This window comes from Sporocytophaga myxococcoides (assembly GCF_000775915.1).
Classification (GTDB): domain Bacteria; phylum Bacteroidota; class Bacteroidia; order Cytophagales; family Cytophagaceae; genus Sporocytophaga; species Sporocytophaga myxococcoides_A.
The window spans coordinates 115,344-230,686 of record NZ_BBLT01000003.1 but is presented as its reverse complement, the minus strand read 5'-3'; the positions used below and the strand labels follow the sequence as shown (position 1 = coordinate 230,686).

Annotated in this window: 94 protein-coding genes (2 of these 94 cut by a window edge); 38 read left to right on the top strand and 56 right to left on the bottom strand. The window is 37.0% G+C overall.

Annotation, left to right across the window (positions count from 1 at the left end; translation table 11 throughout):
- Together MYP_RS08825 and MYP_RS08820 are read right to left on the bottom strand one after the other, a co-directional pair.
- A protein-coding gene (locus MYP_RS08825; protein ID WP_045461775.1) for a dipeptidase crosses the window boundary here: on the bottom strand, positions 1 to 235 show its 5' end (the start). Its footprint begins 1,133 nt before the window's first position; the window shows 235 of its 1,368 coding nt (coding positions 1–235); its start codon is at positions 233 to 235; its stop codon lies beyond the left edge, outside the window.
- 280 nt (positions 236 to 515) lie between these two features.
- Positions 516 to 1,412, bottom strand: coding sequence for a 1-aminocyclopropane-1-carboxylate deaminase/D-cysteine desulfhydrase (locus MYP_RS08820; RefSeq protein WP_052430081.1), 897 nt, complete (start codon positions 1,410 to 1,412; stop codon positions 516 to 518).
- A gap of 72 nt (positions 1,413 to 1,484) precedes the next feature.
- Between MYP_RS08820 and MYP_RS08815 the strand changes: the two genes are divergently transcribed.
- On the top strand, positions 1,485 to 2,528 hold the full coding sequence (locus MYP_RS08815; protein ID WP_045461772.1) for an RluA family pseudouridine synthase: 1,044 nt from the start codon (positions 1,485 to 1,487) through the stop codon (positions 2,526 to 2,528).
- Positions 2,529 to 2,808: 280 nt separating this feature from the next.
- Positions 2,809 to 3,345 carry a hypothetical protein gene (locus MYP_RS08810; RefSeq protein ID WP_045461770.1) on the top strand — a complete coding sequence of 179 codons (537 nt, stop codon included), beginning with the start codon at positions 2,809 to 2,811 and terminating at the stop codon, positions 3,343 to 3,345.
- A gap of 219 nt (positions 3,346 to 3,564) precedes the next feature.
- Here the strand turns inward: MYP_RS08810 and MYP_RS08805 are convergent, their stop codons facing one another.
- Positions 3,565 to 4,608 carry a T9SS type A sorting domain-containing protein gene (locus tag MYP_RS08805; protein ID WP_081990453.1) on the bottom strand — a complete coding sequence of 348 codons (1,044 nt, stop codon included), beginning with the start codon at positions 4,606 to 4,608 and terminating at the stop codon, positions 3,565 to 3,567.
- Between the two features lie 48 nt (positions 4,609 to 4,656).
- Between MYP_RS08805 and MYP_RS08800 the strand changes: the two genes are divergently transcribed.
- Complete coding sequence (locus tag MYP_RS08800) at positions 4,657 to 5,505, top strand: DMT family transporter (RefSeq protein ID WP_045461763.1); 849 nt, start codon at positions 4,657 to 4,659, stop codon at positions 5,503 to 5,505.
- On the opposite strand, the gene mazG is transcribed toward MYP_RS08800, so the two are convergent.
- A complete protein-coding gene (mazG, locus tag MYP_RS08795) occupies positions 5,492 to 6,307 on the bottom strand; it encodes a nucleoside triphosphate pyrophosphohydrolase (protein WP_045461760.1) in 816 nt (271 codons plus the stop codon). The two genes, MYP_RS08800 and mazG, sit on opposite strands and share 14 nt — an antisense overlap.
- 183 nt (positions 6,308 to 6,490) lie before the next feature.
- Between mazG and glmM the strand changes: the two genes are divergently transcribed.
- From glmM to MYP_RS26055, 3 genes are all read left to right on the top strand, one after another.
- Entirely contained in the window at positions 6,491 to 7,894 is a 1,404-nt protein-coding gene (gene glmM / locus MYP_RS08790; RefSeq protein WP_045461758.1) for a phosphoglucosamine mutase, read from the top strand.
- Complete coding sequence (locus tag MYP_RS08785) at positions 7,875 to 9,005, top strand: cysteine desulfurase family protein (RefSeq protein WP_045461756.1); 1,131 nt, start codon at positions 7,875 to 7,877, stop codon at positions 9,003 to 9,005. Before glmM ends, MYP_RS08785 begins: the two co-directional genes overlap by 20 nt.
- A 119-nt stretch (positions 9,006 to 9,124) precedes the next feature.
- Positions 9,125 to 9,337 (top strand): hypothetical protein, encoded by a 213-nt coding sequence (locus MYP_RS26055; protein WP_156140435.1) that lies wholly within the window; start codon positions 9,125 to 9,127, stop codon positions 9,335 to 9,337.
- A 106-nt stretch (positions 9,338 to 9,443) separates the two neighbouring features.
- Here MYP_RS26055 and MYP_RS08780 read toward each other — a convergent pair whose 3' ends face one another.
- On the bottom strand, positions 9,444 to 9,977 hold the full coding sequence (locus tag MYP_RS08780) for a hypothetical protein (protein WP_045461754.1): 534 nt from the start codon (positions 9,975 to 9,977) through the stop codon (positions 9,444 to 9,446).
- A 129-nt stretch (positions 9,978 to 10,106) separates the two neighbouring features.
- Here MYP_RS08780 and MYP_RS08775 point away from each other — a divergent pair, with 129 nt between their 5' ends.
- The 4 genes from MYP_RS08775 (at position 10,107) to MYP_RS08760 (ending at position 13,826) form a co-directional block, all read left to right on the top strand.
- A complete protein-coding gene (locus MYP_RS08775) occupies positions 10,107 to 11,297 on the top strand; it encodes a lipoprotein N-acyltransferase Lnb domain-containing protein (RefSeq protein WP_045461751.1) in 1,191 nt (396 codons plus the stop codon).
- Positions 11,294 to 12,082 (top strand): inositol monophosphatase family protein, encoded by a 789-nt coding sequence (locus tag MYP_RS08770; protein WP_045461748.1) that lies wholly within the window; start codon positions 11,294 to 11,296, stop codon positions 12,080 to 12,082. The genes MYP_RS08775 and MYP_RS08770 overlap by 4 nt, the downstream gene beginning before the upstream one ends.
- Before the next feature lie 404 nt (positions 12,083 to 12,486).
- On the top strand, positions 12,487 to 13,275 hold the full coding sequence (locus MYP_RS08765; protein ID WP_045461745.1) for an inositol monophosphatase family protein: 789 nt from the start codon (positions 12,487 to 12,489) through the stop codon (positions 13,273 to 13,275).
- A 356-nt stretch (positions 13,276 to 13,631) separates the two neighbouring features.
- Positions 13,632 to 13,826: a hypothetical protein gene (locus MYP_RS08760; protein WP_156140433.1), complete on the top strand. Its 195-nt coding sequence runs from the start codon at positions 13,632 to 13,634 to the stop codon at positions 13,824 to 13,826.
- Between the two features lies 1 nt (position 13,827).
- Here the strand turns inward: MYP_RS08760 and MYP_RS08755 are convergent, their stop codons facing one another.
- Both MYP_RS08755 and MYP_RS08750 read right to left on the bottom strand, forming a co-directional pair.
- The gene (locus MYP_RS08755) at positions 13,828 to 15,771 is read right to left on the bottom strand and encodes a KUP/HAK/KT family potassium transporter (RefSeq protein WP_045461739.1); all 1,944 of its coding nucleotides are present in this window, start codon (positions 15,769 to 15,771) and stop codon (positions 13,828 to 13,830) included.
- Between the two features lie 102 nt (positions 15,772 to 15,873).
- On the bottom strand, positions 15,874 to 17,502 hold the full coding sequence (locus tag MYP_RS08750) for a glycerol-3-phosphate dehydrogenase/oxidase (RefSeq protein ID WP_045461735.1): 1,629 nt from the start codon (positions 17,500 to 17,502) through the stop codon (positions 15,874 to 15,876).
- Positions 17,503 to 17,648: 146 nt separating this feature from the next.
- Between MYP_RS08750 and MYP_RS08745 the strand changes: the two genes are divergently transcribed.
- Positions 17,649 to 18,098, top strand: coding sequence for a DUF2267 domain-containing protein (locus MYP_RS08745; protein WP_045461732.1), 450 nt, complete (start codon positions 17,649 to 17,651; stop codon positions 18,096 to 18,098).
- 121 nt (positions 18,099 to 18,219) lie between these two features.
- Here MYP_RS08745 and MYP_RS08740 read toward each other — a convergent pair whose 3' ends face one another.
- The 7 genes from MYP_RS08740 to MYP_RS08710 all read right to left on the bottom strand — a co-directional run bounded on the left by MYP_RS08740 (position 18,220) and on the right by MYP_RS08710 (position 26,789).
- Positions 18,220 to 18,888 carry a YiiX family permuted papain-like enzyme gene (locus MYP_RS08740; protein WP_045461729.1) on the bottom strand — a complete coding sequence of 223 codons (669 nt, stop codon included), beginning with the start codon at positions 18,886 to 18,888 and terminating at the stop codon, positions 18,220 to 18,222.
- A 79-nt stretch (positions 18,889 to 18,967) separates the two neighbouring features.
- Positions 18,968 to 20,689, bottom strand: a complete 1,722-nt coding sequence (ilvB, locus tag MYP_RS08735; protein WP_045461726.1) for a biosynthetic-type acetolactate synthase large subunit — start codon at positions 20,687 to 20,689, stop codon at positions 18,968 to 18,970.
- Positions 20,690 to 20,709: 20 nt separating this feature from the next.
- Positions 20,710 to 22,392, bottom strand: coding sequence for a dihydroxy-acid dehydratase (gene ilvD / locus MYP_RS08730; RefSeq protein WP_045461723.1), 1,683 nt, complete (start codon positions 22,390 to 22,392; stop codon positions 20,710 to 20,712).
- 34 nt (positions 22,393 to 22,426) lie between these two features.
- Positions 22,427 to 23,512 (bottom strand): 3-isopropylmalate dehydrogenase, encoded by a 1,086-nt coding sequence (gene leuB, locus MYP_RS08725; protein ID WP_045461720.1) that lies wholly within the window; start codon positions 23,510 to 23,512, stop codon positions 22,427 to 22,429.
- A gap of 42 nt (positions 23,513 to 23,554) precedes the next feature.
- Entirely contained in the window at positions 23,555 to 24,166 is a 612-nt protein-coding gene (leuD, locus tag MYP_RS08720; RefSeq protein WP_045461717.1) for a 3-isopropylmalate dehydratase small subunit, read from the bottom strand.
- A gap of 4 nt (positions 24,167 to 24,170) precedes the next feature.
- A complete protein-coding gene (leuC, locus tag MYP_RS08715) occupies positions 24,171 to 25,577 on the bottom strand; it encodes a 3-isopropylmalate dehydratase large subunit (protein WP_045461714.1) in 1,407 nt (468 codons plus the stop codon).
- 63 nt (positions 25,578 to 25,640) lie between these two features.
- Positions 25,641 to 26,789 (bottom strand): 2-isopropylmalate synthase, encoded by a 1,149-nt coding sequence (locus tag MYP_RS08710; protein WP_081990452.1) that lies wholly within the window; start codon positions 26,787 to 26,789, stop codon positions 25,641 to 25,643.
- Positions 26,790 to 27,335: 546 nt separating this feature from the next.
- Between MYP_RS08710 and MYP_RS08705 the strand changes: the two genes are divergently transcribed.
- Together MYP_RS08705 and MYP_RS08700 are read left to right on the top strand one after the other, a co-directional pair.
- A complete protein-coding gene (locus MYP_RS08705) occupies positions 27,336 to 28,436 on the top strand; it encodes a vWA domain-containing protein (RefSeq protein WP_045461711.1) in 1,101 nt (366 codons plus the stop codon).
- A gap of 14 nt (positions 28,437 to 28,450) precedes the next feature.
- Positions 28,451 to 29,962 (top strand): magnesium chelatase, encoded by a 1,512-nt coding sequence (locus tag MYP_RS08700; protein WP_045461708.1) that lies wholly within the window; start codon positions 28,451 to 28,453, stop codon positions 29,960 to 29,962.
- 119 nt (positions 29,963 to 30,081) lie between these two features.
- On the opposite strand, the gene MYP_RS08695 is transcribed toward MYP_RS08700, so the two are convergent.
- The 7 genes from MYP_RS08695 to gpmI all read right to left on the bottom strand — a co-directional run bounded on the left by MYP_RS08695 (position 30,082) and on the right by gpmI (position 38,133).
- Entirely contained in the window at positions 30,082 to 30,951 is an 870-nt protein-coding gene (locus MYP_RS08695) for an aldose 1-epimerase family protein (RefSeq protein ID WP_045461705.1), read from the bottom strand.
- 145 nt (positions 30,952 to 31,096) lie between these two features.
- Positions 31,097 to 31,870 (bottom strand): TerC family protein, encoded by a 774-nt coding sequence (locus MYP_RS08690; RefSeq protein ID WP_045461702.1) that lies wholly within the window; start codon positions 31,868 to 31,870, stop codon positions 31,097 to 31,099.
- A gap of 73 nt (positions 31,871 to 31,943) precedes the next feature.
- Positions 31,944 to 32,390 (bottom strand): DUF2383 domain-containing protein, encoded by a 447-nt coding sequence (locus MYP_RS08685; RefSeq protein ID WP_045461699.1) that lies wholly within the window; start codon positions 32,388 to 32,390, stop codon positions 31,944 to 31,946.
- Between the two features lie 170 nt (positions 32,391 to 32,560).
- A complete protein-coding gene (gene purE / locus MYP_RS08680; RefSeq protein WP_045461696.1) occupies positions 32,561 to 33,061 on the bottom strand; it encodes a 5-(carboxyamino)imidazole ribonucleotide mutase in 501 nt (166 codons plus the stop codon).
- A 131-nt stretch (positions 33,062 to 33,192) separates the two neighbouring features.
- A complete protein-coding gene (locus MYP_RS08675) occupies positions 33,193 to 34,329 on the bottom strand; it encodes a 5-(carboxyamino)imidazole ribonucleotide synthase (protein ID WP_081990451.1) in 1,137 nt (378 codons plus the stop codon).
- A gap of 155 nt (positions 34,330 to 34,484) precedes the next feature.
- Entirely contained in the window at positions 34,485 to 35,705 is a 1,221-nt protein-coding gene (locus tag MYP_RS08670; RefSeq protein WP_045461693.1) for an outer membrane beta-barrel protein, read from the bottom strand.
- Between the two features lie 904 nt (positions 35,706 to 36,609).
- Complete coding sequence (gene gpmI, locus MYP_RS08665) at positions 36,610 to 38,133, bottom strand: 2,3-bisphosphoglycerate-independent phosphoglycerate mutase (protein WP_045461690.1); 1,524 nt, start codon at positions 38,131 to 38,133, stop codon at positions 36,610 to 36,612.
- Positions 38,134 to 38,412: 279 nt separating this feature from the next.
- Between gpmI and MYP_RS08660 the strand changes: the two genes are divergently transcribed.
- The 3 genes from MYP_RS08660 (at position 38,413) to MYP_RS08650 (ending at position 40,197) form a co-directional block, all read left to right on the top strand.
- Complete coding sequence (locus MYP_RS08660; RefSeq protein WP_052430044.1) at positions 38,413 to 38,769, top strand: DUF4783 domain-containing protein; 357 nt, start codon at positions 38,413 to 38,415, stop codon at positions 38,767 to 38,769.
- A gap of 65 nt (positions 38,770 to 38,834) precedes the next feature.
- Positions 38,835 to 39,686: a carboxylating nicotinate-nucleotide diphosphorylase gene (nadC, locus tag MYP_RS08655; protein WP_045461684.1), complete on the top strand. Its 852-nt coding sequence runs from the start codon at positions 38,835 to 38,837 to the stop codon at positions 39,684 to 39,686.
- Between the two features lie 31 nt (positions 39,687 to 39,717).
- Positions 39,718 to 40,197, top strand: coding sequence for a YcxB family protein (locus MYP_RS08650; protein ID WP_045461681.1), 480 nt, complete (start codon positions 39,718 to 39,720; stop codon positions 40,195 to 40,197).
- A 182-nt stretch (positions 40,198 to 40,379) separates the two neighbouring features.
- Here the strand turns inward: MYP_RS08650 and MYP_RS08645 are convergent, their stop codons facing one another.
- From MYP_RS08645 to MYP_RS08580, 12 genes are all read right to left on the bottom strand, one after another.
- On the bottom strand, positions 40,380 to 43,700 hold the full coding sequence (locus MYP_RS08645) for a glycoside hydrolase family 9 protein (RefSeq protein ID WP_045461678.1): 3,321 nt from the start codon (positions 43,698 to 43,700) through the stop codon (positions 40,380 to 40,382).
- Between the two features lie 606 nt (positions 43,701 to 44,306).
- Positions 44,307 to 47,264: a glycosyl hydrolase family 8 gene (locus MYP_RS24880; RefSeq protein WP_052430043.1), complete on the bottom strand. Its 2,958-nt coding sequence runs from the start codon at positions 47,262 to 47,264 to the stop codon at positions 44,307 to 44,309.
- 1,046 nt (positions 47,265 to 48,310) lie between these two features.
- Positions 48,311 to 50,434: a ferrous iron transport protein B gene (feoB, locus tag MYP_RS08625; protein ID WP_045461669.1), complete on the bottom strand. Its 2,124-nt coding sequence runs from the start codon at positions 50,432 to 50,434 to the stop codon at positions 48,311 to 48,313.
- A gap of 89 nt (positions 50,435 to 50,523) precedes the next feature.
- Positions 50,524 to 50,754, bottom strand: a complete 231-nt coding sequence (locus tag MYP_RS08620; RefSeq protein ID WP_045461666.1) for a FeoA family protein — start codon at positions 50,752 to 50,754, stop codon at positions 50,524 to 50,526.
- 164 nt (positions 50,755 to 50,918) lie between these two features.
- The gene (locus MYP_RS08615) at positions 50,919 to 51,641 is read right to left on the bottom strand and encodes a HisA/HisF-related TIM barrel protein (protein ID WP_052430042.1); all 723 of its coding nucleotides are present in this window, start codon (positions 51,639 to 51,641) and stop codon (positions 50,919 to 50,921) included.
- A gap of 24 nt (positions 51,642 to 51,665) precedes the next feature.
- Positions 51,666 to 52,454: a tryptophan synthase subunit alpha gene (trpA, locus tag MYP_RS08610; protein ID WP_045461663.1), complete on the bottom strand. Its 789-nt coding sequence runs from the start codon at positions 52,452 to 52,454 to the stop codon at positions 51,666 to 51,668.
- A 4-nt stretch (positions 52,455 to 52,458) separates the two neighbouring features.
- On the bottom strand, positions 52,459 to 53,652 hold the full coding sequence (trpB, locus tag MYP_RS08605; protein ID WP_045461660.1) for a tryptophan synthase subunit beta: 1,194 nt from the start codon (positions 53,650 to 53,652) through the stop codon (positions 52,459 to 52,461).
- Positions 53,649 to 54,275 (bottom strand): phosphoribosylanthranilate isomerase, encoded by a 627-nt coding sequence (locus MYP_RS08600; RefSeq protein WP_081990450.1) that lies wholly within the window; start codon positions 54,273 to 54,275, stop codon positions 53,649 to 53,651. The genes trpB and MYP_RS08600 overlap by 4 nt, the downstream gene beginning before the upstream one ends.
- Positions 54,276 to 54,278: 3 nt before the next feature.
- Entirely contained in the window at positions 54,279 to 55,103 is an 825-nt protein-coding gene (gene trpC, locus MYP_RS08595; protein ID WP_045461658.1) for an indole-3-glycerol phosphate synthase TrpC, read from the bottom strand.
- Between the two features lie 4 nt (positions 55,104 to 55,107).
- Positions 55,108 to 56,100, bottom strand: a complete 993-nt coding sequence (gene trpD / locus MYP_RS08590) for an anthranilate phosphoribosyltransferase (RefSeq protein WP_045461655.1) — start codon at positions 56,098 to 56,100, stop codon at positions 55,108 to 55,110.
- Between the two features lie 12 nt (positions 56,101 to 56,112).
- A complete protein-coding gene (locus tag MYP_RS08585; RefSeq protein ID WP_045461652.1) occupies positions 56,113 to 56,682 on the bottom strand; it encodes an anthranilate synthase component II in 570 nt (189 codons plus the stop codon).
- Positions 56,683 to 56,687: 5 nt separating this feature from the next.
- Positions 56,688 to 58,094: an anthranilate synthase component I family protein gene (locus tag MYP_RS08580; RefSeq protein WP_045461649.1), complete on the bottom strand. Its 1,407-nt coding sequence runs from the start codon at positions 58,092 to 58,094 to the stop codon at positions 56,688 to 56,690.
- Positions 58,095 to 58,359: 265 nt separating this feature from the next.
- Between MYP_RS08580 and lysA the strand changes: the two genes are divergently transcribed.
- A complete protein-coding gene (gene lysA, locus MYP_RS08575; protein ID WP_045461646.1) occupies positions 58,360 to 59,592 on the top strand; it encodes a diaminopimelate decarboxylase in 1,233 nt (410 codons plus the stop codon).
- Positions 59,593 to 59,720: 128 nt separating this feature from the next.
- Here lysA and MYP_RS08570 read toward each other — a convergent pair whose 3' ends face one another.
- A complete protein-coding gene (locus MYP_RS08570; RefSeq protein ID WP_045461642.1) occupies positions 59,721 to 61,169 on the bottom strand; it encodes an ATP-binding protein in 1,449 nt (482 codons plus the stop codon).
- A 486-nt stretch (positions 61,170 to 61,655) separates the two neighbouring features.
- On the opposite strand from MYP_RS08570, the gene xseA reads away from it, so the two are divergent.
- On the top strand, positions 61,656 to 63,062 hold the full coding sequence (gene xseA / locus MYP_RS08565) for an exodeoxyribonuclease VII large subunit (RefSeq protein ID WP_045461639.1): 1,407 nt from the start codon (positions 61,656 to 61,658) through the stop codon (positions 63,060 to 63,062).
- Positions 63,055 to 63,258: an exodeoxyribonuclease VII small subunit gene (gene xseB, locus MYP_RS08560; RefSeq protein ID WP_045461636.1), complete on the top strand. Its 204-nt coding sequence runs from the start codon at positions 63,055 to 63,057 to the stop codon at positions 63,256 to 63,258. Before xseA ends, xseB begins: the two co-directional genes overlap by 8 nt.
- Positions 63,259 to 63,521: 263 nt before the next feature.
- Here xseB and MYP_RS08555 read toward each other — a convergent pair whose 3' ends face one another.
- Complete coding sequence (locus MYP_RS08555; RefSeq protein ID WP_045461633.1) at positions 63,522 to 65,114, bottom strand: FMN-binding glutamate synthase family protein; 1,593 nt, start codon at positions 65,112 to 65,114, stop codon at positions 63,522 to 63,524.
- Between the two features lie 156 nt (positions 65,115 to 65,270).
- Between MYP_RS08555 and MYP_RS08550 the strand changes: the two genes are divergently transcribed.
- Positions 65,271 to 65,462, top strand: coding sequence for a hypothetical protein (locus MYP_RS08550; protein ID WP_045461630.1), 192 nt, complete (start codon positions 65,271 to 65,273; stop codon positions 65,460 to 65,462).
- Positions 65,463 to 65,536: 74 nt separating this feature from the next.
- On the opposite strand, the gene MYP_RS08545 is transcribed toward MYP_RS08550, so the two are convergent.
- Positions 65,537 to 65,998 carry a leucine-rich repeat domain-containing protein gene (locus tag MYP_RS08545; protein WP_045461627.1) on the bottom strand — a complete coding sequence of 154 codons (462 nt, stop codon included), beginning with the start codon at positions 65,996 to 65,998 and terminating at the stop codon, positions 65,537 to 65,539.
- Between the two features lie 124 nt (positions 65,999 to 66,122).
- Between MYP_RS08545 and MYP_RS08540 the strand changes: the two genes are divergently transcribed.
- Positions 66,123 to 69,047, top strand: a complete 2,925-nt coding sequence (locus tag MYP_RS08540) for an FAD-binding and (Fe-S)-binding domain-containing protein (RefSeq protein ID WP_045461624.1) — start codon at positions 66,123 to 66,125, stop codon at positions 69,045 to 69,047.
- 98 nt (positions 69,048 to 69,145) lie between these two features.
- A complete protein-coding gene (locus MYP_RS08535; RefSeq protein ID WP_045461621.1) occupies positions 69,146 to 69,817 on the top strand; it encodes a hypothetical protein in 672 nt (223 codons plus the stop codon).
- 64 nt (positions 69,818 to 69,881) lie between these two features.
- Here the strand turns inward: MYP_RS08535 and MYP_RS24875 are convergent, their stop codons facing one another.
- On the bottom strand, positions 69,882 to 73,088 hold the full coding sequence (locus tag MYP_RS24875) for a PAS domain S-box protein (protein ID WP_052430040.1): 3,207 nt from the start codon (positions 73,086 to 73,088) through the stop codon (positions 69,882 to 69,884).
- A gap of 341 nt (positions 73,089 to 73,429) precedes the next feature.
- Here MYP_RS24875 and MYP_RS08525 point away from each other — a divergent pair, with 341 nt between their 5' ends.
- Positions 73,430 to 74,743, top strand: a complete 1,314-nt coding sequence (locus MYP_RS08525) for a gluconate:H+ symporter (protein WP_045461618.1) — start codon at positions 73,430 to 73,432, stop codon at positions 74,741 to 74,743.
- A gap of 215 nt (positions 74,744 to 74,958) precedes the next feature.
- Here MYP_RS08525 and MYP_RS08520 read toward each other — a convergent pair whose 3' ends face one another.
- Entirely contained in the window at positions 74,959 to 76,587 is a 1,629-nt protein-coding gene (locus MYP_RS08520; RefSeq protein ID WP_045461614.1) for an ABC-F family ATP-binding cassette domain-containing protein, read from the bottom strand.
- A gap of 246 nt (positions 76,588 to 76,833) precedes the next feature.
- On the opposite strand from MYP_RS08520, the gene MYP_RS08515 reads away from it, so the two are divergent.
- Positions 76,834 to 78,102: a neutral/alkaline non-lysosomal ceramidase N-terminal domain-containing protein gene (locus MYP_RS08515; protein ID WP_156140431.1), complete on the top strand. Its 1,269-nt coding sequence runs from the start codon at positions 76,834 to 76,836 to the stop codon at positions 78,100 to 78,102.
- Between the two features lie 87 nt (positions 78,103 to 78,189).
- Here MYP_RS08515 and MYP_RS08510 read toward each other — a convergent pair whose 3' ends face one another.
- On the bottom strand, positions 78,190 to 79,080 hold the full coding sequence (locus MYP_RS08510) for a malectin domain-containing carbohydrate-binding protein (RefSeq protein WP_045461608.1): 891 nt from the start codon (positions 79,078 to 79,080) through the stop codon (positions 78,190 to 78,192).
- A 610-nt stretch (positions 79,081 to 79,690) separates the two neighbouring features.
- Positions 79,691 to 80,923: a sugar MFS transporter gene (locus MYP_RS08505; RefSeq protein ID WP_045461605.1), complete on the bottom strand. Its 1,233-nt coding sequence runs from the start codon at positions 80,921 to 80,923 to the stop codon at positions 79,691 to 79,693.
- Between the two features lie 116 nt (positions 80,924 to 81,039).
- Here MYP_RS08505 and MYP_RS08500 point away from each other — a divergent pair, with 116 nt between their 5' ends.
- On the top strand, positions 81,040 to 81,339 hold the full coding sequence (locus MYP_RS08500; RefSeq protein ID WP_045461602.1) for a DUF4286 family protein: 300 nt from the start codon (positions 81,040 to 81,042) through the stop codon (positions 81,337 to 81,339).
- Positions 81,340 to 81,388: 49 nt separating this feature from the next.
- Here the strand turns inward: MYP_RS08500 and serS are convergent, their stop codons facing one another.
- Entirely contained in the window at positions 81,389 to 82,657 is a 1,269-nt protein-coding gene (serS, locus tag MYP_RS08495; RefSeq protein ID WP_045461599.1) for a serine--tRNA ligase, read from the bottom strand.
- 298 nt (positions 82,658 to 82,955) lie between these two features.
- Here serS and rho point away from each other — a divergent pair, with 298 nt between their 5' ends.
- Together rho and corA are read left to right on the top strand one after the other, a co-directional pair.
- The gene (gene rho / locus MYP_RS08490) at positions 82,956 to 84,533 is read left to right on the top strand and encodes a transcription termination factor Rho (protein WP_045461596.1); all 1,578 of its coding nucleotides are present in this window, start codon (positions 82,956 to 82,958) and stop codon (positions 84,531 to 84,533) included.
- A 60-nt stretch (positions 84,534 to 84,593) separates the two neighbouring features.
- Entirely contained in the window at positions 84,594 to 85,655 is a 1,062-nt protein-coding gene (gene corA, locus MYP_RS08485) for a magnesium/cobalt transporter CorA (RefSeq protein WP_045461594.1), read from the top strand.
- Positions 85,656 to 85,663: 8 nt separating this feature from the next.
- Here corA and MYP_RS08480 read toward each other — a convergent pair whose 3' ends face one another.
- The 3 genes from MYP_RS08480 to MYP_RS08470 form a co-directional block, all read right to left on the bottom strand.
- Positions 85,664 to 86,089 (bottom strand): FKBP-type peptidyl-prolyl cis-trans isomerase, encoded by a 426-nt coding sequence (locus MYP_RS08480; protein WP_045461591.1) that lies wholly within the window; start codon positions 86,087 to 86,089, stop codon positions 85,664 to 85,666.
- A gap of 98 nt (positions 86,090 to 86,187) precedes the next feature.
- A complete protein-coding gene (locus MYP_RS08475; protein ID WP_045461588.1) occupies positions 86,188 to 87,153 on the bottom strand; it encodes an FKBP-type peptidyl-prolyl cis-trans isomerase in 966 nt (321 codons plus the stop codon).
- Complete coding sequence (locus tag MYP_RS08470) at positions 87,147 to 88,181, bottom strand: DHH family phosphoesterase (protein WP_045461585.1); 1,035 nt, start codon at positions 88,179 to 88,181, stop codon at positions 87,147 to 87,149. The genes MYP_RS08475 and MYP_RS08470 overlap by 7 nt, the downstream gene beginning before the upstream one ends.
- A 177-nt stretch (positions 88,182 to 88,358) precedes the next feature.
- Between MYP_RS08470 and MYP_RS08465 the strand changes: the two genes are divergently transcribed.
- Positions 88,359 to 88,778, top strand: coding sequence for a nucleoside-diphosphate kinase (locus tag MYP_RS08465; protein ID WP_045461583.1), 420 nt, complete (start codon positions 88,359 to 88,361; stop codon positions 88,776 to 88,778).
- A gap of 110 nt (positions 88,779 to 88,888) precedes the next feature.
- Here the strand turns inward: MYP_RS08465 and MYP_RS08460 are convergent, their stop codons facing one another.
- Positions 88,889 to 89,650, bottom strand: coding sequence for a segregation and condensation protein A (locus MYP_RS08460; RefSeq protein ID WP_045461581.1), 762 nt, complete (start codon positions 89,648 to 89,650; stop codon positions 88,889 to 88,891).
- A 269-nt stretch (positions 89,651 to 89,919) separates the two neighbouring features.
- Here MYP_RS08460 and dxs point away from each other — a divergent pair, with 269 nt between their 5' ends.
- Positions 89,920 to 91,836, top strand: coding sequence for a 1-deoxy-D-xylulose-5-phosphate synthase (dxs, locus tag MYP_RS08455; RefSeq protein ID WP_045461579.1), 1,917 nt, complete (start codon positions 89,920 to 89,922; stop codon positions 91,834 to 91,836).
- 17 nt (positions 91,837 to 91,853) lie between these two features.
- Positions 91,854 to 92,633, top strand: coding sequence for an alpha/beta fold hydrolase (locus MYP_RS08450; RefSeq protein ID WP_045461577.1), 780 nt, complete (start codon positions 91,854 to 91,856; stop codon positions 92,631 to 92,633).
- 112 nt (positions 92,634 to 92,745) lie between these two features.
- Here the strand turns inward: MYP_RS08450 and MYP_RS25675 are convergent, their stop codons facing one another.
- The 3 genes from MYP_RS25675 to MYP_RS08435 form a co-directional block, all read right to left on the bottom strand.
- Complete coding sequence (locus MYP_RS25675; protein ID WP_081990449.1) at positions 92,746 to 94,923, bottom strand: eCIS core domain-containing protein; 2,178 nt, start codon at positions 94,921 to 94,923, stop codon at positions 92,746 to 92,748.
- 204 nt (positions 94,924 to 95,127) lie between these two features.
- Positions 95,128 to 96,993 (bottom strand): cellulase family glycosylhydrolase, encoded by a 1,866-nt coding sequence (locus tag MYP_RS24870; protein ID WP_052430039.1) that lies wholly within the window; start codon positions 96,991 to 96,993, stop codon positions 95,128 to 95,130.
- 114 nt (positions 96,994 to 97,107) lie between these two features.
- Positions 97,108 to 98,256, bottom strand: a complete 1,149-nt coding sequence (locus MYP_RS08435) for a helix-turn-helix domain-containing protein (RefSeq protein WP_081990448.1) — start codon at positions 98,254 to 98,256, stop codon at positions 97,108 to 97,110.
- A gap of 577 nt (positions 98,257 to 98,833) precedes the next feature.
- On the opposite strand from MYP_RS08435, the gene MYP_RS08430 reads away from it, so the two are divergent.
- On the top strand, positions 98,834 to 99,280 hold the full coding sequence (locus MYP_RS08430) for a hypothetical protein (RefSeq protein WP_156140429.1): 447 nt from the start codon (positions 98,834 to 98,836) through the stop codon (positions 99,278 to 99,280).
- Positions 99,281 to 99,598: 318 nt separating this feature from the next.
- On the opposite strand, the gene MYP_RS08425 is transcribed toward MYP_RS08430, so the two are convergent.
- Both MYP_RS08425 and MYP_RS08420 read right to left on the bottom strand, forming a co-directional pair.
- Positions 99,599 to 100,222 carry a JAB domain-containing protein gene (locus MYP_RS08425; RefSeq protein WP_045461572.1) on the bottom strand — a complete coding sequence of 208 codons (624 nt, stop codon included), beginning with the start codon at positions 100,220 to 100,222 and terminating at the stop codon, positions 99,599 to 99,601.
- An 87-nt stretch (positions 100,223 to 100,309) separates the two neighbouring features.
- On the bottom strand, positions 100,310 to 101,224 hold the full coding sequence (locus MYP_RS08420; RefSeq protein ID WP_156140427.1) for a hypothetical protein: 915 nt from the start codon (positions 101,222 to 101,224) through the stop codon (positions 100,310 to 100,312).
- 183 nt (positions 101,225 to 101,407) lie between these two features.
- On the opposite strand from MYP_RS08420, the gene MYP_RS08415 reads away from it, so the two are divergent.
- The 4 genes from MYP_RS08415 (at position 101,408) to MYP_RS08400 (ending at position 106,514) form a co-directional block, all read left to right on the top strand.
- Positions 101,408 to 103,588, top strand: a complete 2,181-nt coding sequence (locus tag MYP_RS08415) for a S9 family peptidase (RefSeq protein WP_045461566.1) — start codon at positions 101,408 to 101,410, stop codon at positions 103,586 to 103,588.
- 57 nt (positions 103,589 to 103,645) lie between these two features.
- Positions 103,646 to 103,864, top strand: coding sequence for a hypothetical protein (locus tag MYP_RS08410; RefSeq protein ID WP_045461563.1), 219 nt, complete (start codon positions 103,646 to 103,648; stop codon positions 103,862 to 103,864).
- A 129-nt stretch (positions 103,865 to 103,993) separates the two neighbouring features.
- Positions 103,994 to 104,722, top strand: coding sequence for a hypothetical protein (locus MYP_RS08405; protein ID WP_045461560.1), 729 nt, complete (start codon positions 103,994 to 103,996; stop codon positions 104,720 to 104,722).
- A 370-nt stretch (positions 104,723 to 105,092) separates the two neighbouring features.
- A complete protein-coding gene (locus tag MYP_RS08400; protein ID WP_045461556.1) occupies positions 105,093 to 106,514 on the top strand; it encodes a TlpA family protein disulfide reductase in 1,422 nt (473 codons plus the stop codon).
- Positions 106,515 to 106,647: 133 nt separating this feature from the next.
- Here MYP_RS08400 and MYP_RS08395 read toward each other — a convergent pair whose 3' ends face one another.
- Positions 106,648 to 107,292, bottom strand: a complete 645-nt coding sequence (locus tag MYP_RS08395) for a MarC family protein (RefSeq protein ID WP_045461553.1) — start codon at positions 107,290 to 107,292, stop codon at positions 106,648 to 106,650.
- Between the two features lie 148 nt (positions 107,293 to 107,440).
- Here MYP_RS08395 and MYP_RS08390 point away from each other — a divergent pair, with 148 nt between their 5' ends.
- Complete coding sequence (locus MYP_RS08390) at positions 107,441 to 108,421, top strand: HAD family hydrolase (protein ID WP_045461550.1); 981 nt, start codon at positions 107,441 to 107,443, stop codon at positions 108,419 to 108,421.
- A 56-nt stretch (positions 108,422 to 108,477) separates the two neighbouring features.
- On the opposite strand, the gene MYP_RS08385 is transcribed toward MYP_RS08390, so the two are convergent.
- From MYP_RS08385 to MYP_RS08370, 4 genes are all read right to left on the bottom strand, one after another.
- Positions 108,478 to 108,675 carry a hypothetical protein gene (locus tag MYP_RS08385; protein WP_045461548.1) on the bottom strand — a complete coding sequence of 66 codons (198 nt, stop codon included), beginning with the start codon at positions 108,673 to 108,675 and terminating at the stop codon, positions 108,478 to 108,480.
- Positions 108,676 to 108,814: 139 nt separating this feature from the next.
- Positions 108,815 to 109,039 (bottom strand): hypothetical protein, encoded by a 225-nt coding sequence (locus MYP_RS08380; protein WP_045461545.1) that lies wholly within the window; start codon positions 109,037 to 109,039, stop codon positions 108,815 to 108,817.
- Between the two features lie 23 nt (positions 109,040 to 109,062).
- Positions 109,063 to 109,494, bottom strand: a complete 432-nt coding sequence (locus MYP_RS08375) for a hypothetical protein (protein ID WP_045461542.1) — start codon at positions 109,492 to 109,494, stop codon at positions 109,063 to 109,065.
- Positions 109,495 to 109,680: 186 nt separating this feature from the next.
- Positions 109,681 to 110,025, bottom strand: coding sequence for a helix-turn-helix domain-containing protein (locus MYP_RS08370; protein WP_081990447.1), 345 nt, complete (start codon positions 110,023 to 110,025; stop codon positions 109,681 to 109,683).
- Between the two features lie 412 nt (positions 110,026 to 110,437).
- Between MYP_RS08370 and MYP_RS08360 the strand changes: the two genes are divergently transcribed.
- Entirely contained in the window at positions 110,438 to 111,280 is an 843-nt protein-coding gene (locus tag MYP_RS08360; protein WP_045461533.1) for a rhomboid family intramembrane serine protease, read from the top strand.
- A gap of 117 nt (positions 111,281 to 111,397) precedes the next feature.
- Complete coding sequence (locus tag MYP_RS08355) at positions 111,398 to 112,195, top strand: hypothetical protein (protein ID WP_045461530.1); 798 nt, start codon at positions 111,398 to 111,400, stop codon at positions 112,193 to 112,195.
- 80 nt (positions 112,196 to 112,275) lie between these two features.
- Here MYP_RS08355 and MYP_RS08350 read toward each other — a convergent pair whose 3' ends face one another.
- Positions 112,276 to 115,343: the 3' portion of an Ig-like domain-containing protein gene (locus MYP_RS08350; protein ID WP_197060042.1), read on the bottom strand. Its footprint extends 694 nt past the window's final position; the window shows 3,068 of its 3,762 coding nt (coding positions 695–3,762); its start codon lies off the right edge, out of view — the gene reads right to left on this strand; it ends in the stop codon at positions 112,276 to 112,278.

Genomic DNA, 115,343 nt, shown 5'->3' with positions numbered 1-115,343 from the left:
AAACGGTAGGAGCTTTAGGATCAATGAGTTTTTCACCATACACAATAGGATGACCCTTTGTCGGACAAATTTCTGCTTTTGCTGCCCCGGCCGCTATTAACTTGTCTTTAATGAAATCTGCAGCCTTGAGAACGTCCTGCTTATATTTGCTATCTGCACTTACAGAGGGAATTCGTAAAAGATCAAACAGTTCTGAAAGAAATCTGTCTTTATTTTTTTCAATGTATGTATTCATAAAATAACACAGGCTCAATGCCTTTGCTCAAAAAGAGTTTTACCCAAGGATTGTTTTATACTGCAATTATAAAAATTAAACCGGGATTAAGCATTAAAAAAGTGTTCTGTCTTAATCAATTCATCCAAAGTCACAAGCAAGTAATTGATTATAATGATTAAGAGGAATTTCTAATGACTTGAAATTAAATCTGAATTTAATTTACCAATTTTCAACTTCAGCTCTAAACTCAGATACATTTCCGGATACTATACTTTCTTTCAATATAGAATTACTCTTATTATGAAAAAGTAACCCCCTTTTCTTCAAATCCTTTAAGCCCCTGAAGTCCACCCGTATGGATGGCTATAATTTCAGAATTTTCAGGAAAAAAATCTTTCCTTAACATATCAAGGATTCCCCAGATCATTTTTCCAGTATAAATCGGTTCCAGGGGAATAGAAAATTGCTTTTTGAATTCATTTATAAAAGATACTAGTTCAGGAGTAAATTTGGCATAACCGCCAAAATGAAATTGATCGATAATCTCCCAGTTTGTAAAAACTTCCCCCCCTAGAAGGTCTTCAATATCATTTCTCAAAAAACTTCCTCCTTTAAGCGCTGAAAACCCGAGAATTTTTGACTGACCTTCTTTTCCTCTTATAATTCCTGCCAGTGTGCCTCCAGTTCCTACAGGACTGCATAAAAAATCTGGTGAAACATTTAGATTCTGAATCATTTCGTAACATCCCTTTACTGCTAATTCATTGCTTCCACCCTCAGGAATAATGAAAGTACCACCAAATTTTTCAGATAATTCTGCTAAAAATGATGCATCCGTTTTATTTCTGTATTGTTCTCTGGAAACCTGATAAATTCTCATTCCGCAATCGGTTGCGAATCTTAAGGTAGGACTTAATTCCCTGCACTCATCTCCTCTGATTACTCCGATTGTTTCAAAACCAAATTCTTTGCCCGCAGCCGCAAATGCATAAATATGATTGGAATGAGCTCCTCCGAAAGTAAGCAAAGATGATTTTCCCAGTTCTTTTGCCTTTTCAAGGTTGTATTTAAGCTTCCAGTATTTGTTACCAGATATTAAAGGATGATTTAAATCTTCCCTCCAGAGAGAAAATCTGACTTTTTTTTCCAGGCAAAGTGGATGATTTATTTCCTGAAGAAACGGTTTGAGAAACACAGGCACCTAAATTTTAAACTGGTTTATGCTAAATTGCGGCAATTTTAAGAATAAAAAAAGTGGCGAGGTTTTATGACTGAGGAAATAGAAAATGACAACGACGAACTTTCAGAAGATGCTGATCTGTATGAGCATTTTAGGATTGAAATAGATAAAAAACAGGCTCCGATCAGAATTGATAAATTTCTGATGGATCGTCTGCCCAATGTTACCAGAAATAAAATCCAGAACGGCATAGAGTCTGAAGCCATTAAAGTCAATGACAAGGCTACAAAATGCAGCTACAAAATAAAACCTCTGGATGTTGTTACGGTATCTCTTCCTCACCCTCCCAGAGAAGATGTTGTAATTCCTGAAAACATTCCGCTGAATATTGTTTTTGAAGATGATCAGTTATTAATAGTCAACAAGCCTCCGGGAATGGTGGTGCACCCGGCTTATAACAACTGGACCGGTACTCTTGTAAATGCATTGGCATATCACTTTCAAAATCTGCCTATCTCAAGAAATGGAGAGATCAGGCCAGGGTTAGTCCACAGAATTGATAAGGATACCAGCGGTCTCCTTGTGATTGCAAAGACTGAATTTGCCATGTCATACCTGGCTAAACAGTTCTTTGATCATACCATAGAGAGAACCTATATTGCTATGGTTTGGGGTGAGCCTAAAGAAAATATCGGTACCATCAAAAGCAACATGGGCCGCAGCCTAAAAGACCGTAAGGTTATGGCTGTTTATCCAGAGGGAAGTGAAACAGGCAAACATGCCATTACGCATTATAAGGTTTTGAAAAACATAAGGTATGTTTCCTTAATTCAATGTAATCTTGAAACCGGAAGGACTCATCAGATAAGGGTTCATATGAAACACCTAGGACACCCTATTTTTAATGATGTAACTTATGGAGGAGATAAAATCCTTAGAGGAACAAGCTTTTCAAAATATAAACAGTTTGTAGAAAACTGCTTTAACATCATTCCACGACAGGCTCTTCATGCAAAAACACTTGGATTTATTCACCCTACCACCAAAGAGTTTATGCAATTTGATTCTGAACTACCTCAGGATTTTCAAGATGCAATTGCTAAGTGGGAGAGTTATGTGGAGTATGAATAGAGTTATAAGTTGAAAGTAAAAAGCAGAAAGTATTTTACATCCAAGAGTATCCGTTAGAATTGTGGCAGATCTATATCATATCTTCAGTCCGGTGAGACACTGGCCTGGGATGGAATTATGTGGAGTACGAATAAAGTTAAAAGTTGAAAGTTAAAAGTATTTTACAAACAAGCGTATCTATTAGAATTGTGGCAAATCTTTATCATAGCTTCAGTCCGGTAAGACACTGGCCTGGGAGGGAGAAATTTTAAAAAAGTAAACTGGATATCAACTGTAAATCATGCAAGGATTAAAGAAAATTAAACCTGAGTTTCCAACAGAAAAATTGACGTTTGCAATAGGATTTATTATACTCCCAATTGCTTTGATATATAGTCCTTATTTAACAATAGATTGGAGTATAATTTCATTACTAATTTTTTCCATAGGAGTAAGTTTGTTTTTCTTTTGGACAATTGAAAGTACTTACATGACAATTTATGAGTATCCGGATTATTTTAAATTTATAGGGTATTTTTCAATAAGGAAAATAAAAATGAATGAAATTGAAGGGTACGAAATCCATCAAAGAGATGATAGGATGGATGGATTTCGGGAAGAAATTATTTTGATAATAAAAGGGAGGGAGAACTTAATTTTACATAAAAATGCATACAAGGATTATGAAGAGGTTAAATTATTATTCACCTCTAGATTTCGTTTTATTAGTTATTCCCAATTAAATCCTTTAATAGTAAAACTATCACTTGTAATAGGTGTATTATCTGGTATATTAGCTGCATTTGTAGGGATTATGAAACTAAAAGGGATGATTTAGAAATTTCATACCCTTGTCCACGCTTACATCATTGATTCAAAGGAGCAGCAGCGTTTGAAATACCGTCAAATCTATGAAAAAACAATTGGTACCTTACTCCGCATTGGAAAGCGGAAAGTATATACAACTAAGCGTGTCCAGAGTAAGAATAAAGTTATAAGTTGAAAGTAAAAAGTTGAAAGTAAAACTTTAAACTTTCAACTTTTTACTTTTCACTTCTTACTCCACCACAAGCTTCGAAACCTGTCTTCTCTCACCAGCAAGTATTTCAACATAGTACATTCCTTTCTGCAGACCTGAAACATCACCAAAAATCTGCTGATCTCCGGCTGCTTGTCTTCCTTCATAAAGTGTTTTAATAAATTTACCTTCTATAGAATTTACATTCACTTTTAAATGAGCTGCTTCTTTCAGACCATAGGTCAGACAAATCTGACTATTTGAAGGATTTGGGAAAAGATTAATTTCCTTTGACAATTCAAGAGGTGTAATACCTGTAGCGGGTTCGACTGCATTTTGAATAAATAAAGTGTCCGGCAGATCACCCAAAGGAGTAGTTGTATTTGAAAAGATTATAGTCAATAATGGAAACTTTGCAGTTTGTGTGTACCAGGAAAATGAGGTAATGGTCGTTTTTATAGTCACTGGAGGGAAAGAAACTACATCCGTTATAGTTGCCACATTTTTTATCCTTAGAGTCTTTTCATAGGTTACTCCGTTATTCAGGACCAGAGATGCCTCTTCATCAGCAGTGGAAGTAACAGCAGCAGTTCTTGTCGTAGTTGCGGAAAAACCAGGAATCGAAATCGATGCAGTTCCGCTAAAATTGTCCGTAAAAGTACTGTTTAAAGAGAACGGATAGGAAAGATATTTATAACCATCCGTATTTACAGCATTTCCAATATCTGTGTTTTTATATCCCCAGTTGATCAATTCATTTGCAGTAGCCTGATAATACTGATATTCAGTCTTTGCACTCTTTACTGATTGAAGGGCTAAGTTTGCATTTGGGTAGGTTGTGGCATCTCCGGCAGGAACTGCAACTACTTCATTCTGATAAGTACTTTTAAGCGTCCTTCCGGAAAAATCCCTTGATGTCGCCGGGTCTTCTAAATCTTCCTTAGTAAGACCTGCCGTTTCATATTCTCGGCTGGTAAACTTGTCTCCTATTTCATAATTATTTGCCGAAGTCAGAGTTATGGTTTGTGCATTTGTCATTTGCACTGATAATAAAACTAAACAAGCTGATAAAATTTTTTTCATATAGTTTAAGGTTATAATTTAACTTTGTTAAAGTAAAAAAAGTCATCTATGGGAAAACGAAACATGCTTATTTCTACCGTTTTATTTTCATTTATGCATGTTTCTGTAAAATTCTTAAGCGGATTCAGTGTATTCCAAATTGCGTTTTTCAGGGCTCTGATAAGTCTGGGAATTTGTTTGTACCTTCTTCATAAATCCGGTTTAAGTCTGAAAGGTAACAGGCAAAGCATGCTTTGGTTCAGAGGTTTGCTCGGAACTGCTTCCATTTTCAGCTTTTATTATACACTTCAAAACATCCCCTTGGCAACTGCCTTTACTATAAGTCAGTTGGCTCCATTATTTATTGGGGTAATGGCAGCCATGGTTTTAAAAGAGAAAATAAGCAATCTTCAATGGTTCTTTTTGATACTGGCATTTTCAGGTATATTATTAATCAAAGGTTTTGACCTGAGATTAACATCATTAGACATTGGAATTGCGGTATTTTCCGCAATTATGACTGCAGGTGCACATTTTACAATTAAAGTCATAAACCAGGATGATCCTCCGGTAAAAGTAATGACATATCTTCCTCTGGTTTCGCTGCCTCTGGTAACTCCTTTTGCTATTCACTTTTGGAAAAATCCAACGATTCTCGAAATTTTCCTATTGAGTGCAATTGGCTTATTAGCGCATTTTGCCCAATTGTTTCTAACAAAAGCATATCAACAGGAAAAGGCCGCCAATCTTATTCCGTTTTACTTTCTTGGAGTAGCCATGTCTATCCTTTGGGGTTATCTTGCCTTTGAAGAGACTTTCAACTTACAGTCTGTAATAGGCATGGCTTTTTTAATAATTGCCGGAAGCCCTGATATTTACAAAAGCTTATTGATGGGGAAAAAACCTAAAGTCTCTTAGCAGCTTCCCAATACTTATCCATTTCAGCAAGAGACATTTTCCCTAATTCCTTTCCGTCTTTTTTGCTTTCGGCTTCCAGATAATTGAATCTTTTTATGAACTTTTTATTGGTTTTTTCCAAAGCATCCTCAGCGTTTATATCTAAAAACCGGGCATAATTAATCAGAGAAAATAATAAGTCTCCAAACTCATTTTCAGCTCTTTCCTTCTCAATTTTTTCTTCATTAACATTAAACTCCGCTTTGAATTCGTTCATTTCTTCTTCAACCTTTTCCCAAACCTGTTCCTTCTTTTCCCAGTCAAAACCTGCACCCCTGGCTTTTTCCTGTATCCTCATTGCCTTTACCAATGCTGGCAGTGATTTTGGAACCCCAGACAGAACTGTTTTTTCCCCATTCGATTCTTTAATTTTGATCTGCTCCCAGTTTTTCTTCACTTCCTCCTCATTTTCAGCATTAACATCTCCATAAATATGAGGATGTCTTCTTATCAGCTTTTCACATAAAGAATTGATTACATCAGCTATGTCAAAGTTGTTTTCTTCAGAACCTATTCTGGCATAAAAGACAATATGTAAAAGAATGTCTCCGAGTTCTTTTTTTATTTCATCATTATTTTTTTCAACAATTGCGTCAGAAAGCTCAAATGTTTCTTCAATGGTAAGGTATCTGAGAGACTCTGTCGTTTGCTTCTTATCCCAGGGGCACTTTTCTCTCAGTTCGTCCATGATAGTAAGGAGTTTGTCAAAAGCAGAAAGCATTTCTTTTCGCCTTTCACTTTTATTTAAATCATTGTAAATCATTTTTTGCTCTTTCAAGTTCTATACAATTATAAGGTTTGCAGTTAAAAATTTCACCCTGAAAAACCAGAAATTTTGACATAAAATTTATTTTTGGCACGTTATTTAAATAAACAAAAAATACCGGAAAACCTTTTACTTTTACGGCAGGAATACCTTTTAAACAGAATATTAAATCAATAAAAAGTGACGCTAATCAAATCAATTTCAGGCATTAGGGGTACGATAGGAGGCAAAAGCGGAGAAGGTCTTACTCCAATTGATATTGTAAAATTCACCACAGGATATGCGCAATGGATCAAGTCCAGGGGTGAAGGGAAAACAATTGTAATAGGAAGAGACGCAAGACCTTCAGGGCAAATGGTTTCCGGAATTGTTACTTCTACTCTTATTTCTATGGGGCTTGATGTGATAGACCTTGGCTTGTCTACTACTCCAACCGTAGAAATGGCCGTTACAATGGAAAAAGCTGCAGGGGGAATAATAATTACTGCAAGCCACAATCCTATTCAATGGAACGCCCTGAAAATGCTGAACGAAAGAGGAGAATTTGTTTCTGAAGCAGATGGTAAACAGATCCTTGAATTTGCTGAGAATGAATCGACAGAATTTACCGAAATCAAAAAAATCGGAAAATATACTACTGATGACAGCTACATTAAAAAGCACATTCAGGCAATCCTTAAACTTCCTTTAGTCAATAAAAAACTGATCGAACAAAGAAATTTTTCCATCGCAATTGATTGTGTCAATTCAACCGGAGGTATTGCCCTTCCAATGTTACTGGAAGCTTTAGGAGTAAAAAAGGTAACTCAATATTATTGTGAGCCTAACGGACAATTTCCTCACAATCCTGAGCCTCTACCTGAAAACCTGACTCACATTTCCAATGAAATCTCTAAAGGAAAATTTGATCTTGGAATTGTTGTAGATCCTGATGTGGACAGGCTTTGCTTTGTGTGTGAAGATGGAAGCATGTTTGGTGAAGAATATACATTGGTTGCAGTTGCTGACTATGTGCTTAAAAACAAGTCTGGCAACACGGTTTCAAATCTTTCATCAACAAGAGCATTAAGAGATGTTACTGAAAAAGCAAAAGGAAACTACTTTGCATCTGCTGTAGGAGAAGTAAATGTTGTGAATGCAATGAAGGAAAATAATGCAGTAATAGGTGGTGAAGGAAACGGAGGAATTATATACCCTGAACTTCATTACGGCAGAGATGCTTTGGTTGGTATAGCATTGTTCCTTACGCATCTTGCCAAATTCGGCAAGTCAATTTCAATGTTAAGGATGCAGTATCCTCCTTATCATATATCGAAAAACAAAATCGAGCTTACACCTGATATTGATGTAGATTGTGTGATTGAAGAGATAAGAAAGAAATACAGCAAGCAACCTATTAATAATATAGACGGGGTGAAGATCGAGTTTGATAAAGAGTGGGTTCATTTAAGAAAATCAAACACAGAACCAATTATACGAATTTATTCTGAGTCCGAGACACAGGCAACTGCTGATCACCTTGCCAATAAAATTATTACGGACATAAAGGAGCTACTTTCAAGACATGCATGTCTACTTAGATAACGCCGCTACAACAATTCTTGACCCGACAGTACTGGATGCCATGATGCCCTTTTTTAAAGAGCATTTTGGCAATCCGTCTTCGATACATACACATGGCAGAGAGGCAAAATCTGCTATAGAAAAAGCCAGAAAAACAGTTGCCTCTCTTCTCAACACATCTCCATCTGAAATATTTTTTACATCTGGAGGAACAGAAGCTGACAATACTGCTATCACAAGCAGCATTAAAGCTTTTAATATCAAGCATGCAATCACTTCACCAATTGAGCATCATGCAGTGCTTCATACGTTGGAGCATCTGGAAACGGAAGGGAAAATACAATTGCACTATGTGAAACTCAATGAAAAGGGTGAAATAAACTATGAAGATCTTGAGCATCTTCTTCACAACCACAGTTTTTGCTTTGTTTCTTTGATGCATGGAAACAATGAGATCGGAAACCTTAGTGACATTGAAAGAATAGGTGAACTTTGCCGTAAATATGGGGCAATTTACCATTCAGACACTGTGCAGACTGCAGGTCATTTTCCGCACGATCTTCAAAAGCTGAAAGTAGATTTTATAGTTGGATCTGCACATAAATTTCATGGCCCCAAAGGCGTTGGTTTTCTTTATATAAATGGTGACCGTAAAATAAATCCATTAATTTATGGTGGGGCTCAGGAACGTAACATGCGGGGAGGAACAGAAAATATTTATGGAATAGTTGGTCTCGCAAAAGCATTGGAGCTGGCTTATCAAAATATGACTTATCACAAAGATCATATAAGCATATTAAAAGCTCATATGATAAACTCTTTGAAAGCTGAAATACCAGGGGTCGATTTCAATGGCGCCTGTGCAGACCCTGAGAACAGCTTATACACTGTCTTAAGTGTAAGCCTTCCTCCTTCTGATATGAATGAAATGCTACTTTTTAATCTGGACATAAACAAAATTTCTGCTTCAGCAGGAAGTGCTTGTGCAAGCGGCACCGATGCAGGATCTCATGTGCTAAACGCTATTAAAGCTGACCCGGAAAGAGGACATATCAGATTCTCTTTCAGCAAATACAACACTATTGAGGAAATAGAATATACCGTTAAAAAGCTTTCAAATTTTTATAAATAAGTAGTTAAAAATGAAGGTGTATGGTAAGAAAAAAGCATAATTTTCCTTTAATTTATCCACATTTTTAATCCCTTGTTTTGCCTGCTACGTATATATAACCAGCACCAACGTTAAAAGTCATGGACAGGCGCACAAGAATAAATCTCAAGCTTTTCATAAGAAGATTTAAGAAAAACTATGAGTACTATACCAATCTTTATAGTGGTAAAAATTGTCAAATGTATCTGGATCAATTCGAAAGGGACAACCTGAAACTAGCACAGGTTTTATTCGGAAGGGAAGGTGTCCGGATGATGAAAGAGTACATTAAATCGCTTCATTTATCAACTTAATTCTAAACTAAACTAAATGAAAAAACACGGATGGTTGCCGTGTTTTTTTATTTTAATAGCAGACCAACTTTGAGCGAATTAGTGAAATTAGATTTTTCGGAGACTTTTAGAAAAAATTCATTCCTAAAGCTTCTCCCTCCAATTTCCGTCCTTTTTCTACTTTAACCACTACTCCACCATATTCTCCGATTCCTCCATCCGTCTGATAAACTCCAGGAATTAATCTGACATATTCATACCCAAATAACTCAGGAACTCCCGTCATTAGGTCCACAACAAATTCATTTGAAAAATGAGGAATGTGCTCGGTAAACTCAATCAGCATTTCATTATCATCTTTACTGAGAACGAACTTAGCCCTGTATTCTTCCTTAATGGTGTCACTTACTGTTTCACCAATCAAAGTATCTGTTTTTACCGTAACGACATCACAAATCCCAAATCCTTCCCGACAACCCTTTGCTCCTTTTCTGAACCTGCTTTTTACCTCTTCCACCATCATGACAGGCTCTATAGAAAGGTTTTTGCTCATAGGGGCCGGATCTTCCGGAACCTGAATCATTTGTTTATCCTGCTCCTTTTTTTCACATGAAAAGGTAATCCCGAGAACCACAATTGTCCAAAAACCTAATCTTTTCATAGTTTAAAAATCTACAACGCCTAAAAAACTAACCTTAATTAATATTTAATTGTTAAGAAGAGTGGCTTGATTACGAACTTATCCCCTATTTTTACCTTTCTAATTTTATGATTTCAAAACGCTGAACGAATGATGAAAAAATTCTGGCTGCTGCTATTATCCGCATTTATCCCATTCATATCTTTTTCAATACCCCAACTTTCCCCCTATGCCAAGGTAAGTCTGATCACGGTTTCTCCAGGACAAGAGTTATATTCAAGCTTTGGTCACAGCGCGATCTGGATTAAAGATGATTCCAATCACATAGATAAAATTTATAACTACGGCACTTTCGACTTCGATACTCCCGGATTTTATTCGAAGTTTGTCAGAGGAAAGCTTTTGTATATGCTTTCCGTTTCCAGATCTGACTATCTGATTTATGGAGCAGAACAGGAGCAAAGATCTGTGATAGAACAGCAGCTTAACATGACTTCATCACAAAAGCAAAAGCTTTATAATTTTCTGGAAATAAACTATTTGCCTGAAAACCGATACTATAAATACGACTTCTTTTATGACAATTGTTCTTCAAGGTTAAGAGATGCCTTTAAAGCTGCGTTGGGAGATTCACTTCAATTTAAAAATATAGCTTTTAAAAATCAAAGCTTCAGGCAATTGATAGATCCATACCTTGTAAATAAGCAGTTTCAGGACCTGGGGATGGATCTCGGTCTTGGAGCACCGGCAGACAGGATTGCTACTCCTTCACAATATATGTTTCTCCCGGATCACCTCATGAATGCCATAGGCAATGCTACTGTGCTTTCTGATTCAGGGAAAACCGCATTTGTAGCCAGGAACAACGTTCTTTTTAAAGCAAATCAACCCAAGGAAGAGAGCATGTTAGTGACACCTGCAATGGTATTCGCTATCCTTCTATTGATCGGGGGCTTCTCTACTTTTGTTACCTGGAAAAAAAGACCTCAAAAATTTACAATGGATGGAATCCTGTTTCTGATACTTGGCCTATTCGGTCTCTTGCTGTTGTTTCTTTGGTTTGGCACAGATCATAAAGTAACTGTCCACAACTGGAATATAATATGGGCATTTCCAACGCACATCATAGTTGCCATACTTCTATTCAAAAAGAAAAGAAGCTTCAGCACCGGTTATTATTTCCTTTTTAATGGAATAGTAGTTCTGATATTTACTGCGTGTATTTCCATCCTTCCTCAGGAAATAAATATGGCCATTGTTCCATTGCTCCTGCTTATTATCATTAGGTCCTTCACCCTTTATTATAAAATCACAAAAAGAAGAAATTACTACCCTATATGAATCTGGAACATCTTTGCCTTGAAGTAATCGCATTAACCAAAGAAGTACGCAACTTCATTAAGCATGAACTTGAAAATTTTGACCTTTCAAAAATTGAACATAAAGGAAAAAATGACTTGGTATCATATGTTGACAAGCAGTCGGAAACCATGCTTGTAAAGGGTTTAAAAGATATACTTCCTGAAGCCGGCTTTATCACTGAAGAAGCAACTATCAACAGGGAAGAAAAAACCTACACCTGGATCATAGATCCTCTGGATGGAACAACCAACTTCCTGCATAAGGTGCCATCCTTTTCAATCAGTGTAGGATTGATGACAGAAGGAAGAATAATCGTGGGAGTGGTTCATGAAGTGAACCTAAATGAATGTTTCTATGCTTGGGAAGAAGGGGGAGCGTACTTAAACGGAACCCAGATTTTTGTCAATACAAATACCAAACTTGAAGAATCTCTTATCGGAACAGGATTTCCCTATAGTTTGCTTGACAAAACCGATGTTTATTTCGAAATTATAAAAGAATTCGTAAAAAAGACTCATGGCGTCAGAAGGTTAGGCTCTGCAGCTGTTGACTTAGCTTATGTGGCTTGCGGTAGATTTGATGGTTATTTTGAATTCAATCTCAAAATCTGGGATATAGCTGCCGGCATTCTGCTCGTTAAAGAAGCTGGAGGAACAGTGACTGATTTTAAGGAAGGAAATGATTATCTGTCTGGTAAAGAAGTTTTAGCCTGCGGAAAAGCATTTGAAGAAATCAGCGCCGTGATCAAACAAAGATGGAGTTAATCACACTACTAATAAATATTAATATGCAAACCTTTTTGATTGGAGTTTTATTTATTTTGTCTTTAGCATATTTAATCAGGCTAGGATATAGAAGCTTTAGTCAAAAAGGACATTGTAACAAAGGCTGTTCCTGCAGTTCAGTTGATTTGAAAAAAATTGAGAAAGAACTATCTCAAAAACAATTGTAAAAATCCATTTTTTTAAATATTCGACTGACGAATATTAAAGCATCTACTGATTTTGAAGCCAGATTTTTGTGAAATAGCATCAAAGCTCTTTGATTGCTTCTGCGAAATTTAAGCAGATTTTTCCCCTGAAAACAATTCAGAATAAATAGCATTTTACTATTAGAAAGTCAATCTTAATGATTTGCCTTCTTTAAAATTTACCAAAGAAAAACTGCTATGAATCTGGAGCATATCTGCCTAAAAGTAGTCGATTTGACCAAAGATGTAATGAACTTTCTAAAGAAGGAACAGGAGGAATTTGACCGCTCAAATATTGAGTTGAAAGGCAAAAATGACCTTGTATCTTATGTCGACAAACAATCAGAAATGCTACTTGTCCGAGGATTGAAAGAAATTCTTCCTGAGGCTGGCTTTATCACTGAAGAAGCGACGATTTCCCAAGAAGAAAAAAAATATACATGGATTATAGATCCTTTGGATGGGACCACGAATTATCTTCATAAGATGCCTCTTTTTTCCATCAGTGTAGGTTTGATGTCAGAAGGCAGAATAATTTTAGGGGTGGTTCATGAAGTAAACCTGGACGAATGTTTCTATGCCTGGGAAGGAGGTGGAGCTTTCTTGAATGGAAATAGGATATTTGTGAATGATAATACTGCACTTAAAGCCTCTCTTATCGCCACAGGATTCCGATATAAGCAGCTTGATAAAACAGAAGCTTATTTCAATATTATTAATGAATTTGTTAAAACCACCAATGGTGTAAGAAGGTTAGGCTCGACAGCTGTAGATCTTGCCTATGTGGCATGCGGAAGACTTGACGGGTGTCTGGAGTATAACCTCAACAGCTGGGATATAGCTGCCGGTGTTTTGCTTGTTAAAGAAGCTGGTGGTGCTGTGACTGATTTTACCGGAGGGAATGATTTTCTTTCAGGAAAAGAAGTTTTAGCCTGCGGAAAAGCATTTGAAGAAATCAGCACTGCCGTGAAAGATCGCTGGAATTAGTTTTAGCTGAATATCGAAGACTTTGCATTATTTACCATTTCACACTTAAAACATGTGACCAAAAGGTTTTCATAAATGCTTTCCTTTGCTTCACACCATTTGGCTAAAGGAACTTTTAAATATGACCTGAAATAATTTTTATCTTTTTCTAAAGCTTAGAAATTGAATTTTTTTTAGTTCTGCCCCACAATCAACAGACATTTTATTCGTTTTCGTACATGACCCTATTGGAAAACCACAACAACACAACAACATATTTTACTGATTTTGTGAAACTTGCAATTTGACTCTTAAAACATTTTAAAGTAAATTAAGCTTTTCATATGAGGAAGTTCAACTTACAAAATATAAATATTATGGAAAATCCAGAAAATAAAACCAACCGTAAGGAGGGTTTCAGGAAACCGCTTACAATTTTCGAAGCAATAAAAAATATTCCTTCGGAAGAAACTTCTGGAAATATCGAAGTGTCTTCCAAAGAAAAAAAAGAAAAGAAAACTAAAGAAAGAACCTTTAAGGATTTTCTATTCCCTACCTGGATGCTATTTTAATTTATTCTATTCTCCTCAGGTCGAAATGCTCCATTGGTGAAATTACTAAAGGCACCTTTTCTACTGACACAGAACTGGTGTCCAGGCCAAATGCGCTTGTTTCAGACAAGCTGATTTCTTTCAGTATAAAATAGCTGTTCATAATCAGCCTTTCATCCGCTGACAAATCATTATCATGACTCAGGTGTTTCTCAAGCACAACAAACCTGAAATCTCCTATAACATTTCTTTTGGAAAGTGAAGTATACCGGCTGGTAAAATCCACTTCTTTGTTTGCGACCAGATCCTCAACAACTTTTCTGAAGAAGAGGTTAATCCTGTGTTCTACTCTAAAACCCAGTCTGAAATCTACACGAATTACATCATTCGGCTCCAGGAACTTCACTTTATATTCCATGGTATAGGGTTCGTCAAGAACGTCAATATGGAGAAACCAATAAATATCTGCTCTTTTGGGCTGTTTCTGAAAAATTGAATAGATTACCTTTGATTCTATTTCTTTAATGCTATTGGCACTGGTTAAGTATACAAGGTGAGTAGCATATTTAGGAATAGAAAGGTCATTACTGAGTTCTTTAAGAAGAGGGATATAATCATCCAGCTTAATAAATTCAGTAAGTCTGTTTTTGATTTTACGTGCGGCATACCATGTATACATTACATATATCAGAAGGCCACTGATCAAGAGTGTAACATAACCACCATGCATGAATTTAGTAAGGTTACCAACAAGGAATGTGAGTTCAATTGCCATGTAAACTACAAAAACCAATGCCACCCAGAAGAAAGTCACCTTTCTTACAAAATATAGGTAAAAACAAAGTAGCATGGTGGTTACGATCATGGTAATATTGATAGCAAGACCATAAGCAGCTTCCATTTGAGAAGACTCTTTAAAATACATCACAATACCAATACACCCTGCAAGCATCAACCAGTTGATACTTGGTACATAAATCTGGCCTTTCATGATGGTAGGAAAACTAAGCTTTACCTTTGGCCACAAATTCAATCTGATGGCTTCAGAAATAAGTGTAAAGGATCCGCTGATTAATGCCTGAGAGGCAATAATAGCTGCCATTGTTGCTACACCAATTCCAATCGGAAGAAACCATTGAGGCATTACTGCATAAAAAGGATTCCTTCCATTCAAGAAACCTCCTGAGCTATGTAATATCCATGCTCCCTGCCCCATATAATTCAACAACAGACATGATTTTACAAAAATCCATGAAATTCTGATATTGGGTCTTCCACAGTGCCCAAGGTCTGAGTATAATGCTTCCGCCCCGGTAGTACAAAGAAATACAGCACCTAGAAGCCACAAGCCTCCTGGATAATTCATCAAAAGATTGTATGCATAGTATGGATTGATACATCGCAATACATGAGGATACTGCATTACTTCTTTTATTCCCATTGTTGCAAGCATGCAAAACCATATGAACATGATAGGGCCAAAAGCGTTACCCATGAACTTAGTCCCAAGCCCCTGAATGACAAAAAGAAAAACCAGTATACAGATAACAATCGGTATTGTATTTATCTCCGGATTAAAGATCCTTAAACCTTCAATGGCAGAGGAAACAGAAATTGGAGGCGTAATAATACCATCAGCAAGCAACATGCTTCCACCAATCATTGCGGGGAATACCAAATAAGGACTTCTTCTGCGGATCAGAGCAAATAAAGAGAAGATTCCGCCTTCACCATTGTTATCTGCTCTAAGTGTAAGTATAACATATTTGACCGTAGTCTGAAGTGTCAAAGTCCAGAATACACAGGATAAACCTCCCAGCACCAGATCTTCATTTACTTCGCTGCCACCTATTACCGCTTTCATTACGTATAGGGGTGACGTTCCGATATCACCATAAATAATCCCAAGCGTAATTAATAAACCGGCAAAACTGACTGTGTCAACTGCGTACTTTGAGCTTTTCATAAGAAACTAATAATGCCGCAAAATTAACATTTTGCAGCGTTTGCGGAAATTAAAACAGGAGGAATACTTTTCTTCACTAAAATTCAAAATTTATTTGGCACCTTAAAAATTAAGCAACAGATTGTCAATCAATTTAAAACTTTTCTCCTTCACAATGTCCGACCATTGAAAGTAATTGGCAATGTGATTTATAACAGCTTCTTTATGATCTCTAACCTCTAGAATATCAAAATAAAGAGCTCCAGTCCTCCTGACAAAAAAATCTTCAGCCCCTGCAATCATTTCTTCTTCGAGACAATATTGAAGTTGGATACTCCAGTACAATGGAAGTCCACTTAAAGGTACTCCATTCGCAAAATTTAAAACCTTTCCTGTATTCGATCCGAATCTGTAAAAGATCTTTTCCGTCTCTTTAGCAGAAAGACCAATTTTATCCCCTTCTTTAATAAAAAAGGCCAGGACATTCTCAATATTCTCAGAAAACTTCCCGCCGGCAAGCTGTATTTCAGCTGTCTGACAACTACCAATGTCTTTACTTCTTTCGGCTTTAATTCTTTTTCGGATGATATCTACTACCTTTTCTGCCATCTTTCTATAACCTGTTAGTTTTCCTCCGGCGATGGTTATTAGTCCGCTTTCATATTCAAATACTTCATCTTTTCTGCTAATTGCTGAGGGCGACTTTCCTTCCTCCCTCACCAACGGTCTGAGTCCGGCCCAGCCAGATTCTATATCAGAAAGCTCTAAATTTACATTGGTAAAAATCTGATTTGTCGCATTTACCAGATATTGACGATCTTCAAAAGTGATTTCCGGATTAATCATATCTCCTGTATAAAAAGTATCTGTAGTGCCAATGTAGGTCTTACCCTCCCTCGGAATAGCGAAAACCATTCTTCCATCAGGTACATCAAAATATACAGACTGGCTTATTGGAAGTTTCTTATGATCAACTACAATATGAACTCCTTTTGTATGGATGATTTTTGACTTTTTAGAAGATTGATCCAAAGCATCTGTTTCATCAACCCATGGACCTGTTGCATTAATTACATAATCTGCATTAATAGAAAATGTTTCTTCTGTAATCAGATCTTTAGCCTTAACACCAACAATCATTCTTTCAGCGTTAAATAACATCGTTTCTGCCTTCAGATAATTGATAGCAAGTCCACCCCGGAGCATCCCTTCCTTTATTATTTCAAAAGTAAGACGAGAATCGTCAGTCCTGTATTCATAATACAAAGCACCACCAATAGTCATAGTTCTGTCAAGCAATGGCTCTATTTTCAGAACATCATCAGCAGAAAGCATAATCCGGCGTTCACCCTTTTTTACACCTGCAAGAAAATCGTATAACCAAAGTCCGAACCTAGCTCCTAGCTTGCCAATGCTTCCCTTTTCAGTCAGAGGCAATAACATTCTTTCAGCAACAGTCAGGTGAGGAGCGTTTTTATGTACAATTGCTCTCTCTTTACCAACTTCTGCGACAAGGGCAAACTCTAACTGCTTGAGATATCGCAATCCTCCATGAATAAGCTTTGTAGAACGACTGGAAGTACCTTGTGCAAAATCCTGCATTTCAATCAAGGCCGCCTTCAGTCCTCGAGTTTGGGCATCTAATAGAATACCTGCCCCTGTAATCCCACCTCCAATAATCAATACATCGAACTTTTCATTTTTCAAACGACTGTTGAACAAACCTCTGTTTTTATTGCTGAAACCTATCATAAAGCATATACTCCTTTGCCGGCTTAATATAATTCGTTAAAAACTAATTTTTCAACGGGATTTGAACCATTAAGTTATTCTTCAGACAATCGATATCAAGGGAACGAATATATTCCTACGCTGTTTTCAAATAAAGGGGAGGTAATATGTCTATTCATTTTGATAAATTCGCTTCTGACGGAAACGCTTTTATAAAAGAACTCTGTATGCGGTTCAACTATCCGGACAGAAGAAAACAGGCTTGTATAATAGTCAGAGCTGTTTTACATACGTTAAGAGACAGTATCACAATTCCGGAATCACTTAATGTACTTTCTCAATTGCCAATGTTTTTAAAAGCTGTTTATGTAGAAAATTGGAAATACAGGGAAAAACCGAGAAGACATAAAAACATTGAAGATTTTACAAGAGCTGTTGAGGAAGAACAAAGAGCTTATGGAGAAAGTCGGTTTGATTGGGATATTTCTACGGAAGAAATAGTTAGAACAGTTCTAGACAGCCTTGGCAAATATATTTCTGAGGGAGAATTCGAAGATATTGCGGCAGAACTGCCACAGCCACTGAAGGATCTGGTACAGATTAAAATCAAAACATAAATTTCTTAAAGCAAAATAGCTTGAAAAGACTGACTGAAAAAAATCAGCTCCCTCTCTCTCATTGAATCTATAAGCTTTCAGTCAGTCTTCATTAAAAGAACTGTAAAATTTTATTTATTGTTTATTTCAGGTTATTTTTCTCAACGACATACAATAATTTAGACTCTGCAAGATCTGAAGGTGCAACCACCAGCTCATCTAGTGGAGGATTTTTTCCATACCTCATTTCCAATACTGCTCTTACTTCTGGCGAACTAAGATCAAAATCCTTCATCTTCTTCAACGGACAGAGTTGCAATTTAAAAGCCCTTTGGTATATCTTCCAGACAAGTTCAGAACAATATAACTGGTCGTCAGACCAGTTAAAAAAAATGTCACAGTGCTTTCCAAGCATCTCTTTTGCAAACTTCTTTGCTGTAGAAACATTTGTAGCAATCAGGTATTTATCACGATCTTTCAACCTCATGACAGTATAAAAACCGTTATTACCTCTTTTAATCCATTCATCAAGCGGAGTCATACAAACAGGCTCAACAGCTTCCAATACGAATTCCTTCCCTTTTTCCAGAGTAATAATTCCAACATGACTGAATTTTGAACGTGTAGCAAGCTTCGCTGCCCTGCATTGATCAGAATCCAGGTTTTGAAAAATGATGTCTCCTTCTAAAAATTGTCCCTTTTGTATCTTTTTATCAAAACTATTATAAACCTCTTCTCTTGCTGTTGAAACATAACTAAAAATAGAGAGAGCAATAAGTACAGCCAAAAACAATAATGTTTTATTTCTCATACTGTTGATAGACAATTTCAAGCTTACCCCTAAACAAAAAAACCGGAAATAATCCGGTTTTTACTTTATTGAAAATATATTATTTTGTTATCTTTTCTTTCACTGGGTGAACCGGATAATAAATTGTATCGGATAAGCTTGTACCTGGAGCAACCATTGGGAGCACATTCTCTTCTTTCTTAACCTTTGCATGGATTAAGAACGGCTTATCCTGATTATGTGCTTTGTTTACTGCCGCTTTTAGCTGGTCAACAGATTCAACACTTACAGCGTCCATGCCAAATGCTTTTGCCAGTAATACAAAGTCAGGATTCTGAAGTTCAACACCAGAATAGTTCTTTGCATAGAACTGTTCCTGCCATTGACGAACCATTCCGAGATATGAATTATCGAGCAGCAATATTTTTATTGGCCACTTCTCCTGTACACAAGTCATTAATTCCTGAATATTCATCTGGAATGAACCATCACCGGTGATACACCAAACATCTTTGTCAGGAGCTGCAGCCTGAGCACCCATTGCTGCTGGCAACCCAAAACCCATCGAACCTAAACCACCTGAAGTAAGGAAGTGGTTTGGCTGCATTCTTACAATATACTGAGCAGCCCACATTTGGTGCTGACCAACATCCGTTGTTACAATTGCATCAGGAGCCAACATATCTTCCAGCACCTTTATAGCTGTTACTTCATTGAAATCAGTGTAATCAGGCAGTAGAATAGGGAACTCTTCCCTTGATTCATTAAGATTCATCAGCCATTCGGCACGTGCTTTGCAATTTTCAGAATCTCTTGTATCTGGCAGCTGCGGTAAAACCAGTTTCAGATCTCCATGAAGGAAAACATCAGTTTTTACATTTTTGCCATGCTCGCTTTTATCGATATCGCAGTGAATAATTTTTGCTTTAGGAGCAAAAGTTGCAAGAGTACCTGTAATTCGGTCATCAAAACGAATTCCTAAAGCAATGATCAAATCTGATTCCTGAACCGCAAGATTAGCATATTTCATTCCGTGCATCCCAAGCCATTGGAAAAACAAGGGATCATTATACTCCATCGCTCCGGTACCAAGGATTGTAGAGATCACAGGAATATTTTCTCGATGAACAAACTCTCTTAGTTCATTCCAGGATTTTGCCAACAACACACCATGACCAGCAATTACAAGAGGTTTCTTTGCATTTTTGATTAATGTAGTTGCCTTATGAATATCTTCATTCGTCACCAAACATTTTTTAGGAGGCTGAGGCTTTTCAAAATGTTGCTCCCAGTCTTCATCAAGATCTATGTAATTTCCCTGTACACTTCTTGGAATGTCTATAAGTACAGGACCAGGGCGCCCCTCGATACTTACTCTGTAAGCTTCCTGAAAAATAGAAGCCGCATCCTCAAGTTTGGTAATAAGATACGTCTTTTTAGTAATAGGAATGCAAATTCCAGTTATATCAGTTTCCTGAAATGCATCCGTTCCAACAAGATGAAGAGCAACTTGTCCGGTAATCGCAATCATTGGAACTGAATCGGCGTATGCGTCAGCAATACCAGTAACAAGGTTTGTTGCTCCTGGACCGGAAGTTGCAAGGCAAAATCCAGGCTTGCCTGCCACTCTCGCATAACCGTTAGCAGCAAAAGATGCTCCCTGTTCGTGACGAACAAGCACGCTATTTAATCTGCTGAACGCTAAAGCATCATATATTGGCAGTATCGCTCCGCCAGGGTATGCAAACAAATCTTCTGCCCCTAAAAGCTCGATAAGTTTAACAATGTATTCGGCACCTCTTAATTTAATTCTGGTCTTCATAAATTGCGGGTTGACTGTCTCTATTTAATTTCATCTGTCACACATCCCTCTGAAGCGGAAGAAACCGTTTTGAGGTATTTGTATAACAGACCTTTATTTGCTTTATATGCTGGTTTAACCCAGGCACTTTTTCTTTTCTGAAGTTCCTCGTCGGAAACTAAAACATCTATCGTGTTGTTGACAGAATCAATTATAATTTTATCTCCATCTTTGACAAGTCCGATTGGACCGCCTTCCTGAGCTTCAGGAGTGATGTGACCAACCACAAAACCATGAGTTCCACCAGAGAATCTACCATCTGTAATTAATGCTACTGAATTTCCTAGGCCTTGTCCGATGATAAGGGAAGTTCCTTTAAGCATTTCAGGCATTCCAGGAGCTCCTTTAGGGCCTACATAGCGGATTACGACAACATTACCGGCCTTTACTTCACCCTTCTCGATACCCAGGTTCATATCTTCTTCAGAATCATAAACCTTGGCAGTTCCTTCGAAACGCTCCCCTTCTTTACCAGTAATTTTAGCCACTGATCCTTCCGGAGCAATGTTTCCGTAAAGAACCTGTAAGTGACCTGTAGGTTTAATAGGATTGCTCAATGGGTAAATAATATTCTGATCTTTAGGAAGGTCAGGATAGCTCTCCAGATTTTCTTTTACAGTCTTTCCTGTAATGGTCAGACAATCACCATGAAGAAGCCCTTCTTTCAACATCATTTTCATGACAGAAGGAAGACCTCCTATGTTGTCCATATCTTCCATCATATACTTACCGCTTGGCTTAAAGTCAGCAAGCATTGGAGTTTTATCAGACAGATCCTGAAAATCTTTCAGCTTAAACTTTACATCTGCTGCTTTTGCGATAGCCAGGAAGTGAAGGATCAGATTGGTTGAGCCTCCTAATACCATTGCTACTCTCACTGCATTGGTAATAGATTCATATGTAATGATATCCTTAGGCTTAATATCTTTTATCAGAAGATTTTTAATCGCCTCACCTGCATTAAAACACTCCTGTTTTTTCTTATCACTTAATGCAGGTGCAGAAGAACTGTATGGCAAAGACATACCCAAAGCTTCAATTGCAGAAGCCATTGTATTTGCAGTGTACATACCACCACATGCACCTGCTCCGGGACAAGCATTCTGAATAACACCTTTAAAATCCTCTTCAGAGATTGTCCCTGCGAATTTTTTCCCTAATGCTTCAAATGCAGAAACAATGTTTAATTTTTCACCTTTCCAGTTTCCGGCTTTGATTGTACCACCGTAAACCATCAGCGATGGTCTGTTCAAACGAGCCATTGCGATCAACGCTCCAGGCATGTTTTTATCACAACCCATGATCGTAACCAATGAATCATAGTAATGCGCTCCTGCAATCGCTTCGATACTGTCAGCTATAACATCCCTTGAAATAAGGGAATATCTCATTCCGGGAGTGCCCATTGACATACCGTCACTCACTCCTATTGTATTAAACTGAAGTGGTTTTAAACCGGCTTTGGTAACTCCTTCTTTAACCCACCCAGCAAGAGTATTCAAGTGCATATTGCAAGTGTTACCTTCGTAACCTGTACTTGCAATTCCCACCTGAGCTTTACTCATATCTTCTTCCGTAAAACCGGCACCATACATCATTGCCTGAGAAGCAGGCTGTGTAACATCCTGAGTTAATCTTGAGCTCGTTTTATTTATGTTTTCCATTGAAATTCCTGTAATAAATTTTGTTATCCTTTGTTTAAACAGCCAACAACTCTTTCTTTTTGGTTTTGATCAATTCAGCAACTTTGTCACCGATCTGAGTAGTTGTAAACTTAGAATCTTTCTGGATATCAGAAGTAACGATACCTTGATTCAAACACTCTTCAACTGCTTTTCTGATCAAAGAAGCTTCTTCGCTTAAACCAAAAGAAGTTTCCAACAACATTGCAGCAGAAAGTATTGCACCATTTGGATTAGCAATATTTTTGCCTGCAGCTTCAGGATAAGATCCGTGAATCGGCTCATAAAGGGCAGTTTTGCTACCTACAGAAGCAGATGGCAACATCCCTAAAGAACCCGTGATAACAGAAGCTTCATCAGTGAGGATATCACCGAACATGTTCTCTGTTAGCACTACATCAAAGAATTTAGGATTCTGGATGATCTTCATTGCCGCATTGTCTACGAACATGAAATCAAGTGTTACATCAGGATAGTTTTTAGCAAACTCTTTCACAACTTCTCTCCAAAGTCTTGAAGTTGCAAGCACGTTAGCTTTATCTACGAGGGTAACTCTTTTATTTCTCTTCTGAGCAGCTTCAAAAGCAAGCTTGCTTATTCTTGTTATTTCTTCCTTTGAATAAGAACAGTTGTCGAACGCAATGTTTCTGTCTTCGCTTCTTCCTTTTTGTCCGAAATAGATACCACCTGTAAGCTCTCTGAAAACAACGAAATCCACTCCATCAACAAGATCAGCTCTGAGAGGAGAAGAGTTTGCTAAAATTTTATAAGTATTGATCGGTCTTATGTTTGCGAACAAACCAAGGCTTTTTCTCATTGCAAGAAGACCTTGCTCTGGCCTAACCGGAGCGTTAGGATCATTATCATATTTAGGGTGACCGATAGCACCGAAAAGAATTGCATCAGAAGCCTGGCAGGTTTTGAATGTTTCTTCAGGGAATGGATTTCCTGTTACATCAATTGCAATAGCACCAATTAAAGCTTCAGTATAAGTAAATTCGTGGCCATACACTTCTTCGATGGCTTTAAGAGCTTTAAGAGCCTGATCCGTTACTTCCGGACCAATACCATCTCCTTTAAGGACTGCAATGTTCTTTTTCATTTAAAAATTATTAACCGTTAATAGGAATTATTGGAGTATAAATTATTTAGAGATCAGACTTAAATATTTACTTCCTTTTTCGTAAGCCTCGATTTTGTCTTTAATACTTAAAAGGTAATCTATATCATCATATCCATTGATCAGACAAGTCTTCTTGTAGTCATTGATTTCAAAAGACTCTGAAACATTGTGACCAACGATTTCTATCTTTTGCTTCTCAAGATCTACATTAAGTTTTAAGTTTTTATCAGCTTGTACTTTTTCAAAAACTGTATTTAAAAACTGCTGAGAAACCTGAACAGGCAGAAGGCCATTGTTCAAAGCATTGTTTTTAAAGATATCTGCAAAAAAGCTCGATACTACCACTTTAAACCCAGCATCTGTAATTGCCCAGGCTGCATGCTCTCGGCTTGAACCGCAACCAAAGTTTTTACCTGCTACAAGGATTTTTGAGCCTGCAAAATCCTGATTGTTTAACACAAAATCTTTTTTCGGATTGTTCTGCTCATCATATCTCCAGTCCCTGAAAAGGTTGTCTCCAAAACCTTCTCTCGTAGTAGCTTTAAGAAACCTTGCAGGAATGATCTGGTCTGTATCGATATCCTCTATGGCAAGAGGAGTTATATTTGAAGTGATTGTTACAAATTTTTCCATGGAATTAATTTAGATTAAAGTCACGAACATCAACAATTTTACCGCTTACCGCTACTGCTGCCGCAGTTAATGGACTTGCAAGCAATGTACGTGCGCCTGGTCCCTGACGACCTTCAAAGTTTCTGTTTGAAGTCGACACACAGTATTCTCCTTTCGGCACTTTATCTTCATTCATTCCAAGACATGCAGAACACCCTGGCTCTCTAAGCTCAAAACCTGCTTCTGCCAATACTTTATCTATACCTTCTGCTATAGCCTGTTTTTCAACCTGCTTAGAGCCTGGTATTACATAGGCATTGATATTTGCAGCCTTTTTCTTTCCTTTTACGAACTCAGCTACCAATCTTAAATCTTCGATTCTAGAATTGGTACAGCTTCCGATGAAAACATAATTTACTTGTTTTCCAATAAGACTTGCTCCTGGTTGGAAATCCATATATTCAAGGGATTTCTTAAAAGAAAGTCTGCTTGCTGCGTCAATTTCAGTTTCAGCAGGAATATGTCCACTTACCTTGATTCCCATACCCGGATTTGTCCCGTAGGTAATCATTGGCTCAATATCCTCAGCCTTATATGTTAAAACCTGATCGAACTTTGCATCTTCATCAGAATATAAAGTCTTCCAGTAAGCAACAGCTTCGTCAAATTTTGCACCTTTAGGGGCAAACTCACGACCTTTGATATATTCGAAAGTAGTCTCATCGGGAGCAATCATTCCTCCCCTTGCACCCATTTCGATACTCATATTACAGATAGTCATTCTGGCCTCCATAGAAAGAGATCTGATGGCAGATCCTGCAAATTCCACAAAGTATCCGGTACCTCCAGCAGCGCTGATTTTAGAAATGATATAAAGGATAATATCTTTTGAAACAACGCCTTTTCCTAATTTACCATTGATCTCAATTTTCATGGTTTTAGGTTTGCTTTGCATCAGGCATTGAGTTGCCATTACCTGTTCCACTTCGCTGGTTCCGATACCGAAAGCAATTGAGCCAAAAGCTCCATGCGTTGAAGTATGGCTATCACCGCACACCATGGTCATACCTGGAAGGGTTACACCCAATTCAGGACCAATCACGTGAACGATACCCTGGTATGGGTGTCCCAAGCCGTAAAGCGTTACACCGAATTTATTGCAGTTTTCGGTCAGCTTTTCCACCTGCTGTCTGGATAAAGCTTCTTTTATTGGCAAGTGCTGATCTTTCGTAGGAACATTATGATCGGCAGTAGCAAGCGTATTCTGTAATCTGAAAAGAGAGATACCTCTTTTCTCAAGACCTGCGAAAGCCTGAGGACTTGTCACTTCGTGAACAAGATGTTTGTCAATATACAATACACTGGGTCCGCCTTTTATTTCAGTAACCACGTGTGCATCCCAGACTTTGTCAAATAAAGTTTTAGCAGCCAAGGCAATAGGGTTTTAAAATTTTATACTCTAAACTTTTTATTGATTTCTTTAACTAAAAGATTGTTAGCAGTAAGGAGCCATTAATTCTTTCAAATCAGCATCTTCTATCTGCTTTCTCTGATCAGCCATATCAAGGAATTTCTTGTAGACAAGATCCAGTTGTTCCTTTGAAAGCTGGTAACCAATAGTTGTAAGACGATGACTTAATGCTGCTCTCCCGCTTCTTGCTGTTAGCACAATAGAAGATGCATCGGCTCCGACATCAGAAGGGTCGATGATCTCGTAGTTCTCTCTATGTTTAAGGAAACCATCCTGGTGGATACCTGATGAGTGTGCGAAAGCATTTTTACCAACTATAGCTTTATTAGCCTGAACCGGCATTCTCATTAAAGAAGAGACAAGGTCGCTGGTTGGAACTAATTTTTTAGTATTGATACCGGTTTCAAGTCCAAGAGAAGGATGGCTTTTGATAATCATTGCCACCTCTTCAAGAGAAGTATTTCCTGCTCTTTCACCAATACCGTTGATAGTACATTCTACCTGTCTTGCACCATTTGCGAGAGCCGCAATAGCATTTGCAGTAGCAAGACCAAGATCATTGTGACAATGCGCAGAAATAATTGCTTTATCTACATTTTTAACATTGTCCATAAGAAACTTGATACGCTCTCCGAATTGCCATGGCAAAGTATATCCAGTAGTATCAGGAATATTAACAACTGTCGCACCTGCGGCAATTACAGCTTCAACCATTTGAGCAAGGAAAACAACATCAGCACGTCCGGCATCTTCGCAGAAAAACTCAACATCATCTACAAATTTGCGAGCATACTTTACAGCGGCAACTCCTTGTTCGATAACTTTTTCTCTAGTTGTTCTCAGTTTATACTGAATATGCATATCTGAGCTTCCGATACCTGTATGAATACGTTTTCTTTTGGCATATTTCAGGGCTTCAGCTGCACTATCGATATCCATTTCCTTTGCTCTGGTGAGCGCACAGACAATCGGTTCTTTCACCGCCTTACTGATTTCAACTACGGAGTTAAAATCTCCAGGGCTTGAAATCGGAAACCCTGCCTCAATAACATCAACACCAAGCTCTTCCAATGCTTTAGCAACCCTGATTTTCTCTTCAGTATTCAACTGGCAGCCTGGCACCTGCTCTCCATCTCGAAGTGTTGTGTCAAAAATAAAAACTCTTTTAGCCATAACTTTTTGTTTTCTCTACAGACGTGTAATTTTAATGAAAAGGCCATCCTCTTTTGTTGAGAATGGCCTTTTATATTTGTTTAAATGCCTCACCCAACTGAATATTTGACTTTCAGAAGGAGGGTTTTAAATAATATATCAAATGACTTAAACATTTTCTACTACCTGATAACACTTAACAGCTTGCCACAATTCCACATTTTTATGCGATAATAATTACAAATTTACTAAATATCATCAGCTATATATTAATTTTTAATGTAAAAAATGTATATATATACGGTTTCAAGTTAAAAATTTTATATAATCATCAATACCCAAAACGCTGTTATTAAATAAGTTGCACAAACATATCATTAAAAAAAATACAGTTTCAAAAGATGCACAAAACATTAAAATCCCATTGCAATCAGGCAATAACAGATCCTTTAGATTATCTGCAAAAAAACTTTGAATTGGGGCAAAATCATTCTAAATTAATGTGGTCTCGCACATAAAACTTTTACTTTTCCACCCATGTTAAAAGGTTAACTAGAATAACTCCAAATGAAGGGATTACGATTTTCAAAATTTACACCTCCGCCTAAGGGAGATTCAGGGTTTGACAACCTTTCAAAGGTTTTTTTCCAATTGCTGAATTATACCTCAGGGGATGTTTCCGAAGCACTTAACTGGATGAATGACCTTGACCGTCAACACGGAATGACTGATGACAGTTATGGAATGGGGGATTTTATCCGCGACTTGAACGACAAGGGCTTTATTAAAGAAGATAATTCCGAAAAAGGAACCTTTAAACTTACAGGCAAATCAGAACAGGTAATTAGAAGGAACGCTCTGGAAGAAATTTTCGGAAAATTAAAAAAGAATCAAAAAGGGAATCATAATACTTCAAAAACAGGATTGGGAGATGAGCCTAGCGCGGACATCAGACCATACCAGTTCGGAGACACACTGGATTCGATAAATATTACCGATTCACTTCACACTGCACAGATAAATCATGGTATTGACGAATTCAAACTTACCCATGAAGATCTTCAGGTTCAGGAAAAGGAACATAAATCTCAAACCAGTACGGTTCTGATGATAGATATTTCCCACTCCATGATATTATATGGAGAAGACAGAATTACTCCCGCGAAAAAAGTAGCAATGGCTCTGGCAGAACTAGTAAAAGTAAAATATCCTAAGGATACGCTTGATATAATAGTATTCGGTAATGATGCCTGGCCTGTTGAAATCAAAGACCTACCTTATCTTGAAGTAGGTCCCTATCATACAAACACTTATGCGGGATTGGAACTTGCAATGGACATTCTCAGAAGGAGAAAAACTAATAACAAGCAAATCTTTATGATCACAGATGGAAAACCAACCTGTTTGAAGGTAGGAACAAAATACTATAAAAACAGTTTCGGTCTGGACAGAAAGGTTGTAAATAAAACCCTTGAAATGGCGGGTCAATGCAGGAGATTAAATATTCCGATAACTACCTTTATGATTGCAAAAGATCCATATCTTCAGCAATTTGTTCAGGAGTTTACCAAAACAAATAATGGGCGTGCCTTTTACAGTTCTCTTACCGGACTTGGGGAATATATCTTCGAAGATTTTATTAGAAACAGAAAAAAAACAGTGAGATAATCACCTCTTAAACCATGAATCCTAACAGTCATATAAAAACACTCGGACAGCTAAAAGCTTCCGGGTATGCATCAAGAAGTGTAAAGGAAGAAATGCGGGAAAACCTGGTTCGGGCGCTCAGGGAAAAGAAAAACCTGTTCGGGGAAATCAAAGGATATGAGGAAACAGTAATTCCTCAGTTACAAACAGCAATTCTTTCAAGACACAACATCATACTTCTTGGATTAAGAGGACAGGCAAAAACTAAAATTGCCCGCCTGATGACGAACCTCCTTGATGAATATATGCCCATTGTAGCTTTCAGTGAAGCTAATGATGATCCATTGAACCCTTTGACTCGATATGCCAAAGATGTAATCGATGAAAAAGGTGATGAGACTCCGATTTCCTGGGTACATCGATCGGAAAGGTATACAGAAAAGCTTGCCACTCCGGATGTTTCCGTTTCGGACCTGATTGGGGATCTTGATCCGATTAAAGCGGCCTCTCTAAAACTCACCTACGCGGATGAAAGAGTTATTCACTTTGGCCTTATTCCAAGATCACACAGGAGCATCTTTGTAATCAACGAGCTCCCTGACTTGCAGGCAAGGATACAGGTAGCCTTATTTAATATACTTCAGGAAGGCGATATTCAAATAAGAGGTTTTAAACTGCGCTTACCTCTGGACATACAATTTGTATTCACTGCAAACCCTGAAGATTATACCAACAGGGGTTCTATCGTAACACCATTAAAAGACAGGATAGATAGCCAGATTCTGACACACTATCCTAAATCTCCGGAAGTTTCTAAACTAATTACTTCACAGGAAGCAAAATTAACCCCGTTTCAGAAAGAATGTATAAAAATGCCTGAACTTCTCAAAGACCTTCTTGAAAACGTTTCTTTCGAAGCCAGAGCAAGCGAATATATAGACCAGAAAAGCGGTGTTTCGGCAAGGCTTACCATTTCCGCTCTTGAAAATTTATACAGCACAGCGGAAAGACGCTTGCTGATCAACGGAGAAAACAGCACTTCAGGAAGGATAAGCGATCTTTTCGGCACCATTCCTTCAATTACCGGAAAAGTTGAATTGGTTTATGAGGGTGAATTAGAAGGTATTTCTAATGTTGCCTATTTTCTTGTTGGAAAAACAGTAAGAAAAGCATTTGAAAAAATTTATCCTTCACCTGAAAAGATTAAAAAATCCAAGAAAGATAATCCATACAAAAAAATCACTGATTGGTTTAGCGATGGAAATTATATAGACCTTGTCCAAAACATGTCTAATGCGGAATATGAGAAATCTCTTGAAAGCATTCCAGGTCTTAAAGAGACAGTTTTACATTATCAACCAGGATTAAGTAAAGAAGACCTGAATTTACAAATGGAGCTGTTATTGCATGGACTTGCCGAAACAAGCCAGATAAGTAAACAAAAGCTGGATGAAGGAATACAGTTTAAAGACCTCATGAGTACCATGTTTAATCTTGGTCCTGAGCCGGATGCAGATGAAACTGATTTTGGATTTGGCAGGAATTAGCACAATTATTAAGCTAAAAGCTTAGCATCTTTGCTATGGTATAATAATAGGCCCCTGACTTTGACTTTCATCAATATCAGGGGCCAAACTATATGCTTTACGCTTTTTGCTTTCAGCTTCTACTGCACATCTATTGAATATTCACATTTGAAAGTTTTCCCTTTTACAAGAGATCTCATTGCTTCTTTGTCCTTAAACTGACCTTCAAAACCGATTTGATCTGCTACTCCAAACCAAGGCTCCAGGCAAATAAACGGACCAGGTTTAGTCCATATGCCCAGATAAGGGAAGCCTGCAAAGTCCATGGTGATTTTATGAGAAGATTTTTTACTCTTGAGACTTACTACACTTGACTTCAGATCTTTGAAAATGATTGCATCTTTTCCCGTAAACAAATCTACCGAAAGAGGCAGAATGTTTTCATTGTTCAAGACAGGTTCCGACTTACCGTTAAGTAAACCATCTGTTAATAAATACCTGTTAACAGTTTCTTTTTTCTCAAATTCGAGATAATAATCAGAAAACTCTTCACCCTGTTCTATTGGGCAACGAAGGGCAGGATGTGCACCAATAGAAAAGTAGATGGTTTTATCATCTGTATTCTTAACTTCATAAGAAACGAGTAGTTTGCTTTTCTGAAGCTTGTACTCAATTGTCAATTCAAATTTATAAGGATAAAGCTTCAGAGTTTCTTCGGAGCTTGTAAGTTTATAAGTAAGGGATTGATCCTGCTGATCTACCAGGTCAAAATGCATATCTCTGGCAAAACCGTGCTGTGGCAATTCGTAAACCTGATCATCTGAATGATATTTATTTCCTGAGAGTTTTCCAACTATAGGAAACAATACCGGCGCTCTTCTCCCCCAGAAGGCCGGATCTCCCTGCCAAAGGAATTCTTTGTTTGCCATAGTCTTTTTAAGACTTATCAGTTCAGCGCCCGAGCTTTTCACGCTCACCTTAAGACACTCATTAATGAGGATTGCTACCATTTTTTTTATTGTCGGATCCGAGAGGATCAGTTAGGGTTATTAATTCTTTTCAAAAACACACAAAATGCAAGTTCCTGCAAAATACCTTCTGAGACATTTTGCAGGAACTACAAACTTAAAATTATTTTAATAAAAATCAGCGTTCTTAATTCAGCTTATCTTCTTCTTCCAGCTCCGGATTATTTCTCAGCTTGACAGGTTCTGATTTTCTCTTTGCACGCATATTAAGCATTTCAACACCCAAGGAAAACCCTATTGCAAAGTAGATATAACCTTTGGGAACGTGATAATGGAATGCCTCGGCCACAAGGAGGATCCCGATCAATAACAGGAATGAAAGAGCAAGCATCTTTATAGTAGGATGATCATTTATGAAATCGCTAATACCCTTAGCAAACAACAACATCACTACAATTGAAACAATAATTGCTGCAACCATAATCGGCATATCTCGATGTGGATCATTTACAAGACCAATCGCAGTTAAAATGGAGTCAAATGAAAATACTATGTCCAGAAGCACTATTTGAATAATTGCTGATAAGAGAGACAACTTTTTAGTTTTAGCTGATTGTTCTACTTCACCTTCAAGTTTTTCATGAATTTCCATTGTGCTTTTATAGACAAGGAAAAGCCCTCCTGCAAATAATATAATATCACGCAAACTAATCTCCACCTCATTGATTTCCATAACGGGTTTAGTAAACCCTACAATAATGGAAATAATCATCAGCAGGAAGACTCTTATAATGAGTGCAAGGCTAAGACCAATTAGTCTTCCTTTTTTTTGAGCTTCGACGGGTAGCCTGTCAGAGAGGATTGAAATAAAGATGATGTTATCAATTCCCAATACAACTTCCATTAATGAAAGCGTAAGAAAACTGATAATGCCTTCGGCAGTCAGAAATGGTTCAAACATTTTTTGAAAGAATTTTAATATAATCCTTAACGCAAATAACCGTTAAAAAGTGATTATTGCAAATAAATCATAGCTAAAGCTCCTTTACCAGACTATTCAAATCTGAGCAAGCTTTAAAAAATGCACTTTTATGTTTAATTATAATAACTCTCAGCTTCTCAGGTATTTCCTCATTAAAAGCTGCTTCATAAACTTCAATTGCTGAACGTTCCCGATCAATACAATTTTCGAATAAACCCTTCTTATCAACCAGTGTATTTCCTGATGCTACATCCATCCATCCTTTATATCTCACATTTAGGATAGTGATTTCTTTCTCCTCTTCTTCTTCATCCCTGCTTTCTGAAAATGGAAGCAACTCAAGAAAAAATCTGCCGCTTTCTGTGGCAAATTTATTTAATATATCTGCAAAATAAGGGTCTTTAATGTTGTCAGCAGCTTTTTTGTAATCTGCCTCTCTTGCATTGCAAGTTTCAATCAACTGATTGACTACTAATGCTGTAATATAATCCGTTTGCATGACTTTACTCCTTCCCCTTTCTCAAGAAAACAAATAAAGAAGGGTTAAAGTTTAATCGGAATTCTACCTGGAAAATTTGTCCATTTAATTCAAATTCAGGACTTTATCCTTAAAGTAATTGATTAAGGATAGACAGAAATTTTTTTTAAATTTAAATGCAAATGGTACGTTTAAAGGAGATTCTTATAGCCTGATTGCTCAAGCTTTTGTACTGATTCTTCCACTTTTTCTCTCAGAAAAGTTTTATACTTCTTCAGATTCTCAGCAATCTTCGGATCATGAGAGCCAATAATCTGGGCAGCCAGAATCCCAGCATTTACAGCCCCATCAAGAGCTACCGTTGCAACAGGAACACCTGCAGGCATTTGCAGAATAGACAAAACAGAATCCCAGCCATCGATAGAATTGGAAGATTTTACAGGTACACCTATGACCGGAAGTGTTGTAATTGATGCAACCATTCCAGGAAGATGCGCAGCACCACCTGCCCCGGCAATAATCACTTTTATACCTCTATTTATTGCATTTTCAGCATACGATACCATTCTGTGGGGGGTTCTGTGTGCTGAAACAATTGTTACTTCATAAGGAACTTTTAATTCATCAAGAATTTCTGCTGCCTTGGACATTATTTTTAAGTCCGACTGGCTTCCCATTATAATTCCAACCATGTTTTTTTAGTTTTTACCTCATCCTAAATCTCTTTCCCAAACTAGATGGACTTTAGTGCAGAGGAAATGAACAATTATACTTTTAACTTTCTGCTTTTAACTTTTACTTATAACTTAATACTTATTACTCATTAAGCTATTACTCTAAACCTCTCTTTAACCAAATCGGCCTTTTGTTTTAGTCCACTAATTTCATCATCTAAAATTGTGATATGGCCCATTTTTCTGAAAGGTTTTGTGATTTTTTTTCCATACAAATGTATGTGAACTCCTTCTATTCCAAGAACATCATTTAACCCCTCATACTTTGCAAGTCCGGAATAGCCGTCAGCACCAAGTAAATTTACCATGGCAGCAGGTTTTAATTGCTTTGTAGATCCAAGGGGAAGTCCAAGGATAGCTCTTAATAATTGCTCATACTGAGAAGTAAAATTGGCTTCAATGGTTTGATGCCCTGAGTTGTGCGGTCTAGGGGCTGCTTCGTTTACCAGGATTTTTCCCTCTTTTGTAAGAAACATTTCAACCGCAAGCAAACCTACCATTCCCAGAGATTCAATTACTTTTTCTGCAATTTCCACAGCTTCTTTTTTCTGAGCTTCAGTGATCTGAGCGGGAGCCATGAGATACTCCACCAGATTGTGAACAGGATGAAAAATCATCTCGGTTACAGGAAAGTGTTCTTTTTCACCTTTGATATTTCGGGCAACAATTACAGAAATTTCCTTCTCAAAATCTACTTGTTTTTCTATCAGAGAAGGCCCATCCATGGCTTTAGAAAGATCGGATACCGAATTTAACTGTTGAACACCTCTCCCATCGTAGCCTGATTTACCCAACTTTTGAAATGCAGGAAACAAGTGAGGAAATTTCGAAAGCTCATCTATGTCATTGATAAGCTCAAAATCAGCCGTAGGAATCGAATTGTTTCTGTAAAACTGTTTTTGAAGCCTCTTATCCTGAATAGTTTTAATGCATGAAGGTTGAGGAAATATTTTTTTACCTTCATTTGCAAGAGCCTGAAGAGCATCCGCATTAACATTTTCAATCTCGATAGTTATGAGGTCTTTATCTTTCCCAAATTTATAAACAGTTTCATAATCAGTTGGATCGCCGAGGATAAATTCATGAGCTATTTTTGCACAGGGGGCCTCCTTATCAGGATCCAGAGTGCATACATAAAGGTTAAGATCTACAGCTGACTGAATAAGCATTCTTCCCAGCTGACCACCGCCAAGAATTCCTAATTTAAAATCCTGATAAAACTCCACTTTGAAATCTGTTTTTTCTCAAAATTACTAAAAATAAAAACCCCGGCCATATAGACTCGGGGCTTTTAACTAACCAGATGAAAAAAATAAACCTGAAAAATTTAACTTAACACATGATCATTTAAGTTTTTTACATCTATTTGCTTTGGAACCCATTAGAATTTAAAAATTGCAGCTAAGCCAAATGTTGTTTGACTATTTACAGCGTCTCCATTTTTATCTTCATAAATTTTAGTTGGGGAAGTATCCATCCTAAATTCTGGTTTCAAGACCAAAGCACCTTCTGCAAGGGTAACCGGAGCAGTGATTGTCAAAGAGTTGTTAGTACTTTTCAGATATCTCATTCCATATTTATCTTTAAAATGTTCATATCTTACTCCAAGACTTAGGAAATCTGTGATATCATAATGTGCATAACCAGCTAAACCTCCCCATGTGAGGGTAGATTTGTCTTCACCATAAGGAGAAGAAAGCGCTTTAAATGCCTCTTCTGTGTTATTGTCAGTTGCTTTATAAAAACCATAAGCTCCATTTAAACCAACATACAATTTTTCAGTAAGCTGGTATCCCGCAGTAAGATCGAATAAGTGTCTGTTGTAGTTAACAGCCCAAGGAGTAGCACCACCCACTGTATCAAGAGAGGTATCATCATTGTAACCACCGATCCAGTTTACATAAACATTCATTCCTTCAATCGGGCTCACAAATACCTGAGCAACACCTGACTTCTGTTTGTTATTTTCAAAAAGGTTATCCCAGTTGTTTACTAAACCAATCATTACGCCAACTTTATCACTGAAAGCATAATTGGCTTTTGCTCCAACATGGTAAAAAGGACCATTATTGAAAAGGTTTGATAAAGAGTAGTTATAATTTACAGGAGCATCAATAACTTCATAACCTATGTGTGTTCCGAACTGACCAACTGTAAATGAAAGCTTATCTGTTGCTTTGTAAGTTCCATATGCCTGTTTGATAGAAGCGGATGAACCATAGATATTTGAAAAGGAAGGATTTGTATAAAGGTTTGCGCTACCAGTAGTATATCCTTGAGCATTTACATTACCAAAGTTACCTAACTCAGCATTCGGTCCGAAAGTAAGATCAGCTACGATTTCAATTTTTTTGGATGTATACATGAATTTAGTCTGAACCAAGCCTATAGCAACCTGATTGGTCGTTCTGTCAAATGCCCTCCCCGCACCAGTGGCTCCAAGCAAACTTCCTGATTTAGGCCTGTTAAATGCCCAGTTGTAATAGGTATCGATATAGCCTGTAATAGTTAATTTTCCCGGCTCTGCCGAAGTAGAATCTTGTGCCTTGGCTGTCAATACTAGTAAAAAAGTCAGCGATAGCAGTAAGTTAAATTTACGCATAGTACTTGTTTGTTTAGTTAGTAAATAATTTATAAAGGTTAATTAATAAAGGTTAAAATAATTGGTCTTTCACATAGAAATAATCATAATATAGCCTATGTAAACTTAGATATTTTTTATTTCCATGTCAATAGGCCTAATAGAAAAATCCAAAAGAAATATTAAATAATATGCAAATAACAGGCTAAATGAACACATTAAATTAAAATTATACAATTCAGGAATAAAAAGTTGAAAGAACTTAATTTTTCAAAAAATAAGAATAATACAATTTTCAACCAACTTCTAAAAATATAATAAAATCAAGAAAAGGCCTTAAAACCTAAAAAAATCAGCTTTTTTCTGCACACAACCTGCATTTTTTAACCTATAAGATAACTAAAATATTATATTTCTAAATTTATAGTTATTTTTTTAGCCTACTTTTTAAAAATTATAACAAATAATCAAAAACTAAGTCTATTTTCAATGCTAAAATAGGAAATGACAAGATGAATTTTCAAACCTCACCATATTAAATGACTTGAAAAGCGATTTTTAGGATGGCAAAAGAATGTTAGACTCAAAAATTAATATCATAATGAAAAAAAATAGATAACATTTGAGCAAATGGCTATAATTTAGGGGCAAAACTTTAAATACTGGACCATCACAGCTATAGAATCAAAAAATTGGGAGAAGTTTAAGGAGAGTTGGCCAATTCAACAGGCTTTAAAACCAATTTTGCTTTAGTTATTCAGATATAAAAAAAACGAGCTACGAAAAATATATGTATGAAAAATGGCCCCACATCAGGTAAAAAGCTACCAAAAGCAATGATATTAAAGGCCAGAATTATCTCTAAAAAGGAAAAGGCTGAACTTTAATAAAGTTCAGCCTTTTTATACAGAAAAACTTATCTAAGTTACCCTAAAAGAGAAACCCCTGTCATTTCTTTCGGTTTTTCTACCCCAATCAACTCCAATACCGTAGGAGCAACATCCCCCAGTTTACCATCTTTTAGCTTTCCTTTAAACGAGCTATCAACCACAACAAAAGGAACAAGGTTAGTAGTATGTGCAGTATTAGGACTGCCGTCCTCATTGATCATAACATCCGCATTACCATGATCTGCAAGGATAAGACATGTATAGCCATCTGTCAATGCTTGTTTTACAATTGCTTCAACACACTCATTTACTGTTTCAACTGCTTTTACCGCTGCACTGAAAACCCCGGTATGTCCGACCATATCAGGATTGGCAAAGTTAAGGCACACAAAGTCAACTTCCTTCTTTTTAATTTCAGCAATAATCTTGTCTTTAATTTCAAAAGCGCTCATTTCAGGCTGCAAATCGTAAGTTGCTACTTTAGGAGACTGACACAAAATTCTGCTCTCACCTTCAAATTCTTTTTCTCTTCCACCGGAAAAGAAAAAAGTCACGTGAGGATACTTTTCTGTTTCCGCAATCCTGATCTGCTTTTTCCCAGCCGCAGCCAAAACCTCTCCAAGCGTTTGATTTAGATTGTCTTTATCAAAAATAACTTTTACTCCTTTAAAACTATCATCATAATTTGTAAGTGTTACATAATACAAATCAAGTTTTTTCATATTTTGCTCCGGAAAATCCTTCTGAGTCAATGCTATTGTAATTTCTCTTCCTCTGTCTGTTCTGAAGTTAAAGCAAAGCACTACATCGCCTTCTTCAATAAGAGCAAGTGGCTGATCTTTATCATTCACCACAACGAGTGGCTTAATAAATTCATCCGTCACTCCTTCAGCGTATGAATCAAGGATTGACTTTTGAACGTCTTTGGTTTTAGTACCGGCACCATGAACAAGGAGATCATAAGCAAGCTTAACACGTTCCCATCTATTATCTCTGTCCATAGAGTAATATCTTCCTATAACAGAAGCAATCTTTCCTGCTGAACCATCAAGATGCTTTTGCAGGTCACTGATGTAACCTATCCCACCTTTTGGATCGGTATCTCTACCATCCGTAAATGCATGTATAAACACATTTTCAAGACCTTTTTTCTTTGCAATACTGCAGAGACCTTTCAGGTGGTTAATATGAGAGTGAACTCCTCCATCAGAAACCAAGCCCATAAAATGGACTTTCTTGTTGTTCATTTTCGCATAATCAAGTGCGTCAACCAAAGCCTGTTCGTGCTCCAGTGTGAACTCTTCCACCGCCTTATTAATTTTCACAAGATCCTGGTAAACAACCCTTCCCGCACCGAGATTCATGTGACCAACTTCACTGTTACCCATTTGACCTTCTGGCAGCCCAACTGCAAGTCCCGAAGCCTCCAATTTGCTATTGGGATATTTTGCATATAAAGAATCAACAAATTCAGTGTTTGCTTTGGCAATTGCAGAAACCTCAGGATTTGATCCAAGGCCCCATCCATCCATAATGATTAGGATTACCTTCTTATTCATTTCAGTACTTATTTTTAAAAACGATCACTAGTTACTTAAAATTTAAAAAAGTTAAAAGTCAACCAGGATTAACAACAAAAAAAATGTTACTGTTAATGATTAATTTATAAGATATAATCAGTGATGGATTTAAATGATTTACAAGATTTTTTAATGACCTATACTTATTTAAATTAATTTCTTTTAATTTATTGGCATAATTTTAGCATACATGAAAAATATTAAAATTCGAGTTAATTTATGAGAAATCACTCTTTTTTAATTCTTACTCTACTTCTAATGATATTTAGTAAGAATGTAGTAGGCCAGTCCGATGTGCTTGAGGGCACTAAAAATGCCTTAAAAGCGGGAAGCTCAAAAGATATTTCGAAATATTTTAATGATATGGTGGAAATTGGCCTGAATAAGGAAGATAAAAAAACCTATAGCAAAACGCAGGCAGAATTCGTACTAAGAGATTTTTTCAAACAATACCCTCCTACAGATTTTCAATATGTACACCAGGGTTCTTCTAAAGAAGGAATGAAGTACACAATCGGAAAATATATGTATAATGGAGGCACATTCAGGGTAATAACAGTTGTTAAACAGTTTCGCGGAAGTTACCTGATTGATTCAATAGTATTTGAAGAGTAAATAATAAATAACGCAAATTTCTCGAAGGCTCTGAAGATATTCGGAGCTTTTTTTATTTTTGTCCCGTGAATTTTCTTTCAGAACAAGCAATATTTGAGTTTATAGACTCAGCTCTTGCGGAGGACGTCGGAACAGGCGATCATTCCACATTGGCTTCTGTTCCTCCAGATGCCATTAATAAAGCTCAGCTTTTAGTAAAAGATGAGGGGGTATTAGCCGGCATAGCACTTGCAGAAATGATATTTTCAAGAGTGGATCCGGACCTCAAAATGGAAGTTCTTATTCCTGATGGAATCAGAGTAAAGCCAAAAGATGTTGCTTTTAAAGTACATGGCAGAGCCAGGTCAATCCTAACAGGAGAGAGACTAGTGCTCAATTGTATGCAAAGAATGAGCGGAATTGCAACGCTTACAACAACTTTTAATGAGCTAATCAGGGATACTGGCTGTAAACTTCTGGATACTAGAAAAACCACTCCTAATTTCCGTTTGCCTGAAAAATGGGCTGTTTCTATTGGAGGTGGGGTTAATCACAGATTCGGTTTATATGATATGATTATCCTTAAAGACAATCATATTGATTTTGCAGGGGGAATAAAACAAGCAATAGAATCAACCAGAAATTACCTTGAGAAACATTCTTTATCATTAAAAATAGAAGTGGAAACACGATCTCTTAAAGAAGTGGAAGAAGTACTCAATACAGGAGGTATTGACAGGATTATGCTTGACAATATGAGTCCTGAGCTTATGAAAGAAGCCGTGGAATTAATCGCCAGAAAATATGAAACTGAGGCATCGGGAGGCATAAATGAATCTACCATAAGATCCTATGCCCTAACAGGAGTTGACTATATTTCCTGTGGAGCTTTGACCCACTCCTTCAAAAGTCTGGATCTTAGTCTAAAAGCATTTTAAAAAAACTTATATACAGAAGAATCAGGGAATTATGATTATCAAAACTAAAAAGTACCAGTTACCTAAAAACACTTACGTAAAGATTGCCCTTACAAACCTTGTCAAAAAACAATGGTGGTATATATTCGGACCAATATTGTTCGGATGTATCGCCTTTTTCCTTCCGGATTACAAATGGTGGTTTATTGTTACTGCAATCATCGCTGTTGTTGGATACATCCTTTTCTGGGCGATACAGTTTACCGGAGTTACCCAATTACCACAAAATCAAATAATGTTTGATAAACTTACCTATGAAATTGATAGCAGACAGGTACTCATCAAATTAAACCCTAAACAAGGAAGTCCGATTCAATGGAATATGGTAGTAGCTGCAGAAAAATCTAAGGACGCATATTTGCTTATCATCAACAAGGCTCAGATTATTCACTTGCCTTTTAAGATCTTCAATTCAGATAATGATATTCGTTTTATGGATAGCATTTTGAAAAGGAAAGAATATATTAAATAAGTTGTAAGTTATAAGTTGAAAGCTAAAAGAGGGAAGAGCATCTGCAAAGATTGTCTTCCCTCTTGCATTTATGTATAGCTGATAACGCAAAAGCAATGAAAAAGAGAAAGGCAACCTTCATCAAGATAGCCTTTCAATGTATTTAACTTTAAACTTTTAACTTTTAACTTAGTACTTATAACTCAATTCTTAACCATCTTCACATGGTATGTCTTTCCATGCACAACTACTTTTAGAAGATACATTCCAGAGCTTAATGAAGCTCCGATATCAACTTTTTCCCCTACTCCAAGATTTTCTGCTGTTTCCACTATCATACCCGAGAGGTCAACCACATATGCAGAATAGCTGCTGTTATATGGAGAAACTATTGACAATTGAGATGATTTCAGAAAAGGATTTGGGACAAGACTTATTCTTGTCTGATCCTCATTAGAAACAGTAACAATTTTACTTAACTCATGTGACCCATCAAAATCAACCTGCTTCAGTCGATAATAGAACAAACCATTAACAGGATATCGGTCTTCAAATGTGTAATATAAGACAGATGAGCTGATACCCGCTGCCTGAACCTTTCCGATTCCGGTAAATTCTTTACCATTAGTGGATCTCTGTATTTCGAAATAACTGCTGTTTTCCTCTGATGCAGTAATCCAGCTTAAGGAAGTAACATTATTTTCTCGAGTTCCCTTAAACTCCAATAATCTTACAGGAGTAATCTCACAACCAGCGCCAATAGTTGCAATAACCGGCAGCCTACTACAGTTATTTCCAGTTGAAATTTTCCAGTCATAGAAATACATGTAATCATTTGCATCGGCTTGTCCTCCGAGAGTTCCTGTAATTGATACAATTCCTGAAGGATTAGAAACATAAGGATATGATGCTCCTGTGGAATGCCAGAAAGGCTCACCATTCAGATTGAGAAAAGATATCCTCATTCCAAGATTCGCTCCCCAGGCAGATTTGATGTCAAATCCTGTGAAATTAAAGGTAATCAGACTATTTGCCATTGCTGTAGTGACATTTACAGGCTCTGATGTAAATGTCTTGACAGGACTAAGTGGTACTCCTGAACTATTCACTATTTCCACAGTAATAGTTGCAGCAGTATTGTTAGAATAAATATTTCCAAACGGCACTTTGAATGAAGTAAGAGTAAAATCCTTAGTGACATTAAATAGTAAAACATTACCGGCAGGAGCAGCTCCCCAGCTGCTGCCACCGCTATATACTGTAGTTGGCCCAACACTTCCTGCAGTACTGCTCATATCCTGAACATAGTATGTTCCGGCAGCCGGTGCATCAAAGGTAGTAACTCCGGTAGCCAAAGGAGTAGTAGAAGTTGCTGTCGCATACCAGTTATATGGCCCTCCAGTGGCGCCAGCTATTGAAAGTTTAATTGGAGCAGCAGAAGCACAACCATCAACGGGGATAGGCATACTTGAAGTAATAGTTATACTTGCTTCTGTGGTTGTACAACCTGCTATACTTGCAGCAATTTTATAAACTCCTGCTTTTCTCACATTAAGCAACGCTTGGGCTTCTTCTCCTGTCAGGTTATTACCATCGAGGCTCCATTGCCAGATGGTAGAGCCTGGAAAACCTGCAGCATTTGTAACTGTAAGATTTACAAAGGCCGGATTGCATAAATCGATAGCACCAGTCGGTGATAAAACAGGGACAGGCAATGTACTGCTGATGACAATAGTATCTGACTTACTGCAGGCAACAGCATTCGCTGCATCTAAGGAATCTCTTATCACTACATACGTTCCTGCGCCGTTAGCTGCCGTAACTGCATATTTATTATCGGCAGCATTACCACTACTGTTTACAAGAACAGATGCGGTCGGACTGATCTTCTTCCATGTAAATCTTATTGAACTACCTGCAGATGTATTTGAGTTTAACTGAATAGGAAAAGTAGTGCCACAAGTGCTTATGTCTGCTCCAAGAGATGGGATTTCACATGTTGGTGGATTTCCACAAAATTTATTTGTATCCACAGGAGCAACTCTTGAATTAATAAATCCAAGAGCACCAACTAATCCTGCATTATAATCTATACCAACTTCTGAATTAACATAATCTTCCCGATTGTCATTATAGGTACCATCGCGTTTACCGCCAACCAAAGCTCCCAACTGTTGATTTTTTGCTGGAATTGTAAGACTGTTATCCGTTCCGGCTGGGTTGTCATCTCTAAGAAATGCATTCCGATGGTGGGGTTTTAGAGGGGAAACATAGCCAGTTCCTCCAGGAACGAACCCTACGATATAAGATCTTTTGGAAGTATTTGCTCCCATTATATAATCTATATCCTTGTGCAGCTTTTCCAGAACAGGAGCTGTATAATTGTTATTTAGCTTGCAGTATAAGGCAATTAGAAAAGATGAATTAGCATTGTAGCGTAATGCCCCCCAACCTCCTCCGTGAGCATTATAAACCCCTTGCCCATTTCTGCTTCCATCCGCCAGAAAGTGACCGGTTATTCGGTTATTAAATGTAGTTAATGAAGCTGCATCTCCTAACACAGCCAAATTATACAAGGCAATCTCCCCTGTATTTGCATAATCAAAAGTATAACCCATGTTCGGAGTTATTGGTCCCTGGCTAATGGCTTCCGTCCTATAAGCAACATTACCTGTAGCCCAATACAACTCTGCACACAAAGTAGCAAAATCATCCTTCCAATTTGTTTTTGCTCCATACTGGCCACCCCCTGCAGAGCCAACAGTACCAGGATTTGCCTTGGCATAATTATATGCATAGACGGCATGTTGAAGACAAGTGGCTGCAAAAGCCGCATCAAATTTTTTATACATTCTTGACATTAATGCTAGTGTGGCACCACAGAAAGACGGCATTGAAGCATCCTGAGGATTTTTATATACTGGTCTTGGCTGTCCACCATTATTTGCGTCGTTGGTCTGCATTTTAACTGCGGTCTCCCACCTGCAATGATCTCCTGGACAACCACCTTTTCCTACCTGGTAATAAAATGTAGATGAATTTGGAATACATTTAATAAGAAACTCTGCCTCATGTTTCATTTCATCCAAGACATCAGGAATACAATTTGGATCATGGGCATTATCTTCAAAATTCCACTTATTTGCAGCTTTATATCCTTGATAATCGAATGAATACCTATCATCATATCCAGTCTTAAATTCTGCATAACCTTTGAGGAGAATATAAGCAGAATAAAACTGCGTCTGCCCAAACTTTACATGATCCCCGCAATCATGCCAACCGCCGGAAAGGTCATGTGCCCCGTCTGCATCAGCAATAAAGGCCTTACCTCTTAAACCTGCAGGCACACCAGCCGGTAAATGATTATAAATAGTCCAGTTATTATCACCAGATCTTTGAGCTCCATAAAATCTTGTGGTCATCCACAATGCTTTTTGATAATCTGCATTTGTGAGAGTCTGAGAAAACAGTGATTGACTAAAACTGATGAGGATAAATAAAATACAATAAATCTTTTTCATTAGAAGGCTTCTCTACAATCTATCAATTTACAAATAAAAAATTGCATTAAAAGCCGAAGAGATTCTCTATCTAATAACAATGATGTAATAAATCACCACTGTTTTTTAAATTTCGTGCTTAAATATTTAATCAAAATGAAGTAAGAACCATTCGTAGTGATATAGTTGACTGAATTACAAAGGAATACTAAAACTTATCTCTAACTTAGATGAATTATAAACTAAACATAAAAAAGGCAAATTTAATGGCCTAAAAACAAATGTGCTTTTCCCTACTACCACCAGTTTGTCCATAAAATGAAATGGCACAAACCTAACTGAACTATCTGATTATATACAAATGGTAATAGTGAATTGAATTTTAAACATTTAAATAAAAATCCTACTTTTTGGTTAAAGAAAGAAGAAGACAAAAAACCGATAAAAATTCGCATAATGATCTGCAAGAATAAGATAAGAAAGTTGAACAAAAAAAATCAAGGAAAAAGACTATTGCTGTAAGTCAGACTTTATTCAACTTTAAATTATAATAAATAGAAAACCAATAAAAAGAGGGAGACCTGATTTTTATCTCCTATCTCCCTCTTTTAAAATGAATGTTTTAATTTATTGCTTCACCAGCTTACATCTAAAGTTTCCTTTATCTGTAATCAATTCAATAATATAGAATCCAGCAGGATAATCAGCCCCGAAAGCTACCTGGGAGCTGGAAAGTACCTCTTTCTGATCAACAAGAAGATTAGAATTCAAATCATAAACCTTAACGATTGCTTCTCCTTGAAGCGTTGACAAATCCATTAAGAATTCATGATTAGAAGGATTTGGATAAATTTTAATAGACCCGGCCTGACCATCGTTGATTCCTGCCGGACGAACATCAATTAATTTAGCAGGAGAAACTGAAGTCCCTCCTGTGTTTGAAGCCACAACAGAGATGCTGGCATCGTCATTGCCAAATTTTATAACAACTGAATTTGTTCCTTGTCCCGAGAGAATTTGAGCACCACCAGATACACTCCAATTATAAGTAACCCCCTGAATCTGAGTAACAGTATAAGTCACAGTTTCTCCTTGCCCGACATTATCGGGACCTGAAATCTGCGGCTGAACAGGAGGTGTTGATGTACAAGATGCATTGATTGTAGCAACAACTGGAAGTCTTGCGCATCCATTGCCTACACTTACATTCCAGTTATAATAATAAAGGTACCATCCATTCCCAACAATCCAGTCAGGATCTGTTCCCTTTATAGAAACAACACCAGAAAGCGTATAGGGATAAGTTGCTCCTCCTCCATTCATATGCAATTTAGCACCGCCTGAAACTGTTCCGTCCATATAATAATCAGTACCTTGAGGTATTGAAAATCCAAGATCTAAGACCTGCGAACCGCCGGAACCTGAGATTGTAAATGATTTGGAAGCTACTACTGTTGTTTTGTCGCTTTTCAGAACCCTTACAGTGAGCGTACCTGCTGCATTTGGATAAACAGTAACAGAATTTAAAGTAAAGGCACTAAGCGCATCAAATTTTAACTTATAGGCATAATCATTTCCGTCCCAGACAGTACCTATTGTATTATTGACTGGTCCGACATTTCCTTTAGTTCCGCCCCCGGAAGCATCCTGCACATAATAAGTGGTAGTCGAAGAAATTGATGGAGTAGTATAGGTATTGCCTGTAGAAAGAGCGCTGCCTCCAGAAGAACTACTATACCAGCTATATGGTGCTGTACCTCCACTCACACTTAACGTAACTGTCCCTGCTGAAGATCTACATCCATTTACAGGAGTAGGCAGACTGGAGGTTAATTTTATTTCATCAGAGGTAGAATTACATCCAGAGATGCTGGCAGTAAGCTTATATGTTCCAACCTCATTAACATTGGACAATGTGCTGCTGGTAGCGCCATTAATGTTTACACCATTTTTCTGCCACTGCCAGGTAGTTCCGGAAGGGAAAGAAGAAAGATTAGAAGGTGTAAGGTTGTAGCTTGCAGGATTACAAAGAACTTTATCCGCACCTAAGGCAGGAGTCTGAAGAGTTGCAGAAATAACTATTTCATCTGTTTGCGTGCAGACTACCTTACCTGTATTATCTACCGAGTCACGAACGACCACATAAGTACCTGCACCATTCGCTGCTGTCACACTATAGTTTGCATCCGCCGCATTACTACTGCTCGTTACCAATGTAACAGCAGACGGACTTGTTTTTTTCCATGTAAATCTGATATTTCCACCACCGTTTGTTTTTGACTGAAGGGTTACCGGAAAAGAACTACCGCACATGCTGATATCCGCACCAAGGTTCGGCTTTTTACAGCTTGAAGGAGGAGGAACATTTCCGCATGGATACCACATATTACCTGTAGCAAGTAAAGCATAAATCGTTCTTAAAGAATTCTGAAAATATGGAGCATCATCCAATCTTGACCCTACATTTCCTGAAGAGACAGAATTCGCAGTCCACCAGTTGAAGAAAGAATTTGCATCATCCTGGCTTGAAGCCATTGCTGCTAAAGCAAATGCTCCGGTAAAAGCTGAATTTCTGTAATCCACATTCTGAGTACCGTCTCTTTTATAGCCAGCCTTGATACCGCTGATACCCGGACCACTTTTAACCCAGCCGGTTAGTTTAGTAAGCCAGCTTTTGGCGTTAGGAGTTCCCCACCATAAATAGTCTATTGCAATTCTCCAGGGTGCTCTTGCAGCATCAAACTGATAATCGGATCTTGAACCACCACCGTCTTCTGCTCTTAGCTCGCAATCCCCTGATCCACCAAGCCCACCATTAGCATCACTCCACGCAGGAATTAAGCCTGTAGTAGGATGAGCAGAAGCCAACAATACAGTATAACTGTCATCTGCAGCTTTTAGCCAGAACGATGACTGTTCCGGCACGAACTGAGCAAATGCTCTATAATATCCGGGGGAAAAATAGGATGGGTTTGTACAGTTACAACCTCCAAACCAGTCTCCTGCTTTTTGAACAGTTAAACCATTGCAAGTTGTGAATTCATAATTCTTTATTTTGGTTATTAAACTCTTTGCATCATTTGAATACGGACCAGACGGCCACTGACAACTGGCTATGACCAATGCCATTGCCGCATCTAGATCTCCATCGGTTGCCCCGTTATTTGAGCCTCCTCCACCAAAACATTCAGCCCCACCACAATTAGCACGACACCAATGCATTAATCCATGATCATTATTTACATTATTTTTATAAAATTGCCATAAACCATCAAAAAGTGTTTTGTCCCCTCTATACACAGCGAGTAGCATCCCATAACCAATGCCTTCAGAATAAGTTTTTCCGTCACCATCTTTTACTCTTGAAACTCCACTTCCGCATGTTTCCACCCATCTGGATTTCCAGTCATTATACCAGGAATCAGCAATAGCAGAAGCTTCTGTTTTACTTTTGACATTTTGCTGAAATCCATAAGGATAACTCCTGTTTTGAGGATAAACATAGGTGGGGGTCTGAGCCATCATTACCTGTATCTGAAAAACAGAAACAAGACAAAGCAGCAATAGGGTAAATTTTTTCTTCATAATAAGTATTTAAACGATTTTCCAAACTGATTTATAAATTATTAGGTACAAAATAGGATTTAACTATTATTGTTTAGCTAAATAAGTAAATTTATGTAATATAAATACAAAAAAATATAGTTTTTTTCCTAACTAATAAGGCTCCAGAGGAAATAAATACAAATAACAAATTGTGGAAATTAAAACGAAAACTACCTAAAATACAATAAGATAATAAAATGGTGTAATTCGAAATGCTTAGCAAAAGGAAGTCAGCATATTGGAAAAATGATCTTTTCCTCAAAAAATTATAAAGGAGCAGGTAATCAAACTTTGAAAGGACTACAACTAACAAAAAACTTAAAAGCTAAACGAAACACTTCAAGTTATTTTTAATGATCCCAGGAATTTTCCAAACCGCCAAATATCCAAAAAAGCAAAAATAACCCTTGAATCAATACATCTAACAATACAACCAAACTCGCAACAGCCAAAAAAATAACAGGTATTAGTTCACTGAAACTACCTCTTTGGGGAATGATAATAAACAAGAAACATAATATCAAAAAGTTTATAAATGAAAGTGAAATTCTGAATGCAGCAAGAGGACCAGTTATTTCAGTGAAAAGAGGATACAATGTTAGAACTGCTACATAAAAAAGAAAGGCAAAACTAACTATAATTCGTATACTAGCCATTTCTGTTGTTCATTTAAGTAAACAATAAAAATTTTTAATACAAAAACTACCAATATTTACCCAAGCCATCTCCTAAGCAAAAAATAATCCTAAAAGTTGATAAAACACCAAAGGTATCAGAAGAAAAAGGAAAGCGACAATTAATATTAAATAAATTATCACTGCCACAAATCCTTTCCCAAAGGAATATACCGGAAAACCTTATCTTCTCAATATTGAAAAATATAAAAACGGTATAGGACATGAATGCCAGATTAAATAAAGTTCCTTAACAGAGTGTCCACTACTACCCGTTATTCAATTATATTTCTGATTTGTATACCGTTAAGGATCTTGTAACTTTCAAAAGATAACAATAAAACACCTCTTTTAACTAAATATATGATATGTAATAAAACTCAAGCCGTAAGCAAGACCAGTCATATAGACTAATTGTATCAATGGCCAGGTCCAGCCTTTAGTTTCTCTATATACAACAGCCAGCGTACTCATACACTGCATGGCAAACAGATAAAATATCAGCAAAGAAAAAGCAAGGGCAGGTGTATACATCGGGCCCCCTGTTTTTGGATTGATTTCCTCTTTCATTCTTTGTTTGATTGTTGCTTCGTCGTCTCCACTGTCTCCCACACTATAAATTGTGGACATAGTTCCGATGAATACTTCTCTCGCTGCAAAAGAAGTGATAAGGGCTACTCCAATTTTCCAGTCAAACCCTAAAGGTCTAATAACAGGTTCTATAAAATGTCCGAACTTACCTGCATACGAAAGTTCCAATTTTTTACCCGAAACTGCATTATCAAAATCAGGAGTTGATTCTGCCAGCTCAGGCTGTTCCTGCCTTACTTCGTCAAGAGCCTTTGTTTCTATATCACCAGGACCATAACTTGCAAGCACCCAAAGTACAACGGAAATTGCTACAATTACTTTCCCGGCTTCCAGAACAAAGGTTTTAACTTTCTCATAAATCGTTAAACCTACATTTTTCCATCTTGGAATTCTATAAGAAGGAAGTTCCATAATGAAAAAGCTTCTCTGCTTGTTCTGCAGAATTTTATTCATTACAAATCCTGAAATGATTGCCGAAAGAAAACCCAGCAGGTATAAAGCCATTAAGACAATTCCCTGAAGATTAAAGAAGCCAAGAATATCTTTCTCAGGAACAACTAATGCAATAAGAATGGTAAAAACCGGAATCCTCGCTGAACAACTCATCAAAGGTGTGACAAAGATTGTAATAAGCCTTTCTTTCCAATTTTCAATGCTTCTCGTTGACATAATAGCGGGAACAGCACAGGCAACACCTGAAATAAGAGGTACTACGCTACGACCGCTCATTCCGAATGGACGCATGAGCTTATCCATCAGAAACATTACCCTGGACATATACCCAGACTCTTCCAGGACAGCGATAAAAGCAAATAGAATGGCAATCTGAGGAATGAAAATAAGAACCCCGCCTAGACCGGCAATGAGACCATCTGTAAGAAGATCAGTAAAAGGTCCGCCAGGAAGATTTTGCTTTAATGCTCCATTTATCCAGGCAATTCCCCCATCAATCAAATCCATCGGAAAGGATGCCCATGCAAAAATGGACTGAAACAGAACAAGTAAAATGAAAAAGAATAGCAGATACCCGAATACTTTATGGGTAAGTATTCTGTCGATTTTTGTTGAGGTTAACTCCTTGTCATCAACGGACTTCTCTTCAACAGTTTCCTTGAGAATCCGGGTAATGACATCATATCTTGCAATTGTTTCTTTGGATTGAAATACTTTTGAGTCAAAACTCCACTTTTTAACAAGTCTTGCAAGCTCCTCTTTTTCCTTTTGAGGAAGCCCTCGCATGTTGTCATACTGATGTGCAAGCAAAATAGCCTGATAGTCATTTTCCAGAGAAAAGTTCTCTTTTACTTCGGATATAATTCCTGAAGCCAGTGGCCCCGGTTTATAATAACTTTCAGGCGGAGTATGCACAGGACAGGCAATAGCGGCTTTTAGCTCACGGATACCTGCTCCTGTTCTCGCATTAATAGCTACTATTGGTACATTAAGCTCTTTTTCAAGTTTAAGAGGATCAATCTTAATCCCATGCTGCTCTGCAAGGTCAAGCATATTGAGAACAAGAATGACCGGAAAACCAAGATCTCTGATCTGGGTAAATAACAGCATATTCCTCTTAAAAGTAGAGGCATCTATCACAACCAGAAGGAGATCGGGAGAAGACGGATCTTTTTTGCTGTGCAGCAGATCCAGGACTATTTGCTCATCCAGCGATTTTGGGTAAAGACTGTATGTCCCTGGAAGGTCAATTATCTCAGCATACAGATTGTCACTGATTTTACTGGTACCAGTTTTCTTATCTACAGTGACTCCGGGAAAATTTCCGATTTTTTGATTTAAACCGGTAAGGTGGTTAAACAGTGAAGATTTACCGGCATTAGGATTACCCAGAAGGGCAACTTTTAACCTCGTTGTTTTTTCAATAGACATATCCCAACAGAGACCAGGAATTTAAAGCAGGATAACCGGAATATCTGCCACTCAAATTCTGAGGTTAATTTTACTTGAACATTAACTAACTATCGCAGCATTACTGTAGCTGCTTCTTCTAATCGTAAAGAAAGATTATATCCGGAAACTTTAATACAAATAGGATCGCCTAATGGAGCTTTATTGCTTAACTCCACCATAGAACCAGGCAGACATCCCATTTCAAGCAGTTTCAGAGACATTTCTTCATCCTTGAAACAACAGACGATTCCCTTTTCTCCGATTTTAAGATCTGCAATGCTTTTTTTGGGGTCACCCATGCTTATTTAGACTGATTTCAAACAAATTTACTACCTAAATGTGAAGCAAACAAACTAGAAATTGCTTTTACAAAAATAAAAATTCAAATATAAGATTTACTAAAAGTAAGAAAAGTCAGTGGGCTATTATCAAAAAAAATAATTTAAGGATCTAAAACTAAATTTTAGCTGAAGTATTTCTCAAGATCCTTTAGTTTAATCAATCCTTCATAATACGCTTTGGCGAATATCACTCCATAAACACCCAGATCCTGAAGTTTATCAATATCTTCTACCGACCTCACTCCACCACTGGCCATTAGTCTGATATCAGGAAATTTATTCAGAATTTTTTTATAAAGGTCAAACGGAGGACCTGCAAGCGAGTCATCGCAGTTAATATCCGTACATTTTACATATAAAATTCCCTGATTATGAAAATAATCCACTAAGTCAATGACATCAACTTCCGTACTTTTGGACCAACCCCTTGTAGCTATTTTTCCATTATTGACATCAGCTCCCAGGATAATTTTATTTCTTCCGTAGGAAATAATCCAGGAAGAAAACAAATCCTTGTTGTTGACAGCTATAGTAGAAGCATGAATTGCATTGGCACCATGTTCAAATGCAAGTCGTATGTCATCATCATCATTAATTCCGCCACCAAAATCTATTGCCAGATCCGTATAGCCCGCTATAGTTTCAATCACCTCCTGATTCATGATCCGTCCTTTTCTGGCGCCTTCAATATCAATCAGATGAATTTTTTTAATGCCATGATCCTGAAATTTCAAGGCCATATCAAGTGGTCGCTCATCATAGATCTTGATATTATCAAGGTTTCCGTTCTGAACCCTTGCTACTCTGAGCTTTACAACTGATATAGCCGGAATTATCTCGATCATGGCATTCTATAACTTTAATAACGCTTATCTGATACCTTTTATGAAAACGTCAATATCCTTCTCCAGGTTTTTGCTTCCTGTAATCGCTTTTACAAATGCGCTTCCAATAATCGCTCCATTAGCATAATCCGTTGCGAAGCAAAACGATTCTTTATCCCTTACATTGAATCCGATCATTAATGGATTTTTTAATCCTGATGCTTTTAACTTGGAAAAATAAGCCTCTTGTTGCCTGATATCTTTTGTGTTTCCAGTTGTACTGTCCGTAGAAACAGCATAGATAAATCCAGTAGCATGCTCATCAATAAGTTTCAAACGCTCCGGAGATGTGTGAGGAGTTACAAGGAAAATGTTGGAAAGATTATTCTTCTGGAAGATTTCTTCGTAGTCTTCAATATATTCTCTAACTGGTAAATCAGGAATAATTACACCATCGACTCCAACGGCTGCCGCATCTTCACAGAACTTTTCAACACCATATCTCAAAACAGGATTGATATAGCCCATCAGCAAAACCGGAATATGAATTTCCTTACGCATTTCTTTTATCTGCTGAAAAAGTCCTTTTATGGTCATTCCATTTTCGAGTGCAATTTCACTGCTTCTCTGGATTACAGGTCCATCAGCCAGAGGATCGGAAAACGGCATTCCGATTTCCACCATGTCCACTCCGGAATTCTGCAATGCTCTGAGTACAGGAAGTGTGTCATTCAAAGCAGGATATCCTGCTGTAAAATATATGTTTAGCAAAGGCTTTTTACTATCGCTGAAAGCCGTAGTCAATCTGTTCTTTAACTGAATTTTAGTATCCATAACCTTAGTCTTTTAAAAATTCTTCTTTTCTGGTTATATATGTCATCAGATCTTTGTCTCCTCTTCCTGAAAGGTTCACTACAACGGTATCTGAAGGTTTAAGATTTAATTTTGCCAAAGATGCTATCGCATGCGAAGATTCAAGAGCGGGGATGATTCCTTCAAGCTTGCTCAATAAAACAGCGCTTTTAAATGCTTCTTTGTCTGTAATTGCTAAAAATTCTGCTCTTCCAGTTTCGAACAGATGGCTGTGAATTGGGCCGATTCCCGGATAATCAAGGCCTGCAGAAATAGAGTGTGCTTCAACAATCTGACCATCCTCCGTCTGCATCAATAAAGTCTTGCTTCCATGCAACACGCCTGGCTTTCCAAGAAAAGTCGTAGCAGCCGAATAGCCAGAATCAATGCCCATTCCAGCAGCCTCTACAGCTACAAGTTTTACTTTCGCTTCGTTCAGATAATGATAAAATGCTCCTGCAGCATTGCTTCCACCGCCGACACAGGCTATTACATAGTCAGGATTTTCCGAACCTGTCTTTTCTTTAAGCTGTGCACGAATTTCTTTACTTATGATGGCCTGGAATCTTGCAACCATATCAGGATAAGGGTGTGGACCAACTACTGAGCCTATTATATAATGTGTATCGGCAGGGTTATTGATCCAGTCTCTGATAGCTTCATTCGTTGCATCCTTTAAAGTTTTGCTGCCAGAGGTAGCTGGCACAACCTTAGCACCAAGCATTTTCATACGTTCAACATTGGGCTTCTGACGTTCCATGTCAATTTCCCCCATGTACACTATGCAGTCAAAACCAAGCAAGGCACACACAGTAGCTGTTGCAACACCATGCTGGCCTGCGCCAGTTTCAGCAATAATCCTTCTTTTACCTAGTCTTTTGGCAAGAAGAATCTGGCCAAGGGTATTGTTAATTTTATGCGCACCTGTATGACAAAGATCTTCTCTCTTAAGATAAATATTTGCTTTAAAGTGCTCTGAAAGTCTTTTAGCAAAATACAAAGGAGTAGGTCTTCCTACATAGTCCTTTAAAAGGTTGTTATACTCTTCGATAAAGGATTCCTCATGCATAATATTGAGATACTTTTCCTTTAGTTCTTCCACATTAGGGAAAAGCATTTCCGGAATGTATGCACCTCCGAAGCTTCCATAAAACCCGTTTTTGTCTACTGTAAAGTTCATAATGCTTTTAGCTTTTGAGCAAATGATGATATACTATCTATATTTTTTAATGCAGGTGATATTTCAAACCTGCTGTTTACATCTATGGCGTGAATATTTAATTTTTTATTCAGATCTGAAATTTCTTCCAGATGTTCTTCACCTATGCCTCCGCTTAAAAAAAGCGGAACTTCATTATCATAATCTTTTAAAACGGACCAGTCAAATCTCTGACCGCTGCCACCATAGGCATCTGTCTTTGTATCAAGAAGAAAAAAATCTGCTGCCTTTTTAAACTTACTAAACTCTTCCGCTGGCAACTGATTGCTCACCGAAAACACCTTGATAACTTTGAGACCAAGACTTTTCAGCTCATCAGCCTGAGCAGGAGATTCATCTCCATGAAGCTGGATCATATGCAAATCCAAAGCTTTTGCATGCCTGATAATTTCACTATTCGCTTCATTTACAAAAACCCCTACTTTGGGAATATTAAGCGGTTTAATAAAAGAAATAGCGTCATTATCTCCGACAAACCTTTTGGATTTTTTATAAAAGATAAACCCAATATAATGCGGCCCAACCTGAATTAACTGCTTAAGGTTTTCTTCCTCCCTCATCCCACATACCTTGAGCCTGATCATATCTTAAATAGGTTTTTTTGTTTGAAATTGCTTCAGCTGCAATTCTTTTAATTCGTTTGTGAAAGCTCCAAATGCCTCTCCTGGATTTGTGTTTTTCATAAAATTTTCACCGATCAGAAATCCTTCAAAGCCATATTCTTTTAATTGAAGAATAGTCTTGGCATCATGAATTCCACTTTCAGAAACCTTAATAAATCTATCCGGAATTTCCTCTGAAAGTTTATAAGATGTTTCAAGGCTCACTTCAAACGTTTTTAAATTTCTATTGTTCACACCAATAGCATCTATTTCATCCCAGTGATTGGCTTCCAGCTCTTCAAGGTCATGTACTTCCATCAACACTTCCATGCCAAGGCTTTTGGTAAATGCCGCCAGCGCTTTAAGTCTCTTAGGTTCCAATACGGCAGCAATCAGGAGAATTACGTTAGCTCCCATAGATTTTGCTTCCAGAATCTGATACTCATCAATGATAAACTCTTTCCTCAGAATCGGACATTTGATTACATCTCTTGCATGGAGCAGATCTTCATCCGATCCACCGAAGAAATCAATGTCTGTCAAAACAGAAACAGCGCTTGCTCCAAAACAATCATAAGCAGAAACAACTTCTTCTACTGTAACTTTATCATTGATTACGCCTCTAGACGGAGACTTTCTTTTAAACTCTGCAATGATTCCTGTTCTTGATGGATCTGTAAGAAACTTTCTGAAAGAAATATTAGGCAATTCAAAGTAAGCCGACTTTTCAAGCACACTTGCAGGAGTAAGCCTTTTTCTCTGCTCCACTTCCTTTATTTTGCGCTCGATGATTTTATCAAGTATGTTCATATTCTTAATTCAGAGATAGTAATGTTTTAAAGGCGCTCAAAGCTTTACCGGATTCAAGTGACTCTTTGGCAAGACCGATAGCATCTTCCAGGCTAAGCTCAGGCCTCGTGCACCAGATCGCCATTGCTGCATTTACAATGACAGCAGAGGTTTGTTCCTGTGTTGCCTCATTACACAATACATTCGTAAATATTTTAGCTGAAGACTCTAGAGACTTACCTGATGTCAAAGCTTCTGCCTTAACCCTACTGAAACCAATATCTTCCGGCCGAAGAATAGTCTCTCTTTTATTACTAATGATCTTAAAAGCACCAGTAAGAGAAATTTCATCATAACCATCCAGTGAATGTAGTATGGTAAAGTTTTTACCTGTTTTCTGGTAAAGATAACCATAAAGCCTTGCCAATTCAAGACTGAAAACACCTACAAGCTGGTTTTGAGGAAATGCAGGATTAGACATTGGTCCGAGCATATTGAAAAAAGTTTTCACTCCCAGATCTTTTCTGATAGGACCAACATTTTTCATTGAAGGGTGGAAAAGTGGTGCATGCAGAATACATATTCCCGTCTTTTCAATCTGATTTCTCAGAGTGCTTATTTCATTGGTAAACTTATACCCAAAGTGCTCCATGATATTGGAAGATCCAACCCCTGAGGAAACACCGTAATTTCCATGCTTAGCAACTTTGACACCAGCCCCGGCAACAACAAAAGAAGCCAATGTAGAAACGTTAAACGTATCTTTGCCATCCCCGCCAGTACCACAGAGATCTATTGGATTATATTCCGACAAATCAGTTGCGAGACAAAGTTCGAGCATGGCGTCCCTGAAACCTTCCAGCTCTTCAACAGTAATACTGCGCATCATATAGACAGTCATGAAACATGCCATCTGACTATGATTCACGCGACCTAAGGTAATATCTGTCAGAGCTTGTTTCGCAGTATCTTTGCTCAGACTTTTTTGCTCCAGTAGCTGAAGAATTATTTCTTTCATTATCAAATCGGATTAACCGTTTAACCAGTTTTTCATAATCACTTTACCATTTTCTGTGAGAACAGATTCAGGATGAAACTGCACACCTCTTACTTTGTACTTCTTATGTCTGAGGGCCATTATATTGCCCTTCTCATCTGCAGCAGTTACTTCTATCTGATCAAGATTACTATTCGGATCCACTGCCCATGAATGATATCTTCCGCACATAAACTCTTGAGGAAGGCCATCGAAAATATAGTCAGAAAGGCAGATTCTTGTTTTAACTGAAAGTCCATGATATACTTGATCAAGATTAATAAGGCTTGCACCATAGACTTCTCCTATTCCCTGATGACCCAGGCATACACCGAAAATATCTTTTTCGGCACCATACTTCCTGACTATTTCCTGCAAAATCCCCGCTTCTGAAGGAACTCCTGGTCCAGGGGAAAGCAAAATTTTATCAAAATTCTTAACCTCATCAATGGAAATTTTATCGTTACGATGAATTTCCATATTTGAACCAAAGCCTAACTCCTTTATAATATGAACTATGTTATATACAAAAGAATCGTAATTGTCTAAAACTAAAAGGCGCATAGTACTTATATTTCTTTAGCTAGTTTAATTGCAGTGCGAAGAGCAAGCAATTTGTTATGTACTTCATTTAATTCACTTTGCAATTCTGATTTTGCAACTACTCCTGCTCCTGCCTGATAATACAGATGATTGTTTTTACTCAGGAAAGAACGGATCATGATAGCATGGTTAAAATCTCCATTAAAGGAAAGCAGACCGATACACCCACCGTAATATCCTCTGTTTCCATTCTCAAATCTGTTGATCAGGGTCATCGCCATATGCTTGGGTGCACCAGAAAGTGTCCCTGCCGGGAACGTATCGGCCACAAGGCTTAACGAAGATTTATCACCCTCTAATACACCGGTTACTTTAGAAACAAGGTGAATAACGTGAGAATAATATTGTATTTCTTTAAAAGTTTCGACTTCAACCTCTTTTCCACTGCGGCTCAAATCATTACGTGCCAGATCGACAAGCATCACATGTTCCGAGTTTTCTTTAGGATCGTCAAAAAGCTTCCTTGCTAATTCAGCATCATGGTCATCGTTTCCGGTTCTTTTAAAAGTCCCGGCAATCGGATAAATACTTGCTTTTCCGTTTTTAATAACGATTTGTGCTTCAGGACTGGAGCCGAAAATTTTGAAACTTCCGTAATCGAAATAAAAGAGGTATGGAGAAGGATTTACAGATCTTAAGGCTCTGTAAACATTGAATTCATCACCGGTATAACTTTGGGAAAATCTTCTGGAAAGTACGATCTGAAAAACATCACCTCGGTAACAATGGTCAATTCCTTTCTTTATAACATCAAGGAATTCTGCATCTGTGAAATTTGATATTTCGTCATCACAGGGAAAGAATTTGTATGAAGCAAAATTCTTATTTATAAGAAGAGACTCTACCTGATCAAGTCCTGTACATTGGTCGTTGTAACAGTGCTCAAAAATAAACAGCTCATTTTTGAAGTGATTGACAACAATCACGTACTGATACACATGGTAAAGAATTTCCGGGATTTTTCTGTCTTCAGATTCGAATGTCTTTATATCCAGGTCTTCGAAATATCTTACAGAATCATAGGCCATATACCCGAATAACCCATTGTTGCTGAAATTAAACGGACTTTTCTCCGCTTCAAAAGAGCTTTTAAAACTTTCTAGTGCAGTCAAAACCTGAACTCTGTCCGTAATTTTTACTGACTTTGAAGTTTTGTCAGGGTACTCAGTAATGATGTTTCCATCTGAAACCTCAAATTTTGCCAGAGGGCTGCAGCAGATATATGAAAAGCTGTTTTCATTGCTATGGTAATCCGAGCTTTCCAGCAGAATGCTATTTGCAAATTTATCTCTGACTTTAAGGTAAATACTCACTGGAGTGATCGTATCCGCCAGTAGTTTTTTGTATGTTGTTGTAAGTCTGTATTGTGCCATTTGATTTTACCCCTTTTTTAAAACTAAAAAAGCTTGCCGTTGTTGAACAGCAAGCTTCTTTTTATATTTATATATACATAGACCCTCTGTTCACATTTTCCTAGAAATGCTCCACCACCAGCCATTATGTACGTTTAACTTCATGATTTTATCGACGAACGCTCAAAGTAATTGATAATTTTCCGAAAGTCCAAAATTTAACCAAAAAATATTGCATTAACTAATCCCAATGGTTTTGTTATCTTTGTACTTCATAAAAATTACTATGTTGCTCAAAGAGGTCAATTATCAGATTCAGGGCGTAGAATTAGCCGAAATTGCAAAAGAATTCGGTTCCCCTGTTTATGTTTACGATGCGGAAAAAATCCTTTCGCAGTTTCAAAGGTTAAAAAATGCATTTTCAGGTGTAAATCTAAAGATTAAGTACGCTGCAAAAGCTTTGACCAATCAGGCCATCCTTAAGCTTTTAAATAAAGCAGGATCAGGGATAGATGTAGTTAGTCTGCAGGAACTGGAGCTAGGTCTTTTAGCAGGCTTCGAGGCAAAAGACATCATGTTTACTCCTAACTGTGTGGCTTATGAAGAAATTCAGGCTGGGGTAAAAAAAGGCGTAACCATCAATCTTGATAACCTTCCTTTCCTTGAAAAATTCGGTAAAGAATATGGTTCTTCGGTACCATGCTGCATAAGAATCAACCCGCATATAGATGCAGGAGGAAACGTTAAAATTATGACAGGACATAAGGAATCTAAGTTCGGTATCTCCATAGAGCAGTTTCCTGAAATTCTGAACATCGTTTCTAAATACAATATTGATATCATCGGACTGCATATCCACAGCGGTTCTGACTTTAAAAGTGCAGATGCTTTTGTAAAAGCAGCTGATATTCTTTTTGATCTTTCCAATAACTTTAAAAACCTGCGTTTTCTTGATTTCGGAAGCGGTTTTAAAGTGGCTTATAAAGAAGGAGATTATACAACTGACATTGCTGAACTGGGAGAAAAAATGTCTTCTTCGTTTCAGCAATTCTGTAAGAAATATGGCAGAGATTTAGAGCTATGGTTCGAGCCAGGTAAATTTCTTGTGAGCGAATCAGGTTATTTGCTGGTTCAGACAAATGTGGTAAAAGAAACTCCTGACCTTACTTTTGTCGGTGTCAACTCCGGCTTGAATCACCTTATTCGTCCAATGATGTATGGTGCTTACCATAGCATAGTCAATATCTCTAATCCTTCAGGTGTTGAAAAACCATATAACGTTGTAGGGTACATCTGCGAAACAGACACATTTGGATCAGGACTAGTGATGAATGAAGTTCGTGAAGGAGATATCCTTGCAATCAAAAATGCAGGAGCTTATGGTTTCAGCATGAGTTCAAACTATAATTCGAGATTCAGACCTGCTGAAGTGCTTGTGTATAAAGGCAAGGCACATCTCATCAGAAAAAGGGAAACGATGGAAGATCTGCTGAGAAATCAGGTGAATCTAGAGCTATAAAAAATCAAAGGCTGTCTGGAAAGGCAGCCTTTTTAGTCAAGAATGACCCATTAGCTGCGTCATCCTTAATGATTGATAACTTCAGGAATATAATATCTATTCTAATCATCCCGAATATTGTTAAAATGTTAATTAATATTTTTCATTTTCAAAGTTATGTCACCAATGTTATAGCTGTATATTGATGCAGGCAAAAATGAAAACGAAAGTTTATCAACAGTTTTTACTCCAATTTGGTCAATAGAGGTAACCAATGCCTTTTCAAGCGAATTAGCTTTACAAAATTGAACTAAACTTTTTAGTTCTTGGGGTTTTTCATAGTAGCGATTGCTCCATTTTATTTCTACCCCCCATAAAGGTTTATATTTTTTATCATCAACCAAAACTAAATCTACCTCTCCTTCATTTCTACCATCTTTCCATCTCGCATAGGTTAAATCTAGCTTCTCACGGTGCATCCATTGTGATAGTACAGCTGTTTCTACTAAATTTCCCATTTCACTGTCCATTACAGAAATGGGAGAGAATAAAGCTGTACGTAAAGATGGATTAGTTAAATAGACTTTAAAACTTGTTACTCTTTTTAGGCGCTTGGCATTTACATCAACCTTGTTTAATACTTTTATGAGAAATGCTGCTTCTAAATATTCTAAATATTTTTTCAGTGTATCTTTTTGTATCCCACTTTCTCTGCTCATTGTTTCGTAGGAAAATTCGTTACCCGTGTTATAGGCAATGTATGTAAAAAAACGGTTTAACTCCTGAACATCTTTTATTCCATATAAACTAGGTAAATCACGTAATAGAACTTTGTCTACGATGTCATTTTTTACATATCTTCCCATATCACTTTGTATCTTCTCAGATAAAACGACCTCAGGATAACCTCCAAAATTTAAATAATCCACAAACTCTTTGTTCAGTGCTTTTATATCATGTGTAAGACAATATGCTCTTTCTGTTTCTCCATATAAGATTGTTCCATCATAAATTAAATGGTTCATACTTCTGAGATGAATATATTCTTGAAAGGTTAAAGGAGGTAACATAAAATCGGTAAACCTGCCTGCTCCACTTTCCGTACTATGCCATTTTAAGGCAGCCGCAGCTGAACCCGATACAATGAATTTTGTTTCAGGAAATGAATCTACCAACACTTTGAGATGCCGTTCCCAATCTTTAAGGTATTGTATCTCATCAAAAAACACATAACAACCGTTTAAGTTTTTTTGATTGAGCGACTGTTTACAAAGACTTAAAATGTCTTCTAAGCTAAGATGAACATAAATTGGATTGTCTATACCAACAAAGAAAATCTTCTGTGGATCTACCTTTTCAGTTATTAACTGCTGTATACTATGGAACAGCATAACCGTTTTTCCTACACGTCTAGGTCCCATAAGTACTAAAGCTCTTCGTATATTTTGTTCTGTTACATATGGATAGAACAATTTAAAATACAGACGTCTGGACATAGAGCTATAAGTCTCCGGTATTTCCTTATTTATCCACCATGGATTTTCATATCGTAACCGTTCGACTATTTTCTCTGTCGGAATAAGACTTGAACTGTTCATAAAAACTTTTATTTTAACAAAAATAGTAAAAATAAATAGGTTTTAATCTTCTTATTTTGCCATTTTGTTAATTTAACTTCTATTTGCGTTTAAATCTAAGTTATTTCATTCAATCAAAACCTCCCAACTAAGGCAATACGCAGTTTAAAATGATGCACAACATTTCCTATATACTCCACATAGATTAAACTTCTCTCTTACCATTACCAAAAAACTTCAAATCTTAGTAAGAATATTTTTTCGATAAATGGACTAAAATCATTAAGTCTTAAAATTGCTGCAGATCAAACTTAGGTACTCCAACAATAATAATGATAATTCGCGTCTCCATATCCATAGGTAGACAGCTAAACCAGCTATTTCCGCCTTATAGACTCCACAGCTCAACCCCGCAACTTATTTTTTACACTCCATTTGAATCTTATATTTTAATTCAATAATTTGCCTTAAGCCGTTAACCTTTTGCATTCAACCTTTCAACAGCAAATGCCTAAGCAGATCCATGACAAGAATGTATTTTCATTGCTCGAAGTAACCAAGAGCATACAAAAGACCCTTTCTGAAAGGTATAAAAATGCTTTCTGGGTAATGGCAGAAATGAATAAGCTGAATCATTACAAGCACTCGGGCCACTGCTATCCCGAGCTGGTTGAAAAGCAGGATGGAAAAGTTATAGCCCAGTTAAAATCCATTCTATGGAAAACGGATTACTTAAACGCAAATGATAAGTTCCTTAAAATTCTTAAAGAGCCATTAAAAGACGGTATCAAAATTTTATTCCTTGCAAAAATCTGTTTTGATCCTGGGTATGGATTAGCGCTTAACATCCTTGAGATTGATCCACATTATACGCTCGGAGATCTTGAAAGAGAAAAGAAAGAAACCATACAAAAGCTTCAGACCGAAGGGATATACGATCAAAACAAAACATTAAACCTTCCTCTGTTACCACAAAGACTTGCTATTATATCCGTAGAAACAAGCAAGGGCTTTGCTGATTTCATGAAAGTGATTGAGGAAAATTCATGGAATTATAAATTCTTCACCTTTCTGTTTCCCGCATTGCTACAGGGCGAGAAGGCTATTGAAGACATCATCAGACAGCTAAGAAGAATAAAAATAGTTGCAAGCCATTTTGATGCAGTTGCAATCATCCGTGGTGGAGGTGGAGATGTGGGACTGTCTTGTTACAATAACTATTTGCTGGCTAAAGAAATTGCCTTATTCCCGATCCCAGTTTTAACAGGTATTGGACATGCGACTAATGAAACGGTGGCTGAAATGATTTCCTTTTCAAACCAGATCACTCCAACCAAACTGGCAGAATTTCTTTTACAGAAATTCCATAACTTCTCCATCCCGGTTCAAAAGGCTGAAGATAAAATCAAGGATAAAAGTCTTAGGATGATTATGGATGAAAAGACCAGATTCCATAGTGCTTCCAGATTATTCAGGTCAGTTGCGAATAATAGTATTAATCAATTCAAAAATGATATAGTTAATGAAAGTAAAGCATTATCACATCATTCATATTATATACTAAAAAAGGAAAACATTTGCCTGAAAACGCTTACGGCAGATCTGAGAAAAGACACCAAAGTACATTTTCGTCAATCTTCTCTTCTTTTGACACAGAATAAAAGAGAAATAGCTAAACGTCTACCAGGAATTATTGAATCAAAAACGAAAGAATTAAAAAACATAGAAAAAAACATCAATAACATGAGCCCTGAAAGCGTGCTGAAAAGAGGCTACAGCATAACGCTATTGAATGGTAAGGCATTAAAAAGCATTGACAAGCTAAAGAAGGGAGATGTAATTCAAACAAGAGTTTTAGGCGGTGTTATTGATAGTACTATCAAATCAATCGATCAATCAGACAAAGATGAGTGAAAAAATAAGTTATACAGAAGCGTTTGAAGAACTGCAACTCATTGTTTCAGAAATAGAACAGGGAGAAATTTCTGTAGATGACCTTTCAGATAAGGTAAAAAGAGCAGCACTGCTCATAAAAATCTGTAAGACAAAACTGAGTACAACTGAAGAGGATGTGAGTAAAATCCTGAAGGAACTGGAGAGCGAAGAGTAGATCGGAACAGTTTATTACCAGTTCAGATTTGAATTATTATTGCTTCCATGTAGAGACGCCATGCTGGCGTCTCAAAAACTATAGTAAAGAGCCTAATTAAGATTTTAACTCCTTATTATTTCATTAAATGTCAAAAGCCTCCCTTATGGACAGAGAGACGCCAGCATGGCGTCTCTACATTTAAACCCAGGGTAACATTATGCTTAAAAACAAAAAAGGCCATCTCTTAACGAGATGACCTCCTCCTAATATTTTAATTCAAATTATTTAACTTCCGCCAACTCCTGTTTTTCCTGCTTCCTTGCCGGACCACCAAGATACGGGCAATCCTTTATTTCCTGCATACCATTAAAGTTTACCTTTACCTTGTCATATTTATAAGAGTCTCTAAGCTTTATTGTCATATTGTTATCACCCATACTGAGGTCTACATCTCTCATAGTCATCTGACAAGGATGTTCATAACCACAGGCATGAGTGATTTCAAGCAATTCTTTTCTTAGTGTTTTAATATAATTATAGCATCTCTCTGACTTCAAGGTCACGTCCACTCCTGCTGCAAGCCATTTATTCTGAGTCGCAACACCGGCGGGACATCTGTTTGTATGACATACCTGAGCCTGAATACAACCAATAGACATCATTGCTTCCCTTGCAACGTTAATTATATCTGCGCCCATAGCAAATGCTGTAAGAGCTTTTGCTGGGAAACCAAGTTTCCCAGAAGCAATAAAAACTATTCTGTCTGACAAGCCTCGCTCTGCAAACACTTTATAAATTTTACTGAAAGCATAAGAAAATGGCAATGAAACGTGGTCTGCAAATGCAGGAGGTGCAGCACCTGTTCCACCTTCCCCTCCATCTATTGTGATAAAATCAGGGCCTGTGCCTCTTTCTGCCATCAAATCAGCAAGTTCTTCCCACATTTCAAGTTTTCCTACAGCTGATTTTATTCCAACAGGCAAACCTGTTCTGTCTGCGACCATTTCTATAAAATCCATCATCTCAGGCACATTGCTAAATGCGGAGTGACAAGCTGGGGAGATTACATCTTTGCCCATTGCGACCTGACGGATTTCAGCTACTTCCGGAGTAATTTTAGCAGCAGGTAGCACTCCACCTTTTCCTGGTTTAGCACCTTGAGAAAGTTTAAATTCAATTGCTTTTACAAATGGATTCTTTTTAACCAGAGCTTCCATCTTCTCCATTGAAAAATTTCCTAACTCATCCCTAACCCCGAAATACCCGGTACCTACCTGGAAGACAACATCAGCCCCAAAAGAATGATAAGGAGCCAAACCACCTTCCCCTGTATTATGATAACAACCGGCTTTCAAAGCCCCCTTGTTCATGGATTCAACAGCTTTTGAAGAAAGCGAACCATAACTCATTGCAGAAATATTCACAATAGAATAAGGTCTGAATGGCTTCTTTCTTTTATTTGCAAGTCCAATAACTTTTGCACATGGAACAAATGCTGGATCTTCGATATTCGGATGACCAGCTTTCAGATTAAATGGAAACATTGCAGGGTTAATAAATATGTGCCCTGCAGCATTCTGATCCTGGTCAGTACCAAATCCCTGATAGTTATTTTCTCTCTTTGAACTTGCATAAATCCATGAACGCTGACTCCGGTTAAAAGGAAGCTCCTCCCTATTGTTCGCAACGATATATTGTCTCATTTCAGGACCGATTTTCTCAAGCAGATAGCGCAAGTGCCCAACAACAGGAAAGTTGTGTTTAATCGTATGTGCACGGTTGAAAAAAATGTCTTTAATGGCTACAGAAACTATCAGAACCAGCGGAACAATCCACCAGAAATGATTCATGAAGAAATGAAGGATAGGGTCCATAATACTGTCTTTCTGTTTAAACTAAGGTTATGTACGAGGCAATTTAGCTTTAGATTTCCTTAAGAACGAAGAACAATCCCTATACAGGTGAGTTTTAGCTAAAAATAATGTAAAACTAGGAGAAGATTAATTTTTTGCTACCTCTTATTTTCATTGATGTCATGCAACAATTCACCTGAAGAACAGAACGCTAAGATGCTTGAAGACAAAATTCAAAATGCAGCTGATATAGAAAAAGCAAGACCTGACTCTTTAGATCTGGCTTCAAAAAATCTCAGAAAAGAAGCAGATTCTGTTAGAGATGTGGCAAAAGAGCTGAAAGGCTCTTCCAGAAAAATTGGAAAATAAATGCCGGCCCTATTGGTAAAACAAAGTTATCCGGCATTTTTTAATTTTGAGGAAATCATCTTTGGATTCAGTGATTAATCATTTGAAAGAATCATCTTCACATTTGGCAAAAACTTCTTAGCCTCCTCAAATTGAGCAGGTTTCCAATAGGCATGATCAGAAATATTCACGGCCTCAAGTTTAGGCAGCTGAGCAAGAACCGGTGGAAGTTTTGCCATGTAATTCGTACCTGTCAAATCGATATATCTTAACTTCTTCAGATTGGCCATTTCAGCTGGCAATGTAGTTATCCTGTTAAAAGAGAGATCCAAACACTCCAGATTTGTAAGCTTACCAATTTCCGGAGGAATGGCAGTAAGCTTTAACATGCTGATATCCAACTTTACAACTTTCTCGGGTTCAGCAAGTGCTTCCTGCAGGGAAGTATATTTTTTCGCATCCGGGCAATAATCCGGGAAAAGAGGTTTAGAAGTGACACTCAGAAGAGTAAGGCCTAAAATGATAAAAAACACGGTCGGAACGATTATTTTTTTCATAGTTGTAGAACTTTGAACTTAAAATTAGCGATTTTTATAATAAAAAAGCAGAATTGCCATATTCTGCCCATTTGTTATCCCGCAAATCGTTAAATTTGCAGTTTCCTAAGAATATAAGAAGTTAATGCTGGCGAAATTAGAAGAACTGAAGAATTCACTAGAAGGCGAGTTTTTTACAGACCTTACCATGCGTACTCTTTACGCAACCGACGCATCTGTTTACCGCGAATTGCCATTGGCTGTGGCAAGACCAAAATCGGAGTCGGATATTAAAAAACTAATAACATTCGCCAATCAACATAAAACGTCGATCATTCCCCGTACAGCAGGGACCTCTTTAGCAGGTCAGGTAGTTGGAAAAGGGATTGTGGTAGATGTTTCTTTCCACTGGACAAAAGTACTTGAAATCAATAAAGCAGAGAAGTGGGTAAGAGTTCAGCCAGGTGTAAATCTTGATGAACTGAACAAAATCCTTGAACCACATGGTCTCTTTTTTGCTCCGGAAACCTCTACTTCAAACAGATGTATGATCGGGGGAATGGTCGGAAACAATTCTTGCGGCTCTCACTCGGTGATATATGGAACAACAAGAGATCATACTTTAGAATTGAAAACAATTTTAAGTGACGGATCTGATGCAGTGTTTAAGTCTGTGACACTTGATGAGTTTGAAGCAAAGGCCAAAGGTTCCTCCCTTGAAAGTAAGGTTTACAAGCATATAAAAACCATTCTTTCTGACCCTGCGAATGCAGAAGAAATCAGAAAAGAATTTCCCAAACCTTCTATCAGAAGAAGAAACACAGGTTACGCGATAGATGAATTGCTGGAATCACAGCCGTTCACTTCTGGGAAACCAGCATTCAACATGTGTAAGCTACTTGCAGGATCTGAAGGTACACTTGCATTTACTACAGAAATCAAATTAAATCTTGTTGATGTACCGCCTAAACACAAAGCTGTGGTGGCGGTTCACATGAACACAATCGACGAAAGTACAAGAGCGAACCTGATCGCGCTTAAGTACAATCCTGGTGCTGTTGAATTGATTGATGATATTATTCTTCAGTGTACCAAACATAATATTGAGCAAACCAAAAATCGCTTCTTTGTACAAGGAGATCCGGGAGCGCTCCTGGTAGTAGAATTTGCTAGAGATAGCAAAGAAGAAATTGAAAAGCTTGCCACTGATATGGAAGCTGAAATGAGAGCCAATGGTTACGGCTATTATTTCCCTATTTTGCACGGGGCTGATGTAAATAAAGTCTGGAGCCTGAGAAAAGCAGGACTTGGCTTACTGGCAAACGTTCCAGGTGATCCTAAAGCTGTGGCTTGTATTGAAGACACGGCAGTGGCAGTGGAGGACCAGCCTGAGTTTATCAAAGAGTTCCAGCAAATCCTTGACAAGCATAATAAATCCTGCGTTTTCTATGCTCATATCGGAGATGGTGAAATTCACCTTCGCCCGATACTTGATCTTAAAAAAGAAGAAGACAGACAAATGTTCTTCACTATTACAGATGAAGTAGCTGATCTTGTAAAAAAATTCAAAGGATCCCTCAGCGGGGAACATGGAGATGGAAGAGTAAGAGGTGAGTTTGTTAAAAAGATGATAGGTGAAAAGAACTACAATATGATTGTAGAACTTAAGCACGTTTGGGATCCTAACAATATCTTTAATCCAGGGAAAATTGTTCATACACCAAAAATGAACGAATCGCTGAGATACGAATCCAATCAGACTACAAACCAGTTTGATACTGTTTTCGACTTCTCAGAAAGTCAGGGAATTTTGAGACTTGCAGAGCAATGTAATGGTTCTGGTGATTGCCGTAAGTCTCACGTTATAGGCGGCACTATGTGTCCAAGCTTTATGGCTACCAGAAGTGAAAAAGAAACAACCAGGGCAAGAGCCAATATCCTGAGAGAGTTTCTTACCAGATCTCCCAAAAAGAATAAATTTGCCCATGACGAGATATACGAAGTAATGGACCTTTGCTTGTCCTGCAAAGGCTGCAAATCAGAGTGTCCGTCTAACGTAGATGTGGCTAAAATGAAAGCAGAATTTCTCCAGCAGTATTATGATGAAAAAGGAGTTCCTTTCAGAGCTATGATGATTGCCAACTTTGCCAAAGCAAACAGCATTGTAAGCAATTTCTCCGGTTTGTCTAACTTTGTCATGAAAAACAGCCTTACAGGTGGCTTAATGAAAAAGGTACTGGGAATGTCTTCCAAACGCCCATTGCCTCTGTTATCACCCGTTACTCTGAGGAAATGGGCTGGCAAAAACAAAGAAGCTCTTCAGGCAAAGGGAAACAAAAAGGGGAAAGTATTCTTATTTTGCGACGAGTACACAAACTATAACGAATCAGAAATAGGAATCAAAGCAATTGGCCTGCTTACCAAACTGGGCTATGAAGTTGAAATACCTGAACATCTGGAAAGTGCAAGAACCTACATGTCTAAAGGACTTATCCGTGAAGCACAGAAAATAGCAAGAAAAAACATAGACATGCTGAAAGACAAAGTAAGCAAGGAACATCCAATGCTTGGGATCGAGCCTTCTGCGATACTTTCATTCAGAGACGAATATCCTGCGTTAGCTTCACCTGAACAGAAACAGGCTGCCGAAATCCTTGCTAAAAATAGTCTTCTTATAGATGAGTTTCTTGCAAGAGAGGCTGAAGCAGGAAGAATTGATGCCAGCGCTTTCAAAAAGGAGGCTAAGCAAATCAAACTTCATGGTCATTGTCATCAAAAAGCACTATCATCTGTGTCATATACTCAGAAAATCCTAACCCTTCCTTCAAACTATAAAGTAGAAGTTATTCCATCTGGATGTTGTGGAATGGCAGGATCCTTCGGATATGAAGAAGAACATTACGAAGTATCTATGAAGGTAGGAGAGCTTGTCCTCTTCCCTGCTGTAAGGAAAGCTTCTGATGAAACAATTATTGCTGCTCCGGGAACAAGCTGCAGACATCAGATCAAGGATGGAACAGGGAAATCTGCGAAACATCCGGTAGAAATTTTATTTGAAGCTTTGGTATAATAAGCCAAACTTTAAGTGCACTAACTGGTTAAGGCTAAGCTTATTATCACAGACAGAAGAAGAACTTAACATCTATCAACAGAACCATAAAAACACATATGAAAAAAGTAGTTTTTGCAATAATTTCTCTACTCATCTGCAAAACAGCCTTTGCACAAATGAGTCTTACTGCCGCAGAGAAACAGGCAATGGACTGGCTTCAAACTAAGACCAAGGCTTTTAAAGCATCGAAAAACGACAGCCTGTTTGTTGTCAATAACAGCGAAAAGCCTTATTACACTGTTCGCTTCAGTCCTGGTGATCAGAAAGAAGACATTGACAAAGAAATATTCTCTGCAAAAGTTGGCGACATTGTTGGGCCTTTCAGAGGTGACACTTTCTGTTATTCTTTTAAAGTGAAAAAATTCAGTGACCCCCTTACAAGGGTCAGAGCCGATCTCATTCAGTTTATACCTAAGTCATTTAAAGATGAAGCAGAAATAAAAAAGTATATTGATAAATATACAGCGCTTATCAAGAAAGATGACAAAGAGGTTTATAAAATTGCTTTGAAAGATGAAGAAAAGCTTGCACTTAAAAGAAAAGACCTGGGATGGATCTGGGAGACAGAAACGGACAAAGAATATTACGAGCAAGTTTATGCAGCAGAAAAAGGTGAACCAGTAGTTATAAGAAATGCAAAAGGTATTTTTATTCTTAATATCTCAGTTGAAAAGCACAAAGCGCCTTATAAGGTAGAGCTTATTCCTTTGGTGAAAAAAATTGACTAAGGGAATAAACCCATAAACGGAAAAGATCAGGCAGGCTTGTCTGGTCTTTTTTTACCCCAAAAGTTTAAACTATTGGAAAATATAATCTGAAGCTCGTACCTATCCCCTCTTTACTATCAACCTCTATCTTACCAGAAGCATTTTCCATAATTCTTTTAACTATATACATACCAACCCCTGTTCCTTCAACATGGGTATGAAGCCTTTTAAACATTCCGAAAACTTTGTCTTTCTTTCTCATATCAAAACCCATCCCGTTATCAGAGATGGTGATCTTAACATAATTATTTGAAGTGTATTCAGACCTTATTGAGATAATGGGCAGTCTTTCCGGAGAACGGAATTTAATGGCATTGCTGAGAAGGTTATAAAAAAGACTTCGAAAATTTTTCTGAGAAAACTTTATTGAAGATACAGTGAGGTCAGTAGAAATCTTTACTTGTGATGATTTTATCTGTTCTGAATACTCAACTGTAAAATCCTTTATGATATCTTCGATCTCAATCCTCTCTTCATAATTTTCTGTTCCTTTCTGAATTTTACTGATCTCAGAAAGCTCTTCAATGGTCTTTTTAAGCTTTTCAACACTAAGTGCTACAAAATTCAGCATTTCATTAATATCACCCTTACACTGCTGATTTGCTTCTTCCAGAAGACTTTTAAGCAAGCCCTCCATATTTACAATCGGGCTTTTAAGATCGTGAGAGGCTGTATAGATAAAATTATCCAGTTCAGAGTTAATTTTAACAAGCTCCACATTTCTCTCCTCCAGAGATTTTTCATAATTGTATCTGTCAGTAAGGTCTGAGCCCATAATGATTATACCTTTCAACTCTCCTTTATTATCTAAATCCGGTATATAGCTTAATTTATAATAAACTTTTTCATTATTCTTATTATTGAAGTTATTTTCAAATGTAACTTCCTCACCAGCAAAGGCGCGCTTTAGCATTGCTGAAATATTATTATAGTTCTCCTCTCCAAGTACTTCAGTTATATGTTTACCGTTGATTATCCCTTCTATATTGAAAACCTTGTAGTAATGATTATTAGCAAAAACATATTTAAGATCAGTATCCAAATAGGAAATCAGTGCAGGGACTGAGTTTGTGATTATCCTTAATTGCCTCTCCCTATGCTTCAGCCTTTCCTGATTTTTCCTGAGCTCTCTTGTTCGTGTCTCCACAATTTCCTCAAGACTAGCATTGAGCCTTTTTATTTCCTCTTCGATTTTTTTTCTATCAGTAATTTCGGTTGCTGCAGCTATTATTTTAGTCACCTTTCCTTCAGAGTCTTTTTCGAAAACAGAATCCTTAGAGAGCCCCCAATGCCAATTTCCCTGTTTATCTCTTGCCCTGTATTCTATTGATTTGGAAGTGTCATAATCAACTGAGGAAAACTCTTCAAGATGTTTTAGTATTTTAGGCTGATCATCCGGGTGTATCAGTGTTTTAAATGCATCCTCGCCCATTGAAAGAATCTCTTCCGGAGTATAGCCTAATATTTCTTCAACATACCTGTTGATATAGATTGGTGTCTTTGTTTTCATTTCATGAATGATGACTACATTAGGATTGGCCTCCATTATTTTGGTTATAAAACTCTTACTTTCTTCCAGTTGGTGCTCAGTCTTCTTAAGGTTCGTTATATCAGTAGCAATTCCGATCACCTGGACTACTTGTTCTTTAACATTTCTTTTAAATACGCTATGCCTTAAATGATACCACCTCCAGTTTCCATCAGCATGTTTTAGTCTGCCTTCCACAGACTTTACCTCACCATTCTTCATTGTTTTCAACTCTTCCCAATGCTTAAAATTTTGTTCGAAGTCATCAGGATGTAATAAAACAGCCATGAAATTATTACCGAGACCTTTAATATAATCAGAAGGATAACCCAGGTCTTCTCCGGGGGAACTGGTAGAATATATATTACTTCTCGTTTCCAAATCATATACATAAATGGAGTTAGGAGAAGTATCAAGTATACTCTGAATAAAATGCTGACTCTCCTGAAGCTTCAGCTCTGCTTCCTTTCTTTCAGTAATATCAAGACTTGAAGCTATTACCTGAATAACTTCCCCAGATGTATTTTTTTTAAATGCAGACAATACCGTATGCACCCATCTCCATGAACCGTCTGCATGACGAAGACGAAATTCCCCTTTCAAAATTTCGTCACCCATATACTTTAGTCCGGATTTTATGTGGGTTAATATTGGCAAATCATCAGGATGAATAATTTTCCAGAAAACATTCATCGGATCTTCAAATTTTTCAACATAGCCAAAATCCTCAAGCAGAGACCTGTTTGAAAAAATTAATTTATCTGAAACAACATCTTCAACAAAGATGTAATTAGGTATTGTTTCAGTAATTTTATTTATAAAATGGATATTATCCCTTAAATACTCTTCAGCTTCTTTTTTCTCAGTAATATCTCTCGCTATTCCTATGATTTCTTTAACACGGCCTTGTTCATCTCTGCTAAATACAGAAATTTGATTGTTCAGCCATTTCACTGTTCCGTCCGAAGCAACTACTCTTAGTTCAAAAGTAGTGGTGACATTCTGAGCCAAATCATTCAACTTTGCATGATTTTTATTAAAAACTTCCTGATCACCTGGATATATAACTTTTGTTAAAAAACTTACTCCCATTTCCTGTACCTCTTTAGCTGTATAGCCGAGGGTTTTAATAACATTGTCATTAACGAAAATATTCTTTTCTTCCTGGACATCATAGACAAAAACATCAAAAGGACTTGAGTTCATCACTTTGTCAATAAAGTTAAGACTCCGCTTCAATTGCTGTTCCGTCTCTTTCTTCTCAGTAACATCCGTTATTGTACCTGTTACCTGCTTTACACCTCCAAATTCATTTCTATCAAAGACGGATTCCTTCAATATAAACCACCTCCAGCTTCCATCAGAATGCCTGAGTTTGGTATTGGTCACTTTAACTTCACCATCTTTCAAATCAAGAATCTCATTAAAATGATCGGATTTTAGATGTACAAAATCAGGGTCCATGATTTTATAAAAAAACTCATCACCAAATGCTTTAATTTCCGAAGGTTTATAGCCCAATGATTGCCTGGAAAATTCGTTCACATAGACAAACCGCCTTTCTTCAATATCAAATATGTATATGGTATTGGCAACGGTATCTAGCAACTTTTGGATAAATGCGCCTTTGTTGTCATTACGCAGTTGGTCTTCCGCCAATCTTCTTTTTCTGGACTTCCTGTTTTTCCTGCTTAAATATCCCATATGTGAAAACAATGAAGACGAAAACACAAAGAATTATCATTTCCTAAGAGAAAAAAATATTTTAAATTCAAAAAATCCAAATCGAACTCTGTATCTGTATTCAACAGAAAACTCAAATAATTTCCTATTCCTAAAATGACATGGTTCAACTCTGAAAAATTAAATTAATAATCCTTTAAATTCAACCGGTTAAAAGGCTTTATGTTTTTCATTAATATAGAGTTTTAAAATGGTAAATATGTGATTCTATAGTTAATACTCTTTAAAAAGAGCCACAATTTATTAAGCTCACAATGAACATCTTGAGCAAAAAGGATAAATTGCATTTAAAATAACCGAAGATGCCAGTAATTCTCATCATAAGCAGCATTGTGCTTCTGCTTATTTTAATGCTTTTCCTGAAATTTAATGCTTTTATTTCACTCACGCTCGTGTCATTATTTCTTGGCATCTCTTTCGGCATGTCTGCAGAGAACCTAATTTTTTCCATACAAAAAGGTTTTGGAGACACCCTTGGGAGTCTCACATTCATCGTGGTATTCGGAGCAATGCTGGGTAAAATTGTGGGGGAAAGCGGAGCCGCTTTGCAGATCAGTAATAGTCTTAATCGATTGTTTGGTCCGAAAAATATAATATGGGCAGTAGTACTTACCGGATTTATAATAGGAATTCCATTATTTTATACGGCAGGTTTTGTTTTACTTATTCCTTTGGTATTCACTATTGCTGCTGTTGGAAATTTCTCCCCGGTTTACGTAGGAATACCTATGGCTGCTGCACTATCCGTAACTCACGGATTTCTGCCTCCGCATCCCGGTCCAGTAGCACTTGCTTCTATATTTAAAGCAGACCTGGGGCTTACATTAATCTATGGAAGTATTATTGCTATACCAGCAATTGTTCTTGCAGGACCACTTTACGGTCAGTTTGTAAAAAACATAAAATGTGCGGGAGGTCCGGTTAAATCATCTGTCCACCCACTGGAGCTACCCTCTTTCAAAACCAGCTTATTCACTGCGATATTCCCTGTGCTTTTGATTTCTATTGGAGCATGTCTGCTTCCATTTTTAACTAAAGATACCATTGTTTATAATCTGATAAGCTTTTGGGGAAATCCTTTCATCGCAATGCTTTTGGCGGTTATCGCAGCTACCTATTACCTTGGTATTTCGAAAGGGAAATCAGTAAAAGAAGTTATGGACTTATACAATACTTCAATAACTGAAGTGTCCTTGATCTTATTGATTATAGGGGCTGGAGGAGCGTTTAAACAGGTTTTAATAGACAGCAAATCTGCGGAATACCTTGCAGAAATTTTCCGGGGCAGCACCTTATCCCCTTTAGTTCTCGCTTGGACTATGGCGGCAATTATAAGACTGGCCCTTGGCTCAGCCACAGTAGCAGCTCTTACTTCCGCAGGTATCATTTTACCGTTAATTCAAAGTGCACATGTAAGCCCTGAACTTACCGTACTTTCCATTGGTGCAGGAAGCCTTATGTTCTCGCACGTAAATGATGCAGGCTTCTGGATATTCAAAGAATATTTTAACCTTTCAATTATGGAGACAATAAGAAGTTGGTCTGTTATGGAGACTATTGTTTCAGTTACTGGCCTTGCTGGTGTACTCTTACTAGAGCTGGTTCTGGCAAGTTAAAGTTTAAACAAAAGGGAATTACCACGATCACAAAAGTGTCCAGGAGAAGGAAGATTCTCCAGCATGATCAATAAACAAAACATTTCCTACCCCTTTGGTGCTGCTAATGTTAAGTTAACGGTTCAAGAAATTCAACAAAGATTTAAACCTTTTAGAAATAAAAAGGAGGTCAATAAAAATCAACCTCCTTTTGTTATTTATTATTAAACCTTTCTTTATTTCATAACGGAATAAAGTTCCTCCCGCTGAGCTTTTACTTTCTCACTCTTCACAAATTCTTCATAAGTCATCAGTTTGTCGATCAAACCGTAAGGAGTAATTTCAATAACTCTGTTGGCAACTGTCTGCATAAACTCATAGTCATGGGTTGCAAATAAAATAATACCCTTAAAATCTTTCAGACTATTGTTCAAAGAAGTGATAGACTCAAGATCCAGGTGGTTGGTAGGCTCATCAAGTACCAGAACATTAGAAGACTCCAGCATCATTTTCGAAAGCATACATCTTACCTTTTCTCCTCCAGAAAGCACCTTTGACTGTTTTAAAGACTCTTCACCTGTAAAGAGCATCTTACCAAGGAATCCGCGAATAAAACTCTCATCTTTTTCTTTGGAAAATTGTCTCAGCCAGTCAACAAGATTTAAATCAGAAGAATTGAAGTAACTGCTATTATCTTTAGGGAAATAAGATTGTGTTGTAGTAACCCCCCATTTAAATTCGCCCTTATCAGCTTGCTGTTCACCCATCAGAACATCAAAGAACATGGATATGGCAAGCGTGTCTTTACTTACAAATGCAACTTTGTCATTTTTATTCAGACTGAAAGTTATATTACTGAACATTGGTTTTCCGTCTTCACCCACTTTGCATAGGTTATCAACAGACAACACCTGATCTCCGACTTCTCTTTCAGGTTTCCAGATAACTGCCGGATATTTTCTGCTTGAAGGTTTAATATCCTCAAGAGTAAGTTTATCAAGAAGTTTCTGTCTTGAAGTTGCCTGTTTAGACTTTGAAGCATTAGCGCTGAACCTTGCAATGAATTCCTGTAACTCAGCTCTTTTTTCTTCAACCTTTTTATTCTGGTCAGCCCTTTGCTTGGAAGCTAATTGACTTGAATGATACCAGAAAGAATAGTTTCCTGCATATAACTGAATTTTAGCATAGTCAATATCAGCTACGTGAGTACATACCTGATCCAGGAAGTGCCTGTCGTGACTCACAACTATTACCGTATTCTTAAAATCGGCAAGGAAATTTTCCAGCCACATTACAGATTCAATATCAAGATGGTTGGTTGGCTCATCAAGAAGAAGGATATCAGGGTTACCGAAAAGCGCCTGTGCCAGCAATACCCTTACTTTATCTTTACCTTCGAGATCTTTCATAAGACTGTAGTGGAGGTGCTCTTTTACACCAAGGCCGCTAAGCATCTCAGCTGCCTCAGATTCTGCATTCCATCCATTAAGATCAGCGAACTCTGCTTCAAGCTCAGAAGCTCTTACGCCATCGGCTTCAGAAAAATCATACTTTGCATAAATTGCATCCTTTTCCTGAATGATATCGAACAGTTTTTTATGTCCCATTAATACAGTTTGTAAAACAGGCACTTCATCAAATTCAAAGTGGTTCTGCTTCAAAACGGCGAGACGTTCTCCGGGAGTAATTGCAACTGATCCGGAAGTAGGATCAATTTCTCCTGACAATATTTTCAAAAAGGTGGATTTTCCTGCTCCATTCGCTCCGATTAAACCATAGCAGTTTCCCGGAGTAAACTTAATGTTAACGTCTTCAAATAAGGTTCTTTTTCCGTATCTGAGGGTAACGTTTGATGTACTGATCATATTTTTTCTGATTCCGATATGTAGAATGGCGAATTTACGAATAATTGCCGAGACTATCTCCTTAATATTTCTTAACCGTATTTCATTAGAAAATATCCCAAAGACTTATAAAAATTTTTATATTTCAGCATAAATGATTTTCAGAGCCTTTTAAATAGTTTCTCCTTGAAAAAATCTTCTTTCCTAAAAAAAACTTCTAAAATAATTCTGATTGTTGCTATCTGCCTCCTCGTTCTGGCTATAGCCATGGTAGATACAGTAGACAATACTCCGTTAAAAGAAACGACCTACTACCATCAAATGATGGAACAGGTTGATACACTACAATATAAAGAAGATTCCCTTAACATAGTTGCAGGATGGGCCAAAGCCAATATTACTCCTTTGGAACCTTTACAAATAGCCGGTTATGGCCTGAGAAGAGATTTTGATGGTGTACATGATTCTTTATTTGTAAGAACCTTTGTCTTTAAATCGAAAGAAAAGAAATGTGCATTAATAACGATGGATCTGTTAATAGTGCCCCCTTCAGTTGCCGCAAAGGCTTTGCCTTTACTTGAAAAGGAAGGCTTTGGGCGAGATGAGGTATATTTTTCTGCCACCCATTCCCATAATGCAGCAGGAGGTTGGGCTGAAGGAGCAGGTGGCCGATTTCTCGCGGGTACCTTCGAGGAAGAATATGTTCAATTCATAGCAGATAAAATTATTATAGCTGTTAAGAATGCTGAAAAAACCAATGCTCCAATTGAAGTTGGCTTCGGCAAAATTGATGCTTCAAAACAAGTAGCAAACAGACTGATAGATGGTGGAAAAACCGATCCTTACTTAAGGATCTTGAAACTTAAAAAGAACAATGGGGAAAATGCAATGATACTATCCTACTCCGCCCACCCTACATGTCTTGCAAAAAAAATTAATTATATCAGCTGCGACTACCCAGGGTTTCTCGTAGACTCCCTAGAAAGACGAAAAGAAACAGACTTCGCTGCATTTTTTGCTGGAGCAGTCGGGAGCATGAAGCCAGGAGAAACAGGAACATCAGACTTTGAAAAGGCCATAACTATAGCAGACAGCCTTGAGGAAAAAGTTTCAGCAATTAATGACAGCATATTTCTGGAAAAACCCAAAGAACTTCTTTCTGACTTTATACCTCTGTATGCAAGAAGCGCCCATTTAAGATTAAGTGAGGACTTCCGGCTAAGGCCATGGGTATTTAACTGGCTATTGGGAGAACAATCGCCAGGGATCTCAGTGTTTAAGATTGCAAATAATGTCATGATTGGAACACCATGCGACTTCTCGGGAGAATTAATGACACCTCTGGACAGCCTTGCTAAGACTAAAAATTTAAATCTCCAAATAACAAGCTTCAATGGAGCTTATCTAGGCTACATCACTCCTGATCAATATTACAATCTGGTGAAAAACGAAACCCGTGAGATGAATTGGTTTGGTCCCTTTAATGGTAATTATTTCAGCGAATTGATTGCAAAAATATTAAAGAAACTTGAATAGGATCTTATAAAAATCTATAGCAGATTTAAAAAAGCATAGAGGTTAAAGTTTGCACATTAACCTCTAGAAACATTTTCATTTACTTAATTATTGCTTGATCAGACGAAGAGTTTCACTTGCCTTATCATTCGTAACTTTCAGCATATAAACCCCTGATGGCTGAGAAGAAAGATCTACTCTCAAATCATATCCCGATAATTCAGTTCTGGGGCTTTCTATTTGCTTTCCATAACTATCGAACAACTGAATATCTCTAAGGTTAAAATTATCCATTTTTAATGTCACTACATCCTTACATGGATTAGGAAATGCAGCTATTGTATTTTGTGTTTTCTTTCCAAATACACTTTGAACAGTAGGTGTTACCTCAATTATTTCAATGCCGTTTACTTTGGGCTGACCAATATTCTTAGCAAAGACAATATTAAGTGTATCATCATCTCCTACTTCTGTGACATAGGTTTTTGTGGTGCCAGTAAATTTGGGCACTTCACTTAAAATATCATAATTAGAAAGCTTTTTCTCTCCCTCTATCCATACATCAAAAACTCTTGATCCAGGTTGATTAAACCAAATTTCAGCGAAATACAACCGTACTTCGACAAGTGTGGTAGCTTTCACAGGAAATTTCCATTCCAGCTGAGTAGCATCTCTGAACTCAGAAAGGCTTCTTTCACTTTTAAATACTTTTACAGGTACTGACAGAGGCACTGATGCATCGAAAAGAATAGTGTCATAGACAGTATATGTTTTATTCCCTGCAATTGCTGTGTCAACATAACCAGAAGGAATATCTGGGTGATCATTGCCCCAGGCAACCTTTGACGTATCTATGCTTGGCACAGATGTGCCTCCGGCATTCATTCTATATAACGTGGTACTGTAAACAGTTCCAGCAGGTTGAGCGGAGCCAGTTATTGCGAAAAGCAAAAAGAGAGCCAGTCCTCCCAAGGATTGAAGTGTAAATATTTTTTTCATAGAATATTAATTTGGCTAAGTCATTTTTCTCTTCAATCAACCTTTATGTATCAGCCAGTGTTTAGCGTTTTAATTTAATCGAATACTATTCTCAGATTTTATCTATCCGGATTGTTCTGATTTATAAAAATTTCACTCACATTTTATCTTCAAAAAAAAATATTTTGCACTAAAAAAATTAATCCCTTTTTAATCCTGCCGGATAAAATATACCTAGCTGATATTAATGAAATATGTTTATCATAAGATGCAAATTAAATGAGGTAAACCAGGCATATAAAAGCGTGTTTTTTAAATCATAAAAAAATATTAACAGCACCATACACTTTCTTAACAATATTGAATTTGGCAGGTTATCAATTTTAGGAACTTAACTAAAAAAAGAAAATTATGACAACTAAAGAAAAAGGTGCTCCAAAACCTCAGCAAACTAAACCTGAGGCACCAAAAAAACCAGAACCAAAAAAGAAATAAGGAAATTTCTTTTTACAAAAGCATGAACCAATAGATTCGTGCTTTTATTTTTAAAAAAACAAGAAGAGGAAGGTCTTAGCCTTCCTCTTCTTCTGTTGTTATTTTCCAAACAGCACCGGAATATATAAAATCGGGATCAATAGAAGTTGGTCCTCTTTGGATATCTCGATCCTCTAAGACCAAAGTATGCAACGAATATATAACAAATGACAGGAAGAATAAATCCGGCTTTCCCTTCTATCATTGCATGAGAAACAAATGGTATTACTGCACCTCCGACAATCGCCATAATAAGCATTGCAGAACCTTCCTCCGAAAATTTTCCAAGCCCGTCAATTCCCATTGTAAAGATGCATGGAAAAAGAACAGAGTTAAATAAACCAACGGCAACTATGGCATAAATAGATATCTGTGCATCTATTAACATAAACCCAATTACAAGCAATGAAGCGATAATAGAGAATATTCCGATACTCTTTCTTGGACTAAGTTTGACAAGTAAAGCCGAACCAACAAACCTTCCGATCATTGCACCACCCCAGTATAAAACTGCCAGATCGCTTGCTACAGAAGCAAGATAAGTACCTATCGTAACTTCTGCTCCTACATATGCAAAAATAGCAAGGGCACCCAGGCCTGCATGGCTAAATTGCCATACCTGAGTTCTTGGAGGGTTTGACTCCAAAACAAGAGGTTCAATCTCTTTTGTATTAATTCTTGGCAGTCTTGAGAAAAACAGAAAAACACCAAGCAACACCAGGACTACACCAAGAAGTACAAATGGGAGCTGAACAAATTGAACTACCGAGTTTCTGATTTCTTCAGGAGACATATTAAAATAACTTCTTTCATTAAGACCTGAAAGTTCCATTAAAAAACCTGAAGCAAACAAAGTAGCAACGAATGCACCCAAAGAGTTGAAAGCTTGCACTAAAGTTAATTTACTTGCTCCCCTTCCCCTTGAACCAAGCAAGGCCACATATGGATTTGCAGCAACTTGAAGAATAGTAATACCTGTGGCCTGTATGAACAGAGCCGTCATAAAGAAGGAGTACGATCTCATTCCTGTTGCAGGATATGCCAGGAAACACCCGACAGCAGCAAGGCCCAATCCTGTCATCATCCCTTTTCTGTAGCCTATTTTATCGATTAATTTACCGGAAGGGACTGCCATCACAAAATATGTGGCAAAAAACAGAAAATTCATGGATATTGCCTCAAGGTAGCTCAATTGAAATACTGTTCGTAAATCGTTTGCAAGCATTATATTTGTTACTGTTATTAGTCCCCACATAAAAAATAATGTGGAAAGCACCGCGAAAACAATACTATAATTTGGCGATTCTTTTTCTGGGTTTAAAAAAGACATATTTAGAGTGATTTACAAGTTTGAATTTTTCCTGGTTCTATATAAATAAAAATTACGAATAAAACTTAAACTTGTTACCTTAATATTCTTTTATCAATAAAAATTATTAAAAAAAAATGATTATCTACAATCTTACACTTGTATCCCTTCCGGAAATTCAAACTAAAGTGCTGAGTGAAATAAAATCGAATTACATCCCCGCCTTGCAAAAAAACAAGCATGGCTTAAATCACAAGGTTATGAAAGTCCTTTCAGGCGAGGGGAATGAAAGCACTTTTGCATTGCAGGTTTCATTTGAAAGTCAAGACAATTACATTTCATTCATAGATACTTACGAATATATACTCATTGAAGAAATACAAAAAAAATTCCCCAATCAGGTTATGCCTTTTGCTACCCTTCTTGAGGAATTGTAATATCGTTAAATTATATAAGATTTAAAGAATTTAACCTTTAAGTAAAAGGTTAAATTCTGTCAAAACCTGTATAGGGAACCAGAACATCCGGAATTTTAATACCATCCTTGTCCTGATTATTCTCAAGCAAAGCAGCAACAATTCTTGGAAGGGCAAGTGCGCTTCCGTTTAATGTATGTAACAGCCTTGTTTTTCCTTCAGATTTAAAGCGTAACTTAAGTCTGTTGGATTGGAAAGTTTCAAAGTTACTTACAGAGCTTACTTCAAGCCATCTTTTCTGAGCAGCAGAGTATACTTCAAAATCATAGGTCAGGGCAGCATTAAAACTCATATCGCCACCACAAAGACGAAGAATTCGGAATTGAAGTCCAAGTTTGTATAACAAGTCTCTTACATGATCAACCATTTTATCCAAAGTTTCATAAGAGGTGTCTGGATGGACAATCTGAACAATCTCCACTTTATCAAACTGATGTAGTCTGTTCAAGCCTCTGACATCAGCGCCCCAGGACCCTGCCTCTCTTCTGAAACAAGGAGTATAGCCTACATTTTTTACAGGGAGATCTTCCTCTTTCACAATTACATCTCTGTAAATATTAGTGATAGGAACTTCAGCAGTAGGAATAAGGTAAAAATTATCAGCAGATGCAAAATACATTTGCCCCTCTTTATCAGGAAGCTGACCGGTAGCAAATCCGGAATCGGCATTTACTAATATGGGCGGCTGAACCTCTGCATACCCAGCTTTCAGGGCTTCATCCAGAAAGAAGTTAATCAAAGCTCTCTGAAGTCTGGCACCTTTACCTTTGTAAACAGGAAAACCCGCACCAGTCAGTTTAACTCCAAGATCAAAATCAATAATGTCAAACTTCTTAATAAGCTCCCAATGCGGAAGTGCGCCATCGTGAAGTATAGGTGTGGAGCCATGTTCAAAAACATTCTGATTCTCCTCTGCTGTACGTCCTTCAGGCACTGAGTAATGAGGAAGGTTTGGTATTTTAACCAATGTTTCATTTAATTCACTTTCAAGGGCAGCGAGCTTGTCCTCCAGGTCTTTGCTTTTGAGTTTAAGATCAGCAGTAACAGCCTTAGCTTCTTCGGCGGCATCCTTTTGGCCAGCCTTCATCAGCTGCCCAATTTCTTTTGCTTTTGTGTTGCTTTGAGCAAGTATATCGTCAAGAAGTCTTTGCGTATCTCTTCTATATTGATCTATTTCAATTACCTTATCAACGAATGATTCAGCATCTTTAAAGTATTTTTTCTTCAGGCCGGCAATTACTTCCGTTTTATTTTCGCGTATAAAAGCAATCTGTAACATGTTATATAATTTGAAAAGAGCACAAATAAACCTAAAAAGACCACACTAGTCCAAACTTTTTAATTATTTTCCGCGTTAAAAATTTTAAATAAATAAAAATTACTTGACAATTATCTCCTGATAATTTAATATTGCAGAACCAAAACAGCATTTGAGCTTTTTCTAAACAAGTTCATTTCTTTTTAGTTTAACTTAACATCTTAATAAATAACCAGTTTTCATCCTTAAATGGGTTTCCCTTTTAAAAACATAATCAGGGTTGGTTAGTTGATCGTGTTTAATCTATCAGAGCATTTCTATGTACAATATTGAAGAATTAGAGGACAGATTATTATCTGAATTGAAGGACATTGCCGAAAAGTTAGGTATTCAGAATTTTAAAAAGCTGCAGAAAAAAGAACTCATATATAAAATCCTCGACCAACAGGCGGTAATGCCAGAGCCGCAACTCACCGAAAACAAACAAATGATGACTATTGACAATACGGAAGATGGCTCAAGAGATGAAAAGGAGCCTAGAAAAAGGATCAGAAAGAGAGAAAATGTAAAGGAAACAGAGCCAGCTAATGAAGATTTTCCTTCTTTTTCAAGTTCAAATGAATTTGTTTTCGAGCCTTTCCAAAGAGAATCTGAACCTCTATTTGAAACTGCAGCCCCAGCAGTTTCCACTTTTGAAGAAATAAGAGAAGAAAAGCCTGTTGAAAGAGTAAAATCAACAAGACAAACCTCACAAAACAATGGCGGTGTGAGTATGCGTGAGTTTGACGGAATTATTCTTAATTCAGGTGTACTAGAAATAATGCAGGACGGATATGGTTTCTTAAGATCAGCAGACTATAATTACCTTGCAAGCCCTGACGATATATATGTATCTCCTTCTCAGATTAAACTATTCGGACTGAAGACAGGTGATACCGTTAAAGGCCAGATCAGACCTCCGAAAGAAGGGGAAAAATATTTTGCATTACTTAGAGTTGAAAGCGTAAACGGAAAGACTACTGAAGAAATCAGAGATCGTATTCCATTTGAATTCCTTACGCCGCTTTTCCCACAGGAAAGATTAAACCTAAGCACCACTCACAATCAGTTATCTACAAGAATCCTTGATCTTTTTGCGCCAATAGGAAAAGGTCAGAGGGGTATGATTGTAGCTCAGCCTAAAACAGGTAAAACAGTTCTCCTTAAAGAAATTGCAAACGCTATTGCCACAAACCATCCGGAAGTATATCTGATGATCCTACTGATCGACGAGCGTCCTGAGGAGGTTACAGATATGGCAAGAAACGTAAAAGCTGAAGTGATATCTTCTACATTTGACGAACAGGCTGAAAGACACGTAAAGATTGCTTCAATAGTACTTGAAAAAGCTAAAAGAATGGTTGAATGCGGCCATGATGTAGTTATTCTGTTAGACTCTATCACAAGACTTGCAAGAGCTTACAATACAGTTGTTCCTTCTTCAGGTAAAATACTTTCAGGTGGTGTGGATGCAAACGCGCTACATAAGCCTAAAAGATTTTTCGGTGCTGCAAGAAATGTAGAAAATGGCGGATCGCTTACTATCATTGCTACTGCGCTTATAGAAACCGGAAGCAAAATGGACGAAGTTATCTTTGAAGAATTCAAAGGTACTGGTAACATGGAGTTGCAGCTTGACAGAAAGCTTTCCAACAAAAGGATCTATCCTGCTATTGATGTTCCTGCATCAGGAACAAGACGCGAAGACCTTCTTATGGATAAAGATGAGCTTTCCAGAGTATGGATTCTGAGAAAATACATGTCAGATATGACATCGGTAGAAGCTATGGACTTCTTGATCGACAAGATGAAAAACACCAAGGACAACAATGAGTTCCTTGTTTCAATGAATGGATAACAATTGATAATCGATATAAAGAAGCGGCTTTCTAGCCGCTTTTTTTATGTCAAATAACTAATGAAAACGGTAAGACCTCATAAATCAAGGACAGTCGGATTATCCCCGGGCACTCTTAAAGAAAATAAGAATCCTGAAAATAACTCAGTCGTAACTGTCATGAGTTATAATGCGACTTCTCTGGAAGAAAGAACGATTTCTTCTCTGGATGAACTTCATAAATATAAAAGTGCTGATGCCGTTTCATGGATTAATATTGATGGGACAGAAGATAGCGAGAGTCTCAAAAAAATCGGCGAAATTTTTAATCTGCACCCTCTCCTGCTTGAAGATATATCCACAGCGGAACAACGTCCGAAAATGGACGAATTCGATGAACAGCTATTTACTATCCTCAATATGCTTAGTTTTAATTCCGAGAAAAATTGTATAACAGTTGAACAGGTCGGCATCGTATTGGGTAGCAACTACGTACTCTCCTTTCAGGAAGCAGGCGGAGATGTATTTGACCCAAACAGGAACAGGATTAGAAACAACAAGGGGAAACACCGGAAATATTCTGCTGACTATTTATTCTATACCCTTATAGATACCATTGTAGACAATTATTTTATCATCCTTGAAAAAATTGGGGAAAGACTTGAAGATATAGAAGATAGCCTGATTAGCGAACCTACCAATGACATTCTTAACGACCTTTACAAAATTAAAAGAGAGCTTATTCTTCTCCGCAAATCCATTTGGCCGCTCCGTGAGGTTTTAATGAAATTCGAAAGAGAAGAATATGAGCTTATAACCGATTCCACTCAAACTTATTTTAAGGACGTTTATGACCATACTGTTCAGATTATTGATACTTTGGAATCCTTCAGAGATTTGTCAGGAGGAATGCTTGATCTTTATATGTCAAGTATAAGCAATAGGATGAATGCCGTTATGAAAGTCCTTACTGTTATATCAACCATATTTATCCCATTATCTTTTTTGGCAGGCATTTACGGGATGAACTTTGACTATATACCTGAATTAAAGTGGAAATATGGATACTTTGGATTTTTGGCTTCATGCCTTACAATTTTAATAGCAATGCTATTCTACTTCAGAAAGAAAAAATGGCTCTGAAAGAGCCATTACTTTACCTTTAACAAATGCATTTCAAATATCAAGGTTGCATTTGGTGGAATTAAGTATTTACCAGGGTGCTCATCATCTTTTACACCTTTTTTGCCATACCCAAGGTTGCCAGGAATAATTAAAACCCCTTCTTCACCTTCAGACATCAAGAGAACTCCTTCATCCCAACCAGGGATCACTTCCTTAGTACCAAGTACAAATTGAAAAGGTTTACCATCATAACTGCTTTCAAACTGCTTGCCATCAGTAAACTTCCCCTTGTAATGAACTTTTACTTTAGCTCCTGCATAAGCTTTTTCCCCCGTACCTCTTTTCTTCACAACATACTTCAAACCAGATTTTGTTGTGATAGTATCACCTTCTGCAAACGTTTTGCTAAATGGAATCAAAAAAATTGCCCAAAAGAAAATCAGATGTTTCATTTCAAAGTTTTAAATGAAAAACGGAGATTAAAAAAATTGGTTTAAAGAAAAAAGGTTGTCCAAATATGAACAACCTCTCTAATACTTATTCTTACCTATTACTTCTTAACATCAAGCACTTCAATATCAAATACCAAAGGTGCATTTTTAGGAATCAGGAATTTCCCTTTGTTTGCCGGATCAGGTATTCCAGACTTACCATAACCAAGAGGAGATGGAATAAAGATTGTAGCTTTATCACCTTTACCAAGCACCTGAAGTGCGTCTTCCCACCCTGGAATCACTCTGCCAAGTCCAACAACAACAGTGAAAGGATCTTTACCTACTGAAGAATCAAATGTTGTACCATCAAGAAGCTTTCCTGTGTACTCAACTGTAACAGTATCCCCTTTAGTAATTAAAGGAGAATTTGCATCTTTTGTAATCACATAAGAAACGCCATACTTGGTTCTTTGAGCAGTAATATTTTCGGACTTTAGTTTTTTGTCAATGATGGCATTGTCAGTTTTAAGTTGAGTTTTTACAGAAGCAGAATCAAGCATTTTGCTGATATAATCATCTACCATTGCCATTTGCTGCTTGTTCATTTCCTGCTGTTGCTTTCTATACTTTTCTCTTTCAGCAGCTACCTCTGATTTAGTATAGACTTTAACTACCTTAACATTAAATGTAGTAAAACTACCTGGTTTAATTTCCTTAGGCATCTCTGTGTTGAATCTCTTTTGGTAAAGAGAATCGCTGCTTACCATAAAAATAGCGCTATCACCTTCACTAAGCAAGGCCAAACCTTCTTCAAGGCTCCCTTTAAAAGGAGATTCAGAAACAAGAATATCTATTGGGTTCCCGTAATTCTGTTTCGCAGTGCTAAAGGTATCCTTCTCATTTTGATAGCTCATCTGCACAAGAGCTACGCTTCCAACTTCCACATTCTTTCCACCAGTTGAGTCCTTTACAATCTTGTATTTAAGGCCGTTCTCGGTTTTTTTGTATCCGTCGCAAGAAGACAGAATACCGGAAGCGGCTAAAATACATAGGCCAACTGCCGCAACACTTTTCTTTAACATAATGATTTTTCTAGTTTATAGTTCTGATATAATTGTTCTTTATAGGCAGGAAGCACTTCCAAAAAATTTTTTACAGTATCTTCAAGGTTTAGATTTGATTTTCCTCCCGCTGCATTTAAATGGCCTCCTCCTTCAAAATGTCTTCTGGCAAATTCATTGACGGAAAAATCACCTTTAGATCTAAAAGATAGTTTTACAGAATCTGGCCGTTCTATGATAACTGCAGCGATCACAACTCCGTCAATGGACAACGCATAGTTTACCAAACCCTCTGTATCACCTGTCTGCGAATCAAACCTTTTCAAATCTGCTTCTGATATAGCGATATATGCAGCATACAAGTCTCTTTCTACCACGAGCTTTTCCAGAAGTGCAAAACCTAAAAATCTTAGCTTTGACTCAGAATTGTTATCATATATAAGTCTATGAATCCGTGACACATCAACCGCGAGGTTCAAAAGCTCTGCAATAATCATATGCACTTCCTTGTTCGTGCTTGGATGCCTGAATGATCCCGTATCGGTCATGATTCCTGCATAGATACACTCCCCAATACAGGTATCAAGGTATTCTCTGTCACCCAAACCGATTATAAGCTTATAAATAAGCACAGCAGTAGCGGCAGCTTTGATATCCCAGAAAACAAAATCTGCAAAATACTCGGGCTCAAGATGGTGATCTATCAATACTTTTGTTGCAGTGGCATTTTTTACAAGTTCCCCCATCTCGTTAATTCTGCCTAGAGCAGAAAAGTCCAAACAAAAAATAACCTCAGCCTCCTTTACCAGCTTTGTAGACAACTCCACATTTTCTTCGTACACAATTACCTCGTCATTACCATTCATCCAGTTAAGAAAAGTAGGATAATCTGTTGGAGTAATCACTTTAGGATCATGACCTTTTTTCTTGAGATAAGCCCACATTGCAAGCGAAGAACCTAAGGCATCAGCATCAGGTTTTGCGTGAGTTGTAATGACAATTTTTTTTGGAGTCCTTAGGATTTCCCTTAGAGATACAAGATCCTGCATTGATTTCTTGGACGAATAGACCCGTAGAATTTAATTATGCTTAAACAAAATTCTCTAGCTTTTGATTATAAAAAATCAGAGAATCTGCGCAAAATGAGAATTTTTTAAAAAAAATCCAATATTTCAGGAATCTGTATAATTTTGCAATCTGAAATTAGTAACCCTAACAACAAAAATATGGCTGGTAACAGAACTTTTTCAATGATTAAACCTGATGCAGTAGCAGCAGGTAATTCCGGTGCAATTCTAAAGATGATCGAAGAGGCAGGATTCAGAATTGTAGCCTTAAAAAAATTCAAACTTTCTGAAGAGCGTGCAGGTCAGTTTTATGAAGTTCATAAAGAAAGACCTTTCTACAATGATCTTAAGAAATATATGTCAAGCGGATTTATCATGCCAATGATTCTTGAGAAAGAAAATGCAGTGGCTGATTTCCGGAAATTGATCGGTGCAACAAACCCGGCAAATGCGGAGGATGGCACTATCCGTAAACTGTATGCTAAATCAATCGAAGCAAACGCAATCCATGGATCTGATTCTGATGAGAATGCTGCTATAGAAGGAAACTTCTTCTTCTCTGGATTAGAGCAGTTTTAAAGTTAAAAGTAAAAAGCTGAAAGTTTAAAGTTAAATAACAACTTTACACTTTCAGCTTAGTAATATTTAATGACACTTTAAACTTTTGACTTTAAACTTTAAACTTTAAACTACAACTCAATAGCTTCTTCCGTCTCTGCCTGTCTCTTCTCTACCCAGAAGTTATTAAATCCCTCCCCAACATAAATCATCAGATAACCTTGTGTTAATAGTTCCAGAATTGCAAGGAAGTTGTATACCATTGCTATTTTGGTTCTGAATTCCGAAATGACATCTTCAAAAGATAGCCTTGCAACGTCACTCAACTTAGTCAAAATATATTCTTTCTGGTTCTCAATGGTATAAGGATACTGTACCACCGTATGAATTGGTTTATTTTTTTCTTCTTCAAACTTCCTCAATACCCTTTCATAAACTTTGAGAAGTTTATACAGGTCTATATCCTGGAGCTCTGACTCCACATCGTTTACTTCAGAAAGTTGTTTTAACTCTTTGACTATGTTCCCTCTTTTTTCGAGGCTCATGCGTTCCTCTTCGAGATTAGCAAGATCATTGATAATACTCTTGTATTTCTTATACTCAAGAAGATGGGCCACAAGCTCTTCCCTTGGATCTACTTCATTACCCTGTTCATCAATTTCTGGTCGTGGCAAGAGCATTTTAGCCTTAACCCTCATTAAGGTTGCTGCAACAAGGATGAATTCGCTGGCAACCTCAATGTTCATTTCTTCCAATCGGTGAATGTATTCCAGGAAGTCATTGGTTATTTTTGAAATAGGAATATCATAAATATCCAGCTCATCTCTCTCTATGAAAAAGAGCAAAAGGTCGAACGGACCAGTAAATAAGGGTAGTTTAATTTCGAAGCTCACTTAGTAAATTTAACAGTAGTCTTTCAAACGTCAAAATCAATTCCGATTTATCATTTTGATAAAAACCACGACTCTCAACTTGTAAATATCTGACTATTAAAAAATATTACTTAAAACTTAGTTCTCCAGATCTAATTAAAAATCCTTTTAAAATAAAACACAGTATAATATCATAAATAATTTGTCGTTATTTTGCTGAGGCACATTTTTTCTTTTTTTAATTTAAGAAAACATATATTGTTTTATATTTGTTTTAGTTGGGACTTGCCATGTTAATAAAACCGGGAAAATTATTGGGTCAGATCGACTCTCCTGAAGATCTGAGAAAACTGGAGGAAACGCAGCTTTACCAGGTTTGTACCGAGCTCAGGCAGTTTATTGTAGACAATGTATCCGTATATGGAGGACATTTTGCTGCTGGGCTTGGTGTGGTGGAACTTACCGTTGCACTTCATTATGTATTTAATACTCCTAAAGATCAGCTTGTCTGGGATGTAGGACATCAGGCTTATGGCCATAAAATTCTTACAGGAAGAAGGGACGTTTTCCATACAAACAGACTTTATAAAGGAATTTCCGGTTTCCCGAAAAGAAGCGAAAGTCCTTATGATTCATTTGGAGTAGGACACTCTTCCACTTCTATTTCTGCAGCTCTCGGAATGGCTGTAGGCTCCAGATACAAGCAAGAACTTGACAAACAGCATATAGCTGTAATCGGAGACGGAGCATTAACAGCAGGTCTTGCATTCGAGGCAATGAACCATGCAGGAGTTTCCAATAGTAATCTGTTAATCGTCCTCAATGACAATTGCATGGCAATTGATCCTAATGTGGGGGCGCTTAAGGATTATCTTACAGACATTACCACATCGCAGACTTATAACAAACTCCGAGATGAGGCATGGCATATTTTGGGTAAAATAAGCAAGTTCGGCCCTAACGCTCAAACAATTGCTTCCAAAATTGAGACTGCTTTAAAATCTTCTTTATTAAAAAACAGCAATCTTTTTGAATCTCTTAAAATAAGATATTTTGGACCGGTAGACGGACATGACATTGATCATCTGGTTAATATCTTTAATGATCTCAAAAATATTCCAGGGCCCAAAATCCTTCACTGTGTTACAACTAAAGGAAAAGGATTTCCTCTTGCTGAAAAAGACCAGGTAAAGTGGCATGCTCCCGGGAAGTTTGATAAACTTACCGGAGAAATCAGTATCAAACATTTTGATACCCCTCAGGCTCCTAAATATCAGGATGTTTTTGGCCATACCATCGTAGAACTGGCTGAAAAAAACCCAAAGATTATGGGAATTACCCCCGCAATGCCATCTGGTTCTTCTTTAAATATCATGATGGAAAAAATGCCTGACAGAGCATTTGATGTGGGTATAGCAGAACAACATGCCGTTACTTTTTCCGGAGGGCTCGCCACTCAGGGACTCATTCCTTTTTGCAATATCTATTCTACTTTCATGCAACGTGCTTATGATTCAGTCATTCACGATGTTTGTCTGCAGAATCTACACGTCGTTTTCTGTCTTGACAGAGCAGGAGTCGCAGGTGCCGATGGCCCAACGCACCACGGAGCGTACGATATTGCATTTATGAGATGTATCCCGAACATGGTAGTTTCATCTCCGATGAATGAAAGCGAATTGAGAAATCTAATGTATACTGCTCAACTGGATGGCAACGGACCGTTTACAATCAGATATCCCAGAGGCCAGGGCGTAATGCCAGAATGGAGGCTTCCATTTGAAAAGATTGAGATTGGTAAAGGACGCACAGTAAAAGAAGGAGAAGAAATCGCAATACTAACGTTTGGGCCAATAGGCAATAATGCAGTAGATGCATGCAATATCCTTGAGCATGAAGAGCTGACACCAGCTCATTATGATATGAGATTTGCGAAACCACTTGATGAAGCACTTTTACATAAGATCTTCAAGAAATTTAAAAAGATTATTACAGTTGAAGACGGATGTCTGATGGGAGGATTCGGAAGCGCTGTTCTTGAATTTATGGCAGATAACAACTATTCTGCGAAAATAGTAAGACTTGGAATTCCGGATAAAATCATAGAACACGGAGAGCAACCACAACTTTATAAGGAATGTGGTTATGGCACAGAAGGAATTGTAGAAGCTGTCAGATCTTTAACCAGTATTGTACATCAGGAATAGAGTATCAAAAAAAATTAATGGCTATATCATCTTTAAAATACAAATCAGCAGGTCGCGGGCCTGCTGTTGTTTTTATACATGGATTCTGTGAAGAAAAATCCTTATGGAAAGACTTCTTAAATCACTTAAAAGGCAATTATCATGTAATCACTCCTGACTTACCAGGGTTTGGTGAAAGTCCCTTAAATATAACTCCTGTTAGCATGGAATACTTTGCCGATGAGATCAGAAGCCTTCTAAAAGACCTTTCTGTAAAAGAATGCATTATGATCGGGCATTCTCTGGGTGGATATGTCGCCCTTGCCTTCGCGGAAAAATATCCTGAAATGCTTAAGGGGCTAGGTCTTTTTCATTCAATGGCTTTTGCAGATAGCCCGGAAAAGCAGGAAAACAGAAATAAGACTATTCAATTTATTGAGAAAAACGGAGTTGCTCCATTTGCAGACAGCTTTGTTGAGCCTCTTTTTTTCATGAGGAACAGGAAGAATCTGGAAAGAGAAATTCAAACAATGATTGAAACAACCAGAAACACTTCCATAATATCGATCATTGAAACAACCAAAGCAATGCGGGACAGGAAGGACAGAACAGATGTTTTGAAAACTACTCAAGTCCCGGTTTTATTCATAGTGGGCAAAGACGATGGACCAGTACCACTGGAAAAAAACCTAGAGCAATGCTACCTTCCCAAGCACAGCGTTGTACATTTTTTCTCTGACTGCGGACACATGGGTATGTTTGAAAAAAGAGAGGAGACGCTGAAAGCGGTTGAGAAATATCTTGAATTGTGTGGGTAACTATCCTTCAAATGGCGTCGTTTGATGCATGGATATTTATAATATCTAACCACACTAAAGACCTCAATAGATCTTCCTAGTAGTTCTTACGAGGTTATATACATATATCTCTTTAGTGATTCTTATCCTTATTTCCACTGCCAAGAGTGTATAAACCACTCAAAATTGCTAAAATTACGACCAGCACCAAAAGCCATGCAAAACCTTTAATAGAATTTTTCTCTTCAGATTTTTCCACCTGCCGATTCTTCTTCCTTTTTCCTTTTACACTCCTCTTTGCTTTACTTTTTGATTTGTTACTGCCACCTTTTGCTACATTTAAATTGCTTGTTACGGGAATTTCCTGACTTATATCCTCATTTACATTATTCTCTTCTTCAACTGCCTCTTCAATTCTTTGCTCCTCGACCTTTTTGACAAAATCCATCCATTTTTTCTGCCTCCCGTAAATTCGGGTTGCGATACCCATAACATCCTGAACTGAAGGTTTTGACGTTTTTAACCTGTCAATTTCTTCATCAAACTTATTTCCTATCTCGTCTCTAACGTCCTCCTCATAGCCTCGTAAAAGTTTGGCATTTGGCAAGCTTATGAATGTTATCACCTGACTAATAACTTCCTCCTTATTTATCTTTTCAAGAGCTTCTAGATACATCACCTCTTTCGTGACTTTTACCAAAGTAGTCTTTAGCCTCTCACTTTGCAATTCAACTATATCTCCATTATCCAAAAGCATAGGAATCACAAACTGACAATTGAGACAAGAAGGAATCTCTTCTGATTCATTATTATACTTCTTAGAGTTGCCATCGTTGTCGTTTATTTTTACTCCACTGCTGCTATCTGGCCCAACCCAAACTTCGGTCATATACAAAGGGGATAATTTGGCCAGCTTAGTTCCAGCACAGCTTCCTATTTCTGCACTTGCACTTTCTCCATCCTGTTTTACAACCTTATAATCATGTTTTTCATTGTCATCATGCCATTCAACCACGCCCTCCGGAGTTGAACCTGAAACGCTCCTGGACAAGTCTGTTAAATCTACACTTACCGGATCTTTCTTAACTGTAAAGTTTTTAGTCCTTGCGACATCAGTAAACGTAGGTTTATTACCTTTGTAAGTAGGCTCTACACTTCCTGAATACGCAGCAAATGTGGCAGAACTTGTAATTGCAACTCCCATCATATATCCAGCCGGTACTCTTTCACCTTTACCTTTATCCCATTTGTATTTCCAGACTTCTTTATTCTCCAACTCATCTCTTAAATCTTTGGCTAATGCTTTACTTGTATCAGAAGATGGGACTCCTTCCCTCTCATTCCCATACACATCCTTACCTGAACCAAGTTTATGAGGATATTGATAAGCATTACCCTGTATCTTATTTACCTTTTCAGTGGAACGCTTAACCGCGTCAATCAGGTAAACTTCATTCTCAGTTTCCAGCTTGTTAATTTTGGCCCAAAGAAAATTGAGATTAAGTTTTTCTTTAAAGTTATCAAGTGTATAAATAACTTCCTCACTGAAGGACCTGCCTTGCCCATTCACTACCCAGGTATCAAGAGCCTCTTTAAGGATTACCGGAAACTCAACTTTGTCCTTATAAGCCTCTTTCAATTTATTAATAATATCTAGTAATACACTTGGTTCGCTTTCAATATATAGTTGTGCGGTATTTGAGGATCCGGAAGCCCCTTTTTCGGTTACCGGAGTTCCATAACCTTTAAATTGCATAGCTTTATTACCCATCCTATCCGCTTCATTCTCCAGCTCCTTATCATCATTAATATTTAGACCATTCTGCTTTCTTGTAGGTTCTACTCTCCCTTCCTTTTGTTGTACCACGTGCCAGGCCTCATGTGGCAAATGTTTCTCCTGCCCGCTTCCAACAAAAATATCATTGCCTTGAGCATAGGCAAGAGCCTTCAACTGCTTGGGTTTATCTGAATTGTAGTGAACCTTTACTCCATCCATAGACAAACCAGACATTGCCTCAATACCTGATTTTAAATTGTCAGGCATTCCTGTATTGTTCACCTTCTCTGGCGACTCATTTTTTTGTGGACTTTGTGCCACTTCTTTTTCATGCTTTCGCTGAATAGGCACTGTTGAATAATGCATTCCAGCTATTGCATTGCTCATCATTTGTGTTACATTTTTTCCATATAGACTTGAATTGTCAAACAGACTTTGATCCGCTACTTTACCATATGCAAGATTCTGATTTGCAATTTGCGCGTCGGTTTTCCTTTGTGGTAAGCTCTTGTTCTGGGTTTTTACAGATTGCATAATTCTATAGTTACCATATAAATATATGACTAATAGACTATTATACCAATTTAACTAAAAAATGATTCTGTTAAGGTTATTTTCGAATTGAATCTTTCGAGATAGTTATTATCGAATCTGATTGATTTGAAATATTTAAAATGAAACAGACTTATTGATGCTTCACGTGGAGCAAAGCATCAATAAGTCATCAGTAAAAATGATTTATTGCTTTATCCACTTCCCATGCATCACTCCACCTGAATGATGCATTAAAATAATATAGCTTCCCTTTGCCAAAGAATGAATATCTAATCTTGAAGCTTCTGAAGATGATATCACCACATTTCCAAATAAATCACAGACCTCAATTTTAGAAATTTTAATATTTTCCGGATTACCAATATTCAGATACTCACTTCCAGGATTTGGATAGAGCAACAAAGAAGATTTACGATCTCCTTTAGGAGAAAAAAGACTTGTGGTCGTGCCGAAGAATTCTCTGAAAACTTTTTCAAGGGCGGTATTAATGGTAGTCGTGTCCACGGGTTTATCCCATCCGTCATATAATCCGAACGAAGATTCCTTATAAGAATGGTAGGTGAAATGATACCCTAAACTGTCAAAAATTTGCAGTGCATCTGCTACCCATCTGTCTCCGCCTTTATCATTATCAAACGTATTTCTCGCAGCGCCAAACTCTCCAAAGTATACAGGATACCCCTTTTCTTCAATATATTTTGAATAAGCAGTAATTTTTTCCACGAGAAACTGATAATTTCTGGCCCCAACCTGGGTATTAGAAGGAGAATTATAAAATTCTGTTGTAATAGATGCAGTCGCCCCGGCAGGTACATTTTCGCCTTTCATCCAGCCACTTACCACGTATTTATGACCCTTTATTGACTTAAAGCTAAAATTAGGACAGATTACAGTTGCCGCTGCCTGATTTCCAGAAATTGAAATTGAATAATTATCGTTGTGACCAACAGAGCTTTCTTCCTTATAAGCTCCTGTACCATCCGCTGAATACCACCAATAAGTTCCGGAAGATAAATTCTCAGAATAAATAGTTCTTATTTCATTCCCACTGGCATCCAATTCTTTTAGCACAAAATCGTCAAAATATACCTTGCCGGCTCCGATTTTATTAGATACGAATACTACACGTCCCAAAATTACTTCATCATCAATGACAGTATAAGGCTTGCCAGTAAAATAGGTCCAATCCTTGGTGCCAGAGCCAATTGACGGGTTAGTGTAATTCCCTGTAAAATAAGTAGCATCAGAAGGAGCTGTTATAAAATTCTCGTCCGGGTATTTTCCTCCTTCGCCTGTATTGGCCCAGTCAAGATTTTGATGCGTAAACTCATAAGGATCATACAGGTGAACTGTGTACATCAAATTTTCCTCTGTGATTTGCGGGTAATTGTTGTTTGCATCTGAATAGCTATAATCACAATCCAAAGCCAATGCTCTTTCTGTAATTATAAGGTGGTTATTATCAACACTCCTGATACTATCTATAATTCTTTGAGCCAGATTGCTCCAATTTTGGATGCTACCAGAGGGAGTTGGTTCATTCAGAATATCATAGGCTCCTATCTGAGGTTCGTCTTTGTAACGACTAGCGATTGCCTTCCAAAGAGCAGCCAGACGCTTTTGATTTTCAGGGTTAGTCCATAAAGCATCACCTCCACACGTTGACTGATATCCTCCTTGTGGCACGTGCATGTTAAGTATCAGAAAAATACCATGATTTTTAGCCCATTCCACATTTTTGTCGATCCAGTCCCAACCACTTTGCTTATATGTATATGGATTTGCATCATTTTCAAAGGTTTTATAATTCAAATAAAACCTGATGGCATTCATTCCTAAATTATGAACCCTCTGCAAATCAATCTCTGAATGGTGAAGCGATGGAGAAAAGTTGTCATTATAAACAACATTACCAAATGCCATTCCTCTCAGCAATATTTCCTCACCTTTATATTTGAGTTTTTTGCCATCCCTTTTCACAAAATCCTGGCCATAGGAATTGAAGACAACAATTAGCAAGCTTAATACAAACAGTATTTTTATTTTCATAAAGTTGGAATTGGTTCTAATTGGTTAAATAATTATATAGAGCACAATTATGGTATATTTCTAATTTAAACTATTCACAAAACCAGAAAAACACTTCACAAAATATGCAATTTACTACTGTCCAGAACCTTCCTGAAACTCTGATGGGGTCTTGCCTGTCATACTTTTAAAAACCCGGTTAAAGCTCCCGGGACTGCTGAAACCGACTGCATAGGCGATTTCACCTATATTAAAGTCAGATTCTTTCAAAAGTCTTTTTGCTTCATTTATTCTTATCTGGTTTACATAAGTTTTAAAATTGCAATTGAACTTTTCAGAGATGGTTTCTGAAATGAACCTTTGGTTTACACCTGATTCTTTTGAAACAAGAGAAAGGTCCAGTTCAGCATTATTGAAATTTTCGTTAATGAAATCCAGAAAATTAAAACCAGTATCTGATTTCTCACTCGTTTCCAAAGGCTTATATCGAACATCAACAGAAAAAGCTTTCTTCCCGTCAGTTTTGCTTTTGAAATAAAACCTAATAAAAAGTCCCGCAATTATAAATACTTCGAATAAAACCATAATTAGCATAACAATGGTATTATCTCGGTAAAAGCGAACCTTGTATAACTCAAGAAGGCTCTTCATATCCAGTTTTGGATTTAGACCTGTGGAAAAAGATAGTTGATTCATTCTGTTCCATTCAGGATCTGAAAAGTCGCTTTTAGGTTGACCAATAGCTGTAAACCACCAGTCAGGAGTAGAAAATTCTTTAAATTTCAGTAGTAACGTTTGTCTTTTTTTCGTGATCTCAATATTCGTTGAAGAATGTCTGTCCCTCAACCTGTTGCTTGTATCTTTGACATTTTTATCCTTTGTAACTAAATAAATCAGAAGATCAGATACGTTTTTTGAGGAAACCTCAACTTCCAATCTGTTATATTCAGAAACATCCAATACCTGATATTCAGGTCTGGCAAGATTAATTCCCGCATATGGCAATACAAATCCTTTTTTCAGTATAAAGCGAAATCCAATAACGGAGTCATTGTGAATGGAGCTTATAACTAAGGATTGTCCATTGTCATTCTTATCGGTATAAAAATTTGCATTCAGCTTTTGGGCAGAGGGGAAAAGTGTCAATTCTTCTTTATGAAAAAATGCAAAATATGACATTGTTAGTAAAGCAATACTACTCAGGATTAACCTAATGTATTTTCTATTTCGAATGAAATTCCTGAATACTCTTGTATTGATTACCTGGGAAATAGGTCCCTTCATATTATATAAAGAATGCTCTTGCAGTTTATTACTGGAACGAAAATAATACTCTTAAGTAGTCTTTTAGAAAAAAATAAGGTAATAAATCAATCAGGTGCTGAATGAATGTAAAGACTTACCAAAATAATACGTCCAAAAGGAAAGTGACAATCATTATTCCGCTTTTTGTTAAACCTATTCTATGAATTATTTGCCCTATGATAGAATATGTTGAGCCGAATATAGGAGTCTATTCGGCTCAACATTTAATTCCTAGCTAAGTTGAAAACTGATGCCTTCGCTTGAAGCGAAGGCATCAGTCGTATCCAACTAAAAATCAGAGCCCATTTATTGCAACCACTGCTAAATTATTATCTTTGTTGAATCAATTACAAGATAAATCAACCAGCTAATGGAAACCCGCAACCCCCCTTTGCTTCCGGATAGGTATTACCATATATAAAACCGGGGCATCAATGGACAAAACATTTTTGTAGAACAAAAAAATTATTCTTTTTTCCTTAAAAAGTATGCTCAGTTTGTATCACCTTTTACCGATACCTATGCCTATTGTCTGTTAAAAAATCATTTTCACTTTTTGATAAAAACCAATAGTGAAGAAGATGTTATGAAAATAGTGATGTCTTCGCTTGAAGCAAAGGCATCACAAAAAAGTGTCTCATGGCATCTTAGTAATTCCTTTGGCTGTTTGTTCAAAAGTTATGCTCAGGCCTTCAATAAACGATACAGTCGTACAGGCGGATTATTCGAAGAACCTTTCCATAGATTAGAGGTAGATAATGATACTTATTTTTCAAAACTTCTTTGGTATATACATTTTAATCCTCAAAAACATGGTTTTGTAAAAGACTTTCGTGAATATGAACACTCCAGCTATCGTAGCCACTTACTTGAAAGAAAAACCAAACTCAATAGAGCTGAAGTATTGAGCTGGTTTGGCAATAAAGATGGCTATATTGATTTCCACCAGAAGCGATATCCAATTGATAAAATCATGAATAAATTTGTAATTGAATTTGATTGATTGGAAAGGTTGGGAGGATGCTACTTATCGGATTGACTGATGCCTTCGCTTGAAGCGAAGGCATCAGTCAATCTGGAAAAGTTCTCAGACTTAATAGAGCAAGTCTTAAACTGGTTTGTAATAAAGATGTGGATTATTCATTCCACCTAAAGCAATCCAGTGGATAAAACCACCAATAAGTTTTAATTGAAAATAATTGATTAGAAAATTGGCAGGACTCCGGGTAACGGAAAAACTGATGCCTTCGCTTGAAGCGAAGGCATCAGTCAATAATCTGCGAAATATTCATATTATCACTTCAATGGGTGACATCAACAACTAATCCAGCTCTTCAACTTCTCCAATCGAAAGCCCTGTCACTTCTGCAATCACCTGATCGCCCAGACCTTTTTTCTTTAACTCTTTAGCGATTTCAACATTTCGAATATACTTTCCCCGTTCCTCACCCAAAGCTTCTGCTTCTTTCCTTATTCGTGCTTCCAGTTCAAAAGCCGGAACATATTTATTGCTTTTCTTTAATATATCCAGCAATCCAATATCTAAAAAACTTGTAAATGACTTTTCAGAAATAATAAGATAATCAATCACCTGTATATCGAGGATAATTCCTACCTGAAGAAGCCTGTCTGTAATATCTTTATCCTGCTCGCTCGGAATCAGATCTCCACTAGGATGGTTATGCACCAGAAGCATTTTCACAGCTCCTTTTAAAACCCCAACTCTGAAAACCTGCATCGGCTCAACAATAGTTTTGCTGGTACCACCCAAGCTGATCAGTTCTATATATAAAATCTGATTGTTATTTGCGAGACCGATTGTCCAGAAGTGTTCTTTGTTGCGGTCAATTTTCTTTTCCCGCAAAAGAATCTCCTGCATAATGCTGTAGACGTCGTCTGAGTTGAGTAGTTTAATCTTTTGTTCCTCCGAAAGTTTTACATTCATACCAAGGTATACCTACCTACTTGCATATAAAAGAAGAAGGCTGCCCTTTTGAGACAGCCCTTATCATAATATATAATTCCCTAAGGATTATTTCTGAATTTTTACTGTAATTGTGATTGTACCAGAAGCAGTAAAAGAACCAGAAAGTTGGCTAACATAAGCTAAACCAGATTTTCCTCCAACTGTTGTAAAGGCAAATACCTTTCCTACAGAAAGATTTGTAACTTGTGTATCAGTAGCTCCTGTTGCAGCCTCTCCAAGCACATTTGCACCGGTTACAGCATTAAATTCTGTTTGTGTTAAGCTTGTAGATTTGAATTTAGTAGCATTTCTTGTTGCCCAGCTTGTAAGACCTGTAAAAACTGCTGAGGCATCTGTATTGCTTGGAGCAGCCATAGAAGCTCCATTAGCTTGTCCATGATAGAAAACAAAATCCACAGCTGATGCATTTGTTTTTGCAGCAGCCTGAGTGTACACAACATTACCCTCTGCATCGTAAAAACTTCCAAGTGTTGCGTGATTTTCGTTACCAAGAATTACAGCTGTCCAAGTGTCAATTGCACCAGTTTGAACAGTTCCTATTGTTACTTTGATAGATTTGCTTGTAGAATTTCCATTTTTATCAGTAACTGTAAATGTGTAAGTTTCTACATTACCGACATTTGAAGATACTACTGTTGAAATTTCACCTTGATAAGTGTTTTGGTTAGATCCTTTAAGTGAATATGGATTTGAGCCTGCGCCATCAGGAGCATAATCTACTAGGTATGCATTGTTAATTGTAACTTGGAATTTATCCATGTCTTTGTCACCTTTGTTAGCAACCCATTTTACTTTTAGAGTTGATCCTGGAGCTAAGGTAACATCACCAGTTGTATATCCTGTTCCTGCAACAAAATCAAGGCTTGGTGCTGGCTTCGGATCATCTTCATTAGAACAGCTAGATAAAAGTGCAACTGCCGCAAGCGCCATCATTGAAAAGAATTTTGAGAATTTTTTCATACTTTTTTTAAATTGTTTGATTGTTTTAAGTTTATAATGTTTTAAAGGTAAATATATAACTTTTTCTGTTACTCTTGTTCTGGGAAAATGTTTCAAAATCGATCTAAAAAATACCTATTTTTAAACCGTTTCATTCTTATTTTGTTTTAAATCACCACAAAGAAATAATAACTTATTAAAATTATGTTAAAAAGATTTTTTTTAATCACATTAATACTTTTCGCACATTTCTTAACTTATTCACAGCCCAAAAAACCAATCGGGATAGAAGACATCTGGCTCAAAGGCACTTTTCGTCCGGAAATTCCTCAGGGTTTTGCCTGGATGAAAAATGATTCTTACTATACTGAACTGGTCAGCGATAATACAATTCAGCGCGTTATCCAATTTGATGCCAAAAATGGAAAAGAAGTAAAAACCATATTCTCTTCCTCTGAATTAACTACTCAGTATCAATTAAATATAGAAGAATATTTTTTTAGCCCTGACGAAACCATGCTCCTCGTTGCCTCAGCTACAGAACCAATATACAGAAGATCGTCCAAAAGTATTTTTTATCTCATTAACCTTACCACTAAAAAAGCTACTCCACTATCCTCTTCAGAAAAAATAGCTTATCCTACCTTTTCACCTGATGGAAAGAAAATAGCATATGTAAAAAACAATGATTTATATTTTACATCTGTATCAGACGGAAAAGAAACCAGAATCACATTCACCGGAATGATCAATAAAATCATTAATGGAAGTACAGACTGGGTGTATGAAGAAGAATTTGAAATAACCAAAGCTTTTTCCTGGTCAGAAGACAGCAAAAAAATAGCTTTCCTTACTTTTGATGAATCCGATGTTAAAGAGTACAATATGCAACTTTGGGATGGTCTGTATCCTACAGATTATAGATTTAAATATCCAAAAGCGGGTGAAAAAAACTCTGAACTTAGCGTATCATGTTACTTCACAGAGGAAAACAAAACCAAAGAAATTTTCTCAGGCAAAGGAAAAGATCTTTATATTCCAAGACTTCAATGGACCAAAAACCCTTCTGTGGTAAGCTTTATAAGAATGAACAGACTGCAAAACCATATGGAGATCTTGCATGCTGATGTTTTCACAGGAAAAATTAATACCGGATATGAAGAAAAATCCGACACATATATTGAGATCAATGACAACCTGACCTACCTGGCTGATAACAACCACTTTGTTTTAACAAGCGAAAAATCAGGATACAGACACATATATTTGTATAATCTTGAAGGAAAAGAAGTAAGGCAAATTACCAGTGGAAACTGGGAAGTCGAGAAACTTTCAGGAATTGATGAAGCCACACAAAAGATTTACTATACCTCTACCGAAGCCTCACCCCTGGAAAGGCAATTTTATGTGATCGGTTTTGATGGAAAAAACAAAAAACAACTTAGTTCCGGCAAAGGAACACATGACATAGAAATGAGTTCCAATAAGAATTTCTATCTGGACATCTTTAGTACCATCAGCACTCCTCATATAACTTCCATATTCAATAAATCAGGAAAAGAGGTACGTCCCGTTACACAAAATAAGGAATTAATTCAGAAAATGTCTTCCTTCTCCATCATTGAGCCTGAATTTTTCCAGTTTAAATCTGCTAATGGTGATTCCTTTGATGGCTGGATGATAAAGCCAAAAGAAATTTCAACTGGAAAAAAGTTACCTGTAATGTTTTATGTCTATGGTGGTCCGGGCTTCCAGACAGTTAAAAATGAGTGGATGGGACCAAACTATTACTGGTTTCAGGCTTTGGCTGCAAAAGGCTACATCATAGTCAGCGTGGATCCAAGAGGTTGTGGCGGAAGAGGAACTGCAATAAAAAAGATCACACAAAAAAGTCTTGGTAAATATGAAACCGAAGACCTTATTGCATCAGCAAAATACATCTCCGGCCTTAACTATGTTGATGCCAACCGCATCGGAATTTTCGGCTGGAGTTACGGAGGTTATCTATCTTCTCTAGCCATGACCCTGGGAGCAGATTATTTTAAGACCGGCATTGCGGTAGCTCCTGTTACAAACTGGAGATTCTATGACACCATTTATACAGAACGTTACCTTGGACTTCCGCAAGAAAATCCTGAAGGTTATGACAAATATTCTCCATTAAGCCATACAGCAAAACTGAAAGGTAACTATCTCCTCGTACATGGAACAGCTGATGATAACGTTCATGTTCAGAATTCAATGATGATGACCGATGCTTTGGTAAACAGCAATAAGCAATTTGAGTTATTCTATTATACCAACAAAAATCATGGAATTTACGGAGGTTATACCAGATTCCATTTATATAAAAAGATGAGTGACTTTATCGAAAAAAATCTTTAAATCGGGATTAGGCATTCAAAAAATGTCCTTGTTAATCAATATATAAAAAACATTCAAATGATTGAATTTAATGATTATGAAGATATTTTAATGCCAAACGATTCAATTGAATTTAAACTAAAAGGCAGCAATGGGGATAGCCACCAGCCAGCTGACTTAAAGGTCTTTGTAAAAGAATGTTATTCGGAAAACAACTTTGTTCCTTTTATCGAAATTATGATGGGAAGAAAAAAGATTATAAAAAGATTTATTTTACAGGAGGCATTATTTGTTTAAATTTAAAGAAAAGTACCTCATAACGGAAACTGGATATCAAGAACATTTGAATAAAAATTTCCTTATATAGCTTCCGGAGCAGCTTCGGCTTCTGTTGGGATGGTTAAAGTTTAATTATCATTAACGGAAATGATTACTAAAGACACACCTTTAAAAGACATAATTTCTCAAAACAGGCTTCTGCAAAGTGTAGTAGAGAGATTTAATTTTAAACTACCCTCCTGGAATGTGAGTGTGCAGCAAGCTTGTCTTTTAAATGGAGAGAATCCGGACTTTGTTATTGGTATTCTGAAAGCTTTTGATGAAAATACTGATTTCCCTACCCAGGAGCTGATGTCATTTAGTCTCACATCTATACTCAACTATCTGAAAAAGACCCATGAGTATTATTTGAGCAAAAAACTTCCTGAAATTGAGCTCTCTATAGAAAATCTTATCAGAGACTATGCCCCTGGTTCTCCCTCACTTGTACATTCGGGCTCACTTTTTCTTACTTATAAAGAAGACCTTATCAAACACATCTGGGAAGAAGAACTTGAACTTTTTCCATATATAGAATACCTGCAAACCACAAAACTGCAGGGATTTAAGTTTGATGTACACAGCAAACTGAGCAAATACTCCATTTCAACCTTCATCCATAGTCATGATGACCATGAAAAAGGACTTGAAAGCATAAAAGAAATTATACTTGCGGCCGCAAATCAAAGGGAGCCGGTAATGGCTTATAGAATATTTTTGATTCAGTTGGAGATTTTTTCAAAAGACCTTCAGAAACACTCAATGGTTGAAGATGAGATACTTATTCCAATGGCTCTTAAATTGGAAAAAGAGCTGAACAATATATTAAGAAATTGATCTTGCGCGAATTATATTAAAAACTTTTATCCTGGGTCATTTTTAGTTGTTACTAATTACACCTAAACTCTTATTAAGGAGTTAAAAAAATACGATAAAACAGATTGTTTTGATAAAGATCAATCTTCGATAACAGCAGGTCATTTTTAGTAACATTTTCACTTTTATTGATCTGACATTAAATGATACCAATGACTTAAGAAAAAAATACTAATAGCCTGTAAATGGGATTTATAATTTGCTATCTGGCATAAAAAATGTCATTTCAAATCCAAAACAATTCATAAAGATAGCGTTTAGGGAATAAACTCTTTTTTCGTAAAGCACTATTATTAATTTTGCGTTCAATAAATACTGATTTATATTAACTATGCGAGTTAGAAACACATTACTTTTATTGTTCTCCCTGTTCGTTGTCAATGCGTTTGCAGGTGGAACGCCGCCTGCTTATTCAATTAAGGTAAAAGTGAAGGGCATTAAAGATACCACATGCCTCCTTGCTTATCACTTCGGGGACAAACAATACCTTAAAGACACCGCAAAGGTTGATTCAAAAGGAAATTTTACTTTCGAAGGAACAACACCTCTCGAGGGCGGCATTTATCTTGTAGTACTTCCGGATAAAAGATATTTTGAAGTGCTCATCAACGAACAGAAATTCGCTATGGAAACCGATACTGCCGACTATGTAAAAAACATGAAAGTTACAGGATCCACGGAAAACACTCTGTTTTATGAATATCTGAAATATCTTAATCCGAAAGGAGAAGAAATGAATAAGCTTCAGAAAAGCCTTGCTGATGCTAAATCCAAGAAAGATTCTACGGATATTAAAGATAAAATGAAAGCAGTAAGCAAAGAGATAAATGATTACAGATTAAGTGTCATTAATAATAACCCAAAAACTTTTGTGGCAAAACTCTTTAAGGCAATGATGCCTGTAGAAGTTTCTCCTGCAGATGAAGCAGCGGCAAAAGCCAAAGGAGATTCCCTATTTACCTACAGATTCTATAAAGACCACTATTTTGATAACATCGATTTTTCTGATGACAGGATAACCAAAACTCCTGTTTACCATGAAAAACTAAAAGAGTATTTTGAACACCTTGTTTATCCTAATGTAGATTCCATCAATGCCGCTGCAGATAACCTTGTTAAAAAGTCAGAGGCAAACAAAGAGGTTTTTAAATACACAGTATGGTACATCACAACCAAACATGAAACATCTCAGCTGATGGGAGCCGATGCTGTATTTGTGCACATGGTCAATAAATACTACAAAACGGGAAAAGCTTATTGGGTTGACAAAGAAACACTTGCTAAAATTGTACAAAGAGCCCAGATTCTTGAGCCTCTTTTACTTGGCAAAAAAGCTCCTGATCTGATGCTGAAAGATTCAACAGGAACTTACCGCAGACTGCGCGATCAGAAATCAAAATACACTTTTGTATACTTCTGGGATCCAAACTGCGGTCACTGTCAGAAAACTACTCCTAAGCTTTACGAAGTATACCTGAAATATAAGGACAAAGGATTGTCTGTATATGCAGTAAATATTGACAGAAAACACAAAGACTGGGTAAACTTCATTCATAAAAATGATCTTGCCTGGACCAACGTTTATGACCCAGATCATACCATAAGCTTTAGAGATAGATATGATATCTATGCTACTCCTGTTCTTTATATTCTTAATGACAAGCAGGAGATTATTGCGAAGAGGGTTTCCTATGAACAGGCAGATGAAATCATTGCTAATTCAATTAAACATGATAAGGAGAAAAAGAAGTAACAATAATAAAATAATAATTGATTAAAGGGGCTACGACAGAAGCCCCTTTTTTATACTTAAAGCCCTTAAAAAATCCTCATACTCCTTTCATCATCTTACTTCATGATAGTTTTACATCCTAAAACAAATCCAATCACGGGAATAACTTGTGTAATGCATTTACCATAAATTGAACAGCAAGTGCCGCCTGAAGAATTGCCAGGAGCCATCCTATTATTGAAAATGCAGGCATACTAATTACCTTCATAATTTTTCGGGCAAAGATCATTGAAAGAATATTCAAAAATACGATAAGAAGGAGAGCAACTACTACCATAACATCCGCTTCAATTCCATTTTCAAATGCCAGACTTGCAGCGGCAATAATAGCTGCAACACCTATTGGAGAAATAATTAGAGGAACAGTCAGAGGAGAAAGAGCTTTCATTGATAATTCATTAGGTGAAAGGCTATGTGGTTCGTTTTCCATTTCAGTCCCTTGTCTAGCAGCGGCTTCGGGAGATTTAAAGGCCAGAATCATTCTTAAAGAAGAAATAAATAACAATATACTACCGGCCATAGTCACAGAAGGGATAGAAATTCTCCAAGCCTTCAGCATTTGGGTGACAACAAGCACCAACAATAGAATAATGATGAGCGAAAACCAGGTTCCTTTTAACGCAAGTTTCCTAAGAGTTTTTTCATCCAACCCTATTGTCATTCCATAGAATAAAGGTATGATTTTAAGAGGTCCTATTGTGATAAAAAAAATCGTGAACACGTACGAAAACTGCTCCATTGGAATTTTTATTTATCGGATAAAACAGGTCATAAAGGAAAATGTTACTTCCTTCTGATTGTGCCACCTCCATTGTAAATACCCGAACAATTAACATTCTAAATAGCTTCTCATAGTAGAATCTGAAATTCTATATAACATATAACAAATGAAAAACAGGGAGGCGGAACAAAACAAACAAGCAACTTTTAATAAAGGAAAATCAAGAGAAAAAGATCCGCTTCCCTCCTGGAACAATGGTCAGGCTAAACAAACAATAATAGAATTTATTAAAAAAGTAACAGATCCAGGAAATGCTCAATTTGTAGCAATGGAAGACAGAATAGCTGTATTTGACAATGATGGTACTCTTTGGACAGAGCAGCCATACTATTCTCAGATGGCTTTTTTGCTAGACCGTATAGATGACCTTGCATTGCAACATCCTAAGTGGAAAAAAGAGCAACCTTTTAAGGCTTTACTTCAACGAGATTTAAAAAATGCTCTTTCCGGAGGGCTAAAAGCGATTTCTGAAATGATTATGGCGACTCACGCCGGAATGACCACCTCTGATTTTGACAAGCTTATAAAAGCATGGATTTCAAAAGCTTTACACCCAAGGTTTGAAAAATTATATTCTGAATGTGTATTTCTTCCAATGCTGCAAGTGCTGGAATATTTTAAATCAAGCGGTTTTAGAAACTATATTGTTTCTGGCGGGGGAATCGATTTTATCAGGCCCTGGTCCAAGGCTATTTATGGCATACCTCCTTCCCAAGTCATTGGTAGCAGCATTAAAACACAATATAAAATAGTTGATGGACAACCACAGCTTTGGAGATTACCTGAGATAAACTTCATAGATGATGAAGAAGGTAAGCCTGTTGGCATTTTTGCAAATATCGGCCAACAACCAATAGCTGCATTCGGGAATTCTGATGGAGACATCCAAATGCTTGAATGGGTAACATCACGAGAACCTTCTTTAGGAATGATTATTAAACATGATGATGCACTAAGGGAATGGTCTTATACCAAAGACACATTGTTGGGAAAACTGGACCATGCCCTTGTAATGGCTTCAGATAAAAATTGGATTATCACCAGTATGAAAAATGACTGGAGAACTATATTCTCATTTATGGATTAAAATTAGTCTCCACTTCTAAATCCATAAAAACCTCATCTCTACTAAAAAATGTTACACTATTCTACCTTCACCTCCTTAATGATTTTTTTGAGTTGCGCATCAACATGAGCCTCCAACTCCTCAAAAGTCATTTGTCCCATTTCATGCAAAAGAATGGCATTCTCCAGGCTAAAGGCACATGCTTCAATATAAAGAATTTTTGTATGCAACCTTCTTATAAAAAGTTCATTCGTTTGATTGCGTTTTAAGTCCATAGCAAAAAGATTAAGAAAAAAGATAACACAATTAAAAACACTGTTCAACTATCAGAAAATTACAATGTAAACGATAAATCAAGTTTATTTATTTATCCAGAATAAAAAAAAATTTCCCCAGCTGATAAAAATTCACCTATTACAAATTAGAGGCTCCCAATATCCGCAAGCGCTCTTCCAGGACCTTAATCCGATCCTGGAGTATTATCATTTCAGCAGAAAGAGAATCTGCCAGAATCATTAAATTTTCTCCATGATCGAGGTCATCCATCTGAACATAAATCTTCCCTTTAATTTTTATAATCTCGACATTTTTCCTTGCAATATTCTCCCCCACTTCAGATGCTTTAATATTAATTTCCATAGCTGTCCTTATTTATATAGATCTCATCCCGATCCACTCTTTTCCTTTTCTAATAATTTCTGATAAAAATCCAGCAGTTCTTTAAGATCTTCGTTAGTAGATACCGCCATTTCCAAGGATTTTTTATAAACATTCAGAGTAAGCTCCTGATAACTAATTAAGGATCTGAGATTTTCAATTTCCATCTTTAGATATTCAGGCTTTTCTTTAATGTCTGTAACCTTATTATTATTTTTATACATTTCCCCTTCCTCAAACAATAACCAGTAAAGGTTAAGCTCAGGCACCTCTCGAACGACACTGATAAACTTGTCGACACCGTATTTCTTTCCCTTTATAATGTTATAAATCTGAGTTCCGGCAGTATCACTGGCCTTCCCTAATTCATTAATTTTCATCCTTTTCGTATCAAGAAATTGCTTCAGCCGTTTCCCAACGAGAGATAAATCAATCATTTTTTACTGGCGGTTAAATTATGATTAAATTATTTATTTACAACATGTTAAATCTATAAAAATAAAAGATATGAGTAAAGTTATATGTCAAAACTATTTTCACCCTAAAAAAGTAATGAGGAACTATGAAAAATATAAATATATGCTGACTTACAGATAATTATACCTAAAAACAAGATCTGATATCTAAATATTTTTTTTTAAAGCTTCAATCAAGTCTTTTTGAAGGTTCATAATTTCTCTATCCTTTTCTTCAATTAGCTTTTTACAAATACTAGGAATAACCGTCGGACTTGACCCATACAAAAGAACTTCTACAACATCCATTTCATAGAAAGCTGCAAGCTTTTCTAACTTGGAAAGTGTTATATCGGTTAATCCTCTTTCTAATTTTGAATAGGTAGAAAGTGAAATCTCTATTTCAAAAGCCAGAGCATCCTGACTGATTCCCTTTGAAATTCTGAGTGATTTTAAAATGTTACCAAGATCCTTCATGATACAGGGTAAATCTAAATGTAAAAATAACCACATGTAAAGTCCATTTTAACAAAAAACAAGTATTATTATACTTGAAATATGTAAAATTGTACCTATATTTAAACTTTTTAAACTCAAAATGCTATGGAGAAAAACAAAGAAACCAATTATATCTACTTACGAAGATTACATACAAAAATTCTCTACCTTGAGGCTTGTACCTTTAGTCTGGAAAACGCTATTCTACTATATGAAATGAATCAAATAGATTTTGTTGAGCTCCAAAAGATAACGAATAGCCAATTTGAAAAAATAAAAAAGGAAATTACTGATTTTTAAAAGTTCTCCTCTTAAAAATTCCCAAATTTTTGATCTATGGAGTAAGGAGGTTATTGGCACAACTATTCGCGATTTTCCTTGAAATTCCTTATTTTTATAAAGGTGCTTTATTAACCGAAAATCAAAAATGGGCGCGTTTTCAACCAACACAGCACTACTATTTAGTGTTATTATAATGTTTCTCACGGTATATTTTTCTTACCGGGGATTTAAGCAGAAGGATTTTTTTGAGAAATACCTTTTTAGAGTTGACAACATCCTAATTTACAAGGACTACAAAAGGTTGTTTTCATCTGGCTTCCTTCATGCAAACTGGTTCCACCTGATTATTAACACTTACGCTTTCTTTTCTTTTTCAGAAGCATTAGAGAGCCAAATGGGATCAGGACAATTCCTTACGATTTACTTTTTGAGTCTTCTCGGTGGAAATTTGTTTGCCCTCTTTATTCATAGAAACCATGGAGATTATAGTGCCATCGGTGCATCAGGAGCAATATGCGGATTAATCTTCGCCTCCGTTGCTATTTTCCCGGGTATCTCAATTGGTTTGATATTTATACCAGCACAAATCCCAGGTTGGTTATTTGCGTTGAGTTTTGTGGCTATTTCCATTTATGGAATAAAATCCAATGCGGGAAATATCGGTCATGATGCCCATCTGGGTGGTGCTCTCACAGGAATTCTGGTTGCAATAGCAATGAATCCTGAGATCATTTTCTACAATTACATACCTATTCTGTGCCTTCTTGCGCCTACAGTCACATTCTTATATTTTATACTGGCAATGCCTGAAATCCTTTTGATTAATTCTTCTTTTACCTCCGGAAAGACGCATATGACAAAGGATGAAGAATACAATCTCAGGAAATTTAACAAGCAAAAAGACATTGACAGGATTCTTGATAAAATTAACGAAAAGGGGATAGACAGCCTTACCACCAAGGAAAAGGAATTGCTTGATGAATTCTGATTCCTGATTTTTAAATTTTATCTGCTTTTCTTAATTTTTTAAAGCAAAAGTGCTTCTAACATCCAAATTGGTTCTTTTATCAAAAACAGGTATTTTTAAAGAATTAAACTATAATCCATGAAAAAAAATATTTCATATTTATCCATTTCCGCAATGGCATTTTTGCTGTGCTTTGCTTCTTGTAAGAAGGATAAAGATTCTGATGTTACACCAGCAAACCCATGTAAAGTAGCAGAGGTTAAAGGAGCTAATGATCAGTTATTGTCAACAAGTGAATATTCCTCAGATGGGAAAATCACTAAGCTGACAGACAATACATCTGGTGTATATACAACATATGATTACGACAGTGCCTATGTCAGAACCTACACCTTTGGGCCTAATGGATTGCAAGGTACTTCTAAAATCGAAGTAAATAAGAATGGATATGCTGCAAAAAGCTTTAACAAAACAATAGGTAGCGACTCCATTATTTATGACTCTGTTTACTACCAATATAACAACGATGGCTATCTAACCAAAAAGACCATTTACACTTATATTTATAATACCTTAGGGGAAGTTCTTTCCAAAGATGCCTATGTAACTACTTATGAAGTTTCCGGAGGAAATGTATTACAAAGCACCTATTTTAAATTGGGTGAATCGATGATGCTTTATATATCGAAGTACGACTATGACACAAGTGTAGAAAACAAATCTGGAATAGACATTACTGGATCTAAGCCGAATCCTATCCCAACGGGCAAGAGCACAAAGAATCCTGTCACCAAAGTTACTTATCCGTTTGGTTTATCAGATGAAATAAGCTACAGCTATGATGATAAAGGAAACGTTACAGAAGTCAGGACAAAACATAATACACTTCTCGGATCCACTGAAAGCACTTCTAAAGTTTCTTATATCTGTCAATAAAAAACATAATCTTTTTTATATAAAAAAGAAGAGGCTGTCCTTTTGAGACAGCCTCCTTCTTTTTATAGCTTAAAGATTCCTTATCTTTTTATAAACCTCTTAGTTATTAATCCCTCTGAAGTACTTAATTTCATCAAATACTGCCCACCACTTAGATTTTCAATGTTTATTTCAATTGTCTCCTGAGTTGAATACCCGTTATAAACTTTTTGCCCAAGAACATCAAAGACTTCAACCTGTCTGATTTCTGAAGCTGCATTTTCAAAGCGAACAGTTATCATATTCTCAGCCGGTACAGGAAATACTTGTAATTGAGCAAAAGCAAGTTTCGAATTTATTCCTGTAACTATGATATCCGCAAGCACAGACATTTCACCTTCGCAGCCATCAACTATTGTTTTAACTCCATAAAATCCGGTTTTCGTAGCTAATAAGGTATTGCTCACTTCACCTTCAACAGGTTGATTATTAAAATACCATTGGTTTCCGTCCTCATCACTGGAGCTCAACAAAACCGTGCCATCCTCAAATGCCGTCTGGAAGATTTGTGGCTGACCCGGAATTACACAGAAGGACCGTATTACCGGAGTTGCAGGAGCAAATTCATCATTGCCTTCTTGTTTAGCTTTAATTTTTGCCAATCCCGGCTCAACAATGTGAACCTTGTCACCTTCTACTATTATATTAGATGATAATGCTTCAAATGTTACCAGCAACTGGGCATTTGAATTTGCCACTATTGTAAAATCATTACTGTTGATAGATTTATCCGGTATAGGATCAAATGTGATGTATTGAATCTCCCTGTCTACATATACTTTAAAATCACTAAATGTAAAAGCACCATCAGTATCTGTAGCTTTAATAGTAACATCCGCATTCCCGGAACCAAGGCAGATTAAAGTAATAATCTTACCATCAATTGACACATCAACAACACTTCTATCTGACGATTCGACTTCAACAGAAAGGTCGAAAAGAGCGTCAACATCATCAGTCAAAACAGTATCCAGATCTATCCTGTAAACAGTCCCGAATATTCCAGATAACGCATCAATGGAAGTAAATTCAGGCTTCATATTTGTCCTTTGAATCACAAAAAGTCCGAAAGGATTCACCAAACCATCCTCTGTAACAATAACTGACTTTGCTCCATTTAAGTCATACCGTAATATTGATTTATCGCCCTGACTTATCACATAGAACAACTCTTTTTGTTGCTGAAAATCTATTCCGGCAGGCCAGTTAAGATCTCCTGTAGCAGAAATATGTTCTTTACTTCCATCCAAAAGGTTTAGTGTAAAGACCTCATCTGTTCCCGAAGCAAGGCTACCTCCATCGGCAACATAGATGTTCTCCTGATCCTTCAAAGCAATATCCAACGGTAGCAAGACATCATTACCAGTGCTGATATTTACGACAAAATTGTTAGGTGATATTTTCAGTATAGAGCTTGGCGCACCAAAAAACACTCCAGCATTTCCTACTACCAGGTCTCCATTTCTCAATAGTAATATTCCGCTTGCAAACTGCAGATCTCCGCCCTGGTAAACAGACTCAACAAAACCTGTTGCTGTATCAATTCTGACTACCCCATTAGTGCCGTCAGCCATGATCAAATTACCAGCTTTATCCATAACCATTGCAGGTGCCAAAGGATCGGAAGGAAGCATGCTGAAACGATTAACATCCACCAACAATGTCTGCAATCCAGTTTCTATGTCTATTTTAACAAGGCCTGATTCTGCATCCAGCACAAACAAACTTGTTCCATTTTTATAATAAGCATTTCTGGCATTTTTAATGTATTCTCCGGAAGCTACTATGCTATCCTGAGAAGTCGAGGGATCCACAATTCTAATTTTATCTCCGTCAGCTATCAGCACATCACCTTCGTCTAAGGAGGGTTTTATGTGAATATAATAAGGCATTACCGGCGACTCATTTCCGGCATTATCAATAACTTTGAAAGAAAATATCTCGGTTCCGAATTTTCCGGTACCAGGCTTATAAGTAAAAGATCCATCTCCTTCCATCTCCACATTACCTTTTGAACCATTAGAAATTAAATGAAAAGTTAAGTTCTCACCCTCTGCATCAGAAGCTGAAAGATTCCCTGACACCTCAACATTTTCTCTTGTAGTAATATGTTCAGATTTTGCAATCGGAGCAGAATTAATAAGATTAATCAAAACTCCACTCACATTACTGAATCCGGATCCATCATGTACTCTGAAAGTAAAAAGGTCTGTTGCAGAACCAGTGGAAGCAGAAATATAAATAAAGCTACCATTTTCCTTTAGGTCAACAGATCCAAGCAAAGGCTGATCAACTATTTCAAATGTCAGATTGTCTTGCTCCTCATCAGTAGCCACCAACTGGCCTGAATAACTTCCTTTGTAAGATATATAAATTGTATCTGCTTTTGCTATTGGCAAGTCGTTAACGGGCTCGATATCTATTTTAAAAGTAAATAATGAAGAACCATTATCTGATGCGACCGAATTCTTACCATCTTTTACAATAAAATTAAACGCATCTTCAAAAACAGCGCCTCCTCCATTATGGACAAAACTTAAATTTCCATCTTCCAGATCTTTTAAAGTAAAGGAATCTGATTTTTTAAGGGTATCACTTTTTAGAACAAGGTATCCCGTCCCGTTTTTAACAGGATTATCAGTTGTGAGAGCTGGGTCAAAAGAAAAGGTGACTGATTCGGATGAAGATTCATCAGAGATATTCAGGAGCTCTGAATTTATAATTTCTTTTCCTCCTTCATTAAGCACAAGTCCTATATTTGTTTCAACTACAGGAGGAAGATTATACCAATAAAAGCCATGATTTCCCAGGTAATATGCCGATGTTGGATCTGCAGGTATTGCTTGTGTCTCATAAAACTCCTGGAACGGCATATAGTCAGCATCAGGAGATAAAGATGCTTCTACCAGAAGGTTGGCTTCAAGCTTATCAATTTCAGAAGAAAATTTAACAAGACCACCAATCTGAGAAGGCAAGCCTAGCATATCTGGATTAATCAAAGGATAAACAGAACCATCTCCTTTCAAAGCTTGTAACGTTGCTCTAGTATAAACTATAGGAGAACTTCCGTCGATAGCATCAATCAGGATTGACCTCCCTTTCCAAACAA

Coding starts and splice junctions, on each gene's coding strand:
- MYP_RS08620 (WP_045461666.1), bottom strand. CDS start 50,754: ATGGGTGACCCCAAAAAAAGCATTGCAGATCTTAAAATCGGAGAAAAG.
- MYP_RS08380 (WP_045461545.1), bottom strand. CDS start 109,039: ATGGAAATTAATATTAAAGCATCTGAAGTGGGGGAGAATATTGCAAGG.
- MYP_RS08390 (WP_045461550.1), top strand. CDS start 107,441: ATGAAAAACAGGGAGGCGGAACAAAACAAACAAGCAACTTTTAATAAA.
- MYP_RS08815 (WP_045461772.1), top strand. CDS start 1,485: ATGACTGAGGAAATAGAAAATGACAACGACGAACTTTCAGAAGATGCT.
- MYP_RS08420 (WP_156140427.1), bottom strand. CDS start 101,224: ATGAAAAAATTCTCAAAATTCTTTTCAATGATGGCGCTTGCGGCAGTT.
- MYP_RS08480 (WP_045461591.1), bottom strand. CDS start 86,089: ATGAAACATCTGATTTTCTTTTGGGCAATTTTTTTGATTCCATTTAGC.
- MYP_RS08805 (WP_081990453.1), bottom strand. CDS start 4,608: ATGAAAAAAATTTTATCAGCTTGTTTAGTTTTATTATCAGTGCAAATG.
- MYP_RS08585 (WP_045461652.1), bottom strand. CDS start 56,682: ATGCGCCTTTTAGTTTTAGACAATTACGATTCTTTTGTATATAACATA.
- MYP_RS08770 (WP_045461748.1), top strand. CDS start 11,294: ATGAATCTGGAACATCTTTGCCTTGAAGTAATCGCATTAACCAAAGAA.
- MYP_RS08700 (WP_045461708.1), top strand. CDS start 28,451: ATGAATCCTAACAGTCATATAAAAACACTCGGACAGCTAAAAGCTTCC.
- trpA (WP_045461663.1), bottom strand. CDS start 52,454: ATGGATACTAAAATTCAGTTAAAGAACAGATTGACTACGGCTTTCAGC.
- MYP_RS08370 (WP_081990447.1), bottom strand. CDS start 110,025: ATGTGGTTATTTTTACATTTAGATTTACCCTGTATCATGAAGGATCTT.
- lysA (WP_045461646.1), top strand. CDS start 58,360: ATGTTGCTCAAAGAGGTCAATTATCAGATTCAGGGCGTAGAATTAGCC.
- MYP_RS08645 (WP_045461678.1), bottom strand. CDS start 43,700: ATGAAAAAGATTTATTGTATTTTATTTATCCTCATCAGTTTTAGTCAA.
- MYP_RS08740 (WP_045461729.1), bottom strand. CDS start 18,888: ATGAGAAATAAAACATTATTGTTTTTGGCTGTACTTATTGCTCTCTCT.
- MYP_RS08360 (WP_045461533.1), top strand. CDS start 110,438: ATGGGCGCGTTTTCAACCAACACAGCACTACTATTTAGTGTTATTATA.
- MYP_RS08765 (WP_045461745.1), top strand. CDS start 12,487: ATGAATCTGGAGCATATCTGCCTAAAAGTAGTCGATTTGACCAAAGAT.
- MYP_RS08775 (WP_045461751.1), top strand. CDS start 10,107: ATGATGAAAAAATTCTGGCTGCTGCTATTATCCGCATTTATCCCATTC.
- MYP_RS08385 (WP_045461548.1), bottom strand. CDS start 108,675: ATGGACTTAAAACGCAATCAAACGAATGAACTTTTTATAAGAAGGTTG.
- xseA (WP_045461639.1), top strand. CDS start 61,656: ATGCCTAAGCAGATCCATGACAAGAATGTATTTTCATTGCTCGAAGTA.
- MYP_RS08470 (WP_045461585.1), bottom strand. CDS start 88,181: ATGCAGGATCTTGTATCTCTAAGGGAAATCCTAAGGACTCCAAAAAAA.
- MYP_RS08405 (WP_045461560.1), top strand. CDS start 103,994: ATGATTACTAAAGACACACCTTTAAAAGACATAATTTCTCAAAACAGG.
- MYP_RS08810 (WP_045461770.1), top strand. CDS start 2,809: ATGCAAGGATTAAAGAAAATTAAACCTGAGTTTCCAACAGAAAAATTG.
- purE (WP_045461696.1), bottom strand. CDS start 33,061: ATGGTTGGAATTATAATGGGAAGCCAGTCGGACTTAAAAATAATGTCC.
- MYP_RS08745 (WP_045461732.1), top strand. CDS start 17,649: ATGTCTATTCATTTTGATAAATTCGCTTCTGACGGAAACGCTTTTATA.
- mazG (WP_045461760.1), bottom strand. CDS start 6,307: ATGATTTACAATGATTTAAATAAAAGTGAAAGGCGAAAAGAAATGCTT.
- MYP_RS08515 (WP_156140431.1), top strand. CDS start 76,834: ATGGTAGATACAGTAGACAATACTCCGTTAAAAGAAACGACCTACTAC.
- MYP_RS08755 (WP_045461739.1), bottom strand. CDS start 15,771: ATGAAAAGCTCAAAGTACGCAGTTGACACAGTCAGTTTTGCCGGTTTA.
- MYP_RS08395 (WP_045461553.1), bottom strand. CDS start 107,292: ATGGAGCAGTTTTCGTACGTGTTCACGATTTTTTTTATCACAATAGGA.
- MYP_RS08660 (WP_052430044.1), top strand. CDS start 38,413: ATGATATTTAGTAAGAATGTAGTAGGCCAGTCCGATGTGCTTGAGGGC.
- trpC (WP_045461658.1), bottom strand. CDS start 55,103: ATGAACATACTTGATAAAATCATCGAGCGCAAAATAAAGGAAGTGGAG.
- MYP_RS08465 (WP_045461583.1), top strand. CDS start 88,359: ATGGCTGGTAACAGAACTTTTTCAATGATTAAACCTGATGCAGTAGCA.
- MYP_RS08580 (WP_045461649.1), bottom strand. CDS start 58,094: ATGGCACAATACAGACTTACAACAACATACAAAAAACTACTGGCGGAT.
- MYP_RS08450 (WP_045461577.1), top strand. CDS start 91,854: ATGGCTATATCATCTTTAAAATACAAATCAGCAGGTCGCGGGCCTGCT.
- gpmI (WP_045461690.1), bottom strand. CDS start 38,133: ATGAATAAGAAGGTAATCCTAATCATTATGGATGGATGGGGCCTTGGA.
- MYP_RS08555 (WP_045461633.1), bottom strand. CDS start 65,114: ATGGACCCTATCCTTCATTTCTTCATGAATCATTTCTGGTGGATTGTT.
- MYP_RS08415 (WP_045461566.1), top strand. CDS start 101,408: ATGTTAAAAAGATTTTTTTTAATCACATTAATACTTTTCGCACATTTC.
- ilvD (WP_045461723.1), bottom strand. CDS start 22,392: ATGGAAAACATAAATAAAACGAGCTCAAGATTAACTCAGGATGTTACA.
- serS (WP_045461599.1), bottom strand. CDS start 82,657: ATGTTACAGATTGCTTTTATACGCGAAAATAAAACGGAAGTAATTGCC.
- MYP_RS24870 (WP_052430039.1), bottom strand. CDS start 96,993: ATGAAAATAAAAATACTGTTTGTATTAAGCTTGCTAATTGTTGTCTTC.
- feoB (WP_045461669.1), bottom strand. CDS start 50,434: ATGTCTATTGAAAAAACAACGAGGTTAAAAGTTGCCCTTCTGGGTAAT.
- MYP_RS08650 (WP_045461681.1), top strand. CDS start 39,718: ATGATTATCAAAACTAAAAAGTACCAGTTACCTAAAAACACTTACGTA.
- MYP_RS08600 (WP_081990450.1), bottom strand. CDS start 54,275: ATGATCAGGCTCAAGGTATGTGGGATGAGGGAGGAAGAAAACCTTAAG.
- MYP_RS08695 (WP_045461705.1), bottom strand. CDS start 30,951: ATGGTAGCAATCCTCATTAATGAGTGTCTTAAGGTGAGCGTGAAAAGC.
- trpB (WP_045461660.1), bottom strand. CDS start 53,652: ATGAACTTTACAGTAGACAAAAACGGGTTTTATGGAAGCTTCGGAGGT.
- MYP_RS08785 (WP_045461756.1), top strand. CDS start 7,875: ATGCATGTCTACTTAGATAACGCCGCTACAACAATTCTTGACCCGACA.
- MYP_RS25675 (WP_081990449.1), bottom strand. CDS start 94,923: ATGCAATCTGTAAAAACCCAGAACAAGAGCTTACCACAAAGGAAAACC.
- MYP_RS08400 (WP_045461556.1), top strand. CDS start 105,093: ATGCGAGTTAGAAACACATTACTTTTATTGTTCTCCCTGTTCGTTGTC.
- MYP_RS08525 (WP_045461618.1), top strand. CDS start 73,430: ATGCCAGTAATTCTCATCATAAGCAGCATTGTGCTTCTGCTTATTTTA.
- MYP_RS08500 (WP_045461602.1), top strand. CDS start 81,040: ATGATTATCTACAATCTTACACTTGTATCCCTTCCGGAAATTCAAACT.
- MYP_RS08510 (WP_045461608.1), bottom strand. CDS start 79,080: ATGAAAAAAATATTTACACTTCAATCCTTGGGAGGACTGGCTCTCTTT.
- MYP_RS08705 (WP_045461711.1), top strand. CDS start 27,336: ATGAAGGGATTACGATTTTCAAAATTTACACCTCCGCCTAAGGGAGAT.
- MYP_RS24880 (WP_052430043.1), bottom strand. CDS start 47,264: ATGAAGAAAAAATTTACCCTATTGCTGCTTTGTCTTGTTTCTGTTTTT.
- MYP_RS08780 (WP_045461754.1), bottom strand. CDS start 9,977: ATGAAAAGATTAGGTTTTTGGACAATTGTGGTTCTCGGGATTACCTTT.
- MYP_RS08425 (WP_045461572.1), bottom strand. CDS start 100,222: ATGAATGTAAAACTTTCGGAGGAACAAAAGATTAAACTACTCAACTCA.
- MYP_RS08690 (WP_045461702.1), bottom strand. CDS start 31,870: ATGTTTGAACCATTTCTGACTGCCGAAGGCATTATCAGTTTTCTTACG.
- xseB (WP_045461636.1), top strand. CDS start 63,055: ATGAGTGAAAAAATAAGTTATACAGAAGCGTTTGAAGAACTGCAACTC.
- MYP_RS08800 (WP_045461763.1), top strand. CDS start 4,657: ATGGGAAAACGAAACATGCTTATTTCTACCGTTTTATTTTCATTTATG.
- MYP_RS08545 (WP_045461627.1), bottom strand. CDS start 65,998: ATGAAAAAAATAATCGTTCCGACCGTGTTTTTTATCATTTTAGGCCTT.
- MYP_RS08540 (WP_045461624.1), top strand. CDS start 66,123: ATGCTGGCGAAATTAGAAGAACTGAAGAATTCACTAGAAGGCGAGTTT.
- leuB (WP_045461720.1), bottom strand. CDS start 23,512: ATGAAAAAGAACATTGCAGTCCTTAAAGGAGATGGTATTGGTCCGGAA.
- dxs (WP_045461579.1), top strand. CDS start 89,920: ATGTTAATAAAACCGGGAAAATTATTGGGTCAGATCGACTCTCCTGAA.
- MYP_RS08520 (WP_045461614.1), bottom strand. CDS start 76,587: ATGATCAGTACATCAAACGTTACCCTCAGATACGGAAAAAGAACCTTA.
- MYP_RS08505 (WP_045461605.1), bottom strand. CDS start 80,923: ATGTCTTTTTTAAACCCAGAAAAAGAATCGCCAAATTATAGTATTGTT.
- MYP_RS08760 (WP_156140433.1), top strand. CDS start 13,632: ATGGAAAATCCAGAAAATAAAACCAACCGTAAGGAGGGTTTCAGGAAA.
- MYP_RS24875 (WP_052430040.1), bottom strand. CDS start 73,088: ATGGGATATTTAAGCAGGAAAAACAGGAAGTCCAGAAAAAGAAGATTG.
- MYP_RS08550 (WP_045461630.1), top strand. CDS start 65,271: ATGTCATGCAACAATTCACCTGAAGAACAGAACGCTAAGATGCTTGAA.
- MYP_RS26055 (WP_156140435.1), top strand. CDS start 9,125: ATGGACAGGCGCACAAGAATAAATCTCAAGCTTTTCATAAGAAGATTT.
- MYP_RS08410 (WP_045461563.1), top strand. CDS start 103,646: ATGATTGAATTTAATGATTATGAAGATATTTTAATGCCAAACGATTCA.
- corA (WP_045461594.1), top strand. CDS start 84,594: ATGAAAACGGTAAGACCTCATAAATCAAGGACAGTCGGATTATCCCCG.
- leuD (WP_045461717.1), bottom strand. CDS start 24,166: ATGGAAAAATTTGTAACAATCACTTCAAATATAACTCCTCTTGCCATA.
- MYP_RS08375 (WP_045461542.1), bottom strand. CDS start 109,494: ATGATTGATTTATCTCTCGTTGGGAAACGGCTGAAGCAATTTCTTGAT.
- MYP_RS08355 (WP_045461530.1), top strand. CDS start 111,398: ATGAAAAAAAATATTTCATATTTATCCATTTCCGCAATGGCATTTTTG.
- MYP_RS08570 (WP_045461642.1), bottom strand. CDS start 61,169: ATGAACAGTTCAAGTCTTATTCCGACAGAGAAAATAGTCGAACGGTTA.
- MYP_RS08435 (WP_081990448.1), bottom strand. CDS start 98,256: ATGAAGGGACCTATTTCCCAGGTAATCAATACAAGAGTATTCAGGAAT.
- MYP_RS08475 (WP_045461588.1), bottom strand. CDS start 87,153: ATGTTAAAGAAAAGTGTTGCGGCAGTTGGCCTATGTATTTTAGCCGCT.
- MYP_RS08750 (WP_045461735.1), bottom strand. CDS start 17,502: ATGATAGGTTTCAGCAATAAAAACAGAGGTTTGTTCAACAGTCGTTTG.
- trpD (WP_045461655.1), bottom strand. CDS start 56,100: ATGAAAGAAATAATTCTTCAGCTACTGGAGCAAAAAAGTCTGAGCAAA.
- MYP_RS08710 (WP_081990452.1), bottom strand. CDS start 26,789: ATGGCTAAAAGAGTTTTTATTTTTGACACAACACTTCGAGATGGAGAG.
- MYP_RS08670 (WP_045461693.1), bottom strand. CDS start 35,705: ATGCGTAAATTTAACTTACTGCTATCGCTGACTTTTTTACTAGTATTG.
- ilvB (WP_045461726.1), bottom strand. CDS start 20,689: ATGAAGACCAGAATTAAATTAAGAGGTGCCGAATACATTGTTAAACTT.
- rho (WP_045461596.1), top strand. CDS start 82,956: ATGTACAATATTGAAGAATTAGAGGACAGATTATTATCTGAATTGAAG.
- MYP_RS08685 (WP_045461699.1), bottom strand. CDS start 32,390: ATGCAAACGGATTATATTACAGCATTAGTAGTCAATCAGTTGATTGAA.
- MYP_RS08615 (WP_052430042.1), bottom strand. CDS start 51,641: ATGATCGAGATAATTCCGGCTATATCAGTTGTAAAGCTCAGAGTAGCA.
- MYP_RS08535 (WP_045461621.1), top strand. CDS start 69,146: ATGAAAAAAGTAGTTTTTGCAATAATTTCTCTACTCATCTGCAAAACA.